Here is an 87,525-nt window from a genome sequence, read left to right as displayed (position 1 = left end):
CCACTTCAAAAATGTCGTGAATGTCCACTATTTCATGAAAAAATATGTCAGAAAGTAATAAAAATCAAACAAAGTAGTGATATACGAAAATTTAATCATCCTGCACGCGGAACAAAAGCTTGGGAAAAACTATACGCTAAACGAAGTGCAGTTGAAAGAGTGAATGGCTATCTAAAAGAACATATGAAATTAAATGATACGACACACTATCAATCAGAAATTGTTCAAGTGGAACTATTATTGATTCAACTAGCTTATAATTTAAAGAATTTTGCAGCACAACGATTGTCACAAGAGAAATATAGAAAAGAACTAGTCGCTTAACTTCAAAAAACAATGATTTTGAAATTGGTCGAGTGTTTACTTTTCTAAAAAGTGAATTATGAAATTAGCTCATATAGACTGTTTATGGCTAGTTTATTTATATTAATTATTGAGCTGTTAACCCACCATCTGCTACAAATTCAGCACCTGTCGAATAAGAAGAATCATCAGAAGCCAAGAATAAAACAAGATTAGAAATTTCTTCCGGTTGTGACACTCTTTTCATCGGAATAAATTGTGAAAATGCTTCAATCGCATCTTTTGAGTCCTCTTGCATAATCATTGGTGTAGCAATTACACCTGGGTGAACAGAGTTGACTCGAATATTTAACGGTGCTAATTGTAATGCAGCAGCTTTAGTAAAACCACGAACCGCAAACTTAGTATCCGTATAGCCAACTGCACCTCCGACTAATCCGTTGATTGAAGAAACATTGATAATACTACCACTACCATTCTCCTTCATCACTTCAGCAGCAAATTTTGTACCCATAAAAACAGAAAGTTGATTAATTTTATAAATTAAATTATATTTTTCAACAGTCATATCAAAAAGCGATTCATTCATTGAAATCCCAGCATTATTGACTAAAATATCCAAACGACCATACAGCTTCATTGTTTCATCAATAACATGTTTCCAATCATCTTCACTCGATACATCATGTTTAATAAATCGTGCTTCATGGTTTAATTCTTTTTCTAAAGCAAGTCCTACCTCTTCGTTAATATCAGTAAAGACAACTTTAGCACCCTCTTTTAAGAATAGACGGACATGCGTTTCACCCATTCCTTGAGCACCACCAGTGACAATTGCAATCTTTTTCTCTAATTTTCCCATGATACAAGCCTCCATTGTTTTTATTTGACAAACAACGCAACTATATCACAGAAACAATCAACAAAGCTAAGAAAACGCTTCATAAATATTCTTATTTTACCATTTCTTTCAAAATCTCAATAAAATCACTATCTGAATTAAAAGGATGAATGTAATTAAATTCAACACCACCGCTTTCCATAAAATAGCCATAATTTTCAACTTCGATTTCTTCAATTGTTTCAACACAGTCTGCGACAAATCCCGGCGTAATCACTAACACATTTTTTACACCTTGAGAAGGTAGCTCTTTCAACGTTTGATCTAGTGCTGGTGTTAACCATGGATCTGGTCCAAACTTTGATTGATAGACTTTTTTATACGGTACACCACATTCCCAATCCACAAAAACAGCTTGGGTTGTTGCTTCGCATTGTTCCTCGTATGGATCACCCTTCTTAACGTAAGAAACTGGGATACCATGATAAGAAAGAAGCAACAAATCAGGTTTATATGTTGCAACGCCAGCTTCAATTTGGCGACGTAACAAGTTTATATAACCTGGATGAGTCGCAAAGTCTTTAATAAAATTAAGCGCTGGTATATTTTCTGTTTTCAAATAATGTTTAAAAACAGCATCATAAATTGAAGCTGTTGTCGATGTTGAATATTGAGGATACATTGGTACAATTGTAATCTCTTCAACACCTTCTTTTTCAAATGCTTTCAATGACTGACTAATTGTCGGTTCACTATAAGCCATACCATATTTCACAACATCTTCAGGCATTATTTCTTGTAACCCAGCTGTTTGAGCTTTTGTATGAATTAATAAAGGTGACCCCTCATCTTGCCAAATACTTCGATACAATTCGGCTGATTTTTTAGGTCGTGTATTCAAAATAATACCATGTAGAATTGGCAACCATTGCCATCTCGGTTTATCTATCACGCGCGGATCGCCTAAAAACGCCTTAAGATAGCTACGAACCTCTTTTGGTTCTGGACGATCAGGCGTTCCGATATTTGCTAATAAAATTCCTTTTTTCCCCAACTTTTACACTCCATTCGCTCACTTTTCAATTTCATCAACTTCTGGTCGCCCTAATGGTAATTCCACAATAAACTGTGTCACATTTTGTTGACTGCTTGCAGAAATAGTACCATCATGCGCCGTAACAATCTCTTTGGCAATCGCAAGCCCAAGGCCAGAGCCACCACTTGCTGTTGAACGAGAATTATCTAAGCGATAAAATTTATCAAAAATACTTGTTAACTTTTCAGGTGGGATTGTGTTTCCCATGTTTGAGATGATAATTTTAACCGTTTCTTCACCACAAAAAGCCTCAACAGAAATCTCACTTTGATCAAATCCATAAGAAGACGCATTTTTTAACAGATTATTAAAGACACGTGCTAATTTAGGTGAATCCCCTTCAATCATTAATATTTCCGGTAAATTCAACGTAATTTGTTGTTCTTTCTTATCAAGAATTGGATAGAATTCTTCAACCATTTGATAGAATAATAAGTTCAAATTAAAGGTTGAGTAGTCTAACACAATTTTATGAAAATTAAATCGCGTAATATCAAAGAAATCATCGATTAAATACTCTAAGCGATAAGCTTTATCTAAGGTTATATTCAAATATTTCATACGAATCTCTTCTGTCGAATCATTTGTATCAACCAATAAGTTTAAATAGCCAATCACTGAAGCTAGTGGTGTCCTTAAATCATGTGCCAAATAAGTCACTAAATCTTTCGTTCGTTGTATTTCTTGAATCAACAATTCTTCATTTTTTAGATTTGTCAATTTCAACATTTCTAGTTGATTATAAACATCAATATATTCTTCATGGAATTTTGTTTCCTCATCGCCCAGAGAATTCGCAATCATTTTGGTAATATCTTGACGCTCTCTTTTTAATAAATATTGGCTAATAAGGTATGAAAAGAACGCCAACAAAATAATAAAAATGACACCTAAAACATAAAAAAACTTTTTAAAGTTAAGCCAATTGACACGAGAAACTTCATAATAAGTGCCATCACCACTATTTTCTGTGTTAAAACTGATAAAAAAATCATTAACTGCTCTGCCAATATACTCACCGACTGGCGTAAAGTTCCCAATAAAAAAGAGGAGTGCTACAAAACTGATCATAATCACTAGTAGCACTATAAGACGCCGCTTCGTTTTCTTAGTCAATTTTGTACCCCACTCCCCACACCGTTTTGATGTATTTTGGTTTATCTACTGCATCATTCATTTTTTCACGAATATGGCGAATATGAACCATTATCGTATTATTCGATGCTTCGAAATATTTATCTTGCCAGACTTCTTGAAAAATATCCTCAGAGGTTAAAGCCTTACCTTTATTTTCAAGTAAGTATTTTAAAATGCCAAATTCTTTTGGCGTTAAACTAATTGTTTCTTCATTCAATAAAACAATACGCTTGTCTGTATCCATATACAAACCCTTCGTCGATAGGACTGACGAGTTTTGAGCTGTTGTTGGATTGTACTGACTATAGCGTCGAACCTGCGCTTTAATTCGCGCCACAACTTCTAGTGGACGAAATGGTTTAGTGATATAATCGTCCGCTCCAATGGAAAGACCCGTAATTTTATCAATCTCATCATCTTTTGCTGTTAACATGATGACTGGATAATTATGAGCTTGACGAATCAAGCTCAAGAGTTCCAAGCCATCCACATATGGTAACATAATATCTAATAATGCGATATCAAATTCTTGCGTTTCAATCTGTTCTTTTGCTGCTTGACCATCAAAACAAGTTGTGACCTCGAAACCTTCATTTTTCAAATAAACTTCTATTAAATTAGTGATTTCTTTCTCATCATCGACTAATAAAATTTTAGGTTTCATCCTTTTTCACGTCCTTTTTATTTTACCCCAATAGATTCATAAATCTTTTTAGCATCAGTAACATTATGCTGAGTTCCATTTGGATCACCATCTGCACCTGTTGTAATGAGTAGATAACGTTCACCATTAATTTCAGCAATCGAAGCTAGGCATTGTCCAGCATCTTCCGTATAGCCAGTTTTACCACCTAGTAATTGTCCATTATTTAATGATAAATCATTCTTTTCATTTAAAAGTGTATGTTCTAAATGATAGCCATCTTTTTCTAATTTAGTCGGACTCGTCTGATATTCAAAACGAGTAAAAACATCTGCAAAAACAGGATTTTGCATTGCTACTTTTACCAACTTATTCAAATCTCTAGCTGTTGAGTATTGATTTGCTGAATCTAACCCAGTAGAATTTTCGAAATGTGTATTGTGTAGACCTAAGTATTGAGCATAATTATTCATCTCAGCGACAAAAGCTGCTTCACTTCCTGATAAATAGTTAGCCGTCAAAATTGCTGCATCAGCTCCTGAAGGTAAAATAATGGCATATGCTAGATCTTTTACTTTAATTGGATCATTTGCAACAAAACCTGAACGAGACGCGCCTTCAAGTGTTAAATCATCAATCGTTTTTTGTGACAAGACAACCGTATCCTCAATGTTTGGCGCTTTATCAAGTAAAACAAAAGCACTCATAATTTTAGTAAGTGAAGCTATTGGTACTCTTTTATCGGCATTTTTTTCTTCTAAAATTTGACCTGTATTCAAGTTCTCTAAAAGTATTTGTTGACTATAAATTTCTGGTTCTTTCTCTGCTGGTTTCTTTTCTGGTTCTTCAGTTATTTCTTTAGTTGATTCATTTGTTGCTGCTTTTGTGTCAGGCTTAGTTTTTTTTACTGTTTTCGGTTTCTCTTTTAAACGCACTTTACCAAGTGACGCGTCAGCTCCCTGAACGAAGCCAAAATAAAAGAGCCCTCCAACACCCAATGCTGCAATGATACTGATAACGGCTAATTTCTTTTTCATTTCTTTCACCTCATAATAAATTGTAAAGAAGAATAGAGGGGAGTATCTCTACATACTCTAGCTTTTTTCATAGGGAATTCCCTATGACTCTGGTTAAGTGTATCCTATTCCCCAAAGGGATTGCAAGAATTAGTTCTTAAAAAAACAAGCCTTTTAAGCAAACTTTAAAACTTACATTTAATAAACGACAGTTTTAAAGTTTACTCTCAACATAAAAGCTTATTAACAAAGGGTTTATAGCTTGTTCTTACTTTCACTAATTTATCACTATTTATAAAATAACAAGTTAAATAAAATAGTATTTATCTCTTAGGAATTGACTCAAAAATTGTATTCGCATCCGTCACATTATGTTGTTCACCTAGTGGTTCCCCTTTTGCTCCTGTTGTAATCAATAAATACATTTGACCGTTAATTTCAGCAATTGAGGCCAGACACTGACCTGCATCTTTTGTATAACCAGTTTTCCCACCCAACAAACGGCCATTATTAAGCTCTAAATCATTATTATCTCTTAATAAAGTATGTTTTAAATAATAACCTTCCGGAGTATAGTCAGTTGGTTTGGTATTATATTCAAACGTTGTAAAGACTTTATTGAAAATAGGATTTTTCATGGCTGCTTTAATTAGAATATTCAAATCACGAACTGTTGAATACTGTTGTCTAGTATCTAATCCTGTTGCCGTTTTAAAATGAGTATTTTTCATACCTAATTTTTTGGCTTCTTCATTCATCTCTTTTACAAAATCTGTTTCACTACCAGACACATGCTTAGCTGCCATAATCGCTGCGTCTCCACCAGATGGTAACATAATCGCGTAAACTAAATCGGTAATTGAAATATTATCATTTGCAACGAAACCAGCTAATGAAGCACCTTCGGCTGTCAATAAATCTAATGTTTTTTGATTCAATTCAACTGTATCTTGTAAATTATCTGATTTTTGTAATAAAGCATAAGCTGTCATAATTTTAGTTAAAGAAGCGATTGCTACTTTTTTATCACCGTTTTTTTCAAGGAGAGTTTCGCCGGTACTTAAGTTTTCTAAAAGAACTTGTTCACTGGCTACTTTCCCATTTAATTCAAGTTCAGCTGCTTTCATTTTTGTTGATTTTACTGTTAAAGGACTACTCCCAAAGAAAACTCGATTTTCTGACAAAACACCAAAATAAAAAATACTTCCTAAACTTAATACAACTAATAAACTCATGACTGTTAACTTTTTCTTCATTTTCCTCACCTCTTGACCTTAGTATAAAGAAATCTAGTCTTGAGGTTTTTAATAAAGTCTTGTCTATTTCTTATGTTTTCTTAAGTATTTGCTTAAGTTAAGGTAGGAAAAAAAGAGACCTTTTTCAGTCTCTTCTTGATTAAATAATTTTCGTTAAAAAACGATTACCTAAGCGACTCAAAGTTTCATTAGAAATGGTCTGAAGTTGGGTTGAAATTTCTTCAATATTCTTTAAAATTTCAACATAACATCGTGTTGGATCATTTTCTGCAGTTGTGAAGTCCACAATTAACATATCCATACAGATTCGGCCAACTATCGGATATTCTTGTCCATCAAACTTAACTTTAATAAATTGAGCTGCACCTCTCGAAATTCCATCGGCATACCCCAATGAAACAATTCCAATTTTTGAACCTTCGTTCATTTGACAGGTCTCACCATATCCAACTAAATCTCCTTTTTTCAGTTCATGAATTTGAATCACTTGACCTGAAAGTACCATAATCGGTTGCAACGATATTTTAGTATCTAATTTGGTTTCAATATCGCCAAAATAGCCATAGAGAAATAATCCAGCACGAACCATGTCGTAATGCATATCGGGGTAATTTACAATCGCATAGCTACTTTGTAAATGGGTCATTCCAAAATCCAGACCTCGAGCTGCTAATTGTTCTAAAACCCAATCATATCTTTCTTGTTGAGCTCTAACACGCTCGATGGCAATTAATGAATCATCATCTGCAGAACCCAAATGAGAAAAGATACCTTCTATTTTAAGTTGCTTAAATTTAGATAAAGAAATTATTTCTTCGATTTCATCCGCATCAAAACCCAGACGATGCATTCCTGTATCAACTTTGACATGCACTCGTAATGGCTGAATCGTTTGTTGCAACAATTGTTTCGCATGTTCTAAACTCACAATCGTTTGAAGTAAATCATAATATTGAATCTCTTTAACCAGTGAAGCATCAGTATAGCCAAGTATGAGAATACTCCCTCTAACGCCACCTTTTCGTAAAACAATGCCTTCATGTAATGTTGCAACACCAAAATCAGTTACCCCTGCCTTTTCAAGAAGCAAAGCTACTTCAACAGCATCTGTTCCATAAGCATTTGCTTTTACAATCGCCATCACCCGTTGAACATTTTCAAAAGATTGAATTTGAGTTAAATTTGCTAAAAGTGCTGTTTGGTCTATTTTTTTAACGCCTCTTTCAAGACTAATTTGTTGTAAACCTTTTTTTTGACGCATTCGCCGAACTTTAAATTTTGCTATTAATAAATCAAAAATAACACTACTCACAATTGATAGTAAGCTTACAAGCACAAAAACAAAGAAAGCAGGTATTTTTATCGATAAAACTTTTTGAATCACAAAGAAAATATAAATCCAATAGGGATGAACAAGATAAACCCACAATGTTAAATGACGATATTTTTTTATTTTATTTTCAATGTTAATCGTCAATAAGTATTGAAATAAACAAATAGAAATAAATGGTAATGTTAAATACATCGCATCATGCTTTTCCAGTTGATATAAATGTACCAAACTACCTTCTGCAACAATCAATAGTACCCAAAAAAGTGTGAAATGGTTTAACCACTGTATTTTTCGTCCATACATTAAGGCACCTAATAATAAGAACAATGGGGTAAAGAAGACACCATTTCTTGTCGTCCCAAAAACCATGAGGATAAAGTCAATCGCTGCAGTGGAATGAAAAATACTTTTTAAGAGAAAGTAATAGGTCTCACCTAGCGTTCCAATTACATACAGTACGCCAGTAATGATTAAAACACTTTGACTTGGCAGTCGTTTTAACAGCCAAAGTAAAAGTAACATCCCCACTATCAAGCCAGGAAAATACCAAAGATGATACATAAAACCACCAAATAATATTTCTTGAACTATTTTGAAAAAAGACCATTTGGCAATTTCTGGTTGAGTTAAATAAATCAATGGCGCATAACCTAAAACAACAAGGCCATATACTTGTAACCATTTTTTTAGACTTATTTTGATACGTTTTACATTCGTATAGTTGCGTGCTTTTAGGTAAGGTCCTAAGACATAATAACCTGTCACAAGTAGAAAAAATGGTACCGCAATTCTAAAAATAGTCAATGTTATCAATTCGTCACCTATAAATTTTCCTAAGAAATGAAAGGGAAAAGTATGAATTGCAATGACCATCAATGTACTCACCCAACGAAAATAATCTAAACCTGCTTGTGATTTTTCTTTCATTGAACACCTGCCCCTAACTGCAGCACGTATTCTTCTAAGCAAAGATCGAGGGCTTGCATTTTTTTACTGTGCTGACGCCCTACATAACGAAAATGCCATGGCTCATAACTGATACCTGTCAAATGCTCTTTTCCTTCAGGATAACGTTGAATAAAACCAAAATCACTCATTTTTGTTAAAAACAGTTGCACAAGCTTGTTTTTTTGCCAATCAAATTCAGGTGAAATTAAATGTGTTTCATTTGCTAAACTTGTGGTTAAATCAACAGCTAGACCTGTATGATGCTCACTACACAATGGTTTGGCGACATATTTTTTTGTATAAGTCATACCAAATTCTTTAACCGAAGTATCATATAAGAGCTGTTGCTCCTCAATGCTTCTAAAACCATTCACTAAACGAATCGATTGTTGCCCATCAATTTCATTTAATAAGGCCATTAACTTTAGGTGCGTTTGTTCTTCCAAATAGACATTATCACGACCTAGAATCAGTTGACCCGGTTGAAAAAATCGTGGTAATGGTTGCTCTTGATTGACGAGAATTAAATAATTATTTTTCATATAAATCACCTTCCTGATGATTATTCAAAAGAATGGTCAAAATTTCAGTAAAAGTAATTCCTGTCGTCGCCATCATCATTGGAAATCTTGAATGTGCTGTAAATCCAGGGAAAGTATTCACTTCATTCAAATAGATAGCACCATCTTCTGTCACAAAAAAATCAAAACGAGATAAATCACGACAGCCATATTCTTTAAAAAGAAGCACTGCTTGACGCTTTACTTCTGTTATTATTTCAATCGGTAATTTTGACGGTTGTTCTATGGTTGTTTGTTCTAAATTATATTTCTCAACAAAATCAAAAAACTCCGTTTGCAGTTCAATTTTATCTAAATTACCAACCAATAACTCATCTTTATTTTGCAAAATACCACATCCAACTTCAACTCCAGAGACTGCTTCTTCAATAATAACTTGCGCATCATACTCAAAAGCTAATGCAATGGCTTTTTTTACCTCACTTAACTTTGAAACTTTACTAATCCCAATTGATGAACCACCCTTTAACGGTTTAATAAAAAGTGGGAATTGCCAATCATTAAGTTCTTTACTATCGAAATCAGCTTCAGAAACGATTACTGATTTAGTCGTTTTAATGCCTACTGATTTTGCTATTTGATGAGTAAATCTTTTATTAAAACAAACCAAATTAGCCTCAGTTTGACAGCCAATATAGGGAATAGCTAATTGATCTAAGATCATGCCTAAAACACCATCTTCACCATACTGACCATGAATAATCGGAAATGCCAAATCAATCTTAATCCAAGTTTTTGTATGCTCATACAAAATGCCAATTTGCTCACCACCAAGCATCACCGTCAAACGATTTTCCTCTCGTTCCCACAATGAGTCATCCATCGGAGAAACATCAGCTGGAACCAAGTACCACATTCCTGATTTAGAAATCCCAATCTTAATAACATGCCCCTCTTGTTTAGGTAAATGCTCAATAATACTCGTAGCCGAAGTAAGTGACACCTCATACTCAGTCGACGCCCCACCAAAAATTAATCCCAAAGTTTGTTTCATTATCTTTATCTCCTTTAATCCATTAATTTATCAAATACATGATTCATAAAAATCTTACTCAATTCCAAGAACAAATTTTTATAAACGATATTATTTTTTCCTTAAGAATAATTAAGATTAAGGAGGGTGAGGTGAGCGGTTTGGGGCGAACAGTAAGACGAGCTTAGTAATCAGACGGTTTATGTCTGAATACTAGAATTGGCTTGGTGCTGAGCTCCAGCTCACAGAACCCGGACTAGAGGAGGGTGGAAAAGGCGCTTTGGGATGAGCAGTAAGACGAGCCTGATAGTCTGAGATTTTTGTCAGACTCATATAAGCAACACAAAAAAGCTCCCCATCTCTGGAAAGCTTTCTTTCTATAATATTAGACTATTTTGCGCCTAAGATTTCTTCTTTAACATGAATTAATTGAGTTAAGAACGCGCAATATGGTGTTGAAATACCAAATTCTTTTCCTTTACGTACAATTGCACCATTGATGTAATCAATTTCAGTTAAACGATTATTTATGATTAAATCTTGATACATTGAAGGATGGTGTAAACCAATTGTTTCCGGATCATAACATTTTTTAATTTGAGCTAAAATAGCTGGTTGATCTAGTTCAATATTTTGAGCTTTGGCAACTGTCACAAACTCAGTCACAATTGCTTCAACAATATCATCCGCATATGTTGTGCCACCAAATTCAGTCATATTACTATTTAACATTGTACATAAACCGTTCATTGTGCCGTTAACACAAGCTTTACGATAGATTGATGCTAAAATATCCTCAGAGAAATTGGCATGTAATTCAGCTTCACTTAAAACTTTTGTAATCTCTTTAGCAGCTTCTTCTTTACCAGCTCCTAAGTTTTGTAAATCTAATGAACCACTACCAAATAAAGTCACACGACCTGGGCCATCCATTCCGGCTGTCCACATTGTATTACCAATGAATATATTTTCAAATTTCACATAATTTTTGATAATATCCTCATGTCCGATTCCGTTAAGCAAACATAAAACTTTTGTTTCTTCGGCTAAACATGGTTGTAATGATTTTAACATTGTTTCCAGTTGCATCGCCTTTGTAAATAGAATCACTAAGTCAGCAGAAAAATCAACATCTGCTAAATCATCTTGATGATATGCTGGTATTTTTTCAACGACTTCTTCCCCATTTAAATTGGCTTGTAAGCCGTCGTTATTAATTTTATCAATATGTTCTTTCCACCCATCTACTAAAATCACGTCATTTCCTGATCGGTGTAGCATCAAGCCAAAACGACTTCCCATTGCTCCAGAACCTGCAATAATAATTTTCATATTGTTCCCCGCCCTCTTTCAAAAAATTTAACTTAAGATACTTTCGAATGTAATGAAACTTACATTCTATTTTCTTTTTTATTTCAAAGGAAAAACATAATGGTTTGTGATAAAATAGAGTCAAATCGTTTTACTATTTACTGAATTATTTTATGAAATACCGCTTATGCCAGTAAGCGTTTTTTTTCACGACATACTTTATGTTTTCCCTAAAAAAATAAAAAAGGTGATTGAATGAATATTCAGCAATTAAAATACTTTATTGAGGTTGCCAACACAGAAAATTTATCTGCTGCAGCAAGAAACCTCTTTGTCACTCAGCCGACTCTCTCATTGGCTATAAAAAAGATGGAGAGCGAACTCAACACCGCACTGTTTAACCATACAGATAAACCGTTTCAACTCACGGATACAGGTGTCTATTTATACGAAAATGGGCAAAGAGTCGTCAACGAATTCGATGACCTTGTCACCCAAATTTATAATATGAATGAAACACCAAAAAAGAAGCAAATCAGACTTGGTATGACCACTTTGTTTGCTGTGCAATTCATGAAAGAAATTTCGCAATTTCTCGCGTCTCATCCAGAGACAGAATTAATCATTAAACAAGAAGGTTCTCCAGTACTTCAAAAAATGCTTGAGCAAAATGAAATTGATATTGGTTTGATTTCATTTCCGAATCTTTATCCAGAAACGCTATCGATGGAACCTCTTGAAACGACAAACAAAGGGTATCATGTTCATGTCGTCATTCCTGAAGATAATCCGTTATCAACACGAAGTGAGCTGACCTTTAAAGATCTTAAAGGACAACGTTTTTCATCCCTATCAACTAATTTTATGATTGGCCGTTTACTTGTTGATCGCGCAAGAAATTATGGTTTTGAACCTAATATTGTGCTTTATAATGATGATTTACAAGTGCTTATTCATAGTGTCAAAAAAAATAATTCCATTTGTTTATTGCCTATCGAATATTACGAAGTTGGCAAGAGCGATAACTTAAAATGGATTCCGTTGAGAGATAAATTTGATTATTTCCCAATCGGAATCGCATTAAGAAAAGATTATCATCTTACTGAGGACTTAAGTGAATTCATTGATATTATCAAAAAGAATTAGCTTATCCTTGGTAAGCAAAGACTACTTTACTATCATATAGTTTTAGGACTTTCTCGAATAAGAATTTTGAGAATAGACCTGCCACGATTGGTACAACAAACCAGCAAAGTGCTACGTAAAGAATGTTTAATCCTGCATCAAGAGATGCTAAAGGTCCAACTAATCCTACTAAACCGAATCCAGCTGATTGTGGTGTTCCTGAAATATTCAGTAATGCCACAGGAATTGCTGAGATTGTTGCTGTAAATAAACATGGTACTAAGATAATTGGATACTTGAATAAGTTAGGCATCATCATCTTCATTCCACCTAGAGAAATCGCTAATGTTACCCCTGATTCATTTACTTTCCAAGAATTAATTACTAAAACAATTGTTGTTGCTGCAATACCCATTGCACCAGCACCTGCTGATACACCGTTTAATTGAATCGCTAAACCAATTGCTACTGTTGTAATTGGTGAAATAATTAAAGCTGCAAATGAACAAGCAATCAAAATACTCATTACAATAGGTTGGAAGTCTGTAAAGTTGTTAATCACTTTACCGATTGCAACCGTAATTTGCGTTACGTAAGGATAAGTTAGCATACCGATTAATCCAGCGCCCACACCAACAACGATTGGTAACGCGATAATTTCAACTGAACCAAATTTACTATCAATCCACATTAACATTAAAACAGCAATTGAAGCTGTAATCATAATGTTGATAATGTCTCCAGTCCCTTTTCCAATGAAACCGCCAACTTCCGCATCAAACTTAATCACGCCAGATCCAGCAAATGCTGCGCCTCCAGCAATCATCATTTTCGCAGGTGTCAAACCAAATTGGTAAGCAATTAGTGCTGAAATAATTAATGGTGTTGCAATTTGGAAAATTAATCCAGCATTAATAATCATTTGAATAATTTCAATATCAGCAAAATATTTTAAAATAGCACCTAAAACAGCATTTGGGATTAACGCAATAATTGTACCTTGAGCCGTACCTGCTAAAACTTTATTTAGAAAAACTTTTGGTGTTAACTTTGTCTCTGTTGTCATAGTAAATACCCCTATATATTTATTTTTTTCGATAAACAACAATAATTTTAAAAACAAATGTACTTCTTTGAGAATAAATGCACATGGAAAATCAAAATTAAAATATTAGAGGAGGCGCGTCCATCCGAGGACAGACGGCACCCCTAATATGTAGGTCTAGCTTATTTTAGTAGATATCTGATGCTGCTGAGAAGCGAGCAAGGTTTTCTTTAATATCTTTCAAGAATTGACTAGCTTGTTGACCATCTAAAATTCTATGGTCAATTGATAGACATAGGTTAACCATGTCTGCTGTTTTAAATCCGCCATCAGCCGTTGGTACAATACGTTTATTGATTGATTCAACTTGCAAGATTGCAGCTTGTGGGTGGTTAATAATTCCCATTGATTGAACTGATCCTAATGAACCTGTGTTGTTCAATGTAAATGTTCCGCCTTGCATATCTTTACTAGCTAATGAACCTTTACGTACGTCACCAGCTAAACGGTTAATTTCTTTTGTTAAACCAGCTAATGAATAGTTATCTGCATTGTGAATAACTGGAACGAATAAATGTTCGTCAGTTGTCACAGCGATTGACAAGTTAATATCGTTATGGTAAATAATGTTACCATTATCCCATGATGTATTAATTTTTGGATTTGTTTTCATTGCTTGAACAACAGCTTTAGCAAAGAATGGGAAGAAGCTTAATGTCATACCTTCACGTTGTTTGAAGTCATTTTTCACTTCATTACGTAATTTAACAATGTTTGTTACGTCAGCTTCAACCATGATCCATGCGTGAGGTATTTCGTTCACGCTTTGTACCATTTTCTTAGCAATTGCTTTTCTAACACCGTCAGCTGCGACAACTGTATCGCCTGAAGTTGTTGCAACTGGTGTTGCTTCAACAGCTGGAGTTGATGCTGCTGGTGCAGACGTTTCAACAACTGTAATTGTTTCTTGAACTGGAGCTGCTGCAACTGGTGCCGCACCTGGAGTAAAGTTAAGAATATCTTTACGAGTGATACGTCCATCTTTACCAGTACCTACAACTTGCGCTAAATCAATATTTTTTTCTTGAGCTAAACGCATAACTGCTGGTGAGAAACGACCTGATGCTTTACCTTGAGCAACTGGTGCTACTGGAGCTGGAGTTGCAACTACAACTGGTTCCACTGCTGGAGTTGGAGCTGGAGCTGGTGCTGCTGCTTCAACTTTTACTTCTTCAACAACTTCAACTGGATCTTCTTCAGCACCTTCAACGTCTAAAGTCATGAATGGTGTACCGATTGGCACATCTGTATCTAATTCGATTAAATGTTCTTTTACAACACCATCAAAGTCAGATGGTACTTCTGTAGTTACTTTATCTGAAACAACCTCTACTAATGGGTCGTAACGTTTAACTGTATCTCCTGGTTGTACTAACCATTGAACGACTGATGCTTCTGTAACACTTTCACCCAAGTTGGGCATTTTAATTTGTTTGATTGCCATGATTTTTTTCCTCCTAAAATACTAACTTTAAAACTCTGCTAATTCTCTCATTGCTGAAATAACTTGTTCTTCATTTACTAAGAACTCACGCTCAAGTGGTAAAGCATATGCCATACTTGGTGCGTCTGGTCCAGCTAAACGTTGAATAGGAGCATCTAAATCAAATAATGCGTCTTCAGCGATCATTGCTGCGATTTCACTCATTACTGTACTTTCTTTATTATCTTCTGTAACTAATAGAACTTTACCAGTTTTCTTAGCTGCATTAACTAAAGTTTCACGATCTAATGGATATAATGAACGAACGTCAACTACTTCTGCATCAATACCTTCAGCTGCTAATTTTTCTGCTGCTGAAATTGCATATTGTAACATCATACCGTAAGCGATAACTGTAATGTCGCTACCTTCGCGAACAACGTTAGCTTTATCGATTGGTACAATATAATCATCAGTTGGAACGTCTGCTTTTAATAGACGGTATAAACGTTTGTGTTCGTAGAAGATAACTGGGTCATCACAACGAATTGCAGCTTTAATCATACCTTTTGCATCATATGGATTTGATGGTGTTACAACACGTAAACCAGGTTGTCCAATAAATACTTTTTCAGTAGATTGAGAGTGGTATAGTCCACCACGAACTCCACCACCGTAAGGCGTACGATAAACGATTGGTGCTGTCCAGTCACCTTTAGTACGGTAACGTAAAGTACGAGCTTCTGATAAAATTTGGTTAGTTGCTGGTAAAATGTAGTCCGCAAATTGGAATTCACCGATTGGACGGAAGCCTTTAAGACCAAGACCTACTGCTAAACCACCGATTAAACCTTCAGTTAATGGTGTGTTGAAACAACGATCGTCACCATATTTTGCTGCTAATCCTTTTGTAACTCCGAAAACGCCACCTTTATCTCCACCAACGTCTTCTCCAAAGATAACAACTTTTTCATCTCTAGCCATTTCTTCAGAAATACCTAAGTTAATTGCTTCTAAATATGTCATTTCTGCCATTGTCATTCATTCCTCTCATTGTCTCTAAATTATTTAGCGTAAACTTCGTCTAATAATGTATCTGCTGCTGGTTCTGGCATTGCTTCTGCTTCGTCAGTCGCTTTGTCAACTTCAGCACGAATTTCAACATCGATTGCATCGATTTCTTCTTGTGTTAAGTAACCTTCTTTAATCAATTGTTTTTCAAAGTCAGTCAATGGATCTTTTTCTTTCATTGATTCAATTTCTTCTTTAGAACGGTAGATAGTTTGATCATCATCAGCAGAGTGAGATGTTAAACGAGATACCATAAGTTCGATTAATTTTGGTCCTTTTTTGTTACGTGCATCTTCAACTGCTTTTTTGAATGTTAAGTAAACTTCTGTAAAGTCATTTCCGTCAACTGTGATTCCTTCAAATCCGTATCCAACTGCACGATCTGACATATGTTTGTTTGCATATTGTTCATCAATTGGTGTTGAAATAGCGTAAGCATTGTTTTCTACTACAAAGATTACTGGTAATTTTTTAACTCCTGCAAAGTTCATTGCTTCTTGAACTTCACCTTGGTTGGCAGAACCTTCACCAGTTGTTGTTAAAGCAACATAGTCTTTATTTTCTAATAAAGCAGCGTAACCAACACCTGTAGCTAAAGGCATTTGTGTACTTACTGTAGAAGAGAATGAAACAATGTTATGTTCTTTTGAACCATAGTGATTAGGCATTTGACGACCATGAGAAGATGGGTCAGCGTCTTTACCAAATGATCCCATAAGGATATCTTTTGATGACATTCCCCAAACTAAACATGCAGTCATGTCACGGTAGTATGGTAAGAAGTAGTCTTTTTCATGATCAAAAGCCATTGCCATTGCAACTTGTGCAACTTCAGCTCCTTGACCAGAGATGTTAAATGAAGTTTTACCAATACGAGTTAATTGCCATAGACGTTCGTCTAAACGACGACCTCTCAATACTTCACGATATGCTTGAACGATTTGTTCTTTTGATAAACCTGATTTTTTTAACGTTTTCATTATTCATCAACCTTTCTTCTATTTATGAATTGCTTTTTTATATGAATCCAATGCTGCTTCTTGAATTACTTCTGATAAAGTTGGATGTGGATGAATCGCTTCACCAATTTCAATTGGAGATGCATCTAAGTAAACAGCTGTACTTGCTTCAGAAATTAAATCTGTCGCGTGAGGTCCAATGATTGAAACTCCTAATAAATCATCTGTTTCTTCGTCACGAATAACTTCCACAAACCCTTCATTGGCACCGTAAACTAATGATTTACCATTGCCAGCAAAACTGAATGTACCAATTTTAACTTTTTTATCTGCAGGTACATTATCTTTAACGTAACCAACACTTGCGATTTCTGGGTTTGTATAAACGCCACGTGGTACGTTTACATAGTTTAATGGCTCAACTGTCTCACCTAAAATGTGACTAACAGCTAATTCGCCTTCTTTCATTGCAACGTGTGCAAGTTGCATTGTATCAATACAGTCACCTACAGCGTAGATATGGCTTTCAGTTGTTTGATAGAATTCATTCACTTCAATACCTTTTGGTTCGTATTTAACAGAAGTATTTTGAAGACCAAATCCTTCAACTTTAGGCGCACGGCCGATTGCAACCATAACTTTTTCAACTTTCAAGTCATCTTGACCCGCAATTTTAACATCAATTGCTTTTTTCTTAACGTCAGCACCTTGAACTTCAGCTTTAAGCATTACTTTGATGCCGCGGCTTTCTAGGCTCTTCTTAAGTTCACGAGAAACAGTTGAACTTTCATTAATTAATAAACGGTCTAAGAATTCAACGATTGTAACTTCAACACCTAAACTGTTCAATAATGATGCCCATTCAACACCAATGACACCACCACCAACGATTGCGATTGATTTTGGTAATTCTGCTAATTCAAGCATGCCATCTGATGAAAGAATATTTTCTTCATCAAGAGGTAGACTTGGTAAAGTTCTAGGAGTTGATCCTGTAGCGATAATGACATTTTTCGGAACGATGATTTCTTCTTCTTTACTCTTGTCATTAAATGTAACAGCTACTGCACCAGAAACTGGTGAGAAGATTGATGGTCCTAAGATTGCACCTTCACCTTCTAAAACTTTAATTTTGTTCTTTTTACATAGTCCTTCAACACCTTGATGTAATTGATCAATAATTGATTGTTTACGATCTTGGATTGTTTTGAAGTTTACTGCGTAATCAGAAACATTGTCGATCCCGAATGTCGCTGCGTCTTTGATTGTGTCATAGACTTCTGCACTTCTTAATAATGCTTTTGTTGGAATACAGCCACGGTGTAAACAAGTTCCACCAAGTTTGTATTTTTCAACGATTGTAACGCTTAATCCTTTTTGAGCTGCACGAATAGCTGCTACGTAGCCACCAGTACCGCCACCTAAAATAAGTAAATCTGTTTGTTCTGCCACTGTTTCTTCACTCCCACGTCTGTAAAGTTTAGACTATTGTCCAACTTCACCGTAATTTAATGCTATTTCTTCACCATTTAAGACACGTAACGCACCTTCATTTAAAGCTTCCATTTCAACTTCGCCCGGGAAAGCTTTAACTGGAGCAATCCATTCAACATATTGGCTGATTTTACCTAAGATATACTCTGAGTAAATTGCGCCACCTGTTAAAACGATGTAATCCACTTTTCCTTTTAGCACAGCTCCCATTTCACCAATGTTTTTGGCTACTTGGTAACACATGCCGTCTAAATAGTATTGTGCTTCAGAATCACCAGCTTCAATACGTTTTTCTACTTCACGTAAATCTGTTTCACCTAAGTAAGATTTCAAACCAGCATTGCCGGCAATCATTTTCTTAACTTCTGGAATTGACATATTATTTGAAGTGATTAATTCTGCAAAATTGATAAGTGGTAATGTACCACTTCTTTCTGGTGAATAAGGTCCTTCACCATCTAAACCATTGACAACATCGACCATCTTACCGTTTTGGTGAGCACCAATACTGATACCACCACCTAAGTGAGCAACGATTAGAGAACTTTCATCATATTCTTTGTTCTCAGATTCAACGGCACGTCTTGCAACAGCTTTTTGATTTAAAGCATGTCCCACACTACGACGATTAATTCCCTTAAGACCTGAAATTCTTGCTAGATCATTCATTTCATCAACAACCACTGGGTCAACGATAAATGATGGAATATCAAATTTTTCAGCAAGTTCATACGCTAAGATCCCGCCTAAGTTTGATGCGTGTGTGTTGTATTTTTCTGTTCTTAAATCTTCTAACATCTCTTCATCTACACGATAAGTCCCACCTGGAATTGGTTTTAATAAACCTCCACGTCCAACAATTGCTACTAACTTACTTTCCAATTGATGTTCGTTAATAAAAGCTTCAATCATGTTTTTACGAAATTCAATTTGGCTAATGACACCGTCAAATTGACTCATTTCCTCAACTGAATGTCTTGATGTCTTTTCAGCGATCATTTCAGTTCCTGAGAAAACTGCTAACTTTGTTGATGTTGAGCCTGGATTAATAACTAAAATTGCTTTCATCTACGTTCTCCTTTGTTCCTTTTAAACTTGTTTCATTGCAAACTCTAATGAGTGAAGTTTACTTTCGGTTGAGTCACTTCTTGACGTTAAAACAACTGGAACTTTTGTTCCAACGATTGTTCCGCCGACTTTTGCTCCGCCAAATATAGTTAATGATTTGTACAAGCTGTTTCCAGCATCGATTACTGGAACAACAATAATGTCCGCATCTCCCATAATTGGTCCTTCATAACGTTTGTGCTCTACAGCGTCCTTTGATAATGCCAAATCAAGTGAGATTGGACCAAAGACTTTACTTGTTTCATCCGCTGCAAAATGTTCAGTTACTGCTTTTCCTAAAACTGATGATGGCATTTTTGGATTGAAGTTTTCTGCTGCGCTAAGTAGTGCAATCTTAGGTTGTTTCAAGCCGATTTTGTTTGCCACACCTTGAGCGTTTTCGACGATTTTGATTAAACTTTCTTCAGTCGGTGCAATATTCATTGCGCAATCTGTTAATAAAAACGATTGACCTGTTGCTGGAATATCTACCATTGCAACGTGTGAAAGGATTGATTTTTCTTTCAAATCGTACTCTTTCTTTAAAAGTTCTTTTAGAAGAGTATGTGTTTGAATAATTCCTTTCAAGAGAATTTGAGCGCCACCTTCAGCTACTAGTGTAACTGCTTTCTTAACGATTTCTTGCTCGTCTTCACATTGGACATATTCCCAAACTGTTTCATCTGCAATGTTATCTTTTGTATCAAACACAACAAATTTTAATTGGTTCTCATGACGCGCATGTGCTTCTTTGACAAGAGCTAAAATCTCTGGCTGAGACCCGCCAGCTACTGAAACTGTAATCAATTTCGTTCACCCCATCTTTATTGTTCTTCTTTACACCACCACAATAACCCGTTTTGAAAGCGCACACAAATTGATTTAATTTATTTCGCTATTAGTTATTTTTATACCTCTTGTAAACGTTGACAATACAACGTTACAGAAGAAACAATTTTGTTTTTTAGTCTTTTACACTTTGTGAAAAAAGTAAATTTTACCTAAATACCGGAGGATTAAAAAAGTAAATCTTATAATTTCATGAGAAAAAGTAGCATTTCAGGTCATCACAGGCGATCTGTGTAGTCCGCAAATTTTTTTAGCAATTAACGTTAATGCCAAATCGGTCAAAATTCCTCTCATCATTTTTTAAGAACAGTTTTTTTAACTGTGCTAAAATACAGGTATCACAAAAACTTTATTAAATAAAGGAGTTTTCAACATGAAAAAGCCAAAAATAAAAATTGATACCCTTGAGTCTACTTCTTTCTTTACGATTCTTGATCATGAAGACTATTATTTGGAGTATGCGAAAATCGAAAAGGAAGTCGTTGAGGAGCTAAGTATTGAACGACCAGTCTTTAATGAAGTGCTGTTTAAAAATGTTGTCTTTAGTCGTAATGATTTTAAGAAAATCGAAATTACCGATTGTATCTTCCAAAATTGTGATCTTTCAAATTGTGATTTATTTGAAGGCAGTATCCATCGTGTCACTTTTAATAACTGTAAAATGATGGGAACCAACTTCAGAAAAAGCTACTTTATTAATACAGAATTTAACGCCTGTCTCATGGACCTTTCTAACTTTAGCGAAACCAAACTCAAAGAAACTGTTTTCGATGAATGTAGTTTGATTAGTTCCGACTTTATTGATAGTGAATTTAAAAAATCACAACTATATAAATGCAAATTGGATAAAGCGAATTTTTTTGATACTAAATTAAAGGACTTAGCACTTAATACTTGTGAGTTTGAACGCTTTGATACTCAAATCGAAAATTTAAGAGGCTGTCACATTAATGCTGAACAAGCACTATATTTTTCGATGGCCTTTTTAAATGTCAAAATTGTCGATTAATGCTTGATACATGTTATACTTTTATTTGCATATGAAAGGAAGATGATAAATGGAGATATTAGTTTATGTCGCCAGTGCTTTTAGTAAAAATAATCAAGGTGGCAACAAAGCTGGCGTTGTTTTAAATGAACCAACTCTTACAACAACACAAAAAATGGCGATCGCGAAACAATTAGGTTACGCCGAGACGGCTTATATTACAGACTCAGAAGTGGCTGATTTTAAATTGGAATACTTTACACCTAAAGAAGAAGTTGATTTATGTGGGCATGCCACCATTGGTTCATTTGCCATTTTGATGCACTTAGGACAATTAACAAAAGAAGAATATACAATTGAAACGAAGAGTGGCGTTTTAACAATATCGATTAAAGATGGGATGATTTTCATGGAACAAAACAAACCTAGTTTTTATGATGTTATCGATCCAATCGAATTTGAAGAATGCTTTGCTATAAATAAAATTAATACCGCATTTTCAATTCAAATTGTTTCAACAGGATTACGCGATATTTTAATTCCAATTAAGAGCGACACTTTATTACACGATCTAAATCCTAATTTTGATAAAATTAAGGCGATTAGTGAAAAATACGATGTGGTTGGTACGCATCTCTATACATTTGATGATGATCGTATCATCTGTCGTAACTTTGCACCCCTCTATGAGATTGACGAAGAATCAGCAACAGGGACCTCAAATGGTGCCCTAGCAAGCTATCTATATACAAAACATCATATCGAAAAAGATTTATATGTGTTTGAACAAGGTTATGCCTTGAATTCGCCTTCTGAGATATTAGTGAAATTAGAATCAAATATGGAAAAAGAAATCGAAAAGGTTTACGTTGGTGGTAAAGGCTACTATAGCGAAACAAAGAATTTAACTGTTTAATAGTAGTAAACACAAAAAAATAAGCATCAGTTACAAAACTTGTCATCCAAATTTTGTAACTGATGCTTTTAAATTTTATGTGTAAATAATCGTTATCGTTAGTTTTCCCAAATCTCACTTAAAATACCACCAACGGCAAAAACAATCCATGATGCCGCAAAACCACCGGGTAGAAAGAAGCCCCATACAAAGAAGATAACGGTCACAATTGGCCAAAAAATACTATCAATTTTCTGGTTACGTTTCACTTTTTTTAGTTCTGCTTCAGTTGGTTGTTTTAATAAAGCTTTACTTAATAAAGTATTATATGTTCCTTGAATCAAGCCACTATAGATAAAGAGAAAAACACCAGCTGAAGCGATAATGAAACCAGCGGATAAACTTTTTTCCACCAACGTATCATTATTTTCACTCAATGAGAAAAAAATCACTGGTAATAAAGCAATAATACAAATTGAGACTCCCGCGACCATACTAAAAATAAACGTTTTTTCAAAGGCTTTCTTTTTTTCTTCAATGACTTGACGCGTTTGGCCCGTAATAACAAATGGTTTTTCTAAATAGTCATAACGATTATTTTGCATGCCAGCAACAATAAAAAATCCTGTTCCCACCGCTGCCGCTAAAAGTAATCCCACCGTTCCAATCGCTAAATGATTAAGTGCTTGAAACCACATCATGATCGCCATGCCAATACAACAAGCAATCACACCAATACCAACTTCAAGACCAATCTTGCGTTTAGCCTCAACAATTTCAAGCGCGCCACCCAAATCAATTACTGGAAATTGTTCCGTCACTTCTTCATTTTTTTCTTCAGAAGCATACTCCATCTCTTCTAAAACTTCATCGATATTACCAAATTCTGAAATAACTTGCCCAACTGCTTCATTTTCAGTCATCCCTTGCGCTTTCAATTCATTGTATTTATCTTCCATATTCGCTAAAATATCGGTTTTCAATTGACGCATTTCAAACGTTTCTGGCAAATTAATAAACATGGTTTCTACATAATTAATAATTGTATTCATCTTTTCAGCTCCTCCATTATTCTTATTCTACACGCTTATTTATTAAGTTTATTCACTCTGGCCTAAAAATACTTCAACCACCTCTTGCGTGATCTGCCATTCAAGACGTTTTTCATCTAAAAAATCTAAGCCTTCATCAGTAATATGATAATACGTTCTTTTCTTACCATGCGTTTCATCGCCTGGATAAGATTCAATCAGCCCTTTTTTCTGTAAACGCGTAAACGCTGAATAGAGTGTCGTTTCTTTAATAATATATTTTTCATTAGATCGTTCGCGAATTGTTTTTGAAATTTCGTAACCATAGGAATCTTCTTCTTTTAATAGGGTCAAAATAATGGAATCATTATAACCACGAATAACATCACTACTAATCAACTCATCACCCCTTTTACTCCGATAGATATACTACGTCTCTCGTTGTAAATTTATTTTAGCACTTTTACTACGTCTGTTCAAGTAATTATTTCTAATTTAGTTTTATTATAAAGATTAAGCTTTTTTTAAACTTTTCTTCCAACTTTAATCATTTTTTCTTACCAAACTTTCAACAACTTTATTTTATACTATGTTTATAGTAATTGATGTGGATGAACTTGGTGTTTCACTTGTTTCTATGAGGTAACGAAGAGTTTATTTCATAATTTTTAAAAGGTGTAGGTTCGACTCCTACCATCCACGTAGAAAAACAAAAATTAACATCACCTTATAAATTGAAATGACGCGCTAGGCTAAAGCCTAACGCGTCATTTCTGTTTTTTTGTTCTATGAATGGTTAAACAAAGGAAACTTTGTTATATCTTGCGGAATTTGAGACTTACTCTTAATAAAAAGCGCATCATCGTCATCACTAAAGTTTCTCCGTGATATTTTTAAACCTTCTCGATCTTTAACTGGAAAATGAAAAATAATCTCTTCAATACCTTCAAGAGGCAACGCTGCAATGATCGCTTTTAATTGAATTGGTGTTTGAGCTAACACATCATAAAGGTGTAATTGTGAATCATCTATTTCAAAACAGACAAAACATGACAAGTCCGGCGCATAATAGATTATTTCACTAAATACTAGTTGATAATAAAACATGGATAATGCTTGATGGTTCTCAATCGTCATCTCTAAATGATCAGTATTTCTTGCTTTTACAAATACTTGAAGTTGCGCCTGAACTTCTTCAAAAGTTACTTTTTTAAGATGACTTGTGCTCGACTGACCACTTTCAACTTGATAACGATCTATGGTTTCTGTTTGGCGCGTAAAACCAAATTTAGGATAAAAATCAAGGACTGATTCATTCGCAAACAAGTAGATAAAATCAGTGGTATCTTCATAATCTGCCATGATTTTTTCCATTAGTTTTCTTGCTAATCCTTGACCTCGTGCACTTGTTTTAGTCATCACCGTTCCAATTTGTGCAACTTGATAACTTGCATCTTTCGTTTTTAAAGTCCCTAAACTAACTGATACATTGGCTAAAACTTCTCCCTCTTCAACGACTGCATAAGGAATGTATGTTTGATCCCAATATCCTGTATTCATCCAGGATGAAAAATTAAAACCAAATGTTTCTTCTGCCAGTTGATTAAATGAAGTTAATAATCGGTCGTCCGTTCTAAAATTTTTAATAATTTTCTGCATCTTAATTCCTTCTTTCTATCTTTTTAAATTTATATTCAATTATCCTGTGCCGTTATGAATGAGCCTCACCTCCAAATAAACAGAAAAAAGCGTGGCAAGAAATAGCTTTCTTGCCACGCTGAATGAAAGAGTCTTCTGACTCTTTCTTTTCACTAATGGTTAGCTAAAACTTAAAAGTTGCGCGAGGAATCAACAAATAAACTAGTCAAAAAACCAGTTTTTTTCCTCTTTCAATTCGTTAAAATTTTACGCAACTGTTAATAGTTTTAGCATACATTAGTCTCTCCGTTCGTTTGAAGTAACTCTAGTTTACAATACCTAAGAATTTTTGTAAATTTATTAACTAGTCTATTCCCATTATGGTCTATTTTGACGTCTAATATCTTGTTCGTATCGTGTTTCATTAGCTTGATTCACATTACGCAGTCGACCTTTAATCGGCAATGTTTGTAACGCTTTTAAAACTTCAGGTCCTTTATGATTAAGAATTTCAACAAAAGTTGAAATATCGAGTAATTGAATGACACCAATATCTGTTGCTGACATACCATCAATTTGGCATAGCGCACCAACGATGTCACCTGCGCGCATTTTTTGTTTTTTGCCCGCATTAATATGAATCTTCATAATTTCTTCTTTAAAGTCAAAGCCTTGCTCTTTCTTAACTTCTGGTTTTTGACTTTGCTTCAAACCAAATGCTTGTTGAACAGCAGCAACTTCACTTACAGATGGTAATACTCTTTTTTTCAGATGTGCCTTTTCTTGCGCCAATATCGCTTCAAAATTTTCCTGGTCAAAATCATTGACTAGTGAAATAGCATGACCTGTATTCGTAAACCGAGCTGTTCGGCCAATACGATGAGTATACGTTTCTGGCGAATCAGGACTATCAAAATTAATCACTAACGCAATTGCTGACACATCCAAGCCTCTCGCTGCGACATCTGTTGCAACTAAGTGTCTAAAGTAACCACGTTTAAAGTCTTGAATCACACGGCTACGATCACGCTGTTCCATCCCGCCATGCAAAGCGCGTGCATCGGCACCCATTTTTTTCAAAGCATGATTGACATCATCAACCATTAACTTTGTGTTACAAAAAATGATACTACTGTCTGGATTTTCAAGAATCAGAAATTGTTCAAGAGCCTTCATTTTATTTTCACTATACACGTACTCCTGGGTAATACGTTTTTTCTTAGTATCTTGATTTTCAATTTCTATAAGTTCAGGCATTTTTAAAAATTTCTTCGTAAATTTTTGAATTGCATCAGGCATTGTCGCTGAAAAGAGCGCTTGTGTACGCTCGCGAGGTAACATCTTAAGAATACGATCTAGTTGATCGATAAAGCCCATCGTAAACATCTCATCTGCTTCATCAATAATCACTGTGTCAATCTTAGTTAAATTGATTGTACCACGTTCAATATGATCAAATAAGCGTCCAGGTGTTGCGACAACGATATGTGTCCGTTGTTTTAAATTTTTCTCTTGCGCTTGGAAAGAACTTTTTCCAAAGATTGCTTCAACTTTCAAACGTTTATAGCGACCAATATTAAATAATTCTTCTTTAATTTGCAATGCCAGTTCGCGTGTTGGTGTCAGCACTAAAACCTGTGGAGCGCGTTCTTCCCACTCAACTCTTTCACAGACTGGAATCCCAAATGCCGCTGTTTTTCCACTACCAGTTTGGGATTTTACAATTACATCTTTATCATCTAAAAGAAGCGGAATGACCCGTTTCTGTACCTCTGTTGGCTGCGTATAGCCTAAAACATTTAACGCTTTTATGATTGATTCATCTATACTAAAATGCCTAAAATTATTATCCATTTCATTAACTCCTTGAACTTTTGATTCTATTCTCTGTCGAATAGAATTTCTATCACAGTGTAGCACGCCTGAGACAACTTGGCACTAAAAAAACTCATCGATGCCTAATTAGTTATCGATGAGTTTTTTTATTTATTTTTTGTTTTTGTGTAATTGGCTACAATTTAAAAAGAGTAAACCAATAAAAATAGAAGGGGTAATCAAATATCCAAATTGTGGTTTAATAAAGATGACAATCGTCATCAATACTAGAAGAACCGCATTTAGAAGTGAGACATACCATTTTTTCAAAGCATAGAAAACTGAAATTGTTGCAATATCTTTCCATGTTCCTTGCGGATTTTTTATCTTGAAATACATCATGTTGATACCTAAACCGACTGTAATGACAAACATAATCACAAAAATCGGAATCAACCATTTTACAAATTCAAGTTTTGTAAAAGATAAAATATCTACACATACGATTATTGAGACAACTAAAACTGGTAGCCAGTATATAAACCCTTGTTTCCAGAATTTCTTAACCCCAATAAGATAGGTTTTAAAAACTGGTAAATCGCGATCTTCCTTATATTGATCTAACACATACATTGTTGTGATTAAAGACACACCATATGCTATAAAAGCAATTGCAAAAATAATAAAGTTCGCACTGGAAATTGCTAGAAACAGAGAAGCGATAAATAATAGTATGTTTGTCACTGTAAAAGCAACATTTGAAATTAAAAATACTGATACAAATTTAATTAACTTCATATAGACATTGTTATCATAAGGTTGATTTTTAAGCATGATTTTATCCTTTCATTCCAGAAGTTGCAATTCCTTCTACAAAATACTTCTGCATACTTAAGAATACAATTGCGACTGGTAAAATCGATACCACAGAGGCAGCCATAATTAAAGCGAACTCGGAATCATACAGACCCACAAACATTTTTAATCCCAATTGAATTGTTTTATTCTCTGGAGAAGTTAAATAAATGAATGGTCCCATATAGTCATTCCATGTATTTACAAAAGTAATAATTGTTAAACTAGCAATTGCTGGTTTGGTTAACGGTAAGATAATTCTACGATAAATTCCCCATTCACTCAACCCATCGATACGAGCACTTTCACAAAGCTCATCAGGAATACTACTATAATACTGTTTCAATAGAAATACACCAAAAGCACTAAATGCTTGTAGTAACACGAGTGACCATAATGAATCGGTTAATTTAAGATGACGCATCATAACAAATTGTGGAATCATATAAGACTGCCAAGGTACGGCAATTGTTCCAATATAAGCGATAAATAAAATATCACGGCCTTTGAAATGCATCTTCGAAAATCCATATGCTGCAAAACTTGAAGTAAACAATTGAATTAAAGTAATCACAATACTTAGAAATGCAGTATTTTTAAAGAATGTCGCTAAAGGGATTCGACTCCAAATAATTGAATAGTTTTCTGGGTGAAATGATTTAGGGATCCATTGAATTGGAACTGTAAATACTTCATTATTCGTTTTAAATGAAGTCGACAGCATCCATAAAAATGGAACTAACATTAAAAATGTTAGAAAAACTAATAAAATCATCAACAAAGTCGTCTTAAGATGAGCGAGTTTCTTTTTATCTTTAGTTGTTTTAAGCGTTTGATTTTGAGCTAACTCCATTTTCATCTCTCCTTAGGCTCTTTCTTGAATTTGATTCCATTTAAATTGAATAATTGTAATCGCTAAAACGATAACAAATAGAATCAAGGCAATCGCTGAAGCATAGCCGAAGTTAAATTTAACAAAGGCTTCATTATAAATTTGATAAACCAACACGTTGGTCGCACGACCTGGTCCACCGTCTGTCATTACTTGAACTAAATCAAAAATTTTGAAACAGTTAATCACAAGCATGATTGTAACGAAAAATGTTGTCGGTCTTAATGATGGTAGTGTCACGTTGGTAAACTGTTTCCACTTATTCGCACCATCAATCACTGATGCTTCATACAATTCTTTGGGAATACTTTGTAAACCTGCTAAATATAAGATCATATAATAACCCATATTTCGCCAAATACTAACAATAATAATTGCTATTAAAGCCCATTGCGAACTTGATGTCCACCCTGGAGGATTTTCAATAAACATTTTTAGGAATTGATTAATTGGTCCCTTTGTTGGATGAAATAACATATTCCAAACAACCGCAATGGCAACTAGTGATGTTACATAAGGGAAGAAAAATGCCGTTCTAAAAAATTTCATCCCACGAATTTTTTGATTTAAAAGAATCGCAATTCCTAATGAGCATACTAATGTTAATGGCACAACACCAATTGTATAAATAAAGGTATTCTTTAGGGAAATCCAAAAGGTTTCATCTGTCATCATTTTAGAGAAGTTATGAAATCCAATGAATTTTGGTTTTGAAAATGAATCCCATTCAGTAAAAGCTAAAATGAGTGAGAAAACAACAGGTATCAGTGTAAACACGAAGAACCCGATAAAATTCGGTAATATAAAAGAATACGCAGTTAATGTATTTTTCCTTCTTAATTTGTGATTGTGTTTATCTTTAAGTTTTGCTTCCATGCTTTATCCTATCAGCTTTTGATGATAGGCCTCCTTCCATTTAAGAGAAAGTGGTATTGAAACTTGATCAATACCACTTCATTGGTCTTATTTAATTTCTTGAGCGACACGTTTTTCCATGCTAGCAATACCTTTTTCAGGAGTAGAATCGCCAACTAGAATTAATTCATGTTCTTCTTGTAAAATCTTGTCGATTGCAGAACCATTTTTGTCTACAGGGAATTCAACACGAATTGTATCTGGGTTAAATGCTTTTTGTGATGCTTCATCAGTAGGCATACCTTTTTTACTGAAGTATAATTTGTTAATTGCATCTGTTCTATATGAAGGAACCACACCAACTTCAGCTAAAACTTTCGCACCTTTTTCACCTGAAGCAAAATCTAAGAATTTTTGAGCCATTTCTTGGTTTTTAGCATTTTTGTTAATTGCAAAGGCTGTTGGTGAACCAAATGTTGTGTTTTCACCTTTTTTCTTTTGTGGAACTGGTGCGATTGCCCAGTCAACATCAGTTTTACCAGCGTCTTTATTAGCTAAAACACCAGCCATATACCAGCTACCCATAGGCATCATTGCAGCTTTAGAACTTTCAAATTGTGAAGCATATGTTACACCAGTTGATTTTGCAGTACCATAATCCATGATTGATTTGTCATCTTGCATACGTAACACACGGTCGTAGTCTTCTTTTAAGAATTCATATTTTGCTTTTGTTAAGTTTTTGTCATTTTGTGCTGCTGACATTGCTTGAACAACTGAACGCCACGTATGTTGGTAAGCACCAAATTGACCTGTATCTGTATCTGTTAAATCTTTGGCAACTTTTTCATATTCTTCCCAAGTTAAGTTAACAGGGTATTCAATTTTTTTATCATCAAACATTTTTTTGTTATAGTATAGTACCCAGAAGTCAGTACGATATGGTTGTGCATATGTTTTACCGTCGATATCAAACATGTCATAACTTTCTTTAGCAGCTTTTGTATCTAAATCTTTAATATGATCAGTTACATCTACTAATTGATTTCTCATAGCATAGCCAGAGTAAGAAAGTAAGTTTTTCATTGTAATAATATCTGTCTCATCGCCACTAGACATCATTGTTGTAATTTTTGTATCGTAGTCGTCTGAAGCGATATCGACTGGACTCACTTTAACGCCAGGATTTTCTTTTTCAAAAGCACGGAAAAGTGCTTCAAATTCTGGTGTTGTCTCGTAGTTCCATGTTGTAACTTTTAATTCAATATTTTCTTTATCACCTTTACTAGATTTAGTGTCTACTGCTTTTTCTTTGTTTCCACATGCGCCGGCTATTACAACTACGGCACCTAATAATGCTGTCGATAATAAAACTTTTGTCCATTTCTTCATTTTTAAATCCTCCACTTTATATTTTTAATTTTTTTATAGTTAATTACCAATACAAATTCCAAGCTTGTTTCAATCGAATTAAAGCTTCAACATAATAGTAATCCCCCCAAATCATACATTCATTAACGCCTGAGTTTGTATTTTTATCATAAACACCTTCAATTAATAATCCATTTGATTCAGGATGATTTTTTGTTGTGTATTTATCTTTAAGAGCTTCTGTAACCTCGATTGCAACTTGCTCATAAGTCATACGATCTGGATCTGACAATGGTAAGTGTTTTGCAAGTTCGAGTAAACCGCAAACTAAAATCGCTGCCGATGAACTATCTCTTTCTTCATCACTTCCATCATTAAAATAAAGATCCCAATACGCTACGCGGTCTGCTGGCAAATGATTGATAAAGTAATCGGCCAGTTGTTTAGAAGTTGCCAGGAAGGTTTTATCACCAGTATGAAAATAACTTAAAGCAAATCCATATACTCCCCAAGCCTGACCTCTAGCCCAACAAGATTCATCAGAGTACCCTTGAGCTGTTTTACCAGTTAATGCTTCACCTGTTTCTGTATTAAAGAAATAAGTATGATACGTCGTTGCATTGTCACGAACGATATATTTTTGTGTCTGCTTAGCATGATGATAGGCAGCTTCGCGATAGGTGCTGTCCCCGGTTTGATTGGCCACAAAGTACAGTAATGGTAAATTCATCAAACAATCAATAATCATGCGACCGCTTTCATTTGGATCTGATAAATTCCCCCAAGCTTGAATAATATTTGCTTTAGGACTATATCTTTCCATTAATAAATCAGCTGCGGTAATTGCTGTTTTTACAGATTCTTCATGTTGATTTACTTTATAATCAGCAACTGCTGACAAGCTATATAAGAAACCTATGTCGTGTGTTTCAAGCTCAATTTTTTGTGCTAAACGATATCTAAATGACTCCATTTGAATGTTGATACTTTCATCAAATTCATTACTATTCGTTAATTCTTTAGCAAGGAACAACATGCCAAGCCAAAAACTTGCAGTCCAATCGGTATTCCCTTCTGGGATATAGACTAAATTTTGACTTGCTGCAGGTGGAACGTCAGTTTTAAAAACAGCTTGATTCTCTCGTATTTTCGATAGAACGAACTCAACTTCCGAATCGAGCCAAGCAAAATGTTTCTTATCAATCATTCTTTTTCTCCTTTATTTTTTGTAGCTATTCTAATTCAATATAGGAAGTTTTTACAAAACCATAGTATTCTCCGTAAACAGTTATCTCATCTTCAATTTTTAATTCCTTATCTTGCTCATTGAATATTTGATATTCTTCACCATCATTCAAGAGCACAAAACGATCTCCTTTTTTTATTTTTTTAGATTTACTATCTGATTTTATTATTTTCCCTTTCATTTTTATGTATTCATGTAAAGGAACTTCCCCATTTTGATATTCTTCTGTTGAGTAAGATGACGATTTACTCACAATGGCTTTTTCAAAGTCTTCATCAGTAGGAAAACTGTTCTCTTTTAGTTTTGCACTACAACCAGTCAAAAACAATAGTAAGATGATAAGAGTTGATTTAATCGTTGTTTTTAGCACAAGTTTTTCACTCCACTTCTTAAAGCGCTTTCTTTAACTAAAATTTTACTATTTTTTAGGAAAAAGTCAATATTTTTTACCAAAAATAATCATTTATTTTTAAAAAACAGTACAAATCGGTAGTTAAACAAACATTTAATTAGATTTATGTGATTTTTTTAGTAAAAAATGGTAGAATATACTTTAAATAAGAAAATAGAAAGGTAAGATAGTCATGGCAACCATAACAGATATTGCGAATGCCGCTAATGTGTCCATTTCAACTGTCTCAAGAGTCTTAAATTACGATGAATCTCTTTCTGTCACGGATGAAACGCGGCGTAAGATTTTCGAAACAGCAGAAAACTTAAATTATACCAAGTATAAGAAGAAAAAAAGAGATCGTGATCAAAAAGCTGCTAAAATTGCTGCTAATGCAGCCTCACCTGCCCTTCAAGGAACTATAGGAATTTTATTATGGCGAACAGATGAAGAGGAGTTAGACGATATTTACTATATGTCGATTCGCTTGGGTGTTGAAAAGAAAGCCAGCGAACTTGGATATAACGTCGTAAAACTGTACCAACTTGACGACAACTTAACAACCAATCTTGATGGTATCATTGCGATTGGCAAATTTGATGCGCACACATTAGAGCATATTCAAACTTTAAATCACAATATCTGCGTGATTGGGACTAACTTCCCAATTAATAACTTTGACTCAGTCAATACAGATTTTTCGCAGGCAACCGATTTGGCTTTAAATCATTTATTAAGTTTAGGTCATGAACGTATTGCTTTTATTGGTGCTGAAGAAAATCAAAATATGTATGGCTACCGTGAATATAAAACACCAACGATTTTGACTTACCTGGATATTATGAAGAACAAGAATTTATTTTCTGAAGACTATTTCTTTGTTCAAAATGAAAAAAGTTTGAATGTTGAAGTAGCTAAAACACTGACTAAAGTAGCTTTAAAAAAATGGAAAAATAATATGCCTTCAGCGATTCTAGGGTTGAATGATTCCGTTGCAATTGCGATTATTAACACGCTGCAAGAAGAAGGTTTCCGCATACCAGAAGATATCAGTGTCATGGGAATTAACGATATCTCAATCTCACAATATGTTTCTCCCCCACTCACAACAGTAAAAGCCTTTACTGAAGAAATGGGCGAAACAGGGATTGAAATTTTACACGAGCAAATTAATAAGCCCTCTATTAACAAGCGCATTTTCTTAGAAACTGAACTTGTGATTCGCCAATCAACGGCTAGATACGAAGCTTAAACGACATAATAAAAGATCCTCCTCAAAAGCTTGATATAGCATTTTGAAGAGGATGTTTTTATTTATATTTTTTGAAGTAGCACTTTTGTTTGGATTTTTATGTCTTCTGTTGCATTAAAATGTGCTTGAATTAAAAAGGCTGTTTTTGTTTCACCTTTGTGATTCGAATAAACCTTCTCCTCTATTACGATATTCGCCGTTTCCATCTCAATTCGACACATCATCTCTTCATTAGCCAAAGTTACGATATAATCCGTAACAACTGGTGGCATGATTGTAATATAATTCTCAACAACTTTATTTTGCGCACTCTCAAAGTGGAATTCATCTGTAATCAATAACTCGTGATTATTGGCGTTCACATCAAAGCGACGTCTGAAGCTGTTTACTCTGCTTTCTTTAGCATATGTATCAGTTAAGTCATAGCACACCATCTGCTCTTCAGCTGAAACACTAGCGTCATGAATTGAAGAGGATACACTACCACTTACCTGTGAATAACCATTTATGATTGGTATTGAATGACCTTCTGCTGCATTATTTAAAAAGTTATAGCGCGTCTCTTCTTTGAAATAATCTGCCACATATTCACCAGCTCCTAAATCAGTTAAAAATAATTCACGCATATCACCTAGAATAAAATGCCCTAAATCATTATGATTATGACTTTCATCATTGCGTCCACCTTTAAATGCAACATTCATTTTTTCCTCAGGATAACGCGCGAAAAACCACTGAGCATCTGGATAAAACTTAATATCTTTGACAACCTTTTCAGCATGTAGCTCAGTCCATTCGTAATTTCGAATTAATTGAGCGAAACGATAGCAATGATCAAAATCTAAAGGATTGATTGCTTTAATTTCTGGTATCTCAACACCAAATTGTCGGTAACAATACGACAATAACCCTGAAGGTAAAAGTGTTTTATTATAATCTGAAAATGGAACGAAGTTATCATCAGACATTAAGCTATGATATGGAAACGCTGCAATATTTTTTACTTTTTGACTTGTTAATAAGGAAGCATCACCATATTGTTCACGCAACATTTCGGCAAAATAGATATAATAACCAAATCCGTAAGACCAGTAACTCACACCTTCTAAACAAGCGCCATCTTCATAAAAGCCGTCAAGATAGGCACTAAATGAATCCTTTATGCGATAAACAATTGCTTGTTGTCTTGCTGATTGGAAAGGCAATTGATAGAATGCGCACATGCCAACACAGCCACCAACAACAGAATTCCAATTATTTTCGACAGTCTCCCAATGCCATTTTTTAGCTTCAAAAGGCACAAAAATACGTCTGTCAATTTCTAAATGTACGCGTTCTTTAATCATTTGAGATAAATGTTCACCTAGAAGATGCGTCAACTCAGCTAAGGTTTGGCCCGTTTCTGACGCAAATAAATCAATCATTTGGGGACTGTTAGAATCATAAATGCTTTGACTGCTATCCAAATGCGCAGGCAAACTCCAAGTATACTCATTACAAATTAACCAAATAATTTCTTCGAGGAAGCAAATATTCTCCTCACTCGGATTGAAATAGGCATTTAAACCAAAAACAGCTAGTTTACGCCGACGCTCAAAATATAATGCTTCAAATTCAAGACGATTACCATCTTTTAAATAACGCATAAAAGGCTGATACTCGTTTCGAATTACTTCTTGATTTTGATGATATTTATCAACCGCATCTTGAATTGTTTTTCTAAAGATTAATTGACTCTCATTCAAGCGAGCTTCCTCCTTCTAAAGTGTAAATTCATACGTGACAGCACCTGCTACATTTAAAGTATCCCCAGTTAATTCCACTGTAAATGATACTTCTTCTGAAGCTTCAAAACCACCGACTAAACTCACCAAGCGATGTGTGCCTGGCATTAAATCAGTTGCTTTTAAAGACGGATGATTACTACATTGGAAAAAGAGATTTGTATTTGGTTCCATGCGAATCATTTTTGCTTCATCAAAGCCTTTAATTGCTTGCATTTGAGTAATGCCAATTGTATTTTCACAGCGCACCATTTCTTCCGTAATCTTGATTGTATTATCATCTGTAAATGGTACCGCAAAACCACCCTCAACAGCAGTTAATTGACGTGCGGTCTCAATATCGTGAACTCGGATATGCCAACCTTGTCCTAATGGAATAACTGTTGATTTAATCGTCACGTCAACCCATGGCTGCCACACATTAATCACACGATCAGCTAGTATTTCATATGATGTAGTTGTTAATTTCGAACGATAATACAAATCATTCTCAGATAAGGCTAAACAATTGTCAAAACCACCTTGCGTATAGTAAAGAGAACCTTTTGACACACTAAAACCAAATTTAGATGAATAAACTAATTTGCTATACTTGGCATCAATATGCGCTTGATAAGCTTCAAGTTGTCCTCCAACAAAAGATTGGATTTGATTTTTGCTATCGCTAATCACCATGCGAGCTTCAGGTAAGAGATGTAATTCTCCAGTTTCTTTTTTCGCAACTGGCTCTTCTTGCCAATAGGGATGATTATCTGGAACAGCTAATAAAATGAATGATTTCAAAGCCCAATACGGAGAACCGGGAGCATTGTAACCTTCTGCCATGACTAAGTTTTCATAGTGATAACCGACTGACAAAAAACCTGATGCATTAAAAATATCATGAGAAAACCATTGTGCCATATTACGACTAATGATTCCTTTAATTTCGCCCCATGGTAAAGCTTCAACATCACAAAAGACAAGTGCTGACCAAAATGAACACTGTGCAAAACGATAAGTTAAACTACGCCCAAAAGGTAAAGCCTCACCTTTCTCGTCAAACCAATATTGGAACGTTTGCGCAAACATTGTGGCACGTTCTTTGAATAGGGTACATCTTTCTGGGTCTTCTTCTGCCATGAATTTAGCATAAATCAAACTATAATAGTGAATCGCAAATGAAATATAATAATCCATTTGAGAATCGACACCATCAAAGTACCAACCATTATCAATATAGAAACTCTCAATCACTTTAAAATCAGCCTCAACTTGATTTGGATCCCATTTTCCTGCACACTCTTTTAATGCCAAGTTTACAAGCACACGGAAGAATAGCCAATTATTCTTAGGCGTTTTATGATGATTAATTGAATCGAGCCATTTCGCAAGATTATCTTGTTGCGTCTTGCTCATTTTTTCCCATGTTTTTTCTTTACTTAAAAGTAACGTCGTACTTAAAGCAGCCATTTCAACTAGTAATTGATCATAGTCTTTGGTATCTCCCCAATAATGCGCGCTTTCCGGATCAGTACCATTTATAATACCTGAAACATAAGCATCGTTTAAAAACTGATCATCGTGATCCACTAAAAACGGTCCAAACGCCCATAACGGACGTAAAAAAGCTTCAATTTCTTGCGTGTTTTTGCCGTAAACAGAACCACTTGTACCTAAATCTAAGCGGCCATTATCTGAATATTTAGCTTTTAATGGATCCATCAATTTTGAAAAGCCATTTAAAAAATCTTGTTTAGTTTGAAATTTATTTTCCATGGTTCTCTCTCCTATTTGTTACACATATTTTTTACGAGCTGCACTCACGAACGATCCTCCCACTATGAATTCTCGTGATTACAGCTTGTTAAAACCCAAGTCTGGCAAAAAATTGCCAGACTTAGTCATTTATTTTATGCTTTATTTCTTTTCTTTACACACACAATACCACAAAGGAGTAACGTAACTCCAATGATTATTGGTACAAATGTTTGTGTTTCATTTGTTTTCGGTAAAGTTTTACCACTTTGATTTCCTTTAGAGACCACTCCGCCTCCATTACCATTTAAATTATTATTTGGTGTTTTGACATTATCACTTTCAGGTGTTGTGGCTGGAATTTTTGGTTCTTCTTTAACTTCTTTTGCTTCTTCTAATCCATCGATTGCTTTTTGTAACTCAGTGACCATCGCATCGATTGTTTTTTGTTCAACATCTTTTTTCGTTAGTAATAACTGTGCTTTAACAATTGCATTTTGAAGAGTCTCAGCACTTTGTTTAGTAAAGACATGATCTTTGCTTGGTTTGACTTCCTGCGCTTTTTTAACAATCTCTGCTAAAACTTGTTTATTCACTGTTATAGTTTCTTCTGGTATTTCTTTCATTTCAGCAATTGCAGTCTTAATTTCTTTAATCATTTTATCTACTTCAGCTTGGGTAGGATTTGTTGATTCTACGATTTCTTTTGCTATTTTAATTATTTTAGCTAAGTTTTGCTGACTTTTTTCAGTAAAGACGTTTCCAGCACTTGGCTTTAAGTTTTCGGCTTTTGCAATCATTTTTTCAAGTTCTGCTTTATTAACTTTACTTGGTTTGACTACTTCTTCTTTTAATTGGTCCATTGCTTTTTGAAGTTCACTAACCATTGCATCAATTTCGTTTTGAGTGCTGTTTGTTTCATTGATTAGTTTTTTAGCTCTCGTAATCGCTTGATCGAGTACATTTTTACTAGCTGCAGTAAACTCATAGTTCACACTTGGTTTTACAGCTTGTGCTTTTTTAACGAGTTCACTAAGAATCGTTTTATCAACTACAGGTTTTAAGCTTTCTTCTTTTAACTGATCCATTGCTTTTTGGAGCTCAAGCACCATAGCATCAATCACTGCTTGGGTTGACATTTGACCATCAAGAATCGTTTGCGCTTTTAGGATAGCTTTTTCAAAAATTTCTCGTGTTTCAGCTGTAAATACATGACCTGTACTTGGTTTCTTATCTAGAGCTGCACGCATGATTTTTCTAAGTTCTGCTTTATCGGTTGTTGCTTCAGTAATTTCTTCTTCTTCCATTGCGTCAATCACTGTTTGTAACGCATTAACCATTTCATTAACTTCAGCCTGAGTTGCTGTTTTTGAAGCCATTACTAAATCTGCTTTAGCCAATTCAGATTCTAATTTATGCTGAGAGTCTTCTGTAAAGACGTGACCTGTACTTGGAGTTAACTGTTTTGCTTGATTAATTATTTTTTTCAATTCTTCTTTGTCAACTGTCGTTGGTGAGATTGGTAGTTCACTTAGTCCATCAAGTGCAGTTTGTAATTCAACCACCATTTCATCAAGTTCGACTTGTGTCATTTCTGGCTGATTAAGCAATGCTTTAGCTTTTGCAATTGCTTGATCTAATGCTTCTTTAGATGCACTTGTAAAGGCATGACCTTGACTAGGTTGACGTTTTTCAGCTGCCAAAATTAAGGTCGTTAAAGGTGCTTTATTGATTACTGCCTCTGCCACTTCTAAAGTAAAACTATTTTTAACCGTTTCAACTCTCGTACTTACTGCTGTTACTTTGTATTTGCCTAAAGTTGTTTCTCTAGTTGTGACAATTTCACCAGCTTCAGATATGACAGGTAAAACTGAATTTTCATTTGCTTCCAGTGGTTCAATCGACCATTTGACCGCCGAGCTCCACTCATCTGTTTTTGTAAATGGTTCTTCTCCAGCAACCCTATAAGTAACTGGCTGTGTTTCTCCAGCTGTCACCAAAACAGTTTCTTCCGTGAAAGAAATTTTTTTTGGTTTAGGATGTGTTTGAACTTTTTGCGTTGGTTTTTCTTCATTAGGGTTTGTGACACCTGTTGGTAACTTAACTGCTCCTGGGAAATTATATTCTCCAGGTGCACTATTTTCATTATAGTTACTTACATCATCATCCCACCCTGTGACTTCTACTTCTACTTCTTCACCTGATTCAAGAGTTGCCATCACTTTTTTCGGCATTCCTAACGCACCACGACCTAAACCAACAACACGGTCTAATTTAGGTAATGCTTTAAAACTCTTGATGACATTTCCTTTGACATCAATTGTCGCAACAACAGGTAAACTAACGCCTGACGCTTTACCAAGAACTTTATAAGTACCGTCTTTAGTAAAGCTTACTTTTGCTTGCTCGCCCCAGTCTACTTTTACTTCCTTTTTCGTTTCATTTGTGTAAGTTACCATTACTTTTTCTGGTAAAGTGACTTCTTCACCTGGTTTAGCTTTGATATTAATTGCTTCAACTTCCTTTTCATACACGTTTGAAAGATATAGTTTTGGTGCCAACGTCGTCGCACTCATCTCGATATCTTGAGGGAAGTTCGCTGGTAATTTTAGCGTGCCATTTTCGAAATCACGATAAGCTTGTGCAGCACCTTTAAGAGAAAATGCATCGAATCCAGCATTGTCTCGATCAAAATTAGTTACTTTACTCATTGGTATTGTCACTAAGAAACTCACATCTTCAACTGAATCATCTAATTCAGCAAGGTAATGGCTTACGTCGATATCAATCGCATGACCATTATCAATAATTTGACTATTCTTGTATTCTTTATGAGAAACTGGTTTTAACTCCGTGTAATTTGGAATGCTGTCATCAGGGTTTTTACTTGAAACTTCAGCATTTCCTGGTGCATTATTCCATGTTAATGCTTGATCAGTCCATTGGTTGCCTACACCATAAACATCAAGCGCAAAACCTGTATTTCGCAATTGTTCTTCCGTTGTGCCACCCGCACCATTCCATGCATCATAACGGCTTACAAAAATTCGAATATTTGCATCTTTGATTTGATTCATCTTACCTTGATAATCTTTAAGATTAAACTTAACTAAGAAACGACGATTATATGGTGCTGAACCGGCATTTTTCAATTTCAGAACATAGTTATCTGAATAAGATAAGCCAAATGGCGCTTTATAAGCATCTTTTGCACTTGGTTTGCTAACTGCACCTTGTTTTGCTCCATAAGCATCATTCGGATTACCTTTTTGAATAAAGGCAGCGTCTTTAGCAACATAGTGAGCCGATTCTGCGCCCGTTCCCGCTTCACCCGTCACAGTCACTTCAGCCTTAGCAACGGCTGTTTCTTTACTTAATCCTGCTACCGTACCAGATACATCAAATTTTCCGGCTTGCATATATTTATCTTTAGCGATAATATCCCAAGTTACTGCTTTTTTCTCTTTACGTTCATTCACGATATCCCCATAAGTTTCTTTAATTGTGACATCGACTTTATTTGGTAGTTCAGGATAAACACCTGCTAATGTTTTAACTTTAATTGGATTGACTTTAACTTCTTTTTTTTTCTTCACGTTCGAGACTTGATGTGCACCGATATCTGGCGCACGATCTTTGATACTATTACCAAAGAAATCTTCTTCTGGCTGATTTGGAATCACAGTACCAGACGCAATCGCCGGACTATCATCTGAAATTTTAAAACCTTTTGTACGTTCACGTAATTTGCTCACTGAAGTAAAGTCCTGCACACTGTCAGTTTCAACATTCAATGCTGTTTGTTCTTGAGCATTTAAGTCTGCAACTAAACTTTGATCTTCATTAATTAATAATTTTGGTTTTACAAATTTATTATTTGATTTTTCTAAAATATCTTTAGTCGCGCCACTTTTTTCTGAAGCAACACTTTCGGGCCAAATAATATTATTCTTGATATATTTTTCAGGATTGTTCCCTAATTTTCTTTCAATCGCATCGCTACCATTCGTTGGATTTGCAGCAAGGAATTTCAAACTTCCTGAACCTTCTTTATATAAAATATTGTTGTAGAAATGCGCTATTGTACCGCTATTATCACCACTGTTTCCTTCACCAAATAAAGAAGTTGAAACGCCATCACCAACATAAATAGTATTGTTATGAATTAGCGGCATTGCACGGCCTTCACTTTTTACCCAATAATGGAAAATACTTTGTTCTTTGTAATTATAGCCACTTCCGCCACCTTTATCAGCGTTTGTCCCTTTATTGCCTCCACCATCATTCGCACTGATATTGTAACGAACAATTGAGTCCGCTTGACTGTTCATAAGTAATAAGAACCCACCGCTATTATGATGGCTATAGTTATACTGATAAATGACATTGCTACATTGCATATCAATATCATAGGCTTCCGCATCATTATATCCATAAACAATTCCGTAAACTTCATTATATTGGAATAGGGCATTGTCATTTGACATCGACCAAACTGCTGCGTAATTATGCGTTCCATAATCAGCATTAGCAGCACGTTTTGAAACATTTCCTTCAACAACACCATCACTTGCTACCTCACTAAGAACAATCGCATCTCCTGAAATATCTTCAAGATAGTTATTACGAATTGTGATGTTGCTAAATTTTTTATGGAAGGTATTTGCAACCGAAGTATCAGCATCCCCTTTTGTTCGGATGCCTTCCAAACCAACACGTTTCACAATATTATTTTCAATCAAGACATCATTAAAACCAGTCGTACTTCTATGATCACCGGCATTTAAAACGACGTTACCATCTTCATCCACCCAATGCCCTAGGACGATAATTCCGCCAACAGCTTTCAAGCGTTTCGTCTCGCGACTGCCTGATAATTTTAAGTAATATTCAGATTGAACATCATGGACATAGTTGTTTCGAACTTTGACATTATTAAACGTTCTATTTTGTTCATGACCAAGCAAAAGGATACCCACACGTTGTGCGTCACCAGGTTTTTTATAACCTTCTTTGTTGTCCAATTCTGGTGTATTTGTTACTTCTAAATTTTGAATTTCCCAATGTTCTTGATTTACTAATTGAACCGCACCTGTAACATAACGTTTAAATTTACCAGTTCCATAAGTTCCGTCACCGTGAATGGTTGGACGTTTGTTGGACTTAAACGTTGCTTTACCTTCGGAACCTTTCACATAAAAATCTAACTTAATAGTTGCGTCTTTTGTTCCACTTCCTTTTGGATGTAGAATTTGACCACGCCAAGTACTACCAGCTTCTAATAAAATATGGTCACCAGGTTGGAAAGTAGTTGCAGATACTTTTTCTAGACTTTTCCAAGCTGTTTCCGGAGATAGACCATCTGAGGTATCTTCTCCATTTTGACCATCGACAAAATATGTTTTTCCTTGTTTGGATAAACCGACTGAACTAAGTTCAGTCGTTAGTTGTTTCTCTAGCGGTTCTTCCGCGGCATGAACAGGCAACGTAAACGAACCGATACTAACTAAAGTTAAGCACATTATGGCAAGATAATTGATTAATTTAATTATTTTTTTCACTTGTGATACTCCTTAATTTATTTTTTGTTTTTGTAATAATCATTCATTAAATCCACTAATGGTTCTTTTGTCTCAAACTTTAAGGTTTTCATTCTTGTGCTAATTTTGTTATCTAGTTGATCATTTAAATACTTGTTTTTAGCTAAATCTGGTGCCTCTTGCTGTGTTAATTCTCCGCCTCCTTTTTTACTAATAATATAAAAGTATTGCCCCTCTTTTAACCCCTCAATTAAATCTCCTTTTACTTTATTTACTAAAACTTCAGCTAGGGCCAGCTGATAAGTATCCTCTTTTTGGATATTCTGACTATCTAATGTCCATTCTTTGATGACACTATCAGAATATTTTGCTTGAAACTGGCTTTGTATTTCCTCAACTGTCGAAGTACCATTTTGTTTAAAAAATGATATCAGTTCCATTTTATTTTCGTTAAAAAAATTCATTTCAACACCACTAATTTCAAATGGTTTTGTTTTATATTTTTTATCTAGTTGATTAAATGCTTGGTATAAATCTTTTTCTGAAGGTGGATTTACTTTATTGATATTTTTCATCAACATATCTTTACCATCAGAAACTTGATTTTTTATTTCGCCATAAGCACCATTTAACTGTTTCAATGAGTGCTCTTTTTGGGTCGGTTTTTCTTTATCAATTTTTTCTAGTTCTGTTAAAACCGCATAGTCATACAACATCTCTGCTTCAACTTTCTCTCTTAACGCATTGATAATTTCCTTTTGTTCTGCTGATTCTTGTTTCAGTAAATCATCACCATAACTTGTCAATTTGTTTTCCTTAGCATATTGATTTAAGACTATGCCTTCATTTTCTGAAAGATAAAGCTCTAATATTTTGTCTGAAATCGAAAAATCACCGATTTTTCCAACCTCTGTTTCCTTGTTTTCAGTTCGTCGTGTAAGTATAAAAAATAAACTCACCGTAACAACCATAATTAAGACCAAAAAAATAAGCGATTTACGATTTTTCATTGGTAATCCCCCTCAATAAAACATATTTTTGAAACGCTTTCATTAATTTTACTATTTTTTATTAAAATTTACAACAATTCTTTATTTTTTACTAAAATAACTAATTAAGAAGCTTGTTATTAAACATAAAAAAATAATTCATTGCATCCTTAATGGGTGTGTGTTGTTACTTTACACAAAAAAATAACTCTTTAAAAGAAGTTCTTCTTTTAAAGAGCTAACAAATATTTAACTATGCTTAAAGGTTTTTTGAAATTTCTTAGGGATACTTGATTTGAAACTCATTTTTTTACCAGTTGTTGGATGAATCATCACTAGTGTTGAGGCGTGTAATCCTAGACGTTTCATTGGATTACTTGTTGCACCGTACTTCTTATCACCTACAATTGGATGCCCTAAATCTTGCATATGCACGCGAATTTGATTCTTGCGTCCCGTTTCAAGATTGACCTCCAATAAACTAAAATTACTATTTTGTTTTACCAATTGATAATGAGTAATAGCTTTTTTACCACCATTATCGGTTTGATTTGAATACATTTTATAAGTTTTGCTCTCTTTTAGCCATGATTCAATCGTACCAGAATCACGTGTCACTTTCCCTTCAACAAGTGCTGTATATGTTCTTTCAAGCACGACCTTGTTCCAATTTTCTTGAAGTTGATGTTTAACCTTCTCACTTCTTGCAAAGACCATTACACCTGACGTATCACGGTCTAAACGATGGACAACATAAACGCGATTATTAACATGAGCTTGTTTTACATAATTCATCAATTGGCGGTGTACAGTTAATTCTGGTCCTTTATTTGTTGCAATTGATAACAAGCCGGCTTCTTTTTCGACAACAATAATATCATCATCTTCATAGAGTACTGTGACACCTTCTAATGCCATTTCTTTAATGAAACTTTGATTGCTTTCAATTGAGACCACCTGTCCAGGCTTTAACTCATAGTTATGTTGCGTGATTGATTTACCATCAACAGCAACTTGACCACGTGTCAAAATTGATTTAATCGCATTGCGACTTCTTGATGTTAACGTTTCTCTAAGGAATGGTAATAATTCTACCGCCTCCTTGACTTGATATTGTTCTGATCGTTCGTCACGTTTAGGCTTAAACTGCTTTTTATTTTTTACATTTTTTTTATTTTTTTGGTTTATTTTCACTGATTCACAACTCTTCCTCTTCACAAATTTTAACTTGATACGACTAGCTTCGTGTCTTACTTTATCATACTTTAGCGAAAAAACATAAGGATACTTGTTGATTTTAGATCATATCACTTTTCATAGTTAAAATCAGAATAATTTTTCTAATTATTGGGTCCAAATGAGACAACATTCCACTGTTCTTCTTTCTTCAAAATACATGTCCAGTTGTAAAGCGTAAATGAATTTAAGGTCCCCGATTTAAATCCAGTCCAAAATTTAACTTCTACCCCTACAAACTGATCTTGGTTTGCTTGGGACTTTAGTTTTTCCTCTGTTAAATATGCCATAACTAGCTGACTAGATTTTTCAGTAGAGAGTGATAGGGAAATCAGATGTCCAATTTCCATTGTGTCATTAAATTCATTTTTAACACTAGCTAGTACCTCTTTATGTTCTCTTTCTGGAAGCAAATTATCCGAGGTCATACTTACAAAACTAAACTTATAAATCAAAATAATTAACACCATACCAATAAGACAAATAAACAGACTTTTTTTAGATACCAGTTCTCTCACTCCTAAATTTACATATTCTATCGTTCATAATATATAAGTTAAATCATCATGTACAGATGATTTACCCACTCTTTACCGAATTTTATATATTTATTTTTTATTTCCAATTTCGAAAAGAGGTTGTGACAGAAGTGTTCAGCTTCAAGAAATAAGAAGAAGCTACTTCTGTGACACCGTTTAGTTTGTAAAAAAAGACTGTGACGTACTCATCTCACAGTCTCCCTTAATTGCAAATCAACATTGTCACAGAGATAATTTTAACGGAATTATGCTAAGCCTTCTGCCACAATGTCGATTCTTACATACAGTTTATTTCATGCAATTTATTTTTATCATTTTATCTTTATGCTATCACTTCGTCTGAACCAGCTTTTAATCCAACCAATAAGAAGATAATCACAACCCCAATTAATACAAAAAGTGAAATTTGCCAATTACCTGTTTGATCATATAAAAAGCCAAATAGGAATGGACCGACGGCTGCTAATAAATACCCCATCGATTGTGCCATACCTGAAAGTTCTGCTGCTTCACCAGCAGTTGTCGTGCGTAAATTAAAGAACATCATCACAAGACCGAAGGCAATACCACCTGCAACACCTAACGAAATAATCGCAAGTGTTGTTACAAAACCTTGACCAAACATTAAACCAAAAATACCAATTACATAGAATCCAAAATTGATGATGACAAACAATTTTTGATTGCTGACTTTTTCAGCAACGATTGGCACAATAAATGTTAATGGTAAAATCGTCAATTGTAATAATGAAAGCATACTACCAGCTTTGGCAGCACTCACTCCTTGGTCTGCAAGGATTTGTGGTAACCATGCTACTAAAGCATAAAACACAAATGATTGAATTCCCATAAACAAAGTAACACACCAAGCCAATGGTGAATTCCAAACAGACACTTCATTCGTTGCAACAATTTTACGCTCTGTTTTATCACGTTTTTTTAATTGCGGTAACCAGACAACAATTGAGATCATCGTTAAAATCGCCCAAATAGACAGGGCTTTATTCCATGTCATACCTAAATTTGTCACTAGTGGAATACTAACTCCAGAAGCAATTGCCCCAGCTAAATTCATGCTGACTGAAAACAGTCCTGTCACAAGTCCACTATTGTGATAAAATTCTTTTTTGACTAATCCTGGAATTAGTACATTACAAATCGCAATGCCACAGCCTAAAATAGATGTGCCGACAAACAGCGTTAAGATGCTCGGAATGAAACGAACGCCCATTCCAAATAAAATAGTCAATAGTGCACCAAAAATAGTGCGTTCAATTGAAAAACGAGCTGCAATCTTTGGCGCAAGAGGTGATACGATTGCAAATGCGACTAATGGGATTGTTGTCACTAACCCATTTTGTGCGGCTGAAAGATGTAAATCTTCAGCTAATATACTTGCTAAAGGGCCAACTGATGTAATTGGCGCTCTTAAATTTGTTGAGACAATAATAATACCTAGCAGTAAAATATAGTTCTTTTTCTTTTCCATGTCATTCCCCTTTACTAAAAAACACATAATATAATGTATGCAACATACATTATATTATGTGTTTTAGTATTTGACAACTATATTAAGTAAAATATCTTCATTCGTATCATTTATGTAATCATGAGCTAATCCAGAATCAAAATTGATCGAATCATACTCATCTAAGCGATAAGTTTGATTACCAACTTTTAACAATAGGCTTCCTTTCATCACGGTAATAACTTCTGTCGTATTTTTACTTTGGTGTCTTTCCTGATGTGTCGCTTTAGCTTTTAAACAGACACGAAAAACATCAATTTTATCTTCTTGAAAAACGGGTTGGATTAACCAGCCTGTCGCCAAGTCACTGATGAAATGTGTCGTTTCTAATTTTGATACTTCTGTTGTTGGTTGTGCATACCCCACCAATTGAGTGAGTGTAATGTCCAATGCTTCGGCTAGTTTCCAAAGGACATTAATCGTCGGATTTGAGCGACCATTTTCAAGATTACTAATTGTAATCCCACTAACTCCTGAGAGATTGGCAAGTTGTTCCATGGTAAGCCCCTTATTTTTTCTTAAATCACGTAAATTTTTCCCCATCTGATTAATCAATGTCAAATCGTCATTCATTACCATTTTGCATCCTCCCATATTATTCTAAAACTTCCTGTTTCTTCTAATAGTATACCTTAATCTGTGAAAAAATGAATAAAAAATAATAGGAAAACATTGATACTCACGCGCTTCCCTTCACCTTATTTAATATTTTTTTCTTCACACTACCGCAAATTTATCTTTTACTGATAATAATTGAAAGTCTTTTAACACAAGGTTTGATAGTATGTCTTAAAAAAAAACTTTATTTTATACTCAATTCTCCTTTTTTTAAAATACTAAAAAAGCTTTTTCGCCATGAATAAAAGACGAAAAAGCTTTTTTAATTTAGTTTAATGATTCACCATTAAAGATGCGATGGTCTAATTCATCGACAGAACTTGCAACAAGGACTGCTGAAAAGACATCTGAACTCACGTTTAAGACTGCGCGAAGCATGCCTACAAACCATTCAACACCTGCAAAAACGGCAATACTTTCAATTGGAAGTCCCATCTGAGGCACAATAACAGCAAGCGAAACAATGCCAGCTCCAGGTACAACTGCATTTGCCAGTGAGACAAAAGTAGCAACGACTGCGACTGTAATTAATTCGGTAAAGCTGAAGTTAAAGTGGTACATCTGAGCAATTGTAATCACTGTAATCGCCATATGCATTGCCGATCCATTACTGTTGAGTGACATACCTAGTGGTAAAACTAAATTTGTCACATTTGAGCTAATCCCTATTTTCTCTTGAGACTCTTCCATTGCAACAGGTAATGTTATAGCTGATGAAGTTGTCGCAAGTGACATGATCAACATGTCCTTCATGTTTCTGATTAAACGAATTGGATTGATACGACAAGATACCATTAAAACTAATACCCATAGAATCATGAAGAGCAATGTTGCCACGCCATAAACAAGTAAATATTTCAATAAAGAATAAATGACTTGCATGCCTAAAGAGCTAATTGTTGAAGCGATTAAAGCAAAAATACCGATTGGCGCAAAAAACATCACATAGCGAATGACTTGAATGATCACTTCATTGAAATCAATAATTAATATTAACAATTGTGAATTTGGATGTTGATATAAATAATAATTCAACGCAATTCCAAAAAACATGGCAAACAAAATGATTTGAATGACCGCACCATCCGTTAGTGCTTTAAAAATATTGTCTGGTATAAAGTTCAATAGTGTTTCCGATAATGAAATTTCTTGGACTTTTGCACTCGCTCCATTCGCCGTTGAAATTGACATTCCTTGACCTGGTTTAAATAATACTCCGGCTAACACACCCCAAAGAGCAGCGATAAAAGAAGATAGTCCAAACACAAGCATTGTTTTGCCACCAAGTGTGGTCAATTCTCTTTTATTTATACTCCCTACAGCTTGAATCACTTGACCTAAAATCAAGACTGGAATCGCCATCTGCATTAAGCGTAAAAATAAGTCGCCCACTATTTTTACATTTTTTCCAATATTTGGAAAGATTAAACCGCAAGCAATTCCCAATATCACCGCAATGACAATCTGCGTCGTCATCGATACTTTTCTTTTTCCCACAACGATCCCCTCTTTACTTATGAATAATAGTCCCAACTTTTTCATTCATTTTGGCTAAATTCTCAATCGATGTAATCACTGCGGTACGGTTTTCACCTGATTTAACAAAATCAATCGCAGCTTCAATTTTAGGTAACATACTACCTGCAGCAAAATGACCTTCACTTACATATTGCTCAGCTTCAGAAACACTAATTTCAGTTAATGCTTTTTGAGCTGGTGTATTAAAGTGAATGTAAATATTATCAACGCCTGTTAAGATAATCAAACGATCTGCTTGTACGTCTTCAGCTAAAACTTTAGCCGAGAAGTCTTTATCGTTAACAGCTTCAATGCCAACAAGTTGATTTCCTTCTTGATAAACAGGAATTCCGCCACCACCAGCACAAACTGTTAAAACATCAGCAGCGATTAAAGCTTGAACTGCTTCTTTTTCGACAATTGCTTTTGGCATTGGTGAAGGCACAACTTTACGGTAACCTCTTCCTGAGTCTTCAATATAAACAGAACCATCTTGACTTAACACATCTGCTTCTTCTTTTGAGTAGAATGGACCCACTGGTTTTGTTGGATTACTTAAAGCCGGATCTGCTTTATCAACTAAAACTTGCGTGACCATTGACGTAACTGTTTGTTGTTGACCACGTTTTAAAAATTCATTAGCTAGCGCATTTTGAATCCAATAACCGATACTGCCTTGCGTCATTGCACCACATGAATCTAATTTTAGTTGTGGATTTTTTTCACTTTCGCCGGCTTGTTGTTGTAATAATAAGTTACCAACTTGTGGACCGTTTCCGTGACAAACAACAACTTTTTCACCTGTTGTCACAAAATCAGCAATATATTTAGCTGCTTCAGCGACAACTTGCTTTTGTCCATTGTCAGTTGGATCTGTATCTAAAATCGCATTTCCACCTAAGGCAATTACATTTAATCCCATTTAATTCTTCCTATTCTTTCTTAAATTTTTTGTGTTTTTTTGTCATTTGCTAAAATTGCAAAGGCAATTAAACCAATCACAAGTAAAATACATGATAAGTAGAAACCAACTTGCATTGACCCTAATTGATCTGATAAGTAACCTGTTAAGTATGGTGCCAAGATTGAACCTGACATACCAATGAAGTTATAGGCACTTAAAGTTGTTCCCAGTGAATTTGCTGGCGCATTTTTAGCAACAAATGTCACGACAATTGGGTCCAAAGCTAATTTTCCAGTTAATCCATATAAAATTAAGAAGAAAATTAAAAGTGATCTATTGGTAACAAAGGCAATTGAAAAAACTGAAAGTGTTGCTAATGGTACCAAGATATAAACAAGTTTTTTAGTTGCCCCTGTTTTATCGTTAATTCGCGCAAAAATTAAAGCTCCCGGAATTGATGCCCATGGTACAAGTGAAGCGATAAAACCAACGCTAGCGCCTTCGAACCCACGTTCAGCAATTAAGAATTGAGGTAACCAAGTGATAATAACAAAGTTTGCATAAATACTAGTAAAACATAAAATAAATGATGCCAATAAATTGCGGTTTGAGAAGATTTCTTTTAATGAAATTTTTTCTTTTGTTTCTGTTTGTGCTGCTTGTTTTGCTTCTTCACCTGGTTGCACAACTTTTTCTTTAAGCATTGTGTAGAAAATAACTGACATAATGATTGTTGGAATTGCCATCATAAAGAATGGTTTACTCCAGTGCGCGCCATTTTCTAAAACCATTTTACTTGATAGTAAGTAACCACCAGATGTACCAAAGGCCATCCCACTATTGATAATCGCATTCCCAATTGTTCGTTTGCTTTCAGGAATCGCTTCTGTTGATAATGCATATTGCGGACCATAGTAAGCCCCTTGACCCATACCTGCAATTGCGCGAATCACTAAGAACATCACGAATGTTGTCGCAATACCACTTAAATAAGTACTAATTGCTAAAACAACAAAACCTAATGAAATAACAATTTTACGACCAATTTTATCGCCCATCATCCCTGAAGGAATTTGGAAAATTGCATATGTTAAGAAGAAAATACTATTCGCAAGACCTAACTGCGTATTGCTTAAATTAAATTCTTGACCGACTACACCCATAATTGGGTTAAAAATTGTTCGTGTTGCATACATTAAAATCCAACCAACAAAGAAAATAGCAACTGTCTTAATCCAATAGTTTTGACTCACCTGAACGGGTGCTTTTTGTTTTAGATTTTCCATAATAACCTCTCTTTTCTTTCTTCACACTTGTTTTTCAAGTGCGAGTAACATTCCAAACAACATATCTTTTCCAGATGTATGTCCAATTGACATGATTTTTTTTATTTGTGTCTCAATTTGTGAGACTGATTGATGCTCTAAATTTTGTAATAAATCATATACATAAGAGTTAACGTAACCATTTAGCGCTGCATCTAGATAAGCAGCACTAACATCCGTTGTTGTTCGTGTTGAAAGTTCGAGAGCAGTCTTAAAATCAATCACTGCTCCTTCACTTCCTAAAACACGTAACATCGTTAAGTAAGCAACCAAAATATCATCCCCACTTGGAGTTAAACCTCGGCCTCGGCCAATAAAATACTCACACAACTGTGTTGCATTGGTTTCTTTTTCATCTGCTTGTTTCATTTGAGCAAAGAATGTCTCTGTTTCCGCTTCAATCATAAGTCCAATCTGATTTTCAAGTTGCAATGCTTCCAATTGGTTTTTTAGCATTAAAGCGGCTGTTTCAGTCACTGTTCCTGATTCGACACGCAGGTGACTAGTAACAGCTGCTTGTAGATTAACGGTTATTATTCCTTGATAACTGTAAAAATGCAGTTGGTCAGCGTGAATTTTAACCAAGCTGTTCTCTGAGATAAATGTTATCACTTGAGAAAACAGTTCATTTGGAAGATAGATTCCAAAACTTGAAAGATAATCTGAATGATTTGTGATATTGACGAGTTGGGAGCCTATTTTGATATTGAAAGAGTGCTCAAAAATACTATGCACTCTTCCAACACTTCCAAAACGATCCAATGGATTTAAATAATCGCTAATCTTAAGTTTAGTCAACTACAATGCCTAATTTTTCAGCATAGGCTTCAAGCGCTTTTTCGAAACAGCCTAAAGGTGCGCGAACTGTACCCGCTCCAACTTGACCAACACCAGCTTCTTTATGGGCAATCCCTGTATTTATCACTGGTGTAATTCCTGTTTCAACGACTTTACGAATATCAATTCCTAAACAAGTACCTTGGAAATTCCAAGTTGGAATGGTAAAGGTTGGGTTATGTCCTAAACAGATTTGTGCCATTTCATTTGATGTTGCAAGGGCATCATCAAAGCCACCAGCTCCAACAAATCGTGTCACACCTGGAGCAGCAATCATTGCCATTCCACCAACACCAATTGTTTCAGTAATCGCACTATCACCAACGTCTGGGTTACCATCTTCTTCAGTAAAGCCTGTGAAGTATAATCCTTTTGGTGTATTAACTGGTGCTGTATGCCAATCATTTCCTGTTTCAGCAATTCGAACACCAAAGTCCACACCATTACGTGTCATTGTTGTTACAACAGTACCTAAAGTATCCTTACGAGCGCCGTCAACAATTGCTTTACCTGTTGCCATCATGACATTTAAGAAGAATTGATCAGTATCAGCTAAGAACTTAATTACTTCGTATTTTTCACTTTCTGGTGCATCAGTTTTAATAATTAATGGTGCTAACTCTTTTAAGAAGTTTAATGAAGCCGCCATATTTCTTTGGTGGAATTCATCGCCCATTGTAATTGAACGCGCAATTAAAACGTTCAAGTTTAAACCTTCTTCTGTTAACGCTAAAGCTTTCGCTAAAGTTGGTGCTAATGTATCTTTAATCCAATCTAGACGCGTAATTACTTCTTCAGAATAAGCGCCGAAACGAAGTACTTTACCAATACCTTCATTTAAAATACAGTAAGCTTGGTTGCCTTCAAGGCGGTTTTCAACAACGAAAACTGGCATATTGCTTGATGTAATGCCACCCATTGGTCCAACAGCTTGAACGTGATGACATGGCATAAAGCGAACATCGCCGCGTGCTAATAAACTTTCTGCTTCTTCTTCTGTTTCTGCCCAACGTTCAAATAAAGCAGCACCAATACATGACCCTTTCATTGGTCCTGTCATTTGGTCCCAAGTAATTGGTGGTCCAGCATGAAGTAATGTTTTTTGAGCTTCATTTAACTCAGGAATAACAGTCTTAGCTGGTACAACATCAATTAAGAATGGTTGCGCATTTTTCATTTTGTCGAGAACTTTTTGGTTTTCAGCATCAATCATTTCTTTGTGAGCATCTAAAGCATCAAGAATTTTAATCATTTTCTTATTACCATTAGCACGTGGACGCCAATTAAATTGTTCTGATTGGCCACCATAAGTAAGGATTGATTCATTGAAATTTTGTAAACCAACGTTAATAATACGAGGTTTTGTTGTTAATAATTCCATCACTTTTTCACTTACTTCTGGCACTTCGATTGTTGTACCAGCGTAAGGTTTTACTTCTTTGTCTGCTTCTGTAATTTCAATGCCTTTAAGTAATAAAGCAAGTTGAACAGCTTTTGCATTACTTTCAGCAATTAAAACACCAGCCTCTTTCAAGCGTTTCACTGCATCTTGGTAGTTTTGAGGATCTTTCTCAGTTCCACAAACAGTTGCAACAAAGTATAAATCGCGCATTTCAGCAGCTGCACTTTCTTGAGCCGCTTTAATCGCCGGTAATAAAGCACTTACCATATCTTCGTGCGCACCGTAACCTAAAACAACATCAAAAAGAATGATGCCTGTTTGGCTATCTTTTGCGTATTGTTCAATTTTTTCAATCCGAACTTCTGGTGCAATCATTGGGTGAGGGCGACCTTGGGTATAGATATCGTCACCTAAGTCAATCACGTCATAACCATGTGAGTGAAGCACGTAGCCTTCTTGTTTCACTAAACCTTCTAAGCTCAAAGCTTCAGAAATCATCATGCCAGCTTCAGATGCTAATGTTCCACCTGAATAAAGGCCTTTAACTACTTTATCTTCTGCCAATGTTTGAACTTCTGGTGCATCTACTTTTTCAAAGTAGTTTGCTTTAACTGCTTCGTCATTCGCTAAGTCAACCGCAATATGCGCAGCTTCTTCAAGCGTATGAGCAAGATATAATTTACCTTCATGCGATTCTGGTTTTTCACCTAAGAAAATAGCAACGACTGGTTTTGTGATACTTTGTAATAATTGAACCACTTCGTCACGAACTTCTTTTGCAGGTGGTTTTGAGATCACACAGATCACGTCTGTTGGTGCATGGTGTTCTAAAGCTACAATTGCATCTTTCATTGTTGTTGCGCCAACTTTGTCACTTAAATCGCGACCACCAGTTCCGATTGCATGAACCACACCGCCACCTAAACGGTCAATAATAGTTGTTACTTCTTGAATCCCCGTTCCTGAAGCACCAACAACACCAATGTTTCCAGGAGAAACAACGTTTGTGAAGGCTAATGGGATACTAGAGATGATACCTGTTCCGCAGTCTGGTCCCATCATTAGTAATCCTTTTTTATGCGCTAGTTTTTTTAAGCGAACTTCGTCTTCTAAAGGAATATTGTCTGTAAATGAAAAGACATGTAAGTTATGATTTAAAGCTTTTTCCATTTCGCTAGCTCCGTATTCACCAGGAATACTAAACAATGCCATGTTTGCATCAGGTAAACCTTCTAAAGCTTCTTGCCAAGAAGTAGCCGCTTTTTTCTCACTTGCACTATCATTTGATGATAAATCATCTAAGAATGAATGAATTTCTGGTAATACTTCATCCATGATTGCTTCATCATCACTCTCAACAACAATCATTAAGTCATTAGCAGAAGCTTCTTGAGCTTCGCTTGTTAATAGATTTGTGTTGTTCAGAATATCTTTGTTTGCATCTGTCCCCATCATAATTTGACTCATAATCACTGAGTCAAAATCATTGATTCGATTCGTTAAAAGCATTAAGTTAATCGAATCTTGATAGTTGTTTTTCAAAATTACAGTTTGTAACATTTTGATTCCTCCATTTCTTAATTCACCGTCATTGTAGCAAGTGATGTTTTCGTTTACATTGGATAAAAGTCTAAAAAAATGCTATACTTTTTATCCATAAAGGGAAAAGAGGGATAACATGCGTTTGAAAGAATTGCTTGAAATCGAAATTTTAAAGAGCTGTAAAATCCTAACTGAAGAGATTGGCTTGGATAATCCTGTGGAATCTGTGATGGTCTTAGAAGCGTTAGATATCGAAAATTGGAGTAAGAGAAATCAACTGATTCTAACTTCTTTTTATGCGTTTAAAAAAATTGATGCTGCAGAATTACGAGACTTTTTTAAGAAGATGACTCAAATCGGTGTGAGTGGCTTAGTTGTCAAAATGGATCGCTTAATCACAATGATTCCAACCTGGATGATTGAACTGAGTTTTGAATATCAAGTGCCGCTCATCAAAATGCAACAAGATGTGAGTTATGAAGCCATTATGCTTGCTGTTTACGAGCCTATTATTAATCAACAGTCACATTTATTGCGTACTTACTACGACGTGCGTCAACGCTTTATGCAAGTTGACCGTTATTCTTCAACTTTCGACCAAATCATGACCGAATTTTTTGAACTAATTGGTAACCCCTGTACGTTACAAATACCTTGTTTGGATGTTAATTTAACCTTTGGCGAATCTTTTGAAAACTACGTCGTTTGCGATAAGAAACCCATGAAAACAATCGCTTTTACCAAAAATGATTATGATTATTTACAATTATTTTCAGATAAAGCCAATCACTATACAACTGCTGTCCAAACTAATATTCCTAACCCCTTCGATGAAACTTGTATTCTGACGGTCTATCATAAATCAGCTGAAATTCCTGAATACAAAGTCATGATTTTAGAAAACGTCATTGATGCCATCTATGAACAAATGCAAGCTGAATATCTCATTAAGCAAGACCGCTTTACCAAATTGAATCATCTTGCTGATGCAATTTTACAAAATACACCAAGTAATCTGGCCGAACTTGATAAATTGCTGATTGAAGGAAAAATGGCTGATTTTCCAAATTATCAGTGTGTTGCCTTTTCAACAGAAGGTCTTAAGGATATTTATAATAAAAAATTGATTATCAAGAAATTACGTTCGCTGAAACAGAACTATCTTTACTTTGAACACCATCACTATCTTGTGATTCTATATAATTTTAATCATGACCAAATCACCAAGAAAAAACTCTTAGCACTTTTTGATGAAAAACACCTTGAAGAACAAGAGGCTGTACTGGCGATTAGTCGTGTCAAAACGAAAGAACAACTACATGATATTCTTGCTGAATGTTTAGATATGATTCAATTCAATCAACAATTTTATCTAGGATCGATTATTGATTACCATGACTTAGGTATCTTTAATGCTTTTATTAAACATCATCAAATTGATCAACTTGATGCAATTGTGCCAAATAACCTCTATCAGCTTGGCGAAGAAAACCCTGAGTTGTTCGATACCTTTTACACCTTTTTTGAAGTTAATCGGAATTATAAACAAGCGGCAGAAAAATTATTTTTACACCCTAAAACAATCCGTTATCGTTTAAATAAAATTCAAGATCTTTTAGAGATTGATTTGACAAATCCAATTCAGATGGTAAATTATGAAATCGGAACGTACTTAATTTATCTAAAGAAACGGAGTCAAAAAAAATGACAACTGAAATCCAGATTACCTCAGGCGCAAAAGCAACACTATATCCAGTTAAAGAATCGTCAAAATACGTTATCTATTTTCACGGTGGTGGCTTTGTTTATGGCTCAAGACATGATATTCCCCAAGCCCTGATAGAGGTTTTTCATCATGCCAATTTAAACGTGATTGCACTCGATTACTTATTAGCACCAAACACTGCACTTGAAAATATCATCACAACAGCCACTCAAGATTGTCTAGAGCTCATCACGCAGACAATTAAGGAGCAACCCTTTATTTTTTGCGGCCGTTCAGCTGGTAGCTACTTAATGCAAGCTGTAACAAAATGCTTAAATGCTCAGAAAGAATCGATACCAAAAGCTTTGATCAATTTTTATGGCTACAGTGACCTCGACAATATTGATCAAAAACGAGAATTAGTGCCACAAAAAATCACACCTGACATGATTAAAACTTTTGATCTGACAACAACAGTTTGGGATGACCCAACGTTACAACGTTCATTGTTATATTATTATGCAGTACAAGAACAATTATTATCAGATTACTACCAAGTAAAAAATAACGAAAAAGCATTCAAATTATCAAAAGAAGATATTCTTAATTTACCACCAACGTTTGGTAGTGCTAGTTCAACTGATGCGGAAGTTCCCTTTTACTATAGCAAGGCACTCAAACGCTCACCTCAAGACAAATTTGTTGCAGTGTATGACCTTGAGCATGACTTTCTAAAGGAGACGACAAATCCTCAAGTCATAAAAGTCTTCACTCAACTAGCAAAATGGCTAGAGTCACTTTAAATAATTAAATAAGACACCTCAATTTTTAAAGTTGAGATGTCTTATTTAGTTGCAGTTAAAAAATAGTTCTTTTACAAAGGGGATTATTGTTTTTGACTAGCAAAAAAGTTAAAATCTTGCTATATTTAGTTAGTTAAACTAACTATTAAGGAGGATATTGATGGAACAAACATTAAACTTTCAAATTTACCAGACTTTACATTCTATTTCACGTAACATGCATCACTTGGCTCATTATATCGGCGACCAACAAGGTGATATGCAACAACTTGGTCGTTCGCTAAACTATATTAACGACCATAAAAATGTAACCGCAAAAGATATTGCTGCCTTTTACAATATCAAATCTTCTTCCGCAACAGTTAAAGTTAATAAATTAGTTGAAGAAGGTTATGTTGAAAAAACACGTGATACTAAAGACTTAAGAGTCTACTTTCTAAACCTAACCGAAAAAGGAATCAAGAAACGTAACGCAATCAATCAAGATACAACAACACTTATCGAAGACCTTTTCGATGATTTAACCGAAAATCAAAAGCGCGTGCTTTTCGATGAGTTGCAACTCATTGAGCATCGTTTAGAATCTAAAAAAAATAATCAAACTTCAGACAACTAATGACTTGACTTTTGATGACAACTGATTATAATTTAACTAGTTAGTCTAACTAAATAGTTTTTTAGGAGGTCATCTATGAAATCAACATTAGATAATCGTATGAAATATTTTGAAGGCATCAAGCAAAGTACAAAAATTGCCTATCTCAATTTATTTGTCTTCATCCTACTTTTTGGAGCAGAATTAATCATTGCTTTAACGAGTCATTCTAAGGCATTACTAGCTGCAAGTTTTAATAATCTTTCCAGTATTATTATTTCAGTTGGCATTATTTTTGGACTTAAAGTCTCGCTTAAAAATCCGTCGCATTCGCATAGTAAAGGTTATCAACAATTTGAAACACTTGGAAATCTCTTTAGTTCCTTTATGATGTTTTTAATGTCTGCTTATATTGTATTTGATGGCATTAATGGGATTCGTCATGCTGCAGCTATTTCTCAAAGAAAGGCTTCAATGTTACCTGCTTTTGTTGCGATTGGCGCTGGTTTGATCATGTTACTTATTTACTTAATCAATCAGTATCACTATAAGAAAATCGAAAGTAACTCTGTTAAAACACTAATGAAGGACGCATTTAGCGATACCTTAATGAACTTTGGTACAGCATTTGGTATTATCTTAGCAGTTAAATTAAATCCATTATTTGATGGATTTACAGCTGCTGTTTTAGGTCTGATTCTCTCCCGTATGTCTTATCTCGTGGTGAAAGACAACGTTTTTCATCTTTCAGACGGCTTTAATCCCGACTTAATCAAAAACTATTTCATCGTGATTGAACAAATTCCAGGAGTTGAACGAATTGTTGATATCACAGGAAGAATGTTTGGCGATGCTGTTGCCGTTGATGTCACGATTGAAGTGAGCGGCACGATCACTGTTAGTGATGGTGGTTTAATTGCTGATGCCATTGAAAAAGAACTCACTAGTCATTTCGATATTTTTGATGTCGATGTCCAAGTTAAACCAAAAAGCTTGTAAGAAACCATCACTAGTTTCTTACAAGCCTTTTTTCTACCAACTTTCAGTTCGTCTGAAGCCGACAATATTTCGGGTTAAGCGTTCCATCGGTAAAACTTTTGCAACGCCATACATCACAATTGTTTGAATTGGTAACATTGCAGCCGTTTTAACCAAACGTGGCGCCCAAATAATCCAACTATTTAAAGGCGTATTATAAAGCATTGATAACCATAGTGGTGTTAAACCTAAGTTAATCAAAGCTGTAACCGTTACGGTACAAAGAATACAATTCTTCCAAGTAATCTTCTTGTTATAAAAGAAGTAACCATAAATCAAACCTTCTAAAATTTTATTTAATGTAAAACCAAAGAAAAATGGTGCTTTAGCAAACATTGTATTCCCAATTAAATCAGCAACAACTGATCCGACTGCCGTCCAAAACGGTCCAAAAATCATTCCCATAATCATCTTAGGAATAAAGGCGAAAGTCAGTTTTAAAAACTGTGTATCAATTGCTAAAATATTTGATAAAACAATGATTAGGGCAATCAATAGCCCCATTAGAGTTAACATTTGCGTACTTAGTTTGTTTTTCATTCATCATACGACCCTTCACTTTTAACTCACAAAAAAAGATTCCTTCGCTACGCATCACGAAAAAACCTTCTTGATGTGGTAGCAGATGCGAAACAGCACCGCAAGTTATGATAACTTTTCGCTCGAAGACAACCTCCCATTCTTCGATACTTAACGCACTGTTTCTACTCAACCAACAGATTATTCTATTTTCTTGATTTATCTACTTAAACTAATAAAATTTGTGCCAATAGTACTATTAGAAAGTAGCGATTTACTTATGATACACAACTTTAACTCTCGCGAAAATTTTCATTTGTGTAAGCGTTACCTTCAAAAACAATCTACTACATTCTTGTCTTTCAATCGTCAAAAAGACCGCTCGCCAATCACAATTAATTAAATAGACGCAACTATGTGGCAAACTCCACTCTACAATAGAAACATTAGTGATGCCACTAAATTGTTTCTTTGAACAAAGTTTAGTCATATTTTTATAATATCAGTTCACTTATTTTTTAAAATTTGGCCTCATTTTGTTCATTATTATTTCAAAAACCTACGTTATAGTACCTATATAAATAAAATAATTGGAGGTCTTTAAAAATGGCAAATAACGATAAAGTAATCATTATGAGTTTCGACACTGAAAGTAAATCATATCAAGCATTTTCTGAATTAAAAACACTTCACGGTAAAGGTGACATTCGTGGTGAACAAATGGCAGTTATTGAACATCGTTCAAATCATAACTTAGAACCAAAAGACTTCATTGATTTTACAGGTAATGATAAAACATTTAAAGGCAGTATGATTGGTATGCTGGTCGGTATTCTTGGTGGACCACTTGGCGTCTTACTTGGTTGGTTTACAGGTAGCATGATTGGCACATCTCAAGATGTTAAAGAAGTTAAAAATGCGATGTCTATTTTTGAAAAAGCCATTCAAATTATCCCTGAAGGCGAAACTGGTGTCATCCTAATTTGTAATGAAGAAAACACTGGTCATATCGACGATATCGTTTTAGAACAATTAAACGGGAAAATGGAACGACTCGAAAAATCTGATGTTGAAGAAGAGCTTGAAGAAGCAAAATACGCTGAAAAAGAAGCCCAAGAAGGCGCTAAAAAGCGTTGGTTTAAAAACAAATAAACAGGAAAAAAAGAGAATGATTTAAAAAAATCGTTCTCTTTTTTTCCGCTATATTTTTAACTCATTTGATTTTGCTTTCTAAAATACTTGTTCATACTCCAAAAAACTAAAATAACTAACAAAATGACTGGTAGCGTATTAATTGGGAAAAACAAGGCTGTAAAAAGGCCAATAAAAATAGGATTTTTATTTAAGATACTAATTGTAAAACTTGAGGCTGTTATAGCCATAATAAAGACTGGATCCATACCTGGGAAGAGCTTCGTGATCCCTGCTCCGACAAGTAAAGCTGCAAAGAAAATCGGGAAAATATCCCCTCCAGTCCAACCACTTGTTAAACAGAATTGTAAAAGAACTAATTTCATAATGGCTAAAATTAACAGAACCATAAAAGTACTTGATGAGCGCGTTTCAATCAACGGCGAAATGCTCATTTGTCCAGAATGAAGTAAGCTTGGCATCGTTTGACTAAATACAAAAATCATTAACCCACCAAAAATAATACGTTGTGGCATCTTGGGTAAGAGTTGATCCATAACACGCTTAATCACAATTTTAAGCCAACGATAGCCATAAGCCCAAAAGAAACTTAAAAGCACAATCGGAATAAAAATCCAAAGTTCTTTAAAATGCCATGATGACATGCCTACTTTTGTAATGAATGATGGTTGATTGGTTGACTTCATCAAAACCGTGAGTGTCACAAGACCATTGACAATAAATAATAAATTCAATAATTTCTTTTTCTTTAAAATCGTTTCGTCCTTTAATGCAAGCTCTTCACTATATTTTTGAAAATTTTTAGTTGGATGTAAGACTGTTTTAGCACGTTCAAGAAAAGGTAGCTGATTAATTTCATCTTGATTAAAAAACAAAAAACGTAATTTATCTGCCTGCCAGATTGACAACGAAATCACAGCACTTAATAATGCGGCCTCTGGTCCAACGCCAGCACCAAACATTAAAATAATAGCTGCCATTGCTAGACCTTTAAATACATCACTATAATCCAATGTTTTATCTTGTTTTAAACGGTTCATTGTATCATGCGCCGTTTCGGGATAATCGCCCCATTTGTTTTTTAGAAAGATGACAATGCCACTTCCAATCAAACACAGTGCTAAAAAATAAAATGGGCTCTTACCAATAATTTGCGGTGTTTTCTCCCAAAAGAATTCTGTAAAAAAAGCTTCTACACGTAAAAATAAAAAAGAAATAAAACCAATCACTGTGCTTAAAATTAAGCCATACAGGATAAATTCAAATTTTTTTTGAATTAAGTGCACTCGTCCTCACTCCTCTCTTTACTTAATTATTCGATCACAATTTTATGTGATACTTCTTCATTATCACATGTTTTTTAAATCACATTTCAATTATAAGGTTATTTTAATACTATTTTGTTATTTCTCATTTTTTATAAATTGCATCGCTTGACCAACTTTCAATACTTGCCCTACCCCATCTGGTAACAATTTTATAAATTCTTCTGGATCTTGTGTGATTACAGGGAAGGTATTGTAGTGCATTGGAACGACTGTTTTAGCTTGAATTAAATCACTTGCTTTAGCTGCATCTCTTAATCCCATCGTAAAATTATCGCCAATTGGTAAAAAGGCGACATCAATATCAAAATCTTCACGCAATATTTTTAAGTCACTAAAATAGGCGGTATCTCCAGCATGATACAGAGTATAGCCATCCATTTGAATCACAAACCCTACCGGTTCACCTAGATAAACCATCTCTTGACCATTATCATAACCAGAGCTATGTTGCGCAAACACCATTTTAACCGTACCGAATGGAAACTTATACTGACCTCCAATATTCATTCCGTGTTGATTTACAACACCTTGTTGATCCACAAATTGAATGATTTCTGGAATCGCAATCACAGTCGCTTGCGTCTGAAGTGCAAGTTCAACTGTGTCACCAATATGATCATTATGACCATGTGTGACTAAGATATAATCCACTTCGACATCTTCAACTTTTAAATCTGTGAGTGGATTCCCAGTAATAAATGGATCGATGATTAGTCGTACACCTTGATTACTTTCAATACTAACAACTGAATGACCATGATAGGTTACTCTCATTAAAAAAACCTCACTTTCTTTTCATAAAAATTCAACAAAAATTGATATAACTACTCTTTCTCTAAAACAACATCCCCATGTTTAACTTGACTCATTGTTATAAAAGATAAGACAACGAAAAACGTTGCGTAAGGGAATAGCACACGATAACTAAAGACATCAAATAAGAGGCCTGAAAAAATAGGGGTGACAATTTGTGCGGCCATGGAAAATGTATAATATAGACCAGTGAATTTTCCGACTTCATTTGAGTCTGCCATTTCAAGTACCATTGGCAATGAATTTACATTAATCGCGGCCCACGCTACCCCAGCTAAAACAAAATTAAGATAAATAAGTGGTGAAAACTGATGATAAAACGTTGCCGTCAAAAAGACCAAACCTAACAAACAGACACCTGCTCGAATTGTAAATTTGCGGCCAAATTTAGAAGAAAAAATGCCAATCGGAATAAAAGAAACAATCGCACCAACATTCGCAAAAAGTAAAACAAATGATGCTTCTCTCCCCGTCAAACCTATTTGAAGGGTTGCATACCTTGAAAATGCTGTCGTCACAGCATTGTATCCCATATACCAAAATGAAATCGATGCTAATATAAACCACAATGATCGCTTCACCTCTTTAGGCAATGAATTAGTATTTGGATCATCCTCAATTTCGACAATATTAAAATGCCGCATATCATCTAGCATTTGTTGTGCCCATTGATTTTCTTTAACTGTGACAATCATAATTGCTAGACCTAAAAGCATTAAGCCAGCAACTAGTATAAAAATGGGATAGTAACCCACTTTTAACGGATCAAATAAAGATAACCCTACAAGTGTAAAAACACCGCCAATCGCACCCATCAAATTAATGACAGCATTCCCTTCCGAACGAAGTGGTTTGATCGTAATATCAGGCATCAAGGCCACTGAAGGAGAACGATAAACTGACATAAAAATTAAGACAATACCCAAAGAAACGACAAGTAATGGGAGATTTTTTATTTTCGCAGCCAAAGGTAATAAAAACATACCCACCGAAACAAAAAGCGTTCCTACAAAAATATAGGGCATTCTTTTACCAAAACGAGAAAGAGAGCGATCAGATAAAGCACCGAAAAATGGTAAAAGAAAGAGCGCCAAAACATTATCCAATGACATCACAATTCCTGAAATCGTATCACTTATACCAAATTCCTGCCTCAACATTAAAGGGACAACAAAGTCATATAATTGCCAAAAGGCAGAAATTGTCAGAAACGCTATCCCAACTAAAATGGTTTTCTTTTTGTCTAATTTCATGTCACATACCCTCCTAGATACTTTAATTGTATCAGAAAAAACGTTTATTTTTTGAGTTTATTCAATTAGACTGACTAATTCTTCCGAAGATACTTAAAAAGCGTTATAATAATATAAAGGAGTGAAGATAATGAGTCAAAATAAAACGACTGCAACACAAGATTTTTATGAATATGTCAATCATGACTGGTTAGAAGAAGCGATAATCCCTGGTGATAAACCGGCTATTAATAGCTTTGCTTTTCTAGCAGAGAAGATTGAAGAATTATTAATGCATGATGTTAAAAAAATTGCCACTGGTGAGATTAAGATTGATTCAAAAGAGCTGCAAGCTTTTAAAGATTTCTATCAACTTGTCTCAGATGGTAAAACACGAGATAGTATTGGCGTTGCACCATTAATCACGCGTCTAGCAAGGATTAATAATCTCCATTCGATTGGCGATTGGGCTAAACAAATGCCTGATTGGATATTATCTGGTTACCCATGTCCATTTACAATCGATGTGAATTCAGATATGAAACAAGCAGATACATATGGTATTTATCTAAGCCCAACTTCATTAATTTTACCTGATACAACGTACTATACCGATGAGCATCCAAATAAAGAAGAATTGCTTGCAGTCTATAAAAAAATGATGTTAGAGCTCTTTGCTTTAATTGGTTTTAATACAGAATATGCTGAAACGATTGTCGATGATACCATTGCCTTCGATCAAACCTTAGTCCCATTTATGAAGAGTGCGGAAGAAAGCGCAGACTACGCAAAAGCATACAATCCAAGAACTTTAAATGATATCAAAGACTATCATCCACTATTACAATTAGAACAAGTATTCGGTACGCTTTTACATCAAGATCCGAAAACAATTATTGTGACTGAGCCTGTCTATTTTGAAAATCTTCAAAAAATGATTACACACGATACTTTTAACCAAATGAAACATTGGATGATTTCTGCTTATGTTCGTTCATTCAGTAGTATCTTAACAGAAGATTTCCGTCAAACTGCAAGTCAATACAATCTTGCTCTATCAGGTGCTGCTGAACATATTTCACAAGAAAAACATTATTTTTATCTTGCAACTGGCCAATTTGATCAAGTGATCGGCAATTATTATGCGCATCATTATTTTGGTAAAGCGGCAAAAGATGATGTCCAAGAAATGGTTGAACAAATGATTCAAATCTATCAAAATCGTTTAACAAAAAACACATGGTTAGATGATAAAACAAAAGAAAAAGCAATTCTTAAACTCAGTACGCTTGGCATTCACGTTGGTTATCCTGAAAAAATACCTGACATTTATTCACTTTATCAAACGGTCAGCAAGCAAGATGGTGGTACTTTAATTGACAATGTTGAAAAATTTGAACGTTTAACTAGAGAATATTATTTTAACCGCTACTTACAAAAAGTTGATCGCAACGAATGGGAAATGAGTGCTGATACGGTAAATGCGTATTATCATCCACAATATAACGTGATCGTCTTCCCAGCAGCCATTCTTCAAGCACCATTCTATGATTTCAATCAATCTCGTAGTGCAAATTATGGTGGGATTGGTGCTGTGATTGCCCATGAGATTTCACACGCATTTGATAATAATGGTGCAAAATTTGATGAATTTGGTAACCTAAATAACTGGTGGTCAGATGCTGACCTTACACATTTTGAAGCCTTAACCAAACAAATGATTGACCAATTTGATGATATTCCATTTGGAAATGGTAAAACAAATGGAACGTTGACCGTATCAGAAAACATTGCCGATGCTGGTGGCTTAAGCTGTGCTTTAGAAGCTGCACAACTTGAAAAAGATTATAATCCAGCAGAGTTGTTTGAAAATTGGGCACGCATTTGGCGTCAAAAAGCACAAGAACAATACACTGATTTACTATTAGCTATTGACGTTCATGCACCAACAAAATTAAGAGCTAATCTTCAAGTCAAAAATCTTGATGCATTCCACGAGTTATACCAAACAACGGAACAAGATCCAATGTATCTAGCACCTGAAAAACGCATTAGCATTTGGTAGAAAGAGGTTGTGACAGAAGTATTTAGCTTCAAGAAATAAGCCGAAGAAGCTACTTCTGCGGCACCGTTTAGTTTGGAAAACGAGACTGTGACGTACTTATGTCAAAGTCTCGTTTTTTTAACACATATAAGGTCTTGTGTTCTTGCTAATCAAGTCGTAATTATATAGAATTAATAATGCTTACGTTAATTCAAATAAGAAAGAGGTATTTCATGTCAAAAAAAATAATTAATTCAAACAACGCTCCTGAACCAATCGGCCCTTATTCACACTCTGTAATGGTCGATCAAATGCTTTATGTATCCGGGCAATTGGGTATTGACCCAAGTAATGGACAACTAAAAACAACTTTAGAAGCACAAACAACACAAGCTTTTATCAATCTAGAAAGTATTTTAAATGAAGCTGGTCTGGATTTTAAAAACGTTGCTAAAACTACACTTTTTATTACTGATATGGCAAATTTTGCAGCAGTTAATAATATTTATAGTACTTATTTTACAAGTGACTATCCTGCTCGTTCATGTGTTGCTGTTGCACAATTACCAATGGATGCTTTGTTCGAAATTGAAGTCATTGCGACTAAATAAGCGACTATTGATTGTTTTGTTGGTTGATAAAATTGGAGGTCCGACATGCATCACATAAATTTTGATATTCCGTCTACACAATTAGTTGAAATTCACGTCCACACTGAACAAGATGAAGAGTTTTTTTCAATTGGTTACATCATTAAAAACGCTCCTGATTATCTATTATTTCAATCTGTCAGTGAGCAAGGGATTCTAGATAACATCCAATACCGTAAAAAAGAAAGCATCTCAGAAATCGAGATTGAAACTGATTATCTTAAAATGTATGAACAATTTATTTTCTATACAAAAGCTAATCATATTTTTGATTGTTTTAAGCTTGAAACAATTGGTAATCAATTTATTAAGTTTAATTTCGAAGAGATGTTAGATTTTTGCTTAAAAGAAAATAAAATCATCTCTCTTGTATCTGATTTATCTGATGATTTACTAATTGGTAAAATTATTTTAGCAGATACAAAAAAAATCGTTTTTGCAGAGATTGATTTTGAAGAAATGAACTATTTTGAAAAGCATACAATCTCAAAAGAAGCGATTCAATATCTCGAATTGATCAGTGCTGAAAACATTCTTTACACTCAGTATGAACAACATAAATAAGTAAAACAGGCAACGACTCATTTTTATCGAATCGTTGCCTGTTTTGTTGTTGGGTGATCTCTAGTTATCGGGCTTTTTTCTGCTGAGATTCGGCATTAAGCTAATTGTGATATTCAGGCAAAATACACCTGATTATCACAATTGTCTTACTGCTCATCTCAAATCGCCAAAATAATCACCTAGTTATAATAGGCTTCGTCTAGGAATAGTCCTTGGGAAGGGACGGTTTCGCCTGCGTCTTGGCGGACTTTATTTTCAAAGATATCGTCGATTGATGATAAGTCGCGTGTGCCGGCTCCTATTTCTAAGATTGTGCCCATTAAAATTCGCACCATTTTATATAAAAAGCCATCACCTACAAATGTGAAATGTAATTTATCCCCTTCACGTACCATTGATAATTCTTTGATTGTACGTGTTGTTGATTTTTTTGATTTTTTCAAAGCTGAAAAACCAATAAAATCATGAGTGCCAACTAATTTATCACATGCTGTTTGCATTTTTTTCATATCTAATTTTTCTGGATATTGATAAACATAATGATAATCAAATGCGGAAGGTGTGTCTGCCGTCCAAATGTAGTAACTATATTTTTTACCTGTACAATTGTAGCGTGCGTGGAAACGTTCTGGAACTTCTTCAATTTTTTTAATGACAATATCTCTTGGTAAATATTGAATAAAGAATGCTTGCATCTCAGCTAACGACATTGTTGAATTTGTTTTAAAATTAGCAACTTGCCCTCTAGCATGTGTGCCTGCATCTGTTCTACCTGAACCAATAATTTCAATTTTTTCTTCTGTCATTTGAAAAATAATATTTTCGATTTTCCCCTGAATTGTTTTATCCGTATTACCTAAACGTTGCCATCCTGAGTAACGTTTTCCATCGTATTCAATTGTTAATTTGATATTTCGCATTTTTTTATGCTCCTTTTTCCTGATTCCTAATCCAACCCATTGTACCAATTCTCAAGATATTTAACAAAACTATTTACAAAAACGCAACCACTGTATATACTGTATATACACAGTATAATTAGAGGAGGGATACAATGAATCTTATCATTAGGAATGGGCCCGTTCCAATCTATGAACAAATTTATCAACAAATTAAGCAACAAATTATGGACGGAAGTTTAATGCCTAACCAAGAACTTCCCTCGATTCGAGCACTTGCAAAAGAATTAAACATCAGTGTCATCACAATCAAAAAAGCCTATGAATTATTAAATAATAATGATTTGACCTATAGTGTTCCAGGAAAAGGAAATTACGTCGCTGAAATTGATATTGCTTTTCAAAAAAAAGAAGTCGTACAGTATATCGAAGAACAATTGACTGAACTGGAACAATTGGCGCAAACACACGACTTGTCATTACAAGATATTTTTACAAGGAGGAATCAAAATGACTGAATATAATCTTATTCTAGAAAATGTCAACGTTACCCTTGATTCATTTGATTTACAAGACATATCCATTCAGATACCAAAAGGACAAATTGTTGGTTTTGTTGGAGAAAATGGTGCTGGTAAAACGACCACAATTAAAACAATATTAAATCTACTTACTCCTGTTTCCGGAGAAATCAAAATCTTTGGTTCTCACAACTTAGATCAAAAACCTGCAATTAAAGAAAAGATTGGTGTCATTCTTGATGATTCATTTTTCGACGAAAACTTCAAAATTTATCAAATTGAAAAAGTCATGCAGCATGCATATAAAAATTGGGACAGAGCATACTTTTCTGAATTATTAAAGTCACACGATATTGACAAAAATAAAACGTTTAAAGAATGTTCAAAAGGAATGCAAGCTAAACTAAAAATATTTTTAGCACTGGCCCATCACCCTCAATTACTACTTCTAGACGAACCAACAACAGGTCTTGATCCAGTTTCTCGTCAAGAAATTTTAGATATTTTCCGAGACTTTATGGATGACGAAAAATCGATTCTCTTTTCTTCTCACATTACCAGTGATTTAGATAAAATTGCCGATCAAATTATTCTCATTCATAAGGGCGCCATTCAATTTATAGAAGACCAATCGACACTAGATGAAAATTATGCACTTCTAAAAATCACTCCGGAAATTTATGCTGAATTAAATAATTTTGAATTTTTAGCTGTTTTAGAGCAATCGCATTCAGTGACTTGTTTAACGACTCAAAAAGAATTATTTAGACGTGAGTTTCCCGAATTTGAGATGACTACACCGACAATTGAAGATATTCTATTGCTCTTTAAGAAAGGGGTGCATTAGCATGAAAGCTTTATTATTGAAAGATTTTTATCTGATTAAGCGCAGTTTAAAAGGGATTTTATTAATGGTCTTAATGTTTTTAGTACTAGGTTGGCATGATAAAAATGGACAGATGCTATTTGCAATCATTCCTGTCACAACACTATCTTTCATCAGCTTATTCTCTTATGATCAAATGTCACATTTTGAAAATTTTGCCATGACATTTCCAATAAAAAAAACAACCTATGTTCTCGAAAAATATTTTTGTGGCACGTTTATGGCGATAGGTTCATCTCTAATTACACTTTTCATATGCCTCATAAAAAGTACTGTTGGTTCACTTTCTCTCTTATTCGCAGTACAAGGTATAGCACTAAGTTTCATGTGTAGTATCATCATTTTTTCAATTTCATTACCACTTTTCTTTAAATTTACAGTTGAAAATGCTCGAATATATTTTATTGTAGCGATGCTATTTTTCAGTTTTGGTGGTACTTTTTTAGTAAATCAAATTGGAATCCCTGCAATTAGTTTTGTTACATTATTAATCGCTTTAAGTATTACCGCTCTTTTATTAATATTTATTTCGTATTTTATTTCTTTTCATTTTTTCTCAAAGAAATTTAATTAGAACATACTAAACACCAAATCTCAGACATAAAAAAATCCTATGAAATCAATTTTAATGCCTTGATTTCATAGGATTTTTATTTTGTATTATGATAAATTTTTGATTGTTTTGCTTTTGATATTTTACTGCTCAGTGCAAACTGCCTTCTACACCACCTTGATTTACGGGGTTCTGCTGGCAGGGATTCGGCATTAAGTTATCCTGGTACTCAGACAAAAACCGTCTGAATACCAGGATAATCTTAATTCTTAATGCTCATCCCTAAACGCCAGCCTCACCACTTTGATTAATCCATTAGTCTTTTTTGGCCGTCTAGGTTACGGATATGAGTGACATCTTGGGTGGCTTCTAGGCAGCCTAGGTATTGATTGTCATCATCATGTACGGCAAAGTATTGAATATACACAAACTTGCCATGGAGTTCAATCCAGAATTCTGCATGCTCTCTTGATCCTGCTTTAAAATCATCTAGTATTTGTTGCACCATATGCATACTTTTTGGCGGGTGACAATTGACTACTTTACGGCCAATGACAGAATTGGTTCTTGGGAAGACGCGTTCTTTTCCTTCTGAATAGAAACACACCGTTTCACTGGCATCAACAAATGTTAAATCGACAGGAATGTATTTAAACATGTTGATTAGTTGTTTGATTTGTAGATTTCCTGTTGGAAAATTGATTTCACTGCCATCAAAATTATTTGAAGTTTCTTTTGGTACAATACTTTCTTCTGTTGACATTGATTCTGCGATTCCCTCAGTCATTTCCTTCGCTTGTTTAATCATCTCTAAACGAACTGGTTCTCGTTCTAATTCTTTTGCTAAACTTTCTTGACTTGCTTTCCAAGGAAGCGGTTCTGGAATATAAGCAAAGCCAATATCAAAACTATCTTTAGCTATTTGTTCCCAATCTTTTAAAGTGAAGACATCTAAAGTCATGGGAACCATAATTTCCTCTTCTTTGAAAATCATCTCTTCAATATCTTCCTTTAATTTTTCCCAATGAATTTTTATTGGATTAAAGGCAACTCTTTCGCCTTGAACAAGTTGTGTCATTTCTTTAATTTGCTCACGAATATCATCGTCAACACCCCACATAACCATTGGTGGTGCTGTAATACCATATTTTTCCATATATGAAAAAATCAATGTTTCTTTTCTAGCATAGTGTTTATCTAATTGACCTAAATCTTTGACAGCATGGACTAAACGCTCTTGGAACTCCCACTGACCATTCTCAATTTTAACAAGCAAGCCATCGATTTCATCGGTCATTAGTGATTGTAGTACCTGATTTTCCAATTTTAATGTGTGAACGGGATGTCCTGGTTGACCATACTCTTGGTTTGAATGATGGATTTCATTAATTGAACCCTTAAAAACAGCCGCATGAATGGTACATAGTTTTTGAATTTCTGAAGGATCCAAACCATTCTTGATTAATTCACGTTCAGCTGAAGTGATTTCTGTTACATCGACACCATCAAACTCTTCATTGAAAAGGCGTTTCGCTTCTTCAAAAGAACCACCTTCATGTAATAAACCTAAAATTTCCACAATTTTTTTTTGTCTTTCTGCTTTGCTTGATGTTCCCATTTAGTTTTCTCCTTCCACAATAAATCCATGTTCTTCCAACGTTTGGATAATTTGATCTAAGGCGATTTTCTTCATTTTCGCGCCTTTTTTGATCGTCATATAGCGACCTGCCGTTTGCAACATTCCTGGTTGAGCTATAGCTTTAAAACCTAGTTCAAACATGATGTCTTTAACTTCAGGATAAAGTGTTACGATATCAAATAAATTGTCATTTAAATTTATTTTTTTCAATTTTTGTCATCCTCTCCTTTTCTCTTTGATTATAACTTGTATTGTATAATTCTTCACTAATTAAGCTGTAAATATAAATATAAAAAACAAAATAAATAAGTTGACAAATAATCTCATTCAGGATTATAGTAGTTCTATAAAATACTACTTATAAAAAAGGAGGATTACCATGGCAAAAAAAGAAACAAGCACAGTTTTCTCAATGTTAAAATTTATCTTGGGAAAACTTAAAAATAAAAAAGTGTGGCTCTTTGCTAGTTTTATCCTATTACTCATTATTTCACTATTAGAATTTAAGATTCCTCAAATTACCCAACACATTATTGATGTTTCTATTCCAAATAAATCTAAATCAGATATCAGTTTCAATGCAGGTTTATTACTATTTTTTGCTTTACTACTCAGCATTTTTAGTTATCTTTCAACCTTTATTATGAGCCGAATGAGTCAAGATATGATTATTGAACTTCGTGAAGATATGTATCATCAACTTTTGATGCAAGATTTTAGTTTTTTTGAAGAAGCAAAAACGGGCGACTTAATGACACGCCTGTCAAATGATGTTAAAACGCTACAAGATTTAGTTTCACCACAGAGTTTAAAACTTATTTCAAATCTTATTACGTTCATTGTCATTTACGGTTTCTTGTTTATACAAGATGCAACATTAACGCTACTGATTACGTTAACTTTTCCAATACTTTATTTTATCAATGTCTATTTCAGTAAACGGATCAAGAAGGCTTATAAAAATGTTAGTCAATCAAACGCTAAAATCAATAACCTCTTTCAAAATAGTTTAACTTCGATTTTATTGATTAAAACTTTCGTGACTGAAGATTTTGAGAAAGAAAACTTACATCAATTAAACGAAGAAAATAAAAAGAATTATTTTGAAGCAATGAATTATCAAACTATTTTTTCACCCGCGATTGATTTCGTCAATTACTTAGATATGACAATTGTGCTGGTTTACTCAAGTTTCGTCATTATTGGCGGTCAACATTCTGTTGGTAGTATGGTAGCCTATCTTGCTTACCTTAAAATGCTACAAAATCCCATTCGCTCTTTCACCCAAATGATTAGTCGTTTTCAACAATCCGTTGTCTCTTATGAACGCATTATGGAGATTTACGTATCTGAACCAAAGATTAGGAATTTAGCTGAACCGACTATTTTTAATAATTTTGAAAATCGAATTCATTTTAATAATGTGAATTTCCATTATCAAAACGACCAAGATATTCTTAATAACCTTAATTTTTCAATCAATAAAGGCGAGATGACTGCTTTAGTAGGTGTTTCCGGCTCTGGAAAAACGACCATTACCAAATTATTAGAACGACTCTATGACGTAAGTGACGGTGAAATATTAATTGATAACACAAATATTAAAGATTTTTCAATTGATTCACTTCGTCAAAATGTTGGCATGGTTACACAAGATATTGAGTTGATAGATGGTACAATTTATGAGAATATTCTATATGGAGCAACCGATAAAACAGATGATAATTTAGAAACAGCTGTTCATGCTGCAAAATTAGACTCATTTATCGCAAGCTTGCCTCATGGATTAGACACTCAAGTTGGCGAAAAGGGCATAAAATTATCCGGTGGCCAAAAGCAACGAATTGCAATTGCTAGGATTCTTCTTAAAAATGCCCCTATCTTAATTCTTGATGAAGCAACGGCCGCGTTAGATAATGAGGCTGAAAAATTTATTCAGGAATCACTTGATACTTTACTTGAAGAAAAAACTTCGCTTGTCATTGCGCACCGTTTATCAACCATTCAAAAGGCTGACCGAATTATCGTGATGGAGGACGGCGTTATTGTTGAGAAAGGAACTCATGATGAACTGCTTGCCGCGAAGGGTCGCTATGAAGAATTATATGCCATTCAATTTACATAAATTAGGGAGTGTTTGAAATGATTGACCATTTAAAAAAAATTGGCTTAACCGAGTTAGAAGCAAAATGTTATCTAGCTTTAATTGAATCAAACGAACAAACAGGTTACGAGGTCGCCAAAAATATTTCATCTTCACGTTCAAACGTCTATGCTGCACTCAATTCTTTACATAAAAAAGGGGCTTGTCAGGTGATTGAAGGAAAAAGCACCGCTTATGTTGCTGTTCCCATTGATGAATTGATTTCAAAATTACAACTTGAATTTAAGCAAGCATCTAAAATATTAACTGATGAAATAAAACGCGAAAAACAGACTTCTTTTCATTTTTACAACACTCAAGGACTTGAAGCCGTTCAATCAGTCATTAAACGAAGTATCGGGCATGCACAAGAATCAATTGTTGTGGATGTTTTCCCTGAGGATCTAACTTATATCTTGCCTTTACTTGAAGAAGCACAAGAACGAGGACTTGAAGTTACTCTGATTACATTCAAAAATGTTGAAACTTCTTTAAAGAATATCGTAATTGATGCGCCCGTTGCAATTCATGATGAGGACTTTACCTCTTTTAATATGCTCTTTGATCAGAAAAAAGCGATTATTGGTAGTTTTGATGGACGTCTCGTGCCTTCCGCTGTAGAAACAAAACATCCAGCACTCATTCAAGAAATCATGCTCGGAATCAAACATGATATGATGATTGAAAAAATTAAAAATGATTTTGGTGAAGAAATCGAAGCAAAATATGGTAAAGATTTCTTTAACACTTTATAAATCACACGATGAGGAGTTTTTAGATGTCACTTAAACGTTTTGTCCAATTATTTATTTGTTTCTTTGTTGCAATTCTTATCCCCTTTGCAATGATTCAATTATTAAATATTGCATCATTAACAATACAATTCTTACTCTATGTCATTCTTGGTTATATTATTTTAACGTTACCTTTAACCTTGATGACTTTACGTAAAAATAAATAAAAACTTCGCCTAACTCATATTGAGCGGCGAAGTTTTTTTCTCAGAACAATACGTAAAAAATACACGCTTATTAGTTTGGTATTTTTTAGCTGCTCTTGGGAAACTTCAATTTTACCACTCAATCGAAAAAGCCGATTGAATGAGAAAATCTCCAGTTTCTGCAGAGCAATACGCTAAAAAATACACGCTTGTTTTAGTTTGGTATTTTTTAGCTGCTCTTGGGAAACTTCAATTTTACCACTCAATCGAAAAAGCCGATTGAATGAGAAAATCTCCAGTTTCTGCAGAGCAATACGCTAAAAAATACACGCTTATTTACCATTCTTTTTCTTGGTAGTCTAAGTCGTCAAATAGGCGGCTTTTTTCTTTTTTAGATAAGTAGCGCCATTGTCCTACGGGTAAGTTACCTAATTCAATGTTCATAATTCTTAATCGTTGTAAGCGACAGACAGTGTAACCTAGCGCCTCACACATCCGACGAATTTGACGATTTAATCCTTGGGTTAAGATAATTTTAAAATCAAATTTTGACAATTGTTCAACTTCACAAGGCAAAGTTTTTGTGCCTAAAATTTTAACACCTGCCGCCATTTGTTCTAAAAACTCAGGTGTAATTGGGCGATCAACTGACACCACATATTCTTTTTCGTGACGATTTTCGGAACGTAAAATTTCATTGACAATATCGCCATCATTCGTTAATAAAATTAAGCCTTCAGAATCTTTATCTAAACGACCAATATGAAAAATTCGCGATGGGTAATTAACTAAATCGACAATGTTTCCTTTCACGTTTTTTTCCGTTGTACTTGTGATGCCAACTGGTTTATTCAAGGCAATGTAAACATTGCTTTTTGGCGCAATATAAAGTTGATTGCCGTCTACACGAACATCATCTCCTGGTTCGACTTGACTGCCAACTTTTGCTTTTTTTCCATTTACATAAACGCGTCCTTGCTCGATTAACTTATCGGCACCGCGTCGAGATGCTTTTCCTGATTCACTGATAAATTTATTTAAACGCACGTAGTCACTTCCTTCTTTTGTTCTCATCATTCATCTAAACTATACGTCATAATCACTATAATGCAAGTCACTGCTTTGAACAACTAAAAAAACTAAAATAAGTAAGTTATACTCTCTTAACTGAGAACTAACGGTGTCATCAAAAGTCTTCGGCATAAAAAAATCACAAAAATTTATAAAAAAATCTTTGTGATTTTCGTCTCCATATCTTGAAGTTGAACACTTAGTCACAACTTCTTATAATGTTTCCATTTTTGAAAGTACATTTTTGGGAATATCTTCTTTTTGAACTTCTTCCCATGTTTCAACGAAACGACCCTTCGTATCTAATTTTAGATAGGCTGCTTCTTTTAATTTATCACCTGCATAGTAAGATAGATCATATGCTTTACCACTTTCTGATACGACCTTTTGATGATACATATAGCCACCAGGTTCTTGTTTTTCTGACTGTTTTCCATCAATTTTCACATAAGATGGTTCTTTTTTTATTAATAGATTAAAACGGTCAAATTGTTGACCTAAATCATTATCTGCGGTTTGTTTTTGGCCTTGCGTCAACATAGAACCCACGATTGGTGCTCCCACTCCTAGACCACCTACTATAATTAATGTTAGTAATATTTTTTTCATTTTCACGACCTCCTGTATAACTAAATCATAACAAAGAGCATGTTATTAGAAATCCGCCTTCTGTCCTATTTTTTAGCTAACCAAGAGATGTATATTTTACTCAGACTAAAAAAAGAGGCTACAATGTCAGAACATCATAGTCTCGATATAAGGAGCAAATTTAATCAAATTTTCTTAGGTAGCCAGATAATAATTCTAACCCTTTGATGAGTGTTTCTTTCTTACAGCAATACCCCACACGTGCATGTTGTGGGAAATCAAAAGCGTCACCCGGAATTAGTAAGACTCCTGTATCATTTAATAAGTCTAAACAGAATGAACGATCATCTTGAGGAATATCAAATTTAATAAATGATGTCGATACGTAATTTGGCACAACTAAGCTTACACGGGGTTCTGATTCAACCCAATCTGTCAGAACTTTTAAGTTTTCAGCAACAATTTGTTTATTGCGTGCAAGAATTTTATCTTTATTTTTAAGCGTATGTACTGCCAATTCATCATTAATCACGCCACCACAAATCATCGTATAGTCGCGGTATTTTCTAAATAGATCTGCTAATTCTTTATTAGTCGCAGTCCAGCCAATTCGAATACCAGGTACTGAATAAGTTTTTGATAATGAGTTTGTTGAAATTCCTTTATCATATAAATCAACGATTGAAATGTGATCTGTATCTGCTGATAATGGGCCATATACTTCATCAACTAACACGTATGCACCTGATGTTTTTGCGATGTCGATAATTTGTTCTAACATCTTTCGGTCAATTTGAGTACCTGTTGGATTATTGGCACTATTTAAACAAATCATTTTCGTATTTGGACGAATTAATTCTTTTAATTTTGCTAAGTCAAATTCCCAATTTTCTTCTTCTTTTAATTCAACAAATTCAACTTCTGCTCCAAATGAACGAGGAATATCATAAAGTTGTTGATAAGATGGCAGCATTGAAATCACGTGATCACCAGGTTCAATCAAAGCATATAATGCTAAAAAGTTCGCACCTGTTGTTCCATTTGTTTGAAGAATATTATCTGGATCAACATTTTTATATAGTTTAGCAACTTCTTCCTTAAAGGTATCTGAACCTTCAATCCAACCATAGTCTTGAGGCACTTTACTTAAGCGACCAAAGAATTCTTCAACTGTCGTACCATCTAATGCTAATAACTCTTCAAGAGTAAAAGCTTCAACCGAACTTTGTGAAATATCATATGTTGCTTTTTTTTCCCATTCATTTAACCATTCTTCAACGCCAAAATTTGCAATATCCATAACATTGCCTCCTATAAATTCGGAATCATATTCAATCTGAATACGGTTTCACTTTAATGTTAAAATAAAATAACTTTTAATCTCCTATCTCTCAGTCTAACATAGACTAGTAGGATAAACCGTTACAAATTCGACAAAATAAAAACAAACTAGCAAACGTTTCGCGTTTTCTAGTTTGTTTCAAGTTTAGCTTCATCTTTTAGTAATCCCATTAAGATGACATCATGGTATTGTCCATCGCGATAAAGAGCTTCACGTGATTGCCCTTCGACTTTAAAACCAATTTTTTCATATAAACTAATCGCATTTTGATTGAAAGAAAAAACTTGAAGTGATAAACGATGTAAATTCAGTTCACTAAAGGCATAATGAACCAGTAACGACATTGCTTCAAATCCAATTCCTTTTCCCCACATTGACTTATCCCCAATGTCAATCACACATTCTGCCGAACGATTTTTAAAATCAAGATTGATTAACGACACCACACCAATTGGCTTTTCATTTTCTTTTGTCTCAATCATATAACTTTTGGCATTAGCACTAGTTGAAATCATTGTGACAAACTCTTCTGTCTCCATTGAAGAATATAAATCTAAATACGGACTTGTGCTGCGCATCACACTAAAATCATTACGCCATTCATGATAACTTTCCGCATCTGCTGGTACTAATTTTCTAAATTTAATTTTCTCACCGCTAAACATATTCATTCCCTCATTTCAATAAGATTCTTTTTATTTGTTCTTTTAAATAGTTGATAAGTTTTTGATTATTCATTTCTTCTTGACCATTTACATAGTGATTTAAAAGAATGCCATCTATTTGGCACAGTAACAATTCAACAAAGTTTTTCACGTCGATTTTCGGTTTAAATTCGCCTGATTTGATACCCGCCTCAATAAAGTTTTCAACTTGCGAAGTTAGTTTTTTACGTCTCTCTTCAAGGTACGGTATCTCATTTTTTGTATGTGCTAAAAAATACTCAGAAAGAGCTTTACCAATTTGACAAATAGAAGCTTCCGTAAAAGTAAAACTTTGATCTACCCAAGTGAATAAATTGGAGAGTGCGGTTTGCTCTGGATTTACAACAAGTTGGTTTTTAGGCAAATCGTCAATATACTGTAAGACACTCAAAAATAAATCATCAATATTATTAAAATGTGCGTAAACGCCTCCTCTCGACATACCCGTCGCTGTCATCACGTCTTTCATTGTGGCGTGATTGAAACCTTTCTCAGAGAAAACAGAAATACTTTTGCTAATAATAAGTTGTTTTCTCTTTTCTGCATAAGTTAACTCTTTTTTCGCCATTACATTTCACCATCATCATTTTTTAGACACCCGTGTCTAAAATAAATTTAACACATTTAACTTTAGAGCACAAGTAAAAGCTTTGAAAATCAAAAAAAGAAACCTGACATCATGTGTCAGATTCCTTATTTTCCTACATATCATAAAGTGTACTAAAAATATCATTTTTATAATCATCAAATTCATGTGATGGAACTTGTTCAGGATAACTCATCACATATAAAGGTACTTCCGCTTCACCTTCTCTTAGTGGTGGTTGTGCGTAGTCAACTTCATTTAAGTGATAACCAAGATTTTCATAGAAAGAAATGCGACGTTTGGCATTAGTCGTATCTGGGTGTTCAACTTCTAAAATAATTGGTTTTGAAGTGTCTTCCATAATTTCAGACATGAATTTCCCACCAATTCCGTGACCTCTCATGCTTGAGTCGACTGCGAAATGTTCGATAAAACGACATGTTTCTAAATTCCAAATAGCCATAAAAGCAATTATTTTATCATGATCATTTCTCTTTATCACTAACTCATAATTCGGATGATCCAAAAGTTCTTTTTGTTCCTCATAAATACGTCTTTCACTCTCAGGAAAGGCCTGTTCCATTAAATCATGTATTTCGTCAAAATGTTGGTGCATAAATATCCTCCTAAATAGTCAATTTGGCTAATCAAGCCAAGTTCTAGCCTCCGCAGCTAATTGCGCTAATTCTTCTATAAATAAACTCGCATGATACCCGTCACAGACAGCATGATGAACTTGCAAAGAAACCGGCAACATCACCCGTTCTCTCTCAGAATAGTATTTTCCAAAGGTTGTGATTGGTAATAGAAAGCTTTTATTATTAATATTTAAATTAAATTCCGTAAACGATTGCCAAGGAATCATTGAAACCGGAAAAACATTTTCTGGAGTAAGTATATTTGTTTGACTCGTTTCATTCAAAAAGGCTTTTTGATCAGCTAAATAATTTTGATGAAACAATGAAAACTTATCGTGATTCTCTAACCATCTCTCAGAAAAAAGCTTCGTTTCTTGATTAAAAACGGTGAATGCTGGATGCATTTCGTCCCATGTTCCAAGCTTGTCTTCTGAATTAATAGTTGTTCGAAATTCTGAATGTTGATTGATCACTTTTGTCACCATAAAAAGTAATGCTGGGTAAAGTTTATAATTTTGTTTTTTTAAGTGTGCTAACAAGACTGTAATATCAATTGGAACCGTCATACTAAAACTCGTTTGACTTTCCATATATGAATCAAAGTAAGGTTTTCTTTCCCAAGTGTCTTGTTTAATTTCAATAAATGTCATATTTAATGCCTCCTAATTAATTTGTCTACAAATTAAGAGGCTGCTTTAACTGTTTTGATCACCTATAATTCTCCTTTCACAAAAAGAAAGTACAGCTCTATCATAGCTGGAATCCAATATTTTGTCTAGAATCCCTTTCGATAAGTGCTGTACTTAAGATATTTTTAAAAGACTAATGTAACCTTCGTTTGATTATGCGCTGATTCTATGTGAATTTTCCCATTGTGGAGCTGCATAATTTCAAAACAAATAATAAATCCCTGACCAGTGCCACTATATTCATGTGGTTGTAATTGCTTGCCTCGATTCATTTTTTTTAATGTTGAACTTGGAATTGTTGGACCATCGTTTACGATCAACACTGTCGCGTCAATTATTTCAACAGTTGCACTTTGACTGACACGATAGGCGTTCGCAAGTAAATTATCAATTAAACGCAAAATCAAGATAAGGTTAACCTGAACATCTGTTTCATGGTTAACAACGACATTTAGTAGATCATACTTTTCCTTAAACTCTTCAAAAATTGACGACATATAAAGTGACTCTTTGAGGATGTCTCCTTCTCGTAAATCGCCCATTAACAATAATTGTTCGATGACTTCTTGCAGCGAGTTTTATGCCTCGTAAATCTCACTACTCATTGAAATCTTCTGTTCTTCACTTGTTTTCATACGCATCATCATATCACTATACCCTTTAATCAAAGTCAATGGTGTTCGCAATTCATGTGACAAATTTTGAATGGGGCGGTATATTTTTTTCATTTGGTAATATAAAAAATAAGAAAGCAAACTTGATATAACGATACCAATCAAATAGGTCACACATACTTTCTGCCAGTAAGCTGAATAACTTTTTGAAATATTCTTTCTAAAAGTAACGTCCATCACACCATTTTTTGTTTCCATTGATTTATTAATAATCAACACTTGATGCTGTTTTACTTTAACTAAGTCGATTTTTTCTTTCGTTTCAATCGAGAATTCTTTCAGGTTTTGCGGCGTATTAGCGAAAATAACCTCATCACCTTTACGAACATCATAGTAAAATAAAAGTTCATTTTTACTCGTTTCGATAATGTCAGTTACCATATCATTTTTTCGATCAATTGCTAACTCATCCACGATTAAGTCACTTGACTGAACTAAATTTGTAAAAAAAATCGTTTCATTTTTAAGCATGTGGACATACTCCACCATTAAGTTTAGTGTCACCCCACCTAGTATTAAACTTAAAAAGATAGCACTAGATAGATAAAAACTCTTCTTCCAAAGTTTCAATTAATCCACATCCAATCGATAACCAACTTTAAAAACAGTATTAATATGATGCTCTAATTCGAGCTTTTTACGCAATCTTTGAACATGAACATCCACCGTACGGTCATCACCTTCATAATCTATTCCCCACGCTTGGGTAATCAGTTGTTCTCGCGTTAATGCGATATTTTGATTTAAGATAAATACGGCTAATAACGCGATTTCTTGTGGGGTTAGATCAATGACATTTCCCTCGAAAAGAACTGTTCGTTGCTCAAGATTCACTGTTAGTTTGGCTACTTTAAAAATTTCTTGCGTTTTTTTTCGTCTCAAAATAACGTTAATTCTTGCAATCAACTCTTCTAACGCAAAAGGCTTAATAAGATAGTCTTCAGCACCTAATTCTAGTCCAGTCACACGATCTTCAATACTATCACGCGCAGTTAAAAACAAGACTGGAATCTCATCAAATGATTCAATCAGTTTAAATCCATTAATATCTGGTAATTGAACATCAAGCAAAATCACATCAAACTCATTTTCCTGAACAAACTTCAATGCTTGAAAACCAAAGAATGCCTGACAGCACTCAAAACCAGCTGCTGTCAAACCTTCTTTGATTAGATTATTTATTCTTTTTTCATCTTCAACTATTAGTATTTTTTTCATTTTTTTTACTTTCTATTCTATTTTATTTTTGTAAATTCTTGACTAAATTTTTCCTTGATTTCATCAACAGCTTCTACTGTGAGTGTTCCTTGATTACCTTCCGGATTTATACCATGTTTCTCACAAATTTCTTGGATGATTTTTTCTGTGTCTTGATTAGGGGTAACTTGATTCAATGCAGATAAAACATCTTCCAATGAAGGTCCTTCTAAATCATTCTTTTCCTTTGCATTTTTGGTCAAAATAGGTACTTCTGAATTTCGATCGATAAAATTCATCGCATCTAAAAATTCAAATTCCTCTTCAGTTACTTCTTTATTTGTTATTACTTGAGGATCACGATTAAATTTATCTTTGAATTTTTTCATTGCTTGTTCACTATATCCTAAACGACCCACATACCAATCACTCACACTCATACTTTCGTTATTTGATAAATCTCTAAGCGCAATATCCAAAGAGGCTTTTGTTTTTTGTTCTTCCTTAAGCTGTTGATTTGAAAAAGTGCTTTTTTCAATCTGTGACTGCGCAAATAGTAAAATACCTAGACATACCACTGTGACCAATCCTGTTATCCAGACCATTTTCTTTGTTACTTTCATTGTAATCACTCCTCTTCTTATTTGGTAATTAAATTATATCGAGGTGATATTGCCAAGTTGTAAACAAAGGGGCAATAAATGGAAAATTATATAAAAAAAGTAGACATCTCTGCCTACTTCATCTTAATGTGTTTATTTAATTTTGACAATGTCTAAAGTATCGACTTGTTTAGGTTCTGAGATAGAAAGGCTTGCATCTTGAAAAGTTTCGATACTAACATTATCACCTTTTTTTAAATCAGAAAACTTAAAGTCTTTAAACTGTTTTTCTGAAAAGAAAAACTCAACTTCTTTACCTACTTTATCTTTAAATAAATTATTTTTGTCATTTTCAATATTATCTAATTTCACAGTCACTCTGACTAAATCTAAACCACTATCTGGTTTTGTCATAATATCGTTAACTTTACCATTTAACAAAACTAATGGTTCATCCTTAGCAATTCTAGCTTCTTTTTCCTCGATTTCTTTACGTGCGATATCATCTGCATCTTTTTGCGCATCGTCAATTATTTTTTGATTATCCGCATCAATCGATTCACTAACTGACGTTACAGTTGATTCTTTACTACTTTTGACGTTTTCATTATTTTTTGTACATGCTGATAAGACAGCAATCGTAATCAAACTAACGACAAAAAAGCCATATTTTCTCATCACTAACTTCCTTCCAAAAACGTCTATTATGTTGTGCTACTTATCGGTAACAGTATGATAAAAATCATGTAAATGAGATAAATCATGCATCTGTTGGTTACATTTCACGCTATCTTTACAGATATAATTTCCTTTTTTAGTATACGTACCGTCACCTGAACTTTTAGTTGTGCTTAAGAACATCGCAACATTATCCACTTGGTGGCAAATCGAGCACACATTCTTGATAACATTTGTTGACATAACGCCATAAAAACCTACTAACTTATCATTTTCATAAAAAGAAATATATTTTCGCTGCGTCCCAATATCGTCCCAGGCTAAGTAATTTAACTCCTGTAAATCTAATTGATCCCAATTCGGATATTTCATTTTCTTAACTTTACGAAAGACTTTCTCAAGTTGCTTATCAGAAACCTGTTTAAATGGTTCAACTTCTTCTTTAATAGTTTCAAAAAGTGGTACGGCTTTTGCATTTGTCAACGTCACGTCAAGATACGACAGGCAAATTTTTTCATGTAGTGCTTCACCTAAAACTGGTCGTAATTGCGATGTCACCATCTCTTGAGACGTCATAATGACATCTTTATCACTCACTGTTTTATAGATGTTGATCAGATTTGAAATTTGATTTTTTACTGTATTATATTCATATGGTTGTAGCATATTATTTTCCTTCTCTCTCATAAGTTCTACGATACTTTGAGGAAAATAATGTTTTTTTCGTTCAAAGTATCAGTTAATATTGAAACCTTGAACACGAGATAAAGATGATAGTATCATCTCAATCACCTCCTAATTTGTGGAATTATCATACAATGATTTGAAAAAAAAGTAAAGATTTTTTTCATCTACCCTGACTTTCACGAAACTTTTTTGGTGTATCATGATAAACCGCCTTAAATTGTTGGACAAAATATGACACATTTGGGATGCCAACGCTCTCAGCAATTTCAGCGATCTTTCGATTGGTATGACTTAACATATCTGCTGCTTTTTTTAAACGAATCGACATCAATCGTTGCTGTGGTGTGACACCTGTTTCAGCCTTGTAAACATGCCTTAAATAGGATTCAGAGCCATGAGCCAAGTACGAAAGTTCTCTCAAAGATAGAGGTTCACTATAATGTGTCTCAAGAATCGTATCAATTTCTTTAACCCACACTTGATTGCTAACAGTCTCGTTTAAAGGTTGACACCTCTTACACGGCCGAAACCCGTCTTTAAGAGGGGCCTCTTTTAAATAATAGACATCCACATTATCTCTTTTAGGTAAACGTGATGGACACGACGGTCGACAAAATATTTTCGTACTCTTAACGGCGTACCAAAAAACGTCATCGTACGTCTTATCATTTGTTGAAATAGCTTGCCATTCTTGATCTGAAACAGTCATGTAAAATCACTCACTTTCTCAACTATCGACCTTCAATTTCTAGTAATGCCACTTTACGATCTAATCCTCCCGCATAACCAGTCAAGGCTTGATTAACTGCAACAACACGGTGGCATGGGATAATGATTGAAATTGGATTATGCCCCACCGCTCCCCCCACCGCTCTAGGAGATGTTGGTTTATCCGGATAAAGTCGATTTAGCTCCTCAGCAATTGCTTTATAAGTTGTCTTTACACCATATGGCACTTGACTTAAGACTTGCCAAACACGTTTTTGATATGGTGTTCCTTCAGGTGATAGCGACAATGTTTGTGAATCAACGCAGTCTCCATTAAAATAAGCATCTAACCACAGCATCGTTTTTTTCGTCGTCTCAGACGTTTCTGTCGAGATGTCTGTTAAATTAAATTTCCCACCGTAATATTTTTGCTCAGCAAACCATAACCCAACAAGCGCATCTCCACGTAAGAGACCGACCATTTCGCCAAGTGGTGACTGATAATAGAATTTTGATAACATTGAAATCCCTTCTTTCTTAAACTTTAATACAAGACGCGCCAAATATAAAATGTGGCATAACTACACCATTCACCAAACTGATCTTTAAGTGCTAACAAGTCTCCTGACGTTGGTTTTTCATCTAATCCACGGATTGTTTTAATGCCATTTAACAAACCAATATCTTTCATCGGAAAAGCTTCACCCATCCTCAAACATCTCATTAACACATAATTCGCAGTCCAAGGACCAATCCCGCGTATTTTGATTAAGTCTTTTTCAGCCTCTTTTGCTGAGTCACAGTTAAGATAGTATGATTTACTCATTTCTCCCGATGCCACACGTCTTGAAACATCTAATAAGTATTCTGCTTTTCGTTGCGTTAAGCGTAAAGACAATAAGTCTTCTTGCGTTGTTTTGGCAACATCTTCTGCTTTTGGATGAATCCAATAAACCTCATCTTGATACTCAATTTTTTTCCCGTATTTCTCCACAAATCTTTTCTTTAATGTATAGGCAAAAGACAAATTAATTTGTTGACCTAAGATTCCCCAAACAAGCGCTTCATAAAAATCAGGGACACCTACCAAACGCAAGCCATAAAATTGAGGAATCAGTTCAGCCAGTAATTCGTCCGTTTCTGCGAATTGATAGAAGGCTTCCAAGTGATAGTCTAAATCTAACCACTCCGAGATATAGTCAGCAATTTCTTGCTCTCCAATTGGTGAAACTTTTTGATGATTCAAAAATGTAACACAAAGGCACTTATCCAGTTCATCATAAGTGATTTCACAGATTATTATTTTCCCATCAACTTCAAAGGCTCGTCGCACGCGGCCATCAATCACTTGGTACATCGGCTCTAATGCATCTCGGTTTAAGTAATCAAGAATTGGCTCCCATTTGAATGGCTGTGTCACAATAATTTTCACAGACAGTCCTCCTCGCTGTGTTCGAATAAATAAATTATAACAGCCTTTGACACAAAAAAATGTCAGTATCTGGCTTTTTATTTTTCTTGCTACCTTTGAATAGGATAATTCATCCCAACTGTAAATGTCTCAAATCCAAGCGTTTTGTAAAAATCCTCTAAATAAGCTTCACACAACAACTGCGGATAAATTCGGGCATCCACTAATTTATCAACCAAATAATTCACAATTTTTCCACCAACACCTTCACCTTGATAATCTGGGTCAACGCCAACACCACAAATTAATCCTGTGATGACACCATCAGATAGAATACGGCCTGTTCCAATCAGCTTAGCGCCATCATAAACAGAAAGTACAAGCCAACTTCCTCTAAACATTTGTTCTAGCTCAACAGATGTCAACCCTACCTTATCCCATTCTAAGCGTTGATATAATTGTGCGATCTTATCAATTTCTTTTGGCACACCTTCTTGGTACGTATACATCCTTATCCCTCTTTTTCATACTATTTCTTTCATTGAGCAAATTTCATAATCGTAATGCCTTGATACATTAACGTTCTAAAAGCAATAAAAATAAGAACCTCCCCATCTGTTATAATTA

Annotated in this window: 84 protein-coding genes and 1 riboswitch; of the genes, 20 read left to right on the top strand and 64 right to left on the bottom strand. The window is 34.5% G+C overall.

What is annotated here, in order from left to right; translation table 11 throughout:
- Positions 1-324 (top strand): transposase (locus tag ESZ54_RS06775; protein ID WP_162615058.1); only part of this gene is annotated, 324 nt, incomplete at its 5' end.
- Positions 325-430: 106 nt separating this feature from the next.
- Here the strand turns inward: ESZ54_RS06775 and ESZ54_RS06770 are convergent.
- From ESZ54_RS06770 to ESZ54_RS06725, 10 genes are all read right to left on the bottom strand, one after another.
- On the bottom strand, positions 431-1,165 hold the full coding sequence (locus tag ESZ54_RS06770; protein ID WP_136136910.1) for a glucose 1-dehydrogenase: 735 nt from the start codon (positions 1,163-1,165) through the stop codon (positions 431-433).
- 91 nt (positions 1,166-1,256) lie between these two features.
- Positions 1,257-2,198 (bottom strand): ferrochelatase, encoded by a 942-nt coding sequence (gene hemH, locus ESZ54_RS06765; protein ID WP_136136909.1) that lies wholly within the window; start codon positions 2,196-2,198, stop codon positions 1,257-1,259.
- An 18-nt stretch (positions 2,199-2,216) separates the two neighbouring features.
- Positions 2,217-3,356: a sensor histidine kinase gene (locus ESZ54_RS06760; RefSeq protein ID WP_136136908.1), complete on the bottom strand. Its 1,140-nt coding sequence runs from the start codon at positions 3,354-3,356 to the stop codon at positions 2,217-2,219.
- Positions 3,349-4,041: a response regulator transcription factor gene (locus ESZ54_RS06755; protein ID WP_136136907.1), complete on the bottom strand. Its 693-nt coding sequence runs from the start codon at positions 4,039-4,041 to the stop codon at positions 3,349-3,351. The genes ESZ54_RS06760 and ESZ54_RS06755 overlap by 8 nt, the downstream gene beginning before the upstream one ends.
- Before the next feature lie 17 nt (positions 4,042-4,058).
- The gene (locus tag ESZ54_RS06750) at positions 4,059-5,057 is read right to left on the bottom strand and encodes a D-alanyl-D-alanine carboxypeptidase family protein (RefSeq protein WP_136136906.1); all 999 of its coding nucleotides are present in this window, start codon (positions 5,055-5,057) and stop codon (positions 4,059-4,061) included.
- 302 nt (positions 5,058-5,359) lie between these two features.
- Positions 5,360-6,292, bottom strand: a complete 933-nt coding sequence (locus tag ESZ54_RS06745) for a D-alanyl-D-alanine carboxypeptidase family protein (protein ID WP_136136905.1) — start codon at positions 6,290-6,292, stop codon at positions 5,360-5,362.
- Positions 6,293-6,431: 139 nt separating this feature from the next.
- Entirely contained in the window at positions 6,432-8,552 is a 2,121-nt protein-coding gene (gene alr, locus ESZ54_RS06740; RefSeq protein ID WP_136136904.1) for an alanine racemase, read from the bottom strand.
- A complete protein-coding gene (locus tag ESZ54_RS06735; protein ID WP_136136903.1) occupies positions 8,549-9,115 on the bottom strand; it encodes a D-alanyl-D-alanine carboxypeptidase family protein in 567 nt (188 codons plus the stop codon). Before ESZ54_RS06735 ends, alr begins: the two co-directional genes overlap by 4 nt.
- Positions 9,105-10,148 carry a D-alanine--D-alanine ligase family protein gene (locus tag ESZ54_RS06730; protein ID WP_136136902.1) on the bottom strand — a complete coding sequence of 348 codons (1,044 nt, stop codon included), beginning with the start codon at positions 10,146-10,148 and terminating at the stop codon, positions 9,105-9,107. The genes ESZ54_RS06735 and ESZ54_RS06730 overlap by 11 nt, the downstream gene beginning before the upstream one ends.
- 369 nt (positions 10,149-10,517) lie before the next feature.
- A complete protein-coding gene (locus tag ESZ54_RS06725) occupies positions 10,518-11,459 on the bottom strand; it encodes a 2-dehydropantoate 2-reductase (RefSeq protein ID WP_136136901.1) in 942 nt (313 codons plus the stop codon).
- A gap of 234 nt (positions 11,460-11,693) precedes the next feature.
- Between ESZ54_RS06725 and ESZ54_RS06720 the strand changes: the two genes are divergently transcribed.
- A complete protein-coding gene (locus ESZ54_RS06720; protein ID WP_136136900.1) occupies positions 11,694-12,584 on the top strand; it encodes a LysR family transcriptional regulator in 891 nt (296 codons plus the stop codon).
- Position 12,585: 1 nt separating this feature from the next.
- Here the strand turns inward: ESZ54_RS06720 and ESZ54_RS06715 are convergent, their stop codons facing one another.
- The 7 genes from ESZ54_RS06715 to ESZ54_RS06685 all read right to left on the bottom strand — a co-directional run bounded on the left by ESZ54_RS06715 (position 12,586) and on the right by ESZ54_RS06685 (position 20,529).
- Complete coding sequence (locus ESZ54_RS06715; protein WP_136136899.1) at positions 12,586-13,629, bottom strand: PTS sugar transporter subunit IIC; 1,044 nt, start codon at positions 13,627-13,629, stop codon at positions 12,586-12,588.
- Between the two features lie 166 nt (positions 13,630-13,795).
- Entirely contained in the window at positions 13,796-15,112 is a 1,317-nt protein-coding gene (locus ESZ54_RS06710; protein WP_136136898.1) for a dihydrolipoamide acetyltransferase family protein, read from the bottom strand.
- A gap of 27 nt (positions 15,113-15,139) precedes the next feature.
- Positions 15,140-16,126, bottom strand: coding sequence for an alpha-ketoacid dehydrogenase subunit beta (locus ESZ54_RS06705; RefSeq protein WP_136136897.1), 987 nt, complete (start codon positions 16,124-16,126; stop codon positions 15,140-15,142).
- Positions 16,127-16,155: 29 nt separating this feature from the next.
- Complete coding sequence (locus ESZ54_RS06700) at positions 16,156-17,142, bottom strand: thiamine pyrophosphate-dependent dehydrogenase E1 component subunit alpha (protein ID WP_136136896.1); 987 nt, start codon at positions 17,140-17,142, stop codon at positions 16,156-16,158.
- Between the two features lie 18 nt (positions 17,143-17,160).
- Positions 17,161-18,573 (bottom strand): dihydrolipoyl dehydrogenase, encoded by a 1,413-nt coding sequence (lpdA, locus tag ESZ54_RS06695; protein WP_136136895.1) that lies wholly within the window; start codon positions 18,571-18,573, stop codon positions 17,161-17,163.
- A 33-nt stretch (positions 18,574-18,606) separates the two neighbouring features.
- The gene (gene buk, locus ESZ54_RS06690; RefSeq protein ID WP_136136894.1) at positions 18,607-19,683 is read right to left on the bottom strand and encodes a butyrate kinase; all 1,077 of its coding nucleotides are present in this window, start codon (positions 19,681-19,683) and stop codon (positions 18,607-18,609) included.
- A gap of 21 nt (positions 19,684-19,704) precedes the next feature.
- On the bottom strand, positions 19,705-20,529 hold the full coding sequence (locus tag ESZ54_RS06685; protein ID WP_136136893.1) for a phosphate acyltransferase: 825 nt from the start codon (positions 20,527-20,529) through the stop codon (positions 19,705-19,707).
- A gap of 415 nt (positions 20,530-20,944) precedes the next feature.
- Here ESZ54_RS06685 and ESZ54_RS06680 point away from each other — a divergent pair, with 415 nt between their 5' ends.
- Both ESZ54_RS06680 and ESZ54_RS06675 read left to right on the top strand, forming a co-directional pair.
- The gene (locus tag ESZ54_RS06680) at positions 20,945-21,580 is read left to right on the top strand and encodes a pentapeptide repeat-containing protein (RefSeq protein WP_136136892.1); all 636 of its coding nucleotides are present in this window, start codon (positions 20,945-20,947) and stop codon (positions 21,578-21,580) included.
- A gap of 49 nt (positions 21,581-21,629) precedes the next feature.
- On the top strand, positions 21,630-22,475 hold the full coding sequence (locus tag ESZ54_RS06675; protein ID WP_136136891.1) for a PhzF family phenazine biosynthesis protein: 846 nt from the start codon (positions 21,630-21,632) through the stop codon (positions 22,473-22,475).
- A 98-nt stretch (positions 22,476-22,573) separates the two neighbouring features.
- Here the strand turns inward: ESZ54_RS06675 and ESZ54_RS06670 are convergent, their stop codons facing one another.
- The 10 genes from ESZ54_RS06670 to ESZ54_RS06625 form a co-directional block, all read right to left on the bottom strand.
- Positions 22,574-23,506 (bottom strand): permease prefix domain 1-containing protein, encoded by a 933-nt coding sequence (locus tag ESZ54_RS06670; RefSeq protein ID WP_136136890.1) that lies wholly within the window; start codon positions 23,504-23,506, stop codon positions 22,574-22,576.
- Positions 23,507-23,554: 48 nt separating this feature from the next.
- Positions 23,555-23,884 carry a PadR family transcriptional regulator gene (locus tag ESZ54_RS06665; RefSeq protein ID WP_136136889.1) on the bottom strand — a complete coding sequence of 110 codons (330 nt, stop codon included), beginning with the start codon at positions 23,882-23,884 and terminating at the stop codon, positions 23,555-23,557.
- 387 nt (positions 23,885-24,271) lie between these two features.
- A complete protein-coding gene (locus ESZ54_RS06660; RefSeq protein WP_136136888.1) occupies positions 24,272-25,144 on the bottom strand; it encodes a GNAT family N-acetyltransferase in 873 nt (290 codons plus the stop codon).
- A gap of 357 nt (positions 25,145-25,501) precedes the next feature.
- Positions 25,502-26,977, bottom strand: coding sequence for a DEAD/DEAH box helicase (locus ESZ54_RS06655; RefSeq protein WP_136136887.1), 1,476 nt, complete (start codon positions 26,975-26,977; stop codon positions 25,502-25,504).
- A gap of 132 nt (positions 26,978-27,109) precedes the next feature.
- Complete coding sequence (locus ESZ54_RS06650) at positions 27,110-27,772, bottom strand: DUF624 domain-containing protein (RefSeq protein WP_136136886.1); 663 nt, start codon at positions 27,770-27,772, stop codon at positions 27,110-27,112.
- A gap of 4 nt (positions 27,773-27,776) precedes the next feature.
- Positions 27,777-28,568 carry a carbohydrate ABC transporter permease gene (locus tag ESZ54_RS06645; protein WP_162615122.1) on the bottom strand — a complete coding sequence of 264 codons (792 nt, stop codon included), beginning with the start codon at positions 28,566-28,568 and terminating at the stop codon, positions 27,777-27,779.
- A 90-nt stretch (positions 28,569-28,658) separates the two neighbouring features.
- Complete coding sequence (locus tag ESZ54_RS06640; protein ID WP_136136884.1) at positions 28,659-29,561, bottom strand: carbohydrate ABC transporter permease; 903 nt, start codon at positions 29,559-29,561, stop codon at positions 28,659-28,661.
- 87 nt (positions 29,562-29,648) lie between these two features.
- Positions 29,649-30,932 (bottom strand): ABC transporter substrate-binding protein, encoded by a 1,284-nt coding sequence (locus ESZ54_RS06635; RefSeq protein WP_136136883.1) that lies wholly within the window; start codon positions 30,930-30,932, stop codon positions 29,649-29,651.
- 43 nt (positions 30,933-30,975) lie between these two features.
- Positions 30,976-32,118 (bottom strand): glycoside hydrolase family 88 protein, encoded by a 1,143-nt coding sequence (locus ESZ54_RS06630; RefSeq protein ID WP_136136882.1) that lies wholly within the window; start codon positions 32,116-32,118, stop codon positions 30,976-30,978.
- Positions 32,119-32,143: 25 nt separating this feature from the next.
- On the bottom strand, positions 32,144-32,527 hold the full coding sequence (locus ESZ54_RS06625) for a hypothetical protein (RefSeq protein WP_239433762.1): 384 nt from the start codon (positions 32,525-32,527) through the stop codon (positions 32,144-32,146).
- Between the two features lie 214 nt (positions 32,528-32,741).
- Here ESZ54_RS06625 and ESZ54_RS06620 point away from each other — a divergent pair, with 214 nt between their 5' ends.
- Complete coding sequence (locus ESZ54_RS06620; protein WP_136136881.1) at positions 32,742-33,800, top strand: LacI family DNA-binding transcriptional regulator; 1,059 nt, start codon at positions 32,742-32,744, stop codon at positions 33,798-33,800.
- 62 nt (positions 33,801-33,862) lie between these two features.
- Here the strand turns inward: ESZ54_RS06620 and ESZ54_RS06615 are convergent, their stop codons facing one another.
- The 13 genes from ESZ54_RS06615 to ESZ54_RS06555 all read right to left on the bottom strand — a co-directional run bounded on the left by ESZ54_RS06615 (position 33,863) and on the right by ESZ54_RS06555 (position 55,317).
- Positions 33,863-35,545: a heparinase II/III domain-containing protein gene (locus tag ESZ54_RS06615; protein WP_136136880.1), complete on the bottom strand. Its 1,683-nt coding sequence runs from the start codon at positions 35,543-35,545 to the stop codon at positions 33,863-33,865.
- Positions 35,546-35,560: 15 nt separating this feature from the next.
- Positions 35,561-37,342, bottom strand: coding sequence for a DUF2264 domain-containing protein (locus tag ESZ54_RS06610; RefSeq protein WP_136136879.1), 1,782 nt, complete (start codon positions 37,340-37,342; stop codon positions 35,561-35,563).
- Between the two features lie 134 nt (positions 37,343-37,476).
- The gene (locus tag ESZ54_RS06605) at positions 37,477-42,882 is read right to left on the bottom strand and encodes an Ig-like domain-containing protein (RefSeq protein WP_136136878.1); all 5,406 of its coding nucleotides are present in this window, start codon (positions 42,880-42,882) and stop codon (positions 37,477-37,479) included.
- 17 nt (positions 42,883-42,899) lie between these two features.
- Positions 42,900-43,871 carry a hypothetical protein gene (locus ESZ54_RS06600; protein WP_136136877.1) on the bottom strand — a complete coding sequence of 324 codons (972 nt, stop codon included), beginning with the start codon at positions 43,869-43,871 and terminating at the stop codon, positions 42,900-42,902.
- Positions 43,872-44,099: 228 nt separating this feature from the next.
- Positions 44,100-45,044 (bottom strand): RluA family pseudouridine synthase, encoded by a 945-nt coding sequence (locus tag ESZ54_RS06595; RefSeq protein ID WP_239433761.1) that lies wholly within the window; start codon positions 45,042-45,044, stop codon positions 44,100-44,102.
- A gap of 146 nt (positions 45,045-45,190) precedes the next feature.
- A complete protein-coding gene (locus tag ESZ54_RS06590) occupies positions 45,191-45,556 on the bottom strand; it encodes a hypothetical protein (protein ID WP_162615120.1) in 366 nt (121 codons plus the stop codon).
- A gap of 391 nt (positions 45,557-45,947) precedes the next feature.
- Positions 45,948-47,114 carry a CynX/NimT family MFS transporter gene (locus ESZ54_RS06585; RefSeq protein WP_239433760.1) on the bottom strand — a complete coding sequence of 389 codons (1,167 nt, stop codon included), beginning with the start codon at positions 47,112-47,114 and terminating at the stop codon, positions 45,948-45,950.
- Between the two features lie 63 nt (positions 47,115-47,177).
- Complete coding sequence (locus ESZ54_RS06580) at positions 47,178-47,732, bottom strand: helix-turn-helix domain-containing protein (RefSeq protein WP_162615119.1); 555 nt, start codon at positions 47,730-47,732, stop codon at positions 47,178-47,180.
- 306 nt (positions 47,733-48,038) lie between these two features.
- Positions 48,039-49,313, bottom strand: a complete 1,275-nt coding sequence (locus ESZ54_RS06575) for a dicarboxylate/amino acid:cation symporter (RefSeq protein WP_136136873.1) — start codon at positions 49,311-49,313, stop codon at positions 48,039-48,041.
- Positions 49,282-50,211, bottom strand: a complete 930-nt coding sequence (gene arcC / locus ESZ54_RS06570; RefSeq protein ID WP_136136872.1) for a carbamate kinase — start codon at positions 50,209-50,211, stop codon at positions 49,282-49,284. Before arcC ends, ESZ54_RS06575 begins: the two co-directional genes overlap by 32 nt.
- A 20-nt stretch (positions 50,212-50,231) precedes the next feature.
- Positions 50,232-51,479, bottom strand: a complete 1,248-nt coding sequence (locus tag ESZ54_RS06565; RefSeq protein ID WP_136136871.1) for an MFS transporter — start codon at positions 51,477-51,479, stop codon at positions 50,232-50,234.
- 21 nt (positions 51,480-51,500) lie between these two features.
- The gene (locus ESZ54_RS06560) at positions 51,501-52,130 is read right to left on the bottom strand and encodes an oxamate carbamoyltransferase subunit AllH family protein (protein WP_136136870.1); all 630 of its coding nucleotides are present in this window, start codon (positions 52,128-52,130) and stop codon (positions 51,501-51,503) included.
- Positions 52,131-52,308: 178 nt separating this feature from the next.
- Complete coding sequence (locus ESZ54_RS06555; RefSeq protein ID WP_136136869.1) at positions 52,309-55,317, bottom strand: bifunctional FdrA/YlbE family protein; 3,009 nt, start codon at positions 55,315-55,317, stop codon at positions 52,309-52,311.
- Positions 55,318-55,435: 118 nt separating this feature from the next.
- Between ESZ54_RS06555 and ESZ54_RS06550 the strand changes: the two genes are divergently transcribed.
- The 4 genes from ESZ54_RS06550 (at position 55,436) to ESZ54_RS06535 (ending at position 59,401) form a co-directional block, all read left to right on the top strand.
- Entirely contained in the window at positions 55,436-57,007 is a 1,572-nt protein-coding gene (locus ESZ54_RS06550; RefSeq protein WP_136136868.1) for a PucR family transcriptional regulator, read from the top strand.
- Positions 57,004-57,807 (top strand): alpha/beta hydrolase, encoded by an 804-nt coding sequence (locus ESZ54_RS06545; protein WP_136136867.1) that lies wholly within the window; start codon positions 57,004-57,006, stop codon positions 57,805-57,807. The genes ESZ54_RS06550 and ESZ54_RS06545 overlap by 4 nt, the downstream gene beginning before the upstream one ends.
- A gap of 160 nt (positions 57,808-57,967) precedes the next feature.
- On the top strand, positions 57,968-58,423 hold the full coding sequence (locus ESZ54_RS06540) for a MarR family winged helix-turn-helix transcriptional regulator (RefSeq protein ID WP_136136866.1): 456 nt from the start codon (positions 57,968-57,970) through the stop codon (positions 58,421-58,423).
- A gap of 75 nt (positions 58,424-58,498) precedes the next feature.
- Complete coding sequence (locus ESZ54_RS06535; protein WP_136136865.1) at positions 58,499-59,401, top strand: cation diffusion facilitator family transporter; 903 nt, start codon at positions 58,499-58,501, stop codon at positions 59,399-59,401.
- 33 nt (positions 59,402-59,434) lie between these two features.
- On the opposite strand, the gene ESZ54_RS06530 is transcribed toward ESZ54_RS06535, so the two are convergent.
- Positions 59,435-59,980, bottom strand: coding sequence for a folate family ECF transporter S component (locus ESZ54_RS06530; RefSeq protein ID WP_136136864.1), 546 nt, complete (start codon positions 59,978-59,980; stop codon positions 59,435-59,437).
- 77 nt (positions 59,981-60,057) lie between these two features.
- A riboswitch (THF riboswitch) is annotated at positions 60,058-60,154 on the bottom strand.
- A 411-nt stretch (positions 60,155-60,565) separates the two neighbouring features.
- Here ESZ54_RS06530 and ESZ54_RS06525 point away from each other — a divergent pair.
- Entirely contained in the window at positions 60,566-61,111 is a 546-nt protein-coding gene (locus tag ESZ54_RS06525; RefSeq protein ID WP_136136863.1) for a DUF1269 domain-containing protein, read from the top strand.
- Between the two features lie 56 nt (positions 61,112-61,167).
- Here the strand turns inward: ESZ54_RS06525 and ESZ54_RS06520 are convergent, their stop codons facing one another.
- The 3 genes from ESZ54_RS06520 to ESZ54_RS06510 form a co-directional block, all read right to left on the bottom strand.
- Entirely contained in the window at positions 61,168-62,397 is a 1,230-nt protein-coding gene (locus ESZ54_RS06520; protein ID WP_136136862.1) for a chloride channel protein, read from the bottom strand.
- 117 nt (positions 62,398-62,514) lie between these two features.
- A complete protein-coding gene (locus ESZ54_RS06515; RefSeq protein WP_136136861.1) occupies positions 62,515-63,213 on the bottom strand; it encodes a metal-dependent hydrolase in 699 nt (232 codons plus the stop codon).
- A 50-nt stretch (positions 63,214-63,263) separates the two neighbouring features.
- A complete protein-coding gene (locus tag ESZ54_RS06510; RefSeq protein WP_136136860.1) occupies positions 63,264-64,505 on the bottom strand; it encodes an MFS transporter in 1,242 nt (413 codons plus the stop codon).
- Between the two features lie 130 nt (positions 64,506-64,635).
- Here ESZ54_RS06510 and ESZ54_RS06505 point away from each other — a divergent pair, with 130 nt between their 5' ends.
- The 3 genes from ESZ54_RS06505 to ESZ54_RS06495 all read left to right on the top strand — a co-directional run bounded on the left by ESZ54_RS06505 (position 64,636) and on the right by ESZ54_RS06495 (position 67,742).
- Positions 64,636-66,549 carry a M13 family metallopeptidase gene (locus ESZ54_RS06505; RefSeq protein ID WP_136136859.1) on the top strand — a complete coding sequence of 638 codons (1,914 nt, stop codon included), beginning with the start codon at positions 64,636-64,638 and terminating at the stop codon, positions 66,547-66,549.
- A gap of 212 nt (positions 66,550-66,761) precedes the next feature.
- Positions 66,762-67,139: a RidA family protein gene (locus ESZ54_RS06500; RefSeq protein WP_136136858.1), complete on the top strand. Its 378-nt coding sequence runs from the start codon at positions 66,762-66,764 to the stop codon at positions 67,137-67,139.
- A 45-nt stretch (positions 67,140-67,184) separates the two neighbouring features.
- Positions 67,185-67,742 (top strand): hypothetical protein, encoded by a 558-nt coding sequence (locus ESZ54_RS06495; RefSeq protein ID WP_136136857.1) that lies wholly within the window; start codon positions 67,185-67,187, stop codon positions 67,740-67,742.
- A 179-nt stretch (positions 67,743-67,921) separates the two neighbouring features.
- Here the strand turns inward: ESZ54_RS06495 and truA are convergent, their stop codons facing one another.
- Positions 67,922-68,662, bottom strand: coding sequence for a tRNA pseudouridine(38-40) synthase TruA (truA, locus tag ESZ54_RS06490; RefSeq protein WP_136136856.1), 741 nt, complete (start codon positions 68,660-68,662; stop codon positions 67,922-67,924).
- A gap of 134 nt (positions 68,663-68,796) precedes the next feature.
- Between truA and ESZ54_RS06485 the strand changes: the two genes are divergently transcribed.
- Genes ESZ54_RS06485 through ESZ54_RS06475 form a run of 3 tightly spaced genes read left to right on the top strand, consistent with a single transcriptional unit; the run spans position 68,797 to position 70,622 of the window.
- A complete protein-coding gene (locus ESZ54_RS06485) occupies positions 68,797-69,159 on the top strand; it encodes a GntR family transcriptional regulator (protein WP_136136855.1) in 363 nt (120 codons plus the stop codon).
- Positions 69,152-70,009 carry an ABC transporter ATP-binding protein gene (locus ESZ54_RS06480; protein WP_136136854.1) on the top strand — a complete coding sequence of 286 codons (858 nt, stop codon included), beginning with the start codon at positions 69,152-69,154 and terminating at the stop codon, positions 70,007-70,009. The genes ESZ54_RS06485 and ESZ54_RS06480 overlap by 8 nt, the downstream gene beginning before the upstream one ends.
- A 1-nt stretch (position 70,010) precedes the next feature.
- Entirely contained in the window at positions 70,011-70,622 is a 612-nt protein-coding gene (locus ESZ54_RS06475) for an ABC-2 transporter permease (RefSeq protein ID WP_136136853.1), read from the top strand.
- 286 nt (positions 70,623-70,908) lie between these two features.
- On the opposite strand, the gene ESZ54_RS06470 is transcribed toward ESZ54_RS06475, so the two are convergent.
- Both ESZ54_RS06470 and ESZ54_RS06465 read right to left on the bottom strand, forming a co-directional pair.
- A complete protein-coding gene (locus ESZ54_RS06470; protein ID WP_136136852.1) occupies positions 70,909-72,219 on the bottom strand; it encodes a DUF438 domain-containing protein in 1,311 nt (436 codons plus the stop codon).
- Positions 72,220-72,450, bottom strand: a complete 231-nt coding sequence (locus ESZ54_RS06465) for a DUF1858 domain-containing protein (RefSeq protein WP_136136851.1) — start codon at positions 72,448-72,450, stop codon at positions 72,220-72,222. It lies immediately after the preceding gene.
- Positions 72,451-72,619: 169 nt separating this feature from the next.
- On the opposite strand from ESZ54_RS06465, the gene ESZ54_RS06460 reads away from it, so the two are divergent.
- The 4 genes from ESZ54_RS06460 (at position 72,620) to ESZ54_RS12755 (ending at position 75,606) form a co-directional block, all read left to right on the top strand.
- Entirely contained in the window at positions 72,620-74,365 is a 1,746-nt protein-coding gene (locus ESZ54_RS06460; protein ID WP_136136850.1) for an ABC transporter ATP-binding protein, read from the top strand.
- A 17-nt stretch (positions 74,366-74,382) separates the two neighbouring features.
- The gene (locus ESZ54_RS06455; RefSeq protein ID WP_136136849.1) at positions 74,383-75,138 is read left to right on the top strand and encodes a TrmB family transcriptional regulator; all 756 of its coding nucleotides are present in this window, start codon (positions 74,383-74,385) and stop codon (positions 75,136-75,138) included.
- Positions 75,139-75,161: 23 nt separating this feature from the next.
- Positions 75,162-75,344, top strand: a complete 183-nt coding sequence (locus ESZ54_RS06450; RefSeq protein ID WP_136136848.1) for a hypothetical protein — start codon at positions 75,162-75,164, stop codon at positions 75,342-75,344.
- Positions 75,345-75,483: 139 nt separating this feature from the next.
- A complete protein-coding gene (locus tag ESZ54_RS12755) occupies positions 75,484-75,606 on the top strand; it encodes a hypothetical protein (RefSeq protein ID WP_275426544.1) in 123 nt (40 codons plus the stop codon).
- Between the two features lie 53 nt (positions 75,607-75,659).
- On the opposite strand, the gene rluF is transcribed toward ESZ54_RS12755, so the two are convergent.
- The 17 genes from rluF to ESZ54_RS06365 all read right to left on the bottom strand — a co-directional run bounded on the left by rluF (position 75,660) and on the right by ESZ54_RS06365 (position 87,407).
- Complete coding sequence (rluF, locus tag ESZ54_RS06445) at positions 75,660-76,400, bottom strand: 23S rRNA pseudouridine(2604) synthase RluF (RefSeq protein WP_204249519.1); 741 nt, start codon at positions 76,398-76,400, stop codon at positions 75,660-75,662.
- Positions 76,401-76,607: 207 nt separating this feature from the next.
- Complete coding sequence (locus ESZ54_RS06440; protein WP_136136847.1) at positions 76,608-77,003, bottom strand: YxeA family protein; 396 nt, start codon at positions 77,001-77,003, stop codon at positions 76,608-76,610.
- A 160-nt stretch (positions 77,004-77,163) separates the two neighbouring features.
- Positions 77,164-78,282 (bottom strand): aminotransferase, encoded by a 1,119-nt coding sequence (locus ESZ54_RS06435; protein WP_136136846.1) that lies wholly within the window; start codon positions 78,280-78,282, stop codon positions 77,164-77,166.
- A gap of 170 nt (positions 78,283-78,452) precedes the next feature.
- Positions 78,453-78,989 (bottom strand): GNAT family N-acetyltransferase, encoded by a 537-nt coding sequence (locus ESZ54_RS06430; protein WP_136136845.1) that lies wholly within the window; start codon positions 78,987-78,989, stop codon positions 78,453-78,455.
- Positions 78,990-78,999: 10 nt separating this feature from the next.
- Positions 79,000-79,596 carry a TetR/AcrR family transcriptional regulator gene (locus ESZ54_RS06425; protein WP_136136844.1) on the bottom strand — a complete coding sequence of 199 codons (597 nt, stop codon included), beginning with the start codon at positions 79,594-79,596 and terminating at the stop codon, positions 79,000-79,002.
- A 133-nt stretch (positions 79,597-79,729) separates the two neighbouring features.
- Complete coding sequence (locus ESZ54_RS06420) at positions 79,730-80,230, bottom strand: GNAT family N-acetyltransferase (RefSeq protein ID WP_136136843.1); 501 nt, start codon at positions 80,228-80,230, stop codon at positions 79,730-79,732.
- Positions 80,231-80,257: 27 nt separating this feature from the next.
- Positions 80,258-80,902: a CatA-like O-acetyltransferase gene (locus ESZ54_RS06415; RefSeq protein WP_136136842.1), complete on the bottom strand. Its 645-nt coding sequence runs from the start codon at positions 80,900-80,902 to the stop codon at positions 80,258-80,260.
- A 164-nt stretch (positions 80,903-81,066) separates the two neighbouring features.
- Complete coding sequence (locus tag ESZ54_RS06410) at positions 81,067-81,483, bottom strand: ATP-binding protein (protein ID WP_136136841.1); 417 nt, start codon at positions 81,481-81,483, stop codon at positions 81,067-81,069.
- Positions 81,484-81,519: 36 nt separating this feature from the next.
- Entirely contained in the window at positions 81,520-82,185 is a 666-nt protein-coding gene (locus ESZ54_RS06405) for a histidine kinase dimerization/phospho-acceptor domain-containing protein (RefSeq protein ID WP_136136840.1), read from the bottom strand.
- Complete coding sequence (locus ESZ54_RS06400; protein WP_136136839.1) at positions 82,186-82,833, bottom strand: response regulator transcription factor; 648 nt, start codon at positions 82,831-82,833, stop codon at positions 82,186-82,188. It abuts the gene before it with no gap.
- Positions 82,834-82,850: 17 nt separating this feature from the next.
- Positions 82,851-83,435, bottom strand: coding sequence for a hypothetical protein (locus ESZ54_RS06395; protein ID WP_136136838.1), 585 nt, complete (start codon positions 83,433-83,435; stop codon positions 82,851-82,853).
- A gap of 132 nt (positions 83,436-83,567) precedes the next feature.
- A complete protein-coding gene (locus tag ESZ54_RS06390) occupies positions 83,568-84,092 on the bottom strand; it encodes a hypothetical protein (RefSeq protein ID WP_136136837.1) in 525 nt (174 codons plus the stop codon).
- A 36-nt stretch (positions 84,093-84,128) separates the two neighbouring features.
- Entirely contained in the window at positions 84,129-84,758 is a 630-nt protein-coding gene (locus tag ESZ54_RS06385; RefSeq protein WP_239433759.1) for a FusB/FusC family EF-G-binding protein, read from the bottom strand.
- A gap of 181 nt (positions 84,759-84,939) precedes the next feature.
- Complete coding sequence (locus ESZ54_RS06380) at positions 84,940-85,488, bottom strand: bifunctional transcriptional activator/DNA repair enzyme AdaA (protein ID WP_136136835.1); 549 nt, start codon at positions 85,486-85,488, stop codon at positions 84,940-84,942.
- A gap of 22 nt (positions 85,489-85,510) precedes the next feature.
- Positions 85,511-86,008: a methylated-DNA--[protein]-cysteine S-methyltransferase gene (locus ESZ54_RS06375; protein ID WP_136136834.1), complete on the bottom strand. Its 498-nt coding sequence runs from the start codon at positions 86,006-86,008 to the stop codon at positions 85,511-85,513.
- 23 nt (positions 86,009-86,031) lie between these two features.
- Positions 86,032-86,919, bottom strand: coding sequence for a DNA-3-methyladenine glycosylase 2 (locus ESZ54_RS06370; protein WP_136136833.1), 888 nt, complete (start codon positions 86,917-86,919; stop codon positions 86,032-86,034).
- Between the two features lie 89 nt (positions 86,920-87,008).
- The gene (locus ESZ54_RS06365) at positions 87,009-87,407 is read right to left on the bottom strand and encodes a GNAT family N-acetyltransferase (protein WP_136136832.1); all 399 of its coding nucleotides are present in this window, start codon (positions 87,405-87,407) and stop codon (positions 87,009-87,011) included.
- Positions 87,408-87,525: the final 118 nt, after the last annotated feature.

Source organism: Vagococcus silagei (genome assembly GCF_004795745.1).
GTDB lineage: Bacteria > Bacillota > Bacilli > Lactobacillales > Vagococcaceae > Vagococcus > Vagococcus silagei.
The sequence above is the reverse complement of the archived record's forward strand: the minus strand, read 5'-3'. Positions and strand labels throughout refer to the sequence as shown.

Bases quoted from the DNA above. Each gene is read 5' to 3' on its own strand.
- ESZ54_RS06770 (WP_136136910.1), bottom strand. From the start codon at position 1,165: ATGGGAAAATTAGAGAAAAAGATTGCAATTGTCACTGGTGGTGCTCAA.
- ESZ54_RS06755 (WP_136136907.1), bottom strand. From the start codon at position 4,041: ATGAAACCTAAAATTTTATTAGTCGATGATGAGAAAGAAATCACTAAT.
- ESZ54_RS06750 (WP_136136906.1), bottom strand. From the start codon at position 5,057: ATGAAAAAGAAATTAGCCGTTATCAGTATCATTGCAGCATTGGGTGTT.
- ESZ54_RS06745 (WP_136136905.1), bottom strand. From the start codon at position 6,292: ATGAAGAAAAAGTTAACAGTCATGAGTTTATTAGTTGTATTAAGTTTA.
- alr (WP_136136904.1), bottom strand. From the start codon at position 8,552: ATGAAAGAAAAATCACAAGCAGGTTTAGATTATTTTCGTTGGGTGAGT.
- ESZ54_RS06735 (WP_136136903.1), bottom strand. From the start codon at position 9,115: ATGAAAAATAATTATTTAATTCTCGTCAATCAAGAGCAACCATTACCA.
- ESZ54_RS06730 (WP_136136902.1), bottom strand. From the start codon at position 10,148: ATGAAACAAACTTTGGGATTAATTTTTGGTGGGGCGTCGACTGAGTAT.
- ESZ54_RS06725 (WP_136136901.1), bottom strand. From the start codon at position 11,459: ATGAAAATTATTATTGCAGGTTCTGGAGCAATGGGAAGTCGTTTTGGC.
- ESZ54_RS06720 (WP_136136900.1), top strand. From the start codon at position 11,694: ATGAATATTCAGCAATTAAAATACTTTATTGAGGTTGCCAACACAGAA.
- ESZ54_RS06715 (WP_136136899.1), bottom strand. From the start codon at position 13,629: ATGACAACAGAGACAAAGTTAACACCAAAAGTTTTTCTAAATAAAGTT.
- ESZ54_RS06710 (WP_136136898.1), bottom strand. From the start codon at position 15,112: ATGGCAATCAAACAAATTAAAATGCCCAACTTGGGTGAAAGTGTTACA.
- ESZ54_RS06705 (WP_136136897.1), bottom strand. From the start codon at position 16,126: ATGGCAGAAATGACATATTTAGAAGCAATTAACTTAGGTATTTCTGAA.
- ESZ54_RS06700 (WP_136136896.1), bottom strand. From the start codon at position 17,142: ATGAAAACGTTAAAAAAATCAGGTTTATCAAAAGAACAAATCGTTCAA.
- buk (WP_136136894.1), bottom strand. From the start codon at position 19,683: ATGAAAGCAATTTTAGTTATTAATCCAGGCTCAACATCAACAAAGTTA.
- ESZ54_RS06680 (WP_136136892.1), top strand. From the start codon at position 20,945: ATGAAAAAGCCAAAAATAAAAATTGATACCCTTGAGTCTACTTCTTTC.
- ESZ54_RS06675 (WP_136136891.1), top strand. From the start codon at position 21,630: ATGGAGATATTAGTTTATGTCGCCAGTGCTTTTAGTAAAAATAATCAA.
- ESZ54_RS06670 (WP_136136890.1), bottom strand. From the start codon at position 23,506: ATGAATACAATTATTAATTATGTAGAAACCATGTTTATTAATTTGCCA.
- ESZ54_RS06660 (WP_136136888.1), bottom strand. From the start codon at position 25,144: ATGCAGAAAATTATTAAAAATTTTAGAACGGACGACCGATTATTAACT.
- ESZ54_RS06655 (WP_136136887.1), bottom strand. From the start codon at position 26,977: ATGGATAATAATTTTAGGCATTTTAGTATAGATGAATCAATCATAAAA.
- ESZ54_RS06650 (WP_136136886.1), bottom strand. From the start codon at position 27,772: ATGCTTAAAAATCAACCTTATGATAACAATGTCTATATGAAGTTAATT.
- ESZ54_RS06645 (WP_162615122.1), bottom strand. From the start codon at position 28,568: ATGATTTTATTAGTTTTTCTAACATTTTTAATGTTAGTTCCATTTTTA.
- ESZ54_RS06640 (WP_136136884.1), bottom strand. From the start codon at position 29,561: ATGGAAGCAAAACTTAAAGATAAACACAATCACAAATTAAGAAGGAAA.
- ESZ54_RS06635 (WP_136136883.1), bottom strand. From the start codon at position 30,932: ATGAAGAAATGGACAAAAGTTTTATTATCGACAGCATTATTAGGTGCC.
- ESZ54_RS06630 (WP_136136882.1), bottom strand. From the start codon at position 32,118: ATGATTGATAAGAAACATTTTGCTTGGCTCGATTCGGAAGTTGAGTTC.
- ESZ54_RS06620 (WP_136136881.1), top strand. From the start codon at position 32,742: ATGGCAACCATAACAGATATTGCGAATGCCGCTAATGTGTCCATTTCA.
- ESZ54_RS06610 (WP_136136879.1), bottom strand. From the start codon at position 37,342: ATGGAAAATAAATTTCAAACTAAACAAGATTTTTTAAATGGCTTTTCA.
- ESZ54_RS06600 (WP_136136877.1), bottom strand. From the start codon at position 43,871: ATGAAAAATCGTAAATCGCTTATTTTTTTGGTCTTAATTATGGTTGTT.
- ESZ54_RS06590 (WP_162615120.1), bottom strand. From the start codon at position 45,556: ATGGTGTTAATTATTTTGATTTATAAGTTTAGTTTTGTAAGTATGACC.
- ESZ54_RS06585 (WP_239433760.1), bottom strand. From the start codon at position 47,114: ATGGAAAAGAAAAAGAACTATATTTTACTGCTAGGTATTATTATTGTC.
- ESZ54_RS06580 (WP_162615119.1), bottom strand. From the start codon at position 47,732: ATGGTAATGAATGACGATTTGACATTGATTAATCAGATGGGGAAAAAT.
- ESZ54_RS06575 (WP_136136873.1), bottom strand. From the start codon at position 49,313: ATGAAAAAGTTGGGACTATTATTCATAAGTAAAGAGGGGATCGTTGTG.
- arcC (WP_136136872.1), bottom strand. From the start codon at position 50,211: ATGGGATTAAATGTAATTGCCTTAGGTGGAAATGCGATTTTAGATACA.
- ESZ54_RS06565 (WP_136136871.1), bottom strand. From the start codon at position 51,479: ATGGAAAATCTAAAACAAAAAGCACCCGTTCAGGTGAGTCAAAACTAT.
- ESZ54_RS06555 (WP_136136869.1), bottom strand. From the start codon at position 55,317: ATGTTACAAACTGTAATTTTGAAAAACAACTATCAAGATTCGATTAAC.
- ESZ54_RS06550 (WP_136136868.1), top strand. From the start codon at position 55,436: ATGCGTTTGAAAGAATTGCTTGAAATCGAAATTTTAAAGAGCTGTAAA.
- ESZ54_RS06545 (WP_136136867.1), top strand. From the start codon at position 57,004: ATGACAACTGAAATCCAGATTACCTCAGGCGCAAAAGCAACACTATAT.
- ESZ54_RS06540 (WP_136136866.1), top strand. From the start codon at position 57,968: ATGGAACAAACATTAAACTTTCAAATTTACCAGACTTTACATTCTATT.
- ESZ54_RS06535 (WP_136136865.1), top strand. From the start codon at position 58,499: ATGAAATCAACATTAGATAATCGTATGAAATATTTTGAAGGCATCAAG.
- ESZ54_RS06530 (WP_136136864.1), bottom strand. From the start codon at position 59,980: ATGAAAAACAAACTAAGTACGCAAATGTTAACTCTAATGGGGCTATTG.
- ESZ54_RS06525 (WP_136136863.1), top strand. From the start codon at position 60,566: ATGGCAAATAACGATAAAGTAATCATTATGAGTTTCGACACTGAAAGT.
- ESZ54_RS06515 (WP_136136861.1), bottom strand. From the start codon at position 63,213: ATGAGAGTAACCTATCATGGTCATTCAGTTGTTAGTATTGAAAGTAAT.
- ESZ54_RS06510 (WP_136136860.1), bottom strand. From the start codon at position 64,505: ATGAAATTAGACAAAAAGAAAACCATTTTAGTTGGGATAGCGTTTCTG.
- ESZ54_RS06505 (WP_136136859.1), top strand. From the start codon at position 64,636: ATGAGTCAAAATAAAACGACTGCAACACAAGATTTTTATGAATATGTC.
- ESZ54_RS06500 (WP_136136858.1), top strand. From the start codon at position 66,762: ATGTCAAAAAAAATAATTAATTCAAACAACGCTCCTGAACCAATCGGC.
- ESZ54_RS06495 (WP_136136857.1), top strand. From the start codon at position 67,185: ATGCATCACATAAATTTTGATATTCCGTCTACACAATTAGTTGAAATT.
- truA (WP_136136856.1), bottom strand. From the start codon at position 68,662: ATGCGAAATATCAAATTAACAATTGAATACGATGGAAAACGTTACTCA.
- ESZ54_RS06485 (WP_136136855.1), top strand. From the start codon at position 68,797: ATGAATCTTATCATTAGGAATGGGCCCGTTCCAATCTATGAACAAATT.
- ESZ54_RS06480 (WP_136136854.1), top strand. From the start codon at position 69,152: ATGACTGAATATAATCTTATTCTAGAAAATGTCAACGTTACCCTTGAT.
- ESZ54_RS06475 (WP_136136853.1), top strand. From the start codon at position 70,011: ATGAAAGCTTTATTATTGAAAGATTTTTATCTGATTAAGCGCAGTTTA.
- ESZ54_RS06470 (WP_136136852.1), bottom strand. From the start codon at position 72,219: ATGGGAACATCAAGCAAAGCAGAAAGACAAAAAAAAATTGTGGAAATT.
- ESZ54_RS06460 (WP_136136850.1), top strand. From the start codon at position 72,620: ATGGCAAAAAAAGAAACAAGCACAGTTTTCTCAATGTTAAAATTTATC.
- ESZ54_RS06455 (WP_136136849.1), top strand. From the start codon at position 74,383: ATGATTGACCATTTAAAAAAAATTGGCTTAACCGAGTTAGAAGCAAAA.
- ESZ54_RS06450 (WP_136136848.1), top strand. From the start codon at position 75,162: ATGTCACTTAAACGTTTTGTCCAATTATTTATTTGTTTCTTTGTTGCA.
- ESZ54_RS12755 (WP_275426544.1), top strand. From the start codon at position 75,484: ATGAGAAAATCTCCAGTTTCTGCAGAGCAATACGCTAAAAAATACACG.
- rluF (WP_204249519.1), bottom strand. From the start codon at position 76,400: ATGATGAGAACAAAAGAAGGAAGTGACTACGTGCGTTTAAATAAATTT.
- ESZ54_RS06440 (WP_136136847.1), bottom strand. From the start codon at position 77,003: ATGAAAAAAATATTACTAACATTAATTATAGTAGGTGGTCTAGGAGTG.
- ESZ54_RS06435 (WP_136136846.1), bottom strand. From the start codon at position 78,282: ATGGATATTGCAAATTTTGGCGTTGAAGAATGGTTAAATGAATGGGAA.
- ESZ54_RS06430 (WP_136136845.1), bottom strand. From the start codon at position 78,989: ATGTTTAGCGGTGAGAAAATTAAATTTAGAAAATTAGTACCAGCAGAT.
- ESZ54_RS06425 (WP_136136844.1), bottom strand. From the start codon at position 79,596: ATGGCGAAAAAAGAGTTAACTTATGCAGAAAAGAGAAAACAACTTATT.
- ESZ54_RS06420 (WP_136136843.1), bottom strand. From the start codon at position 80,230: ATGCACCAACATTTTGACGAAATACATGATTTAATGGAACAGGCCTTT.
- ESZ54_RS06415 (WP_136136842.1), bottom strand. From the start codon at position 80,902: ATGACATTTATTGAAATTAAACAAGACACTTGGGAAAGAAAACCTTAC.
- ESZ54_RS06410 (WP_136136841.1), bottom strand. From the start codon at position 81,483: ATGGGCGATTTACGAGAAGGAGACATCCTCAAAGAGTCACTTTATATG.
- ESZ54_RS06400 (WP_136136839.1), bottom strand. From the start codon at position 82,833: ATGAAAAAAATACTAATAGTTGAAGATGAAAAAAGAATAAATAATCTA.
- ESZ54_RS06395 (WP_136136838.1), bottom strand. From the start codon at position 83,435: ATGAAAGTAACAAAGAAAATGGTCTGGATAACAGGATTGGTCACAGTG.
- ESZ54_RS06390 (WP_136136837.1), bottom strand. From the start codon at position 84,092: ATGAGAAAATATGGCTTTTTTGTCGTTAGTTTGATTACGATTGCTGTC.
- ESZ54_RS06385 (WP_239433759.1), bottom strand. From the start codon at position 84,758: ATGCTACAACCATATGAATATAATACAGTAAAAAATCAAATTTCAAAT.
- ESZ54_RS06380 (WP_136136835.1), bottom strand. From the start codon at position 85,488: ATGACTGTTTCAGATCAAGAATGGCAAGCTATTTCAACAAATGATAAG.
- ESZ54_RS06375 (WP_136136834.1), bottom strand. From the start codon at position 86,008: ATGTTATCAAAATTCTATTATCAGTCACCACTTGGCGAAATGGTCGGT.
- ESZ54_RS06365 (WP_136136832.1), bottom strand. From the start codon at position 87,407: ATGTATACGTACCAAGAAGGTGTGCCAAAAGAAATTGATAAGATCGCA.